This is a genomic window from Bradyrhizobium zhengyangense (assembly GCF_022012435.1).
GTDB classification, from domain to species: domain Bacteria; phylum Pseudomonadota; class Alphaproteobacteria; order Rhizobiales; family Xanthobacteraceae; genus Bradyrhizobium; species Bradyrhizobium zhengyangense.
The window spans coordinates 623666-733273 of sequence record NZ_JAKLUA010000001.1 but is presented as its reverse complement, the minus strand read 5'-3'; the positions used below and the strand labels follow the sequence as shown (position 1 = coordinate 733273).

General features: G+C 63.3%; 123 protein-coding genes, 2 tRNA genes and 2 pseudogenes (2 of these 127 only partly in view). 76 read left to right on the top strand and 51 right to left on the bottom strand.

All coding sequences use genetic code 11. The features are described 5' to 3' along the window. The 3 genes from L6637_RS03565 to L6637_RS03555 form a co-directional block, all read left to right on the top strand. On the top strand, positions 1–992 hold the 3' portion of the coding sequence (locus L6637_RS03565; RefSeq protein ID WP_237869208.1) for a caspase family protein. Its footprint begins 532 nt before the window's first position; 992 of the gene's 1524 nt are visible here — the last part of the coding sequence; its start codon lies off the left edge, out of view; its stop codon occupies positions 990–992. Between the two features lie 84 nt (positions 993–1076). Next, positions 1077–2324 (top strand): FAD-dependent oxidoreductase, encoded by a 1248-nt coding sequence (locus tag L6637_RS03560; RefSeq protein ID WP_237869207.1) that lies wholly within the window; start codon positions 1077–1079, stop codon positions 2322–2324. Between the two features lie 179 nt (positions 2325–2503). Further along, positions 2504–3274 (top strand): outer membrane protein, encoded by a 771-nt coding sequence (locus tag L6637_RS03555; protein ID WP_237858000.1) that lies wholly within the window; start codon positions 2504–2506, stop codon positions 3272–3274. 95 nt (positions 3275–3369) lie between these two features. On the opposite strand, the gene L6637_RS03550 is transcribed toward L6637_RS03555, so the two are convergent. Then, positions 3370–4140 carry an SDR family NAD(P)-dependent oxidoreductase gene (locus tag L6637_RS03550; RefSeq protein WP_237869205.1) on the bottom strand — a complete coding sequence of 257 codons (771 nt, stop codon included), beginning with the start codon at positions 4138–4140 and terminating at the stop codon, positions 3370–3372. A gap of 21 nt (positions 4141–4161) precedes the next feature. Continuing rightward, positions 4162–4347, bottom strand: coding sequence for a hypothetical protein (locus L6637_RS03545; RefSeq protein WP_237869203.1), 186 nt, complete (start codon positions 4345–4347; stop codon positions 4162–4164). A gap of 140 nt (positions 4348–4487) precedes the next feature. Between L6637_RS03545 and L6637_RS03540 the strand changes: the two genes are divergently transcribed. After that, a complete protein-coding gene (locus L6637_RS03540; RefSeq protein ID WP_237869202.1) occupies positions 4488–5144 on the top strand; it encodes a hypothetical protein in 657 nt (218 codons plus the stop codon). A gap of 97 nt (positions 5145–5241) precedes the next feature. Here L6637_RS03540 and L6637_RS03535 read toward each other — a convergent pair whose 3' ends face one another. Continuing rightward, the gene (locus L6637_RS03535) at positions 5242–6027 is read right to left on the bottom strand and encodes an outer membrane protein (protein ID WP_237869201.1); all 786 of its coding nucleotides are present in this window, start codon (positions 6025–6027) and stop codon (positions 5242–5244) included. A gap of 427 nt (positions 6028–6454) precedes the next feature. Then, complete coding sequence (gene parE / locus L6637_RS03530; protein WP_237869200.1) at positions 6455–8503, bottom strand: DNA topoisomerase IV subunit B; 2049 nt, start codon at positions 8501–8503, stop codon at positions 6455–6457. A 274-nt stretch (positions 8504–8777) separates the two neighbouring features. Here parE and L6637_RS03525 point away from each other — a divergent pair, with 274 nt between their 5' ends. The 3 genes from L6637_RS03525 (at position 8778) to argC (ending at position 11182) form a co-directional block, all read left to right on the top strand. Continuing rightward, on the top strand, positions 8778–9308 hold the full coding sequence (locus tag L6637_RS03525; RefSeq protein ID WP_237869199.1) for a DedA family protein: 531 nt from the start codon (positions 8778–8780) through the stop codon (positions 9306–9308). A gap of 225 nt (positions 9309–9533) precedes the next feature. Then, positions 9534–10202 (top strand): FMN-binding negative transcriptional regulator, encoded by a 669-nt coding sequence (locus tag L6637_RS03520; RefSeq protein WP_237869198.1) that lies wholly within the window; start codon positions 9534–9536, stop codon positions 10200–10202. After that, positions 10199–11182, top strand: a complete 984-nt coding sequence (gene argC, locus L6637_RS03515; protein WP_237869197.1) for an N-acetyl-gamma-glutamyl-phosphate reductase — start codon at positions 10199–10201, stop codon at positions 11180–11182. Before L6637_RS03520 ends, argC begins: the two co-directional genes overlap by 4 nt. A gap of 123 nt (positions 11183–11305) precedes the next feature. On the opposite strand, the gene L6637_RS03510 is transcribed toward argC, so the two are convergent. Together L6637_RS03510 and L6637_RS03505 are read right to left on the bottom strand one after the other, a co-directional pair. After that, the gene (locus L6637_RS03510; RefSeq protein ID WP_128952007.1) at positions 11306–11704 is read right to left on the bottom strand and encodes an MAPEG family protein; all 399 of its coding nucleotides are present in this window, start codon (positions 11702–11704) and stop codon (positions 11306–11308) included. A 58-nt stretch (positions 11705–11762) separates the two neighbouring features. Then, positions 11763–13580: a PHA/PHB synthase family protein gene (locus L6637_RS03505; RefSeq protein WP_237869196.1), complete on the bottom strand. Its 1818-nt coding sequence runs from the start codon at positions 13578–13580 to the stop codon at positions 11763–11765. A 252-nt stretch (positions 13581–13832) separates the two neighbouring features. On the opposite strand from L6637_RS03505, the gene L6637_RS03500 reads away from it, so the two are divergent. The 5 genes from L6637_RS03500 to L6637_RS03480 all read left to right on the top strand — a co-directional run bounded on the left by L6637_RS03500 (position 13833) and on the right by L6637_RS03480 (position 18924). Continuing rightward, a complete protein-coding gene (locus L6637_RS03500) occupies positions 13833–14108 on the top strand; it encodes a hypothetical protein (RefSeq protein ID WP_237869194.1) in 276 nt (91 codons plus the stop codon). Between the two features lie 306 nt (positions 14109–14414). After that, positions 14415–15635 carry an LL-diaminopimelate aminotransferase gene (locus L6637_RS03495; protein WP_237859368.1) on the top strand — a complete coding sequence of 407 codons (1221 nt, stop codon included), beginning with the start codon at positions 14415–14417 and terminating at the stop codon, positions 15633–15635. A gap of 28 nt (positions 15636–15663) precedes the next feature. Next, positions 15664–16980: a homoserine dehydrogenase gene (locus tag L6637_RS03490; RefSeq protein ID WP_237869192.1), complete on the top strand. Its 1317-nt coding sequence runs from the start codon at positions 15664–15666 to the stop codon at positions 16978–16980. An 80-nt stretch (positions 16981–17060) separates the two neighbouring features. Then, complete coding sequence (gene glpX / locus L6637_RS03485) at positions 17061–18062, top strand: class II fructose-bisphosphatase (RefSeq protein WP_128952004.1); 1002 nt, start codon at positions 17061–17063, stop codon at positions 18060–18062. 142 nt (positions 18063–18204) lie between these two features. After that, the gene (locus L6637_RS03480; RefSeq protein ID WP_237857989.1) at positions 18205–18924 is read left to right on the top strand and encodes a haloacid dehalogenase type II; all 720 of its coding nucleotides are present in this window, start codon (positions 18205–18207) and stop codon (positions 18922–18924) included. A gap of 7 nt (positions 18925–18931) precedes the next feature. Here the strand turns inward: L6637_RS03480 and L6637_RS03475 are convergent, their stop codons facing one another. Next, the gene (locus L6637_RS03475) at positions 18932–19807 is read right to left on the bottom strand and encodes an ABC transporter substrate-binding protein (protein WP_237857988.1); all 876 of its coding nucleotides are present in this window, start codon (positions 19805–19807) and stop codon (positions 18932–18934) included. A 97-nt stretch (positions 19808–19904) separates the two neighbouring features. Between L6637_RS03475 and L6637_RS03470 the strand changes: the two genes are divergently transcribed. Then, positions 19905–20831 carry a LysR family transcriptional regulator gene (locus tag L6637_RS03470; protein WP_237857987.1) on the top strand — a complete coding sequence of 309 codons (927 nt, stop codon included), beginning with the start codon at positions 19905–19907 and terminating at the stop codon, positions 20829–20831. Between the two features lie 18 nt (positions 20832–20849). Here L6637_RS03470 and L6637_RS03465 read toward each other — a convergent pair whose 3' ends face one another. Continuing rightward, entirely contained in the window at positions 20850–21515 is a 666-nt protein-coding gene (locus L6637_RS03465; RefSeq protein WP_237857986.1) for a GntR family transcriptional regulator, read from the bottom strand. A 115-nt stretch (positions 21516–21630) separates the two neighbouring features. Between L6637_RS03465 and L6637_RS03460 the strand changes: the two genes are divergently transcribed. The 7 genes from L6637_RS03460 to L6637_RS03430 all read left to right on the top strand — a co-directional run bounded on the left by L6637_RS03460 (position 21631) and on the right by L6637_RS03430 (position 28878). Beyond that, a complete protein-coding gene (locus L6637_RS03460) occupies positions 21631–22425 on the top strand; it encodes an enoyl-CoA hydratase/isomerase family protein (RefSeq protein WP_237857985.1) in 795 nt (264 codons plus the stop codon). 9 nt (positions 22426–22434) lie between these two features. Next, the gene (locus tag L6637_RS03455) at positions 22435–23694 is read left to right on the top strand and encodes a CaiB/BaiF CoA transferase family protein (protein ID WP_237869190.1); all 1260 of its coding nucleotides are present in this window, start codon (positions 22435–22437) and stop codon (positions 23692–23694) included. Positions 23695–23749: 55 nt separating this feature from the next. Continuing rightward, a complete protein-coding gene (locus tag L6637_RS03450) occupies positions 23750–24742 on the top strand; it encodes a Bug family tripartite tricarboxylate transporter substrate binding protein (protein WP_237869188.1) in 993 nt (330 codons plus the stop codon). A 16-nt stretch (positions 24743–24758) separates the two neighbouring features. After that, the gene (locus tag L6637_RS03445) at positions 24759–25241 is read left to right on the top strand and encodes a tripartite tricarboxylate transporter TctB family protein (protein WP_237869186.1); all 483 of its coding nucleotides are present in this window, start codon (positions 24759–24761) and stop codon (positions 25239–25241) included. Between the two features lie 10 nt (positions 25242–25251). Then, positions 25252–26787 (top strand): tripartite tricarboxylate transporter permease, encoded by a 1536-nt coding sequence (locus L6637_RS03440; RefSeq protein ID WP_237869184.1) that lies wholly within the window; start codon positions 25252–25254, stop codon positions 26785–26787. Then, positions 26784–27788: a 4-hydroxythreonine-4-phosphate dehydrogenase PdxA gene (locus tag L6637_RS03435; RefSeq protein WP_237869182.1), complete on the top strand. Its 1005-nt coding sequence runs from the start codon at positions 26784–26786 to the stop codon at positions 27786–27788. Before L6637_RS03440 ends, L6637_RS03435 begins: the two co-directional genes overlap by 4 nt. Before the next feature lie 88 nt (positions 27789–27876). Beyond that, positions 27877–28878: a L,D-transpeptidase family protein gene (locus L6637_RS03430; RefSeq protein ID WP_237869180.1), complete on the top strand. Its 1002-nt coding sequence runs from the start codon at positions 27877–27879 to the stop codon at positions 28876–28878. A 9-nt stretch (positions 28879–28887) separates the two neighbouring features. Here the strand turns inward: L6637_RS03430 and L6637_RS03425 are convergent, their stop codons facing one another. From L6637_RS03425 to L6637_RS03415, 3 genes are all read right to left on the bottom strand, one after another. Beyond that, positions 28888–30990, bottom strand: coding sequence for an adenylate/guanylate cyclase domain-containing protein (locus tag L6637_RS03425; protein ID WP_237857978.1), 2103 nt, complete (start codon positions 30988–30990; stop codon positions 28888–28890). A gap of 75 nt (positions 30991–31065) precedes the next feature. After that, entirely contained in the window at positions 31066–32079 is a 1014-nt protein-coding gene (locus L6637_RS03420; RefSeq protein WP_237869178.1) for a formylglycine-generating enzyme family protein, read from the bottom strand. A gap of 324 nt (positions 32080–32403) precedes the next feature. Beyond that, positions 32404–32631, bottom strand: a complete 228-nt coding sequence (locus L6637_RS03415) for a hypothetical protein (RefSeq protein ID WP_237870043.1) — start codon at positions 32629–32631, stop codon at positions 32404–32406. Here L6637_RS03415 and L6637_RS03410 point away from each other — a divergent pair. Continuing rightward, positions 32575–33570, top strand: coding sequence for a helix-turn-helix domain-containing protein (locus L6637_RS03410; RefSeq protein ID WP_237857976.1), 996 nt, complete (start codon positions 32575–32577; stop codon positions 33568–33570). The genes L6637_RS03415 and L6637_RS03410 overlap by 57 nt on opposite strands. 86 nt (positions 33571–33656) lie before the next feature. On the opposite strand, the gene L6637_RS03405 is transcribed toward L6637_RS03410, so the two are convergent. The 4 genes from L6637_RS03405 to L6637_RS03390 all read right to left on the bottom strand — a co-directional run bounded on the left by L6637_RS03405 (position 33657) and on the right by L6637_RS03390 (position 38001). Next, entirely contained in the window at positions 33657–34139 is a 483-nt protein-coding gene (locus tag L6637_RS03405) for a bleomycin resistance protein (RefSeq protein WP_237857975.1), read from the bottom strand. A gap of 137 nt (positions 34140–34276) precedes the next feature. Then, positions 34277–35485 carry a hypothetical protein gene (locus L6637_RS03400; RefSeq protein WP_237857974.1) on the bottom strand — a complete coding sequence of 403 codons (1209 nt, stop codon included), beginning with the start codon at positions 35483–35485 and terminating at the stop codon, positions 34277–34279. Positions 35486–35919: 434 nt separating this feature from the next. Then, positions 35920–36585 carry a helix-turn-helix domain-containing protein gene (locus L6637_RS03395; protein WP_237859365.1) on the bottom strand — a complete coding sequence of 222 codons (666 nt, stop codon included), beginning with the start codon at positions 36583–36585 and terminating at the stop codon, positions 35920–35922. A gap of 339 nt (positions 36586–36924) precedes the next feature. Beyond that, a complete protein-coding gene (locus L6637_RS03390; protein WP_237857973.1) occupies positions 36925–38001 on the bottom strand; it encodes a methyl-accepting chemotaxis protein in 1077 nt (358 codons plus the stop codon). A 274-nt stretch (positions 38002–38275) separates the two neighbouring features. Between L6637_RS03390 and recJ the strand changes: the two genes are divergently transcribed. The 3 genes from recJ to L6637_RS03375 all read left to right on the top strand — a co-directional run bounded on the left by recJ (position 38276) and on the right by L6637_RS03375 (position 41916). Then, positions 38276–40117, top strand: a complete 1842-nt coding sequence (recJ, locus tag L6637_RS03385; protein ID WP_237857972.1) for a single-stranded-DNA-specific exonuclease RecJ — start codon at positions 38276–38278, stop codon at positions 40115–40117. A gap of 101 nt (positions 40118–40218) precedes the next feature. Then, positions 40219–41028, top strand: a complete 810-nt coding sequence (locus tag L6637_RS03380; RefSeq protein WP_237869175.1) for an SDR family NAD(P)-dependent oxidoreductase — start codon at positions 40219–40221, stop codon at positions 41026–41028. 96 nt (positions 41029–41124) lie between these two features. Beyond that, the gene (locus L6637_RS03375; RefSeq protein ID WP_237857965.1) at positions 41125–41916 is read left to right on the top strand and encodes an aldolase; all 792 of its coding nucleotides are present in this window, start codon (positions 41125–41127) and stop codon (positions 41914–41916) included. A 6-nt stretch (positions 41917–41922) separates the two neighbouring features. On the opposite strand, the gene L6637_RS03370 is transcribed toward L6637_RS03375, so the two are convergent. Then, positions 41923–43155 carry a lytic murein transglycosylase gene (locus L6637_RS03370; RefSeq protein WP_237869173.1) on the bottom strand — a complete coding sequence of 411 codons (1233 nt, stop codon included), beginning with the start codon at positions 43153–43155 and terminating at the stop codon, positions 41923–41925. Positions 43156–43291: 136 nt separating this feature from the next. Between L6637_RS03370 and L6637_RS03365 the strand changes: the two genes are divergently transcribed. Continuing rightward, positions 43292–43543: a hypothetical protein gene (locus tag L6637_RS03365; RefSeq protein WP_237857962.1), complete on the top strand. Its 252-nt coding sequence runs from the start codon at positions 43292–43294 to the stop codon at positions 43541–43543. Between the two features lie 60 nt (positions 43544–43603). Further along, entirely contained in the window at positions 43604–43825 is a 222-nt protein-coding gene (locus tag L6637_RS03360) for a hypothetical protein (protein WP_237869171.1), read from the top strand. Positions 43826–43831: 6 nt separating this feature from the next. On the opposite strand, the gene L6637_RS03355 is transcribed toward L6637_RS03360, so the two are convergent. Beyond that, complete coding sequence (locus L6637_RS03355) at positions 43832–44353, bottom strand: MarR family winged helix-turn-helix transcriptional regulator (protein WP_249798021.1); 522 nt, start codon at positions 44351–44353, stop codon at positions 43832–43834. Between the two features lie 57 nt (positions 44354–44410). On the opposite strand from L6637_RS03355, the gene L6637_RS03350 reads away from it, so the two are divergent. Both L6637_RS03350 and L6637_RS03345 read left to right on the top strand, forming a co-directional pair. Then, complete coding sequence (locus tag L6637_RS03350; protein WP_237857959.1) at positions 44411–44890, top strand: carboxymuconolactone decarboxylase family protein; 480 nt, start codon at positions 44411–44413, stop codon at positions 44888–44890. A gap of 21 nt (positions 44891–44911) precedes the next feature. Further along, positions 44912–45409: a cupin domain-containing protein gene (locus L6637_RS03345; protein ID WP_237869169.1), complete on the top strand. Its 498-nt coding sequence runs from the start codon at positions 44912–44914 to the stop codon at positions 45407–45409. A gap of 59 nt (positions 45410–45468) precedes the next feature. Here L6637_RS03345 and L6637_RS03340 read toward each other — a convergent pair whose 3' ends face one another. Beyond that, positions 45469–47091 carry a M23 family peptidase gene (locus L6637_RS03340; RefSeq protein ID WP_237869167.1) on the bottom strand — a complete coding sequence of 541 codons (1623 nt, stop codon included), beginning with the start codon at positions 47089–47091 and terminating at the stop codon, positions 45469–45471. 37 nt (positions 47092–47128) lie between these two features. Beyond that, positions 47129–47695 (bottom strand): elongation factor P, encoded by a 567-nt coding sequence (gene efp / locus L6637_RS03335; RefSeq protein ID WP_237857942.1) that lies wholly within the window; start codon positions 47693–47695, stop codon positions 47129–47131. A 162-nt stretch (positions 47696–47857) separates the two neighbouring features. Here efp and epmA point away from each other — a divergent pair, with 162 nt between their 5' ends. From epmA to L6637_RS03320, 3 genes are read left to right on the top strand one after another with little or no spacing between them, the layout of a single operon-like run. Then, complete coding sequence (epmA, locus tag L6637_RS03330; RefSeq protein WP_237869166.1) at positions 47858–48910, top strand: EF-P lysine aminoacylase EpmA; 1053 nt, start codon at positions 47858–47860, stop codon at positions 48908–48910. Beyond that, positions 48907–50001, top strand: coding sequence for a lysine-2,3-aminomutase-like protein (locus L6637_RS03325; protein WP_237869164.1), 1095 nt, complete (start codon positions 48907–48909; stop codon positions 49999–50001). The genes epmA and L6637_RS03325 overlap by 4 nt, the downstream gene beginning before the upstream one ends. A 40-nt stretch (positions 50002–50041) precedes the next feature. After that, a complete protein-coding gene (locus L6637_RS03320) occupies positions 50042–50296 on the top strand; it encodes a hypothetical protein (protein ID WP_237869162.1) in 255 nt (84 codons plus the stop codon). Between the two features lie 54 nt (positions 50297–50350). Here the strand turns inward: L6637_RS03320 and L6637_RS03315 are convergent, their stop codons facing one another. The 6 genes from L6637_RS03315 to L6637_RS03290 form a co-directional block, all read right to left on the bottom strand. Beyond that, positions 50351–51436 (bottom strand): 3-deoxy-7-phosphoheptulonate synthase, encoded by a 1086-nt coding sequence (locus L6637_RS03315; protein WP_338076832.1) that lies wholly within the window; start codon positions 51434–51436, stop codon positions 50351–50353. A gap of 234 nt (positions 51437–51670) precedes the next feature. Next, a complete protein-coding gene (locus L6637_RS03310; protein WP_237857930.1) occupies positions 51671–52249 on the bottom strand; it encodes an HdeD family acid-resistance protein in 579 nt (192 codons plus the stop codon). Positions 52250–52318: 69 nt separating this feature from the next. Continuing rightward, a complete protein-coding gene (locus L6637_RS03305) occupies positions 52319–53359 on the bottom strand; it encodes a PrsW family glutamic-type intramembrane protease (protein ID WP_237869161.1) in 1041 nt (346 codons plus the stop codon). A 564-nt stretch (positions 53360–53923) separates the two neighbouring features. Then, the gene (locus L6637_RS03300; protein WP_237857926.1) at positions 53924–54181 is read right to left on the bottom strand and encodes a hypothetical protein; all 258 of its coding nucleotides are present in this window, start codon (positions 54179–54181) and stop codon (positions 53924–53926) included. A gap of 128 nt (positions 54182–54309) precedes the next feature. Further along, positions 54310–54936 carry a PilZ domain-containing protein gene (locus L6637_RS03295; protein ID WP_237857918.1) on the bottom strand — a complete coding sequence of 209 codons (627 nt, stop codon included), beginning with the start codon at positions 54934–54936 and terminating at the stop codon, positions 54310–54312. A gap of 227 nt (positions 54937–55163) precedes the next feature. Continuing rightward, positions 55164–55829, bottom strand: a complete 666-nt coding sequence (locus tag L6637_RS03290) for a hypothetical protein (protein ID WP_237869160.1) — start codon at positions 55827–55829, stop codon at positions 55164–55166. Between the two features lie 529 nt (positions 55830–56358). Between L6637_RS03290 and L6637_RS03285 the strand changes: the two are divergent. Both L6637_RS03285 and L6637_RS03280 read left to right on the top strand, forming a co-directional pair. After that, positions 56359–56529 (top strand): annotated as a pseudogene (locus tag L6637_RS03285) (glycosyl transferase); the annotation flags it as partial. Between the two features lie 64 nt (positions 56530–56593). Further along, complete coding sequence (locus L6637_RS03280; protein ID WP_237869159.1) at positions 56594–58183, top strand: hypothetical protein; 1590 nt, start codon at positions 56594–56596, stop codon at positions 58181–58183. A gap of 18 nt (positions 58184–58201) precedes the next feature. Here L6637_RS03280 and L6637_RS03275 read toward each other — a convergent pair. After that, a tRNA-Glu gene (locus L6637_RS03275) sits at positions 58202–58276 on the bottom strand. Positions 58277–58503: 227 nt separating this feature from the next. Here L6637_RS03275 and L6637_RS03270 point away from each other — a divergent pair. From L6637_RS03270 to L6637_RS03260, 3 genes are read left to right on the top strand one after another with little or no spacing between them, the layout of a single operon-like run. Then, complete coding sequence (locus L6637_RS03270; protein ID WP_128951962.1) at positions 58504–58758, top strand: PilZ domain-containing protein; 255 nt, start codon at positions 58504–58506, stop codon at positions 58756–58758. Between the two features lie 57 nt (positions 58759–58815). Then, complete coding sequence (locus L6637_RS03265) at positions 58816–59046, top strand: hypothetical protein (protein WP_237869158.1); 231 nt, start codon at positions 58816–58818, stop codon at positions 59044–59046. A gap of 7 nt (positions 59047–59053) precedes the next feature. Beyond that, positions 59054–59221 carry a hypothetical protein gene (locus L6637_RS03260; RefSeq protein WP_237869157.1) on the top strand — a complete coding sequence of 56 codons (168 nt, stop codon included), beginning with the start codon at positions 59054–59056 and terminating at the stop codon, positions 59219–59221. A gap of 118 nt (positions 59222–59339) precedes the next feature. Here the strand turns inward: L6637_RS03260 and L6637_RS03255 are convergent, their stop codons facing one another. Continuing rightward, a complete protein-coding gene (locus L6637_RS03255) occupies positions 59340–59978 on the bottom strand; it encodes a glutathione S-transferase family protein (protein ID WP_237869156.1) in 639 nt (212 codons plus the stop codon). Between the two features lie 15 nt (positions 59979–59993). Here L6637_RS03255 and L6637_RS03250 point away from each other — a divergent pair, with 15 nt between their 5' ends. Continuing rightward, complete coding sequence (locus L6637_RS03250) at positions 59994–60245, top strand: hypothetical protein (RefSeq protein WP_237869154.1); 252 nt, start codon at positions 59994–59996, stop codon at positions 60243–60245. Positions 60246–60327: 82 nt separating this feature from the next. Here the strand turns inward: L6637_RS03250 and L6637_RS03245 are convergent, their stop codons facing one another. Continuing rightward, on the bottom strand, positions 60328–60780 hold the full coding sequence (locus tag L6637_RS03245) for a VOC family protein (protein WP_237857904.1): 453 nt from the start codon (positions 60778–60780) through the stop codon (positions 60328–60330). Positions 60781–61005: 225 nt separating this feature from the next. Here L6637_RS03245 and L6637_RS03240 point away from each other — a divergent pair, with 225 nt between their 5' ends. Beyond that, the gene (locus L6637_RS03240) at positions 61006–61254 is read left to right on the top strand and encodes a hypothetical protein (protein WP_237869153.1); all 249 of its coding nucleotides are present in this window, start codon (positions 61006–61008) and stop codon (positions 61252–61254) included. 449 nt (positions 61255–61703) lie between these two features. Here L6637_RS03240 and L6637_RS42375 read toward each other — a convergent pair whose 3' ends face one another. Both L6637_RS42375 and L6637_RS03230 read right to left on the bottom strand, forming a co-directional pair. Further along, positions 61704–61934, bottom strand: a complete 231-nt coding sequence (locus tag L6637_RS42375) for a helix-turn-helix domain-containing protein (RefSeq protein WP_237869152.1) — start codon at positions 61932–61934, stop codon at positions 61704–61706. A gap of 110 nt (positions 61935–62044) precedes the next feature. After that, entirely contained in the window at positions 62045–62935 is an 891-nt protein-coding gene (locus L6637_RS03230) for an LAPAL motif-containing putative phage structural protein (RefSeq protein ID WP_237869151.1), read from the bottom strand. 292 nt (positions 62936–63227) lie between these two features. Here L6637_RS03230 and L6637_RS03225 point away from each other — a divergent pair, with 292 nt between their 5' ends. Both L6637_RS03225 and L6637_RS03220 read left to right on the top strand, forming a co-directional pair. After that, positions 63228–63680: a hypothetical protein gene (locus tag L6637_RS03225; RefSeq protein WP_237869150.1), complete on the top strand. Its 453-nt coding sequence runs from the start codon at positions 63228–63230 to the stop codon at positions 63678–63680. Continuing rightward, positions 63680–64294, top strand: coding sequence for a DUF4145 domain-containing protein (locus L6637_RS03220; RefSeq protein ID WP_237869149.1), 615 nt, complete (start codon positions 63680–63682; stop codon positions 64292–64294). The genes L6637_RS03225 and L6637_RS03220 overlap by 1 nt, the downstream gene beginning before the upstream one ends. Before the next feature lie 42 nt (positions 64295–64336). On the opposite strand, the gene L6637_RS42780 is transcribed toward L6637_RS03220, so the two are convergent. The 3 genes and pseudogenes from L6637_RS42780 to L6637_RS03210 all read right to left on the bottom strand — a co-directional run bounded on the left by L6637_RS42780 (position 64337) and on the right by L6637_RS03210 (position 66795). Further along, entirely contained in the window at positions 64337–64876 is a 540-nt protein-coding gene (locus L6637_RS42780) for a tannase/feruloyl esterase family alpha/beta hydrolase (protein WP_477021264.1), read from the bottom strand. 12 nt (positions 64877–64888) lie between these two features. Continuing rightward, positions 64889–65767, bottom strand: a pseudogene (locus tag L6637_RS42775) (tannase/feruloyl esterase family alpha/beta hydrolase); the annotation flags it as partial. 404 nt (positions 65768–66171) lie between these two features. Beyond that, positions 66172–66795, bottom strand: a complete 624-nt coding sequence (locus L6637_RS03210) for a CGNR zinc finger domain-containing protein (RefSeq protein ID WP_237869146.1) — start codon at positions 66793–66795, stop codon at positions 66172–66174. 99 nt (positions 66796–66894) lie between these two features. Here L6637_RS03210 and L6637_RS03205 point away from each other — a divergent pair, with 99 nt between their 5' ends. The 4 genes from L6637_RS03205 (at position 66895) to L6637_RS03190 (ending at position 71511) form a co-directional block, all read left to right on the top strand. Further along, positions 66895–67545 (top strand): AzlC family ABC transporter permease, encoded by a 651-nt coding sequence (locus L6637_RS03205; protein ID WP_237869144.1) that lies wholly within the window; start codon positions 66895–66897, stop codon positions 67543–67545. Then, the gene (locus L6637_RS03200; RefSeq protein ID WP_271607012.1) at positions 67538–67858 is read left to right on the top strand and encodes an AzlD domain-containing protein; all 321 of its coding nucleotides are present in this window, start codon (positions 67538–67540) and stop codon (positions 67856–67858) included. Before L6637_RS03205 ends, L6637_RS03200 begins: the two co-directional genes overlap by 8 nt. 77 nt (positions 67859–67935) lie before the next feature. Further along, positions 67936–68541 (top strand): hypothetical protein, encoded by a 606-nt coding sequence (locus tag L6637_RS03195; RefSeq protein ID WP_237869142.1) that lies wholly within the window; start codon positions 67936–67938, stop codon positions 68539–68541. A 276-nt stretch (positions 68542–68817) separates the two neighbouring features. Then, on the top strand, positions 68818–71511 hold the full coding sequence (locus L6637_RS03190) for a hypothetical protein (RefSeq protein ID WP_237869140.1): 2694 nt from the start codon (positions 68818–68820) through the stop codon (positions 71509–71511). A gap of 28 nt (positions 71512–71539) precedes the next feature. On the opposite strand, the gene L6637_RS03185 is transcribed toward L6637_RS03190, so the two are convergent. Both L6637_RS03185 and L6637_RS03180 read right to left on the bottom strand, forming a co-directional pair. Beyond that, positions 71540–71857, bottom strand: a complete 318-nt coding sequence (locus tag L6637_RS03185; protein WP_237862538.1) for a PilZ domain-containing protein — start codon at positions 71855–71857, stop codon at positions 71540–71542. 622 nt (positions 71858–72479) lie between these two features. After that, positions 72480–73415 (bottom strand): LysR family transcriptional regulator, encoded by a 936-nt coding sequence (locus tag L6637_RS03180; protein WP_338076831.1) that lies wholly within the window; start codon positions 73413–73415, stop codon positions 72480–72482. Between the two features lie 73 nt (positions 73416–73488). Between L6637_RS03180 and L6637_RS03175 the strand changes: the two genes are divergently transcribed. The 3 genes from L6637_RS03175 to L6637_RS03165 all read left to right on the top strand — a co-directional run bounded on the left by L6637_RS03175 (position 73489) and on the right by L6637_RS03165 (position 74285). Then, complete coding sequence (locus L6637_RS03175; protein WP_237869138.1) at positions 73489–73809, top strand: hypothetical protein; 321 nt, start codon at positions 73489–73491, stop codon at positions 73807–73809. 98 nt (positions 73810–73907) lie between these two features. Next, entirely contained in the window at positions 73908–74114 is a 207-nt protein-coding gene (locus tag L6637_RS03170; protein ID WP_237862534.1) for a hypothetical protein, read from the top strand. A 6-nt stretch (positions 74115–74120) separates the two neighbouring features. Further along, a complete protein-coding gene (locus tag L6637_RS03165) occupies positions 74121–74285 on the top strand; it encodes a hypothetical protein (RefSeq protein WP_237869136.1) in 165 nt (54 codons plus the stop codon). Positions 74286–74333: 48 nt separating this feature from the next. On the opposite strand, the gene L6637_RS03160 is transcribed toward L6637_RS03165, so the two are convergent. Together L6637_RS03160 and L6637_RS03155 are read right to left on the bottom strand one after the other, a co-directional pair. Continuing rightward, positions 74334–74636 carry a hypothetical protein gene (locus L6637_RS03160; protein ID WP_237862532.1) on the bottom strand — a complete coding sequence of 101 codons (303 nt, stop codon included), beginning with the start codon at positions 74634–74636 and terminating at the stop codon, positions 74334–74336. A gap of 157 nt (positions 74637–74793) precedes the next feature. Next, complete coding sequence (locus L6637_RS03155) at positions 74794–76335, bottom strand: carboxylesterase/lipase family protein (protein WP_237869134.1); 1542 nt, start codon at positions 76333–76335, stop codon at positions 74794–74796. Between the two features lie 98 nt (positions 76336–76433). Between L6637_RS03155 and L6637_RS03150 the strand changes: the two genes are divergently transcribed. From L6637_RS03150 to L6637_RS03130, 5 genes are all read left to right on the top strand, one after another. Continuing rightward, positions 76434–77225 (top strand): AraC family transcriptional regulator, encoded by a 792-nt coding sequence (locus L6637_RS03150; protein WP_237869997.1) that lies wholly within the window; start codon positions 76434–76436, stop codon positions 77223–77225. Positions 77226–77416: 191 nt separating this feature from the next. Continuing rightward, on the top strand, positions 77417–77713 hold the full coding sequence (locus L6637_RS03145) for an HU family DNA-binding protein (protein ID WP_128962535.1): 297 nt from the start codon (positions 77417–77419) through the stop codon (positions 77711–77713). A 505-nt stretch (positions 77714–78218) separates the two neighbouring features. Then, a complete protein-coding gene (locus L6637_RS03140) occupies positions 78219–78359 on the top strand; it encodes a hypothetical protein (RefSeq protein WP_237862530.1) in 141 nt (46 codons plus the stop codon). A 464-nt stretch (positions 78360–78823) separates the two neighbouring features. After that, the gene (locus tag L6637_RS03135) at positions 78824–79174 is read left to right on the top strand and encodes a GrlR family regulatory protein (protein ID WP_237862529.1); all 351 of its coding nucleotides are present in this window, start codon (positions 78824–78826) and stop codon (positions 79172–79174) included. A 140-nt stretch (positions 79175–79314) separates the two neighbouring features. Further along, entirely contained in the window at positions 79315–79512 is a 198-nt protein-coding gene (locus L6637_RS03130; protein ID WP_237869132.1) for a hypothetical protein, read from the top strand. Here L6637_RS03130 and L6637_RS42370 read toward each other — a convergent pair. Both L6637_RS42370 and L6637_RS03125 read right to left on the bottom strand, forming a co-directional pair. Further along, positions 79509–79634, bottom strand: a complete 126-nt coding sequence (locus tag L6637_RS42370; RefSeq protein WP_271607020.1) for a hypothetical protein — start codon at positions 79632–79634, stop codon at positions 79509–79511. The genes L6637_RS03130 and L6637_RS42370 overlap by 4 nt on opposite strands. Positions 79635–79712: 78 nt before the next feature. Next, positions 79713–79943 (bottom strand): hypothetical protein, encoded by a 231-nt coding sequence (locus tag L6637_RS03125; protein WP_237869130.1) that lies wholly within the window; start codon positions 79941–79943, stop codon positions 79713–79715. 279 nt (positions 79944–80222) lie between these two features. On the opposite strand from L6637_RS03125, the gene L6637_RS03120 reads away from it, so the two are divergent. After that, positions 80223–80507 carry a hypothetical protein gene (locus L6637_RS03120; RefSeq protein ID WP_237862526.1) on the top strand — a complete coding sequence of 95 codons (285 nt, stop codon included), beginning with the start codon at positions 80223–80225 and terminating at the stop codon, positions 80505–80507. 72 nt (positions 80508–80579) lie between these two features. Here the strand turns inward: L6637_RS03120 and L6637_RS03115 are convergent, their stop codons facing one another. After that, positions 80580–80744 carry a hypothetical protein gene (locus L6637_RS03115; protein ID WP_164933808.1) on the bottom strand — a complete coding sequence of 55 codons (165 nt, stop codon included), beginning with the start codon at positions 80742–80744 and terminating at the stop codon, positions 80580–80582. 270 nt (positions 80745–81014) lie between these two features. On the opposite strand from L6637_RS03115, the gene L6637_RS03110 reads away from it, so the two are divergent. The 5 genes from L6637_RS03110 to L6637_RS03090 all read left to right on the top strand — a co-directional run bounded on the left by L6637_RS03110 (position 81015) and on the right by L6637_RS03090 (position 84513). Then, the gene (locus L6637_RS03110; RefSeq protein ID WP_237862525.1) at positions 81015–81776 is read left to right on the top strand and encodes an SIR2 family NAD-dependent protein deacylase; all 762 of its coding nucleotides are present in this window, start codon (positions 81015–81017) and stop codon (positions 81774–81776) included. Between the two features lie 199 nt (positions 81777–81975). Continuing rightward, a complete protein-coding gene (locus tag L6637_RS03105) occupies positions 81976–82608 on the top strand; it encodes a cold-shock protein (RefSeq protein WP_237862583.1) in 633 nt (210 codons plus the stop codon). Positions 82609–82770: 162 nt separating this feature from the next. Then, positions 82771–83256: a DUF192 domain-containing protein gene (locus tag L6637_RS03100; protein WP_237869128.1), complete on the top strand. Its 486-nt coding sequence runs from the start codon at positions 82771–82773 to the stop codon at positions 83254–83256. A 131-nt stretch (positions 83257–83387) separates the two neighbouring features. Next, positions 83388–83464, top strand: a tRNA-Pro gene (locus L6637_RS03095). A gap of 854 nt (positions 83465–84318) precedes the next feature. Further along, a complete protein-coding gene (locus tag L6637_RS03090; protein ID WP_237862523.1) occupies positions 84319–84513 on the top strand; it encodes a hypothetical protein in 195 nt (64 codons plus the stop codon). Positions 84514–84529: 16 nt separating this feature from the next. On the opposite strand, the gene L6637_RS03085 is transcribed toward L6637_RS03090, so the two are convergent. Continuing rightward, a complete protein-coding gene (locus L6637_RS03085) occupies positions 84530–84955 on the bottom strand; it encodes a translational machinery protein (RefSeq protein WP_237862522.1) in 426 nt (141 codons plus the stop codon). A gap of 212 nt (positions 84956–85167) precedes the next feature. Further along, positions 85168–86346 (bottom strand): OpgC domain-containing protein, encoded by a 1179-nt coding sequence (locus L6637_RS03080; RefSeq protein ID WP_237862521.1) that lies wholly within the window; start codon positions 86344–86346, stop codon positions 85168–85170. A gap of 300 nt (positions 86347–86646) precedes the next feature. Here L6637_RS03080 and L6637_RS03075 point away from each other — a divergent pair, with 300 nt between their 5' ends. The 5 genes from L6637_RS03075 (at position 86647) to L6637_RS03055 (ending at position 92294) form a co-directional block, all read left to right on the top strand. Continuing rightward, a complete protein-coding gene (locus L6637_RS03075) occupies positions 86647–86952 on the top strand; it encodes an ETC complex I subunit (RefSeq protein ID WP_237862520.1) in 306 nt (101 codons plus the stop codon). Positions 86953–87045: 93 nt separating this feature from the next. Continuing rightward, entirely contained in the window at positions 87046–87543 is a 498-nt protein-coding gene (locus L6637_RS03070; RefSeq protein ID WP_237869126.1) for an Lrp/AsnC family transcriptional regulator, read from the top strand. A 216-nt stretch (positions 87544–87759) separates the two neighbouring features. Beyond that, positions 87760–88704, top strand: a complete 945-nt coding sequence (locus L6637_RS03065; protein ID WP_237869124.1) for a hypothetical protein — start codon at positions 87760–87762, stop codon at positions 88702–88704. Between the two features lie 22 nt (positions 88705–88726). After that, entirely contained in the window at positions 88727–90871 is a 2145-nt protein-coding gene (locus tag L6637_RS03060; protein WP_237869122.1) for a type I secretion system permease/ATPase, read from the top strand. Then, entirely contained in the window at positions 90861–92294 is a 1434-nt protein-coding gene (locus tag L6637_RS03055) for an HlyD family type I secretion periplasmic adaptor subunit (protein WP_237869120.1), read from the top strand. Before L6637_RS03060 ends, L6637_RS03055 begins: the two co-directional genes overlap by 11 nt. Before the next feature lie 92 nt (positions 92295–92386). Here the strand turns inward: L6637_RS03055 and L6637_RS03050 are convergent, their stop codons facing one another. After that, the gene (locus L6637_RS03050; RefSeq protein WP_237869118.1) at positions 92387–93415 is read right to left on the bottom strand and encodes an AraC family transcriptional regulator; all 1029 of its coding nucleotides are present in this window, start codon (positions 93413–93415) and stop codon (positions 92387–92389) included. A gap of 159 nt (positions 93416–93574) precedes the next feature. On the opposite strand from L6637_RS03050, the gene L6637_RS03045 reads away from it, so the two are divergent. Genes L6637_RS03045 through L6637_RS03030 form a run of 4 tightly spaced genes read left to right on the top strand, consistent with a single transcriptional unit; the run spans position 93575 to position 99262 of the window. Further along, positions 93575–94702: an isovaleryl-CoA dehydrogenase gene (locus L6637_RS03045; protein ID WP_271607065.1), complete on the top strand. Its 1128-nt coding sequence runs from the start codon at positions 93575–93577 to the stop codon at positions 94700–94702. 34 nt (positions 94703–94736) lie between these two features. Continuing rightward, complete coding sequence (locus L6637_RS03040) at positions 94737–96341, top strand: carboxyl transferase domain-containing protein (RefSeq protein ID WP_237862513.1); 1605 nt, start codon at positions 94737–94739, stop codon at positions 96339–96341. Positions 96342–96345: 4 nt separating this feature from the next. Beyond that, positions 96346–98349 (top strand): acetyl/propionyl/methylcrotonyl-CoA carboxylase subunit alpha, encoded by a 2004-nt coding sequence (locus L6637_RS03035; protein WP_237862512.1) that lies wholly within the window; start codon positions 96346–96348, stop codon positions 98347–98349. Position 98350: 1 nt separating this feature from the next. Next, entirely contained in the window at positions 98351–99262 is a 912-nt protein-coding gene (locus L6637_RS03030) for a hydroxymethylglutaryl-CoA lyase (protein WP_237869115.1), read from the top strand. Between the two features lie 97 nt (positions 99263–99359). On the opposite strand, the gene L6637_RS03025 is transcribed toward L6637_RS03030, so the two are convergent. The 3 genes from L6637_RS03025 to L6637_RS03015 are packed head-to-tail and all read right to left on the bottom strand — an operon-like array spanning position 99360 to position 102288. Continuing rightward, positions 99360–100718: a TRAP transporter large permease gene (locus tag L6637_RS03025; RefSeq protein ID WP_237862511.1), complete on the bottom strand. Its 1359-nt coding sequence runs from the start codon at positions 100716–100718 to the stop codon at positions 99360–99362. After that, positions 100715–101269: a TRAP transporter small permease gene (locus L6637_RS03020; RefSeq protein ID WP_237869114.1), complete on the bottom strand. Its 555-nt coding sequence runs from the start codon at positions 101267–101269 to the stop codon at positions 100715–100717. Before L6637_RS03020 ends, L6637_RS03025 begins: the two co-directional genes overlap by 4 nt. Beyond that, positions 101266–102288, bottom strand: a complete 1023-nt coding sequence (locus L6637_RS03015) for a TRAP transporter substrate-binding protein (RefSeq protein WP_237869113.1) — start codon at positions 102286–102288, stop codon at positions 101266–101268. The genes L6637_RS03020 and L6637_RS03015 overlap by 4 nt, the downstream gene beginning before the upstream one ends. A gap of 346 nt (positions 102289–102634) precedes the next feature. Between L6637_RS03015 and L6637_RS03010 the strand changes: the two genes are divergently transcribed. Continuing rightward, on the top strand, positions 102635–102880 hold the full coding sequence (locus L6637_RS03010; protein ID WP_237862508.1) for a pentapeptide MXKDX repeat protein: 246 nt from the start codon (positions 102635–102637) through the stop codon (positions 102878–102880). Positions 102881–103036: 156 nt separating this feature from the next. Here L6637_RS03010 and L6637_RS03005 read toward each other — a convergent pair whose 3' ends face one another. Beyond that, the gene (locus L6637_RS03005) at positions 103037–103384 is read right to left on the bottom strand and encodes a DUF6481 family protein (protein WP_237862507.1); all 348 of its coding nucleotides are present in this window, start codon (positions 103382–103384) and stop codon (positions 103037–103039) included. 259 nt (positions 103385–103643) lie between these two features. On the opposite strand from L6637_RS03005, the gene L6637_RS03000 reads away from it, so the two are divergent. From L6637_RS03000 to L6637_RS02990, 3 genes are all read left to right on the top strand, one after another. Continuing rightward, positions 103644–103880 (top strand): hypothetical protein, encoded by a 237-nt coding sequence (locus tag L6637_RS03000; RefSeq protein ID WP_237862506.1) that lies wholly within the window; start codon positions 103644–103646, stop codon positions 103878–103880. A 75-nt stretch (positions 103881–103955) separates the two neighbouring features. After that, on the top strand, positions 103956–104192 hold the full coding sequence (locus L6637_RS02995) for a hypothetical protein (protein WP_237869112.1): 237 nt from the start codon (positions 103956–103958) through the stop codon (positions 104190–104192). Positions 104193–104363: 171 nt separating this feature from the next. After that, the gene (locus L6637_RS02990; RefSeq protein WP_237869111.1) at positions 104364–105152 is read left to right on the top strand and encodes a hypothetical protein; all 789 of its coding nucleotides are present in this window, start codon (positions 104364–104366) and stop codon (positions 105150–105152) included. Between the two features lie 305 nt (positions 105153–105457). Here the strand turns inward: L6637_RS02990 and L6637_RS02985 are convergent, their stop codons facing one another. Then, positions 105458–105628 (bottom strand): hypothetical protein, encoded by a 171-nt coding sequence (locus L6637_RS02985; RefSeq protein WP_237862503.1) that lies wholly within the window; start codon positions 105626–105628, stop codon positions 105458–105460. A 152-nt stretch (positions 105629–105780) separates the two neighbouring features. Between L6637_RS02985 and L6637_RS02980 the strand changes: the two genes are divergently transcribed. After that, positions 105781–106083, top strand: a complete 303-nt coding sequence (locus L6637_RS02980; RefSeq protein WP_237862502.1) for a hypothetical protein — start codon at positions 105781–105783, stop codon at positions 106081–106083. Positions 106084–106225: 142 nt separating this feature from the next. Here the strand turns inward: L6637_RS02980 and L6637_RS02975 are convergent, their stop codons facing one another. The 3 genes from L6637_RS02975 to L6637_RS02965 all read right to left on the bottom strand — a co-directional run bounded on the left by L6637_RS02975 (position 106226) and on the right by L6637_RS02965 (position 108526). Continuing rightward, positions 106226–106438, bottom strand: coding sequence for a hypothetical protein (locus L6637_RS02975; protein ID WP_237869110.1), 213 nt, complete (start codon positions 106436–106438; stop codon positions 106226–106228). Positions 106439–106829: 391 nt separating this feature from the next. Continuing rightward, a complete protein-coding gene (locus L6637_RS02970) occupies positions 106830–107999 on the bottom strand; it encodes a tyrosine-type recombinase/integrase (RefSeq protein WP_237869108.1) in 1170 nt (389 codons plus the stop codon). Positions 108000–108001: 2 nt separating this feature from the next. After that, complete coding sequence (locus L6637_RS02965; protein ID WP_237869107.1) at positions 108002–108526, bottom strand: Arc family DNA-binding protein; 525 nt, start codon at positions 108524–108526, stop codon at positions 108002–108004. A 202-nt stretch (positions 108527–108728) separates the two neighbouring features. On the opposite strand from L6637_RS02965, the gene L6637_RS02960 reads away from it, so the two are divergent. The 4 genes from L6637_RS02960 to L6637_RS02945 all read left to right on the top strand — a co-directional run. Continuing rightward, complete coding sequence (locus tag L6637_RS02960) at positions 108729–108926, top strand: DNA-binding protein (RefSeq protein ID WP_237869106.1); 198 nt, start codon at positions 108729–108731, stop codon at positions 108924–108926. Continuing rightward, complete coding sequence (locus L6637_RS02955; protein ID WP_237869105.1) at positions 108926–109126, top strand: DNA-binding protein; 201 nt, start codon at positions 108926–108928, stop codon at positions 109124–109126. Before L6637_RS02960 ends, L6637_RS02955 begins: the two co-directional genes overlap by 1 nt. Before the next feature lie 212 nt (positions 109127–109338). Next, the gene (locus L6637_RS02950) at positions 109339–109581 is read left to right on the top strand and encodes a hypothetical protein (protein WP_237869104.1); all 243 of its coding nucleotides are present in this window, start codon (positions 109339–109341) and stop codon (positions 109579–109581) included. Beyond that, a protein-coding gene (locus L6637_RS02945) for a hypothetical protein (RefSeq protein WP_237869103.1) crosses the window boundary here: on the top strand, positions 109578–109608 show its 5' portion. The gene runs 227 nt beyond the window's last position; the window shows 31 of its 258 coding nt (coding positions 1–31); it begins with the start codon at positions 109578–109580; its stop codon lies off the right edge, out of view. The genes L6637_RS02950 and L6637_RS02945 overlap by 4 nt, the downstream gene beginning before the upstream one ends.

Sequence of the window (109608 nt, the reverse complement as noted above, 5' to 3'; positions counted from 1 at the left end):
CGATGACCCAGCTTCCCGAAGGTGTGTTCTCGGTGTTCTCAGCGGGTCCGCGCCAGACCGCGCTCGATCGTCTCTCCAACGACGATGCCAATCCCAATTCGGTGTTCACGCGCACGTTCGCCAAGGAGTTGCTCCAGCCTGGCGAGAATCTCGTGCAGGTCGCACAGCACACGCGCCGTCTGGTCAGCGAGATGGCCGATACCGTCAGGCACAAGCAGGTGCCCGTCTATTTCGACCAGATGGTCGATGACGTCTTCCTCAGTGGCGTCGTGAAGGATGCGGCCGCCGCAGCGGCTCGGCCCGCCGATCCGCCGCAGCAAAAGGTCGCCGCGTTGCCGCCGGTGTCTGTGCCGCGCGTGCCGAAGGAGGAAAGCACCAATGCGCCGATCGCGAGCTTCTCGCGCCACAATGGCGGCTGGAGCGTGACGTTCTCCTTCGCAGATCCCACGATCGGAATTTCATGGCGCATGGCCGGCAAGGGCGATTTCCGTGAGACCGGCTTCATGGACACGCTTGATCCGCGCACCCGCAAGCGGATGCCGAACCCCTCGATCGAGCTGCCGGTGGATGCCCAGGCCGGCACCATCGAGGTCCGCTACGTCGACGCCTCCGGCGACATGCAGGGCCCGTTCCCGATCAAGTTCGATCCGGAAGCAGCTCTGATCCGCGATCAGCGCAAGATCCTCGACATGACCGCCACAAGTTGGCTGTCATTCCGCCAGTTCAACGGGCTGCTGGTCTATTATTCCCATCTGGTCTCGTATCGCTGCGCAATCCGCGAGGCGCGCATCGGCATCGACACGGCGGTGCCGGATAAGGTGCTGAAACTGCCGGCTTGCGATCTCCGCGATCCCTCTGCGATCACGGCCGGCATGCTGCTCTATGAGAAGCTGCCGCCAGCAACGCAGTTCATGTCGGTCGAATTGACCTATCGTGACGGCAGCGTGTCGGAGGTCAAGACTTTCCGGACGGCGAACCGCAGCAATAATTGAGCTGCTTCCTGCGATCAAATTGAGCCTTTCGCATGGGCGGGCGTTACAATCCCGTTGTGGATCGCAGCGCCGGGAGCCCGCACGATGGACGCAAGTACGCCCCAACAATTTCCTTCTCGCTCCATGAAGGTCCGCTGCTGCATCGTCGGCGGCGGTCCTGCGGGCATGATGCTCGGCTATCTGCTGGGACGCGCCGGCATCGATGTCGTGGTGCTGGAGAAGCATGCTGATTTCTTCCGCGACTTTCGCGGCGACACCGTGCATCCCTCGACGCTTCAGGTGATGGACGAGCTCGGCCTCATCGACGGCTTTCTCAAGCTGCCGCATCAGCGCTTGCAAAAGATGGACGGCCTGTTCGGCGGCACCAAGGTGCGAATCGCCGATCTCGGCCGGCTGAAAACGAAATACCCTTTCATCGCCTTCATGCCGCAATGGGATTTTCTCAATTTCCTGCGCGAGGCCGGCAAGCGTTTCTCCTCGCTCGACGTGCTGATGAGCACGGAGGCGGTCGACCTGATCCGCCGCGGCGATACCATCGCGGGCGTGCGCGCAAGCACGCCCGACGGCATCCTCGACATCGAGGCCGATCTCACCATCGCCTGCGACGGCCGCCACTCGACGGTGCGCGAGCGCGCAGGCCTTGCCGTCGAGGAGATCGGTGCGCCGATGGACGTGCTCTGGTTCCGCGCGGGCCGCAGGCCGGACGAGACCGAGAACCTGTTTGCGCGCATCGAGCCCGGCAAGATGATGGTCACCTTCGACCGCGGCGATTACTGGCAGTGCGCCTATGTCATCGCCAAGGGACAATATGATGCGGTGAAGGCGAGGGGACTACAGGCGCTGCTCGACGATGTCGTGCGCATGGCGCCGGTGCTCAAGCACGGCATCGCCGACGTCAAGAGTTTCGACGACGTGAAGTTGCTGACGGTCGCGATCAACCGTCTGAGCCACTGGACGCGACCCGGACTGCTTTGTATCGGCGACGCCGCGCATGCGATGTCGCCGGTCGGCGGCGTCGGCGTCAATTTGGCCGTGCAGGATGCGGTCGCGACCGCGAACCTGCTGGCCGAGAAGCTGATGCGCGGCTGTCCATCCGAAGATGAGCTCGATGCCGTGAGGCATCGCCGCGAATTCCCGGTGAAGATGACCCAGGCGATGCAGGTGGTCGTGCAGAACAACATCGTCAGCAGCGCGCTGAAAGGCGGCAATCAACCGTTCAAGGTGCCGCTGATCTTGCGCCTGATCTCCGCTTTGCCCTGGCTCCAGGGCATTCCCGCGCGTTTCATCGCCATCGGCGTGCGGCCCGAGCACGTGCATTCGCCGGCATCCTGACGCAGTGATTTGGTAGGGATAACGCCGCGTTAAATTGCGGCGTCCGCGTTGCGCGCCTGCAACAGCGCCCGGGGATTCAAAGACTGCCCAATGCCAATCCGGCGCCTTAACTTTGTTGATTCAAATTTGAGTAAGAACTGCGTGTGAGCGTGCGCCCATCAAAGGACACGGGGTGTACCATGCGTAACAAATTGATTGCTGCCTTCGCCTGCACGACTGCTCTGGTTTCGACCGGCGCTGCTTCCGCCGCCGATCTCGCCGCGCGTCCTTACACCAAGGCACCTGCCTACATCGAGCCGCTGTTCAACTGGACCGGCTTCTACGTCGGTGGCCACATCGGTGGCGCCTGGACCAACGAGCAGTTCATCAACAACGGGACCGGCGCGCCGTTCGGCGATCTGACGCCGGGCCAGGGCTATCGTCAGCGCGGCGCCGGCATCATGGGCGGCGCCCAGATCGGCTACAACTGGCAGGCCAACAACTACGTGTTCGGCATGGAGGGCACGATCTCCGGTCTCGACAACAAGGGCACCGTCGTGAACAACGCGTTCGGTGCGGGCGATGACGTCTTCACCTGGCGTACGAACGTTCTCGCGACCGTCGTCGGCCGCGCCGGCTTCGCCGTTCAGAACAACCTGTTCTACGTCAAGGGCGGCTATGCCGGCGTGAACAATCGTCTCAACGTCAGCGACACCGTCGGCGTGGCGCAAGGCTCGGGCGGGCAGACTCACTGGGCCAACGGCTGGACCGTCGGCGCCGGCTGGGAATACGGCATCACCCGCAACTGGATCGTCGGCCTCGAGTACAATTACGCGGCCTTCGGCAGCCAGACCTATCAGCTCGGCGGCCTGTCCGGAAACTACACCTTCGACGCCAAGCCGCGCGACATCCAGTGGGCGGTCGTGCGCGCCAGCTACAAGTTCGACGCGCCTGTGATCGCGCGCTACTGAGCAACAAGCGACCAATCAAAGAAAAGATCACGACAAAATTAAAAGCCCCGGCTTCCACCGGGGCTTCTTTTTTGCGTGCAGCCGCGGCATGCGCCTCAGGCCATGACCGAGAAGCCGCCGTCGACGGGGATCGCTGTGCCCGTGACGAAGTTCGATGCCGGCGAGGCGAGGAACACGGCGATGCCGGCGAAGTCGTCGATGTCACCCCAGCGCCCTGCAGGGGTGCGTGCCAGGACGCGCTCGTGCAGGCCCGAGACCTGCTTGCGCGCGCCGCGGGTGAGATCGGTGTCGATCCAGCCCGGCAGGATCGCATTGACCTGGATGTTGTCGGGCGCCCACGCGTTGGCGCACGCGCGCGTGTACTGAACGATGCCGCCCTTGCTCGCCGCATAGGCCGTCGCGAAGCTGGCGCCGAAGATCGACATCATCGAGCCGATATTGATCACCTTGCCGTTGCCCGATGCCTTCAGCGCCGGATAGGCGAGCTTCGAGCAGACGAAGGCGCTGGTGAGGTTGGTGTCGATCACCTTGTTCCACTCGTCGAGCTCGAGCTCGTGCGGCGGCTTGCGGATGCTCATTCCGGCATTGTTGATCAGGATGTCGATGCGGCCGAGCTCCCTGGCGACGCGGTCGATCATCGCCGCGACCGCGTCCTTGTCGGTGACATCGGTGGTGACTGAGATCGCCTTCACGCCGCGCGCTTTGAGATCGGCGACGGCCGCGGCCGATTTGGCTTCGTTGCGTCCGACCACGGCGATATCGGCGCCGGCGTCGGCGAGCCCATGGGCAAGGCCAAGCCCAATGCCGCCATTGCCTCCTGTGACGATCGCGACCTTGCCGCGGAGATCGAACCGGTTGGCTGTCATGCTTTCACTTCCTGGTTTCTTTTATTGGTTGCTCTGCCAGATCAGGACCAGCCCGAATCCGGCCATGGCAGCGCCATAGCCGGCCCATTGCAGCTGGTTGATCATGAAGCTCGATCGCGGCCAGGCGACGGTGCCCGTGCCCTGTCCGATCCAGAGCAGCCCGATAGCGAGGGCAAACAGGCCTGCTACAAGCAGAAATCTGCGCATGCATTCCTCCCCATCGGCCTGATTCTGTCGTGACCCGCGGCAGGAACGATCGCCGCTGGTCACGAAAACTTCCCGCCAGACTAGCCGTAGCTTCAGTTCAGATACAATGGCTGCGGAGGCAAAGCCGTAGAGGAGAATGCATGTCCGTGCGCAAGCTGATCTCCAGACGCAAGGTGATCTTGGGCGCAGCTGCTGCGGCCGTGCTTGTCGCGGCTTATGCGGGTATTCCTCGCCAAGCGGATCTCCGGGCGTTCGATCCGGGCGAGATGGCACGGCTCGAGACCGCGATGTGGCGCGACTATTACGACAAGCGCTATGCCGCGCTGTTTTACCATCTCTATGCCTCGACGCGGACGCAGTTCGGCTTTTCCCCGTTCAGGAGCCTGCATATTGCGTTCAGTGCCGCCGAGGCAGCCAAGGCGTTCCAGCCGACGCACTCACGGCAGGAGGCTGATAAGGCGCTGCCGGCGCTCGTGGGCTACTACCGCGATTTCGCAGCGGCCGCGCCCGTGGCGTTTGACGTCGAAGAGGCGGCTCGTCTCGAGCTCGACTGGTGGCAGGCGCGCCGCGAGGCGGTCGGCCCGCAGGACTATGGTTTGACGATCGCACGTGTGGCAGCGCTGACCTATGGCAAGAGCGCTGACGACGCAGGGATCAGGCAGTTCGGGATCGTTCGGGCGGAAGCGATGGCGTTCCGTGATGCCAAGGCCGAGGCCATCACCGAGGCCGATTGGGCCACCGTCGAAACCAAGCTTGCCGGCGCCTACCAGTCGCTGAAGGCGAGCGTTGCGCGTTAGAAGGGCCCCTCATAACGAAAAAGCCCCGGCGAAGCCGGGGCTTTGACGTCTAAACTTTCGTTCAGCTCAGTACTTTTAAGCTCAGGACGTTCTAAGCTCAGTACTTGGCGACGACCGGACCGGTCCAGTTGAAGCGATAGACCAGCGAGGTCGAGATCGTCTGGTTCCAGCTGTTGGCGCGGATGCTGTTCACGCCGGTCGGCAGGTTGGTTGCGTCGACGATTTCATCGCGGGTCTTGGCATCGTAGAAGGCCGAGCGGTATTCGGTCTTCATGAACCAGCCGGGCGAGGAGATACCGAAGATGTTCAGGCTGTTCTCGACGCCGCCGCCGACGAACCAGCCGTTACGGTTGTAGCCGTTGAGGTGGAGGCCGGTCGGGCCGCCAGCCAGGTTGGTGAAGCTGGTGCTGCCGAAGTGGGCGCCCGAGTAACCGCCGTTGACGTAGGACAGAACGTTCGGAGCGACCAGCCAGCCGAGGCGCACGCCGGCGGCCCAGGAGTCTTCCAGCTTCTGCTTACCGGTGAGGCCGAGGAGCGGATCCTGCACGGTGCCGCTGATGCTGCCGAACTGACCGTCAGCGAACACGCCGGCGACCCAGGTGCTATTGAACTGCCAGTCGTAGCCGAGACCGACGGTGCCGAACCAGCCCGAACCACCCTGACGCTGGGTGATCGTGAGCGGAGTGCCCGTCGTGGTCGAGACGATGCTCTGGTCGGAGTTCGAGAGGCCACCGCCGCCGCCGCCGAAGATGTAGAAGCCGGTCCAGTTGGCAACCGGAGCAACCATCGGGGCCTTCACGTAGGGACGGGCAGCCAGGTCAGCAGCTGAAGCCGAACCGGTCATTGCCGCAATCGCGGTCAGAGCGAGTGCAATCTTCTTCATGATGAAATCCCCAACCTTGGTTCGTAGCAGGCGCGAGCGCACTGAAGTCCGTGTGATCTGATGCCCGGACTATAGACGGTTCTCGCCGAAATGCTGTTGCAGCGCAGGCACAGTCGCCGGAAAACGCCCCGCGCCCCCGGTTCCAAGGCGTCATTGCAGGAATCTGAAAAGCCAAGGGAATTCATGATGTTGTAGGGATCTCCGGCTTTTCCCTTTGGGTAGGTTTTCGTTAGGAATTCGCCTTTGTCCGAAATGGAGGCAATTCTGCCTCGGCCGTGGGGCGGCTTGGGCCCCGTGAGTCGCTGGCCGAGTCGCACGCCTGAGAGGCGGATCGCCATGGAATCAATCACCGGGAAGGCCAAGTGTACCGCCCCGAAAATGAAAAGCCCCGGCCTTAAGCCGGGGCTTTTGAACGGGAATCGCAGGGTCAGACGTCGAGCAGTTCGTCGCTGGCGAACTCGGCCTTGTCGGAGATGAAGGCAAAGCGCGCTTCGGCCTTGGTCCCCATCAGGCGCTCCACCGAATCTGCCGTGGTGTCGCGGTCGTCCGGCAGCAGGACCACCTTGAGCAACGTCCGCTTGCTCGGATCCATGGTGGTTTCCTTGAGCTGCGCCGGCATCATCTCGCCTAGGCCTTTGAAGCGATTCACCTCGACCTTGGCGTTGGCGTTGAACATGCTCTTGATCAGCTCGTCCTTGTGCTTGTCGTCGCGCGCGTAGACCGACTTAGTGCCGTGGGTGAGCTTGTAAAGCGGCGGCACCGCGAGGAAGAGGTGCCCTTCGTCGATCAGCTTCGGCATCTGCCGGTAGAAGAAGGTGATCAGCAGCGAGGCGATGTGGGCGCCGTCGACGTCGGCGTCGGTCATGATGATGATGCGCTGATAGCGCAGATCCTCTTCCCGATAGTGCAGAAGTTGTCCGCAGCCGATCGCTTGCACGAGATCGGAGAGCTGGGCGTTCGCGGTGAGCTTGTCCTTGCCGGCGGAAGCCACGTTGAGGATTTTTCCGCGCAAGGGCAGTACGGCTTGCGTCTTGCGGTCGCGCGCCTGCTTGGCGCTGCCGCCGGCCGAGTCGCCCTCGACGATGAAGAGCTCGGAGCCATCGGTGCCCGCGTCGGTGCAGTCGGCGAGCTTGCCGGGCAGGCGCAGCTTCTTGCCGGCCGTCTTGCGCGCCGTTTCCTTTTCCTGGCGGCGGCGCAGCCGCTCCTCGGCGCGGTCGATCACGAAGTCGAGCAGCCGGTTGGCCATGTTCGGATTGCCCGACAGCCAATGGTCGAACGGATCCTTCATCGCCTGTTCGACGATGCGCTGCGCTTCGGCGGTGGCGAGACGATCCTTGGTCTGGCCCTGGAATTCAGGCTCGCGCACGAACACCGAGAGCATCACGGCGGCGCCCACCATCACATCTTCCGAGGTGATGGACGAGGCGCGCTTGCCCTGGCCGACGCGTTCGGCGTGGTCCTTCAGTCCGCGCAGCAGCGCTGAGCGTAAGCCCGATTCATGCGTGCCGCCATCGGGCGTCGGCACCGTGTTGGTGTAGGACGACAGGAAGCCGTCGGCATCCGCGGTCCAGGCCACGGCCCATTCGCAGGCGCCATGCGCGCCGTTGCGGCCCGACTTGCCCGAGAAGATATCCGGGTGCACCAGCGTGTCGGCGTGGATCGCCGCCGCCAGATAATCCTTGAGACCTCCGGGGAAATGGAAGGTTGCTTCCGCCGGCACGTCCTCGACGCCCTTGAGCAACTCGGGCGCGCAGTTCCAGCGGATCTCGACACCCCCGAACAGATAGGCCTTCGAGCGCGTCATCTTGAACAGGCGCTGCGGCTTGAACGCGGCCTTGGCGCCGAAGATGTCGGTATCCGGCTTGAAGCGAACGCGCGTGCCGCGGCGGTTGTTGACCTTGCCGAGATCCTCGAGCTTGCCCTTGGGATGGCCTCGCTCGAACGACATGCGATAGAGCTTCTGGCTGCGCGCGACCTCGACCTCGAGGCGCGAGGAGAGGGCATTCACCACGGAGATGCCGACGCCATGCAGGCCGCCCGAGGTCTCGTAGACCTTGCTGTCGAACTTGCCGCCCGAATGCAGCGTGCACATGATGACTTCGAGCGCCGACTTCTTCGGGAACTTCGGATGCGGATCGATCGGAATGCCGCGGCCGTTGTCGGTGACGGTGAGGAACCCGTCAGCGGAGAGCTCGACGCCTATGAAGGTTGCGTGCCCCGCCAGCGCCTCGTCCATCGAGTTGTCGATGACCTCGGCGAACAAATGATGCAGCGCCTTTTCGTCGGTGCCGCCGATATACATGCCTGGCCGGCGCCGCACCGGCTCCAGGCCCTCGAGCACCTCGATGTCGGCGGCCGTGTAATCGGCCTCACCGCCGGTCGTGCGGGGAGCGGCCTTCGCGGCGCTTGCGCGCGCCTTCGGCTCATTACCCTCGAACAAATCGTCTTTATCTTTCGTTTTCAACTGCTTGGACATATATCTTGATGCGTTTTGAGGGCCGCGCAGGCGGCGAATCGGTTAAGGGCGACTATGCCACTTCTGGGATCGAAAGGTTACCACGGGGGCGTGTGGGCGCTGTGGGTGGGAGCTAATGCCGGCGAATTTACGCCGCAAGCTAACCAAGTCCCGGCAATTTGACGGCCTGGCCGGCCTGGGCCCGGCTTTGTGACTTGATGTCACACAAGCCCTTGGCTTACCAGTCTTTTCCATCTGGCAGGACCTCGAGGCGGGGCGGGAAGGCTAATCTGGAATGGAGCAGTTTGCGCACGCACTGGCCGATTTCGTGCGCCTTCATCAGGCCTGGGCTGCTCCTATCGTGTTCCTGCTGGCGTTCGGGGAATCGCTGGCTTTCATCTCGCTTCTGATCCCGGCCTGGGGGGCGCTGGTCGCCATCGGTGCGTTGATCGGGGCGAGCGGCATCAGCTTCTATCCGATCTGGATTGCCGGCGCGTTCGGCGCGGCGCTCGGCGACTGGGTCTCCTACTGGTTCGGCTATCGCTACAAGGAACACGTCGCGCAGATGTGGCCGCTCTCGCGCTATCCGGATATCCTGCCGAGGGGCGAGGCTTTCGTACGCAGCTGGGGCGTTCCCAGCATCTTCATCGGCCGCTTCTTCGGTCCCTTGCGCGCCTCCGTGCCGCTCGCGGCGGGCATTTTCGAGATGCCGTACTGGAGTTTCCAGGCGGCCAATTTCGTCTCGGCTCTGGTCTGGGCTGCGGCGCTGCTGCTGTTCGGCGATGTCATCGCCAGGATCATGGAATGGATCTGGCGCCTCATCTGACGCCGTGAACCTTGACGGGAACTGCATCTGGCCTTATAGCCGCGCGCCATGATCAACGCCGCGACCATCCTGTTCGCCCGTCGCCGCCGCCGCAGCTTTGCGGTTTGGGCGGTCGATCGCGTTTGAGATCATCGTCTTTGCCGCTGGACCCGATCCGCGGCATTCTCTCTCCTGTCAGCGCGATCTGATCCGGCGGCCCCCGAGGAGGCCCAGCAGGAGACCACGATGTACACGCCACCCTTTTTCAAGCCGGATCGCACCGCAAGCCTGAAATTTGCAGGCGAGCGCGGTTTCGGCACGATGTGCGCCTTCGATGGCCACAAACCGACCGCCTCGCCGCTGCCGTTCTATTTGAGCTATGCGGCCGACGGCACGCCGCAGGCCGCCTTTCATGTCGCCCGTCACAATCCGCTGGTAAAGCTTGCGGACGGCGCGACGTCGTGGCTGCTCGCGATCAATGGTCCGGATGCCTATGTCTCGCCGGACTGGTACGTCTCGCCGGATCAGGTGCCGACCTGGCTCTACCAGTCGGTTCATCTGAGCGGTCCGGTGCGATTGCTGTCGGATGGTGAGCTCTCGGTTCAAATCGATACGCTCAGCGAAAAGTTCGAGAACTGGCTGTTGCCGAAGAAGCCGTGGACCTCGGGCAAGATGACGGCAGGTCGGCTTGAGGCGATGAAGAAGGGGATCGTGGGACTGGTCATGACGGTTGAAGAGGTCGAGGGCAGCTTCAAGCTCAACCAGCACAAATCGGACGCCGACTATGTGGCGATCGCCAATGCGCTTGGCGCGCAAGCCCACGCCGACGCGAGAGAGATCGCGCAACTGATGCAGGACGCAAGGCCCGAGGCTTTCGCGAACGAAACCAAAATGCTCGAAAGGACCGCACCATGAGCCTCACGGATACCACCAAAGCTCCGATCTCTGGCGCGGCCAAGAAGCCTGCCACCGTCTTCGTCGATGGCGGCTCCGGCACCACCGGGCTCGGCATCAATGAGCGGCTGAAGCTCCAGAACGATGTCGTGGTGAAGACGATCGCCGACGACAAGCGCAAGGACCCTGCGGCCAAGAAGGCGCTGATGGAGGAGGTGGATCTCGTCATCCTCTGCCTGCCTGACGATGCCGCCAGGGAGACCGTCGCTCTGATCGACAGCATGGGCGGCTCGGGGCCGAAGGTACTGGACGCCTCGACCGCCTACCGGGTCGCGCCTGACTGGGCTTACGGTTTTCCGGAACTGGCGCCGGACCAGGCCGGCAAGATCAAGGCTGCGAAGAAAGTCTCCAATCCCGGCTGCTATCCGACCGGCGGCATCGCGCTGCTGCGGCCGATCGTCGATGCCGGCCTGTTGCCGCCTGACTATCCCATCAGCGTCAACGCCGTGAGCGGCTATTCCGGCGGCGGCAAGTCGATGATCGCGAGCTTCGAAGACGGCAGCGCGCCGTCCTTCGAGCTCTACGGCCTCGGCTTCGAGCACAAGCATCTGCCGGAGCTGCAGCTCTATTCGAACCTGACGCGGCGGCCGATCTTCATTCCCTCGGTCGGCAATTACCGGCAGGGCATGCTGGTCTCGATCCCGCTGCAGCTCGATACGCTGCCGGGCAAGCCAGGCGGTGTCGACTTGCAGGCCGCGCTCGCGAAGCGCTATGCCGGCTCGAAATACGTCAAGGCGATGCCGCTCCAGAACGAGGCGAGCAAGGGCGGCCGGCTCGAGCCGGAGGCTCTCAATGAGACCAACATGCTCGAGCTCTACGTCTTCGCCAGCGACAAGTACCACCAGGCGGTGCTGGTCGCGCGGCTGGACAATCTCGGCAAGGGCGCCTCGGGTGCTGCCGTGCAGAACATGCGGCTGATGCTGGGCCTGCCGGAGGAATAGGGGGCGGCTTTCGCCTTCGTCATGGCCGGGCTTGTCCCGGCCATGCAAGCGCGCCAAACAAGGAGGCGAGGATCACCTGGAGCCGCAGACGTTCCACGCCTGAGTATCCTAACTCGCAGTTCCTCAGAACACCTTGAAGATCGCTAGCGCCAGCACAGCCTGTGCCAGGAAGCCGACGGTGAAGGCGAGGGTGCGGAATACTGGAATGCCCAGCGCGTAGACGATCAGATGCGCAACGCGCGCCCAGAAATAGACGACGCAGGCGAGCACCGTCCATTTCGAGGAATAGTCAATCGCGTTCAGGATCAGCACCAGCGGCGCGAACAGCACGAGGTTCTCGACCGCATTGTCGTGCGCGAACATCAAGCGGTTGGCCCATTCGGCTTGCGGCTTGTCGCCGCGTGCGGGGTTGGCCATGGCGCCGCTGAGCCCGCGAACCTGGCAGCGGTTGATGGTGTAGGGAATCCAGAGGATCCCGGTCAGGATCACCGTACAGGTCAGCCAGAACAATTCACGCGTCATAACCCGGTCCCCTCCAAAATCGATGCCGTGAGCTTATACGAAAACGCGCGGCCCTGCGCTATGCGCGAACCATGACATAGCTGCCGGGCGCGTCCTCGATCGGCGGCAGCGCTTCGCTTCCGACGCTGCGCGCCGGCACTTCCTCCGGATCGAGCCCGCCCAGCCATTCGCGCCAGTCCGGCCACCACGAGCCCTTGTGCTCCACCGCGCCCTTCATCCACTCGGCGACGCTGACGTTCTTGATGTTGTCGTTGGTCCAGTACTGGTACTTGTTCGAGGCTGGCGGATTGACGACGCCGGCGATGTGGCCCGAGCCTGATAGTACGTACTTCACGGGCCCGCCAAAGAATTGCGAGCCATACAGCACCGATTCCGCCGGCGCGATGTGGTCCTCGCGCGTGGCGAGGTTGTAGACCGGCACCTTGACCTTGGAGAGATCGAGCAGGGTGTTGTCGAGCACCATGGTGCCGGTCGACAACCGGTTCTCCAGATAGCAGTTGCGCAGATAGTAGGAATGGTTGGCCTGCGTCATCCGCGTTGCGTCGGAATTCCAGTGCAACAGGTCGAACGCGCTCGGCTGCTGGCCCTTGAGGTAGTTGCTGACGACGTAGGACCAGATCAGGTCGTTGGAGCGCAGCATGTTGAAGGCCATCGCCATCTTGGAGCCTTCGAGCACACCGGAGGCCTTCATGTCCTGCTCGAGCGCCGCGATCTGGTCTTCGTCCACGAACACGAGCAAATCGCCGGCATGGGTGAAGTCGACCTGGGCGGCGAAGAACGTCGCCGAGGTCACGCGCTGGCGCCGCTTCTCGGCAAGCCAGGCCAGCGTGGTCGCGAGCATGGTGCCGCCGACGCAATAGCCGGCCGTGTGCACCTTCATCTCGCCGGTGACCTTCTCGATCACGTCCATTGCCGTGAGCGGGCCTTCCTTCATGTAATCTTCCCAGCTCTTGGCGCCGAGCTTCTTGTCGGGATTGACCCATGAGATCACGAACACGGTGATGCCCTGATCGACGCACCACTTGATGTAGGATTTCTCCGGCTTGAGATCGAGGATGTAGAACTTGTTGATCCAGGGCGGCACGATCAGCAGCGGCGTGCGCAGCACCTTCTCCGTGGTCGGCGCATACTGGATCAGCTGCATCATCTCGTTCTGGTAGATTACCTTGCCCGGAGTCGTCGCCATGTTGACGCCGACGACGAGGTTGTCCGGGTTGGACTGGCGGATCTTCAGCATGCCCTTGCCGGCGGCGATGTCCTCCGCCAGCATGGTCAGGCCGCGCGCGAGGTTCTCGCCGCTGCTGGCGACGGTCTCGCGCAGCACCTCCGGATTGGTCAGCACGAAGTTCGACGGCGAGATCGCGTTGGTGACCTGCTGGACGTAGAACTCGGCCTTGCGGCGGGTCGCCGGATCAAGCTCCGCGTCGCGCACCAGCTCCTGGGCAAATTTGCTGGTGAGCAGATAGAGCTGCATGACGAAATCGAAGAACTGGTTCGATTTCCATTCCGGATCGGCGAAGCGCTTGTCGCGCGGCGAGGGCGCGATCGCGGCCTGTGCCTCCTGGCCGGCCATCCGCCGTGCCGCCGAGCCCCAGAGATCGAGATAGTCCTTGGCGAGCTTGGTCTGGAGGTCGGACGCACGCGACTGGTCCGACAGCCAGTATTCGGCGACCGATGTGAAGGTCTTGACGACCTCAGCGAGCTCGGCCGGCGGACGGTCCTGCACCTCGCCGCTCTCGCGCGGCTTGAGATACGCGGCGAGCGCCTTGCCGCCGCTCTCCATCGCCCGCGCGACATTCATCGCGAAGGCTTCCGCATCAAACTTCGTTTCAGACTTTGTCCCGGATTTGGGCGTGTCGGTTGTGGCGATACTCATGAGGACGACAGTAACGATTCATTCCGTATTCGTCACCGCGAAGCTCGCTGGTTTCGCGCGAAACAGGCGCGAAGATGTGCTGCACTGCGACAGGGCTTCTTGCTTTTGTCACAATCGCAGTGCACGTTTTATGCCGTGGGCCTTGATGATTTCTCGCTCGTACCATTTGTGGGCAGCAATGGTTTGAGCTTGAGCGGATTGTTGGTTAAGTTGCCGGCAGCCGTGCGTTGGGACGTGTAGGGGAATTCCCAAGTGTTGGCGTTATGGGACCTGCAAAAGTCGCGGCTTGTAGGCTGCGCGCTGCTCATGGCAGCGTTCGCCCTGGGCGGTTGTTCGAGCCAGCTCGCGGACATGTCCGCGGCCGACACGACTGCTCACCCCAAGGAGCCCGGCGCCTATTTGCCGGTGCACGATTTGCCACCTGACCGTGATCAGGCAGTCATCCCGCCGGACCAACGCGCCAAGATCGAGGCCGAGCTTGCAGCTGCGCGCGACCGCCAGGCCGTCGCCGCCAAGGATGCCAAATAGGGCTACCAAAATAGGGGCAGCCAAGTCAGCGGCGCAAAACAAAGTCAGGGCCGGCAAACGGGAGCGGGACGGCCATCGCGCCGCGCAACGTAATCTCTGGCGCCTCCGCCACTCCGTGCTAAAAGACTTCAATTCAGCCGAGAGTCAGGGCGAAGGAGTTCAGTCCTTGTCGCCGAAAATTGCTCCAAGTGTTTGATTTTGAGTGATTTTCGAGTGTCGGGCGATGTCTCCTCGAAGGGACGGACATTGCCCCTCGATTCTGTCCTGACCGGTTGCCCGGAGCCCCAAGAACCTATGTCTGGACCCATGGAAGAGTTTTACCGCATCCGCCGCCTACCGCCCTACGTGTTCGAGCAGGTCAACCGGGCCAAGGCGGCCGCGCGGAATGCCGGCGCCGACATCATCGATCTCGGCATGGGCAATCCGGATCTGCCGGCCCCGCCACACGTGCTGGAGAAGCTCAAGGAGACGCTGGGCAAGCCGCGCACCGACCGCTACTCGGCCTCCCGCGGCATCCCCGGCCTGCGCCGGGCCCAGGCTGCGTATTACGAGCGCCGCTTCGGCGTGAAGCTTAATCCCGACACCCAGGTGGTGGCGACGCTAGGCTCCAAGGAAGGCTTTGCCAACGTGGCGCAGGCCATCACTGCGCCCGGCGACGTCATCCTCTGCCCGAACCCGAGCTATCCGATTCATGCCTTCGGCTTTTTGATGGCGGGCGGCGTGATCCGCTCGGTGCCCTCGGAGCCGACGCCGCAATTCTTCGAGGCGGTGGAGCGCGCGATCGTGCATTCGATTCCGAAGCCGCTCGCGCTCGTGGTCTGCTATCCCTCGAACCCGACCGCCTATGTCGCGAGCCTCGATTTCTACAAGGACCTCGTGGCGTTTGCGAAGAAGCACGAGATCCTGATCCTGTCGGATCTCGCTTACGCCGAGGTCTATTTCGACGAGAGCAATCCGCCGCCCTCGGTGCTCCAGGTGCCCGGCGCGATCGACGTCACCGTCGAGTTCACCTCGATGTCGAAGACCTATTCGATGGCTGGCTGGCGCATGGGCTTTGCGGTCGGCAATGACCGCGTCATCGCAGCGCTCGCCCGCGTCAAATCCTATCTCGACTACGGCGCCTTCACGCCCGTGCAGGTCGCCGCAACCGCGGCGCTGAACGGTCCTGATGATTGCATCAAGGAGATGCGCGACACCTATCGCAAGCGCCGCGACGCGCTTGTGGAATCATTCGGCCGGGCGGGGTGGGAAATTCCGCCGCCGGAAGCTTCGATGTTCGCCTGGGTGCCGCTTCCGGAGGCTTTCCGCAGCGTCGGCAGCATGCAGTTCGCAACCCTGATGGTGGAGAAATCAGGCGTCGCGGTCTCGCCCGGCGTCGGCTTCGGCGAGCATGGTGAAGGATATGTCCGCATCGCCATGGTGGAAAACGAGCAACGGATCAGGCAGGCCGCGCGCGGTGTGCGCCGCTTCCTTGAAAGCGGCATCGAAACGTTGCACAACGTCGTTCCACTCGCCACCAGGCGCTAATTCTCTTCTGCAGGTTCACTGAAGCATCATGGTTGCACCCCTGAAAGTGGGCATAGCGGGGCTCGGCACCGTGGGTGCCGAAGTTGTCCGTTTGATCGAAACGCAGGCGCGCGTGCTTGCGGGCCGCAGCGGCCGCGGCATTCGCGTCGTCGCCGTCACCGCGCGCTCGAAGGCCAAGAAGCGCGGCATTGACCTGCGCGGCGTCGAATGGGTGAAGGATCCGCTTGCCCTCGCTACGCATCCGGAGGTCGACTGCTTCGTCGAGCTGATGGGTGGCGCCGGCGATCCCGCGCTCTCGGCGGTCGAAGCCGCGCTGAGCGCCGGCAAATCTGTTGTCACGGCGAACAAGGCGCTGCTCGCCAAGCACGGGATCAAGCTGGCAAAGGCCGCTGAAAAGCATGGCGGTGCGCTGAACTACGAGGCAGCGGTCGGCGCGGCGATCCCCGTCATCAAGACATTACGTGAAGGTCTTGCCGGAACCGGCATCAACCGCGTCTACGGCATCCTCAACGGCACCTGCAATTACATCCTGACGCGGATGGAGCAGGAGGGCCTGTCGTTCGCCGAGTGCCTCAAGGATGCGCAGCGGCTCGGCTATGCCGAAGCCAACCCGTCCTTCGACGTCGATGGCCACGACACCGCGCAGAAGCTTGCGATCCTCGCCAGCCTCGCTTTCGGCACGAAAGTTGCTCAAAGCGCGGTGTATGTCGAAGGTATCTCCTCCATCGCACCGGAAGATCTTCGCGCGGCCGCTGATCTCGGCTACCGCGTCAAGCTGCTCGGCGTTGCCGTTCGCACCGCCAAGGGCATCGAGCAGCGCGTGCATCCGACCATGGTTCCCAAGACATCCTCGATCGCGCAGGTGATGGGTGTCACCAATGCGGTCACGATCGATGGCGAGGGTATTCCGCCGATCACGCTGGTCGGCCCCGGTGCAGGCGGTGCTGCGACCGCATCCGCTGTCGTTGCCGATATCGCCGACGTCGCGCGCGGCATTCGCGCCAACCCGTTCGGCCGGCCGATCGCGCAGCTTCGCGACACCAGGAAGGCGCCGATGGAGCGGCACGAAGGCGGCTACTACATCCGCCTGCTGGCGCGCGATTTTCCGGGCACCGCGGCTGCAATCGCGACCCGGCTCGCAGAGCAGAAGATTTCGATCGAGTCGATCGTGCAGCGTCATCCCAATGGCGGCGCTGCGCCGGCCGACGGCAAGGCGGTCCCCGTGCCCGTCATTCTGATCACCTACGCCACGCATGAGGACGCCGTGCGCCGCGCGCTTTCCGCCGTGCAGAAGGACAAGGTGATCAGCGGGCGGCCGCAGGTCATACGGATAGAGAAGAACTGACACGGTTCGAACGAACTGTGGGTGTTACGAGTTGATGCGGACGGAGATTTCCGTCTCAAACGTTTCGAAGGAGTTAGCCGATGTCGACCCATATTTCAGTGCCGCCGCAAGCATTGCTCGAGCGCATTCTCACGCTGGAGATCGTGCGCGTAACGGAGCGGGCGGCGGTGTCGTCGGCGCGGCTGCGCGGGCACGGGCAGGAGAAGGCCGCCGATCAGGCCGCCGTCGACGCGATGCGCCGCGAGCTCAACAAGCTGCCGATCCAGGGCACCATCGTGATCGGCGAGGGCGAGCGCGACGAAGCGCCGATGCTCTTCATCGGCGAGAAGGTCGGCGTCAATGCCGGCCCCGAGGTCGATATCGCGGTCGACCCGCTCGAAGGCACCACGCTGTGCGCCAAGAACATGCCGGGCTCGATCGCCACCATGGCGATGGCCGACGGCGGCACGCTGCTGCACGCGCCCGACGTCTACATGCAGAAGCTCGCGATCGGTCCGGGCTACGACAAGGGTGTCGTCGAGCTCGACGCATCGCCGGCCGAAAACGTCCGCCGTCTCGCCAAGGCCAAGGGCGTCAAGCCTGAGGGCATCACTGTGCTCGTGCTCGACCGTCCCCGTCATGCCAGCATCATCGAGAGCGTGCGCTCGACCGGCGCTGCCGTCCGCCTCATCACCGACGGCGACGTTGCCGGCGTGATCCACACCGCCGACCCTGACAACACCGGCGTCGACATGTATCTCGGCACTGGCGGCGCGCCGGAAGGCGTGCTCGCGGCCGTGGCGCTACGCTGCATCGGTGGCCAGATGCAGTGCCGGCTGATCCTCGATTCCGGTGAGAAGATCGAGCGCGCCGCCAAGATGGGCGTCAACGATCCCAAGATGATCTACGGCATCGAGGACATGGCGCGCGGCGACTGCTTGTTCGCCGCCACCGGCGTCACGACCGGTTCACTGCTGTCGGGCGTCAAATTCCGCAAGGACGGCGTAATCGAGACCGAGACGGTGGTGATGCGCTCCGTCACGGGCACCGTGCGCTACATCAAGGCCGAACACCGCGAGCTCGCGAAGTTCCATTTGGACTAGGTGCCTCCGTCATTCCGGGGCGACGGGACCGCGCGAAGCGCGCGGCCCGGAGAACCCGGAATCTCGCGCCACAACTTCTGGATTCCGGGTTCGCGCTCTGCGCGCCCCGGAACGACAACAAGAATAATCAGGGGAAGCGCCCATGTCCGATCTCTCCGCCGTCAAAGCCCTGATCTTCGACGTGTTCGGTACCGTCGTGGACTGGCGCACCAGCCTGATCACCGACTTCATGTGGTGGGGGAAGGGCCGCGGCATCAACGCCGACTGGACCGCGCTCGTCGATGGCTGGCGCGGCATGTATGTCGCCTCGATGCAGGACGTACGTGAGCATCCCGAGCGCGGTTATGTCATGCTCGACGATCTGCATCGCCGCTCGCTGGAAAAGCTGGTCGAGAAGTTCGCGATCAAGGGCCTCACCGATACCGATCTCGATCATCTCACCAAGGGCTGGCACCGCCTCAATCCCTGGCCCGACAGCGTCGCCGGCCTGACACGGCTGAAGACCAAATTCGTGATCGCGCCGCTGTCGAACGGCAACGTCGCATTGCTCACCAACATGGCGAAGTTCGCAGGCCTGCCCTGGGACCTCATCATGTCGGCCGAGCTGTTCGAGCACTACAAGCCCGATCCCGAAACCTATCTCGGCGCCGCAAAGCTTCTCGGCCTCAAGCCCGAGCAGGTGATGATGGTCGCCGCCCACAATGGCGATCTCGCCGCTGCGCAGAAGTACGGTCTCAAGACCGCGTTCGTCGCGCGGCCGACTGAGTACGGGCCGTTGCAGAAGGTCGATTTCGACGCGACTGGCAATTGGGACATCATCGCGAAGGATTTTGGCGGCATCGCCGACAAGCTCGGCTGCTAACGAGCGCTCAAATTCTCCCGAACGCCACCGTTGCCTTGTCGTAGCTGCCGTCCCCCATCGTACCGTCCTTGAAGATCCCGTGCTTCTCGATCCAGTCGAACGACTGCTCGTAGATTTCGCGCGTATAGGGTTCGAACACGATGCGCTCGCCCGGGCCCCAGCGCCTGGTGTCCATGGCTGCGTGGAAGCGGTCCGGGAATTCATTCTTGTAGTAGTGCGTGAACAGCTCAGGACGCAGGTCGATGTCGCGCTGAGCCTTCCTCAGCGCGCGGAAGTAGCGCTTGATGTCTTCGGGCGCCGGATCGCCATTGATCATGGACGCGATCATGAACGTCGTATCGATGATCTTGCGATAGCCGAGCTGCTCCGCGAAATAATAGGGGCCGTTGAATAAAGAGGCTGCCTCGCTCTTGCCTTCGAACAGCAGCTCCATCCGCCGGAAGAGCATGCCGTCCTCGAAGGTGAGATTGATCTGGCCGGGCGCAAGATACGGCTCGAGCGCCTGGATCGTCGAATAATGGCTGCCTGACTGGAAGCCGACCGAGATCGGTACACCGGCGAGATCGGCGGGTGTGCGGATCGTCGAATCCGCGGGAACGAAGATGCCTGAAGGTGCGACCGAATAGACGTCGGCGTAGAGCTTGGCGTGACCGTTCGAGGCGGCGACGTTGACGGTCCAGTGGCAGGCGCAGCTGACGTCGGCCTTGCGGCCCTTCTCGATGCTCTGGAAGGCACCTTCATTGACCTTGTTGTGGTGCTGGCCCTCGGTCGAGCGGATCAGCTCGCGGAACTCGTAATCGAGCCCTTCATCGCGGAAGTAGCCCTTCTCCTCGGCCACCCATTCCTGCAGGCGGAAGTGAGACTCGATCACGAATTTGGTCATGGCGTCCTCCGTGTCGGCTGCGGTCTTTCGACCGTTCGATTGACGACAGGATAGCAAAGCGCGAAGCTCAATCCATGGCCGCCAGGGAATGTTTCACATGCCAACAATGGAATCTTCCGGGATCGACTTCCGCGACTTGCGCGTGCTCGACGCCTTGATCCGCGAGGGCAGCATCACGCGCGCGGCCGTGAGCCTCGAGACGACGCAGCCCGCGATCAGCAAGCTGCTGGCGCGCCTGCGGCTGCGTTTCGACGATCCCCTGTTCGTGCGGCGCGGCAGCGGCGTGCAGCCGACGGCACGTACCGTCGAGATGGCTGAGCAAATCCGCGCCCTGCTCGAGATGGCGGATCGGCTCTGGCAGGAGCGGCTGCCGTTCGATCCCGCGAAATCCGAGAAGACCTTCAGTCTGCTTCTGACCGACGTCGGCATGGTGCGGTTCCTGCCGCCTTTGGTCGCGCGTCTTTCCGAACTCGCGCCGCATGTCCAGGTGCGCGCAATCCCGCTCGATTCCCGGCACTTTGCCGTCAAGCTGGCGTCGGGAGAGGCGGACCTTGCTCTCGGCGCCTTGCCGCGCGCGGCCGGGCATCTTCGCTCGCAGCGGCTCTATTCCGACGGCTACGCAAGCGTCGTGCGGCGCGGCCATCCGAGGCCGTCGGCGGCGCGCACGCGGCGGGGATTCCTCGACGAGAACCATATCCTGATCACCGCGTCCGAGACCGGGCATGCGGCCCATCTCGAAACGCAGCGCGTGCTGACGCGCGCAATCGCGCGCACAAATATCCTGTTGCAGGTGCCGAGCTTCATTGCCGGTGCGATCGTCGCCTCGCAAACCGACGGGGTTGCGACCTTGCCCGCCAACCTTGCCGCGATCCTCGCCGAACCGCTCGGGATGACCGTGTTCAAGACGCCGGTCGCATTGCCGCGGATCGAGATCGCCCAATACTGGCACGAGCGCTACCATCGCGATCCCGCCCACCGCTGGCTGCGGTCGGTCACGCTCGGTCTGTTCGGCAACCGCGCCTAGCAGGCGAGGGAGGCCGCCTCACGCAATCTTCAGCGTGGGCTCGCTCGATTCCGTTTCCGCAAAGCCCGCCTGCAAGACCTCTTCGCGCTTGTGGCGCAGATGCGCGCGCAAGATGTGCGAGAGGCCGGCGCCGTCGCGGCGCTGGAGTGCGTTCAGGATGGCTTCGTGCTCGCTGACGGCGAGGGCCCAGCGCTGTGGCGTCATCGGCGTGACGTAGCGGGCGCGGCGGATGCGCGCGGTCACCGATGCGTAGAGCCCCGCAAGCACGGGATTGCCGGCGGCGTTGACGATCCCCTCGTGGATGGCGCGGTTGCCGCGATAATACTGGATCAGATCGCCTTCGCGATAATGCTGCACCATGGCGGCGTGCGCCGCGGCAATGTCCGCAATCTCGCGATCAGTGATGCGCTCGCAGGCGAGCTCGCCCGCCAGCGCCTCGAGGCCCTGGCAGACCTCGAAGAGGTCGCGCATGTCCTTGTCGGTCAGCTTTGCCGCGCGCGAGCCGCGATGCGGCAGCAGCTGAACGAGGCCCTCGGCCGCCAGCACCTTGAGCGCTTCGCGCAGCGGCGTGCGCGAGATCTCCAGCCGTTCGCACAGCTCGCGCTCTGGAATCCGCGCGCCCGGCGGGATCTCGCCGTCGAGCAGAATGTCGCGGATGCGGCCAACGACCTCCTCATGCAGCATGGGACATCTCTATTTTTGAATTCAAAAATGATCCAATAGACGAAAGTTAGGTAATTATATCTTGAAAATCACAACTTTTGCATTCAAAAATGCAAAAACAGATGGGATCGAGGAAATGGACCAAGCCGTAGCGGCGGACGACCTCGTTTTTGAATGCAGGGACGGGATCGGACTGATCACGTTCAACCGCCCGCAGGCGCGCAACGCCTTCACCTTCGCCATGTATGAGCGGCTCGCGGCGATTTGCGAGCAGGCCAATGACGACAGGTCCATCAAGGTGCTCGTGCTGCGCGGGGCCGGCGACAAGGCCTTCGCCTCAGGCACCGACATCAACCAGTTCCGCGAGTTCAAAACGCCGCAGGACTCGATCGACTACGAGAACCGGATCGATCGGGTGCTCACCACGCTCGAACAATGCCGGGTGCCCACCATCGCCGCGATCAACGGCTTCTGCACCGGCGGCGGGGCGGGCATTGCCGCCGCCTGCGACCTGCGCATCGGCACATCGAGCACCAAGATCGGCTTTCCCATTGCCCGGACGCTCGGCAATTGCCTCTCGATGTCCAATGTCAGCCGTCTCACTGCGCTGATCGGGGCGGCGCGGGTCAAGGATCTGATCTTCACAGCGCGGCTGGTCGATGCAGCCGAGGCCGCAGGAATCGGGCTGCTTGGTGAGGTCGTCGAGGACCTTGCGGCGCTCGACAAGCGCGCCGACGAGGTCGCGCGCCTCGTTGCCAGCCATGCGCCGCTGACGCTGAACGCGACCAAGCAGGCGGTCGCCCGCCTGCAACGGCGGCTGACGCGGGACGAAGGCGAAGACCTCATCCTGATGTGCTACACGAGCCAGGATTTTCGCGAAGGGCTCGATGCTTTCCTCAGCAAACGCGCCCCGCAGTGGCGCGGACAATAGGACGCCCCGATGCAAAGCGATCGTTCGCAATCCGCCTCACGCCGCTCCGGCCCGCTTGCCGGCCTCAAGGTTATCGATCTCACCCACGTCATGGCGGGGCCGACCTGCACCTTGATGCTCGCCGACATGGGCGCCGACGTCATCAAGATCGAGAAATGGCCGAACGGCGACGACACCCGCCATTCGGTGCCGCCCAAAATTGGTGACCAGGCCGCTTCGTTCCTGATGATGAACCGCAACAAGCGGGGCATCGTGCTGGATCTCAAGACCGATGGCGGCAAGGAGGTGTTGCGGCGCTTGATCGCAGACGCCGACGTGCTGGTCGAGAATTTTGCGCCGGGCGCGATGGAACGGCTGGGTTTCGGCTACGAAGAGCTGCACAAGCAGTTTCCATCTCTGATCTATTGCTCCCTGTCTGGTTTCGGTCGCACCGGCCCTTACAAACACCGCCGCGGTTTTGACCTTGTCGCGCAGGCCATGAGCGGCATCATGAGCTTCACCGGCGAGCGTCCCGATGGCCCGCCGGTCAAATGCGGCCCGCCGCTATCAGACATCACCGCCGGCCTGCTCGCGAGCATGGGCATCCTCGCCGCCTATGCGCATCGCCTGAAGACCGGGGAGGGGCAGTGGGTCGAGACGTCGCTCTATGAGGCCGCGCTGGTGCAGACCTATTGGCAATCGACCATTGCGCTCGCCGCCGGCACCGCGCCGCGCGCGATGGGTTCGGCCCATCCGCTCAATGCGCCATATCAGGCGTTCGAGGCGTCCGACGGCTGGCTCGTGGTCGGCGGCGCCAACAAGAAGCACTGGCTGCTGATGCTGGAAGCGCTCGGCGCGAGCGAACTCGCCGCCGATCCGCGCTTCGTCACTGGCGCCGACCGCATGGCGAATTTGAAAGAGCTCGAAGCTGTCCTGAGTGAACGTTTCCGGACGCAGACGCGCGCGCACTGGCTCGCGGCGCTGGACGAGAAGGGCGTGCCTTGCGGCCCTGTGCACAACATGCTCGAGGCCTTGAGCGATCCCCAGACGCTGGCGCGCGAGATGGTCGTAGAGGTCGAGCATTCCACGCTTGGCCCGGTCAAGACGATCGGGCTGCCGGTCAAATTCTCGGAGACCCCGGGCAAGGTCGCATCAGGCGCGCCTGTCTATGGCGAACATACGCGCGAGGTGCTGGCCGAGCACGGCTTCGACCAGACGCAAATCGAAGCGCTCGAGCAAGAAGGTGCAATCGTCTCGGCCGCGGGGGAGCGCGAAGAACGCGTCGCCTGAGCGGACGTCGAGACGATTGATCTAACAAAACAGAAAAAATCAGTTGGAGGAAATCATGCGTGGGACGTCTCTCTTCCTGTTGTCCGTCAGCGCGACCGTGCTCGCAGGCCCGATGCCTGCGTTCGCGGCGTGGCAGCCGCAGAAGCCGATCGAGTTTGTGGCGACCGCCGGTCCCGGAGGCGGCACCGACAATCTCGCCCGCGCGGTGCAAAACATCATCACCAAGTACAAGCTGACGGATCAACCGATCGTCGTCGTCAACAAGGGGGGCGGCAGCGGCGCCGAAGGCTATGTCTACGGCAAGGCCTCCGCCGGCGATCCCTACAAGGTGATCTTCGGCACCTCGAACGCCTGGCAGCAGCCGCTCGTCTCCAAGGTCGCCTTCAACTACACGGACCTGACCCCGATCGCGGCGATGGCGCAGGACGAGTTCCTGCTCTGGGTGAAACAGGACGCGCCCTACAAAACCGCCGGCGACTATCTGAAGGCGGCTGCATCAGGCGACTTCAAGATGGGCGGCGCGCAGTCCAAGGACACCGACGAGGTGCTGACGCGCATGATCGAGAAGACCGGGCACGTCAAGCTCACCTATATTCCCTTCAAGAGCGGCGCCGAGGCTGCCGTGCAGCTCGCCGGCGGGCATCTCGATTCCCACGTCAACAATCCCAGTGAGAGCTTGGGGCAGTGGCGCGGCGGCACGCAGCGTCCGCTCTGCGTGTTCAGCCCGAAGCACCTGCCGCAAGGTCCCAAGATCACGGCCACCGAAGGCTGGGGCGACGTTCCGACCTGCGTCGAGCAGGGACTCGACATCAAGCAATATGAGCAGCCGCGGACGGTCTGGCTGCCCGGCAAGGTCACGCCGGAGCAGGCTGCCTACTATGTCGACCTCATGAAGAAGGTGCAGGCGACAGCGGAATGGAAGGACTACATCGAGAAGACCTCCCAGGTCGACACGTTCCTGACCGGTGCCGAGTTCGACAAGTTCATCAAGGAGGATCTCGAGCACGTGAAACAAGTGGCAAGCGAGCAGGGCTGGCTGGTCAAGTGAGGATCAGGAGCCTTCCATGATCTCACGCCGCGCCCTCGAAGTTGCGACCGCCATCCTCACCGGCAGCTTTGGCGTCGCTGTGGCGGTCCAGAGCCTGGACAACGGCATCGGCTGGTCGACCGAGGGTGTCGAGTCAGGCACATTTCCGTTCCTGACTGGCATCATCATCGTCGCCGGCAGTCTCTACAATCTGACGCGCGGCGTGATGCCGGCGGCTTCGCTGGCGAGCGTTCCCGTCGCCATCACGTCGATCGAGCTGCGGCGACTGGCGGGCCTGTTCGTGCCGGCGGCAATCTTCGTCGCCGCCATCCCGCTGCTCGGGATGTATGTCGCGTCGGCGGCCTATGTTCTCGCGGTGCTCGCAATCCCGCGGCATCGATCTGTCTTGCTATCGGCGGTGACGGCGGCGGCCACGGCGCTCGCGCTCTATGTCGTGTTCGAGCGCATGTTCCAGGTGTCGCTGCCGCACGGCGCGCTCGCCGCGGCGCTGGGGTTCTGAGGGGAGCGCGATGGATAATCTCTCGGAGCTCCTCCACGGCTTCACCATCGCGGTTACCGTGCCGCATCTGGCCTTGATGGTCGTCGGCGTTCTGCTCGGCATTCTCGTCGGCGTGTTGCCAGGGCTCGGCGCGCCGAACGGGGTATCGCTGCTGCTGCCGCTGACCTTTGGCATGCAGCCGGTCTCGGCGATCATCCTGCTCTCCAGCATGTATTGGGGCGCGCTGTTCGGGGGATCCGTGACCTCGATCCTGTTCAACATCCCCGGCGAGCCGTCATCGGTCGCCACCACGTTCGATGGCTATCCGATGGCGCGCGACGGAAGGCCAACCACGGCGCTGGCCACCGCCTTCGGCTCGGCCGCGTTCGGTGCGCTTGTTGGCGTCATCCTGATTACCTTCCTGGCGTCATGGGTCGCGCAGGTCGCCCTCGCGTTTGGTCCGGCGGAATATTTCGCGGTCTATTTCCTGGCCTTTGCCAGCTTTGTCGGCATGGGCGGCGCAGCTCCGATCAAGACCGTCGTCGCGCTCGCGATCGGCTTTGCGATCGCCGCCATCGGCATCGACACCGTCTCCGGCAGCGTCCGTCTCACCATGGGCATCGACGAGCTCGTCAAGGGCGTGAATTTCGTCGTCGCGGTGATGGGCCTGTTCGGCATTGGCGAGCTGCTGGTCGCGGTCGAGGAGGAGTTTCACGCCCGTGCCGTTTCCTCGAAGATCGACTGGCTGGAGGTGTTCCGTGCGGTCGGCCGCCTGCCACGCCACAGCGTTGCGTTGCTGCGGAGCGCGGCGATCGGCTGCTGGATGGGGATCACGCCGGGCGGCCCGACCGCGGCCTCCTTCATGAGCTACGGTATCGGCCGCCGCTTCTCGCGCCGCGGCCGTTACTTCGGCACCGGCGAGGTCGAAGGCATCATTTCGCCCGAGACGGCCGATCACGCCGCGGGCACCAGCGCGCTGTTGCCGATGCTTTCGCTCGGCATTCCCGGCTCGGCGACTGCGGCGGTCATGATGGGCGGGCTGATGATCTGGGGCCTCAATCCAGGTCCCATGCTGTTCGTGGACCAGAAAGACTTCGTCTGGGGCCTGATTGCCTCGATGTATGTCGGCAACATCGTCGCGGTCGCTCTGGTGCTGCTGACCGTGCCCGTGTTCGCCGCCTTGATGCGGATTCCCTTCGTGGTCATCGCGCCGCTGATCGTGATCATCTGCGTCGTCGGTGCCTATTCGGTTTCGAGCTCCTATCTCGACGTGGTGATGATGCTGGGCTTCGGCGTCGTCGGCTATCTCTTCAAGAAGCTGTTCTATCCCTTGGCGCCGCTGGTGCTCGCCATCGTCATCGGCGACAAGGCCGAGGATGCGTTCCGACAGTCGATGCTGATGTCCAAGGGATCCCTCGGCATCTTCTTCGCCAACAAGCTGGTGACGTGCCTCGTGGTCGCCGGGATCGCATTGCTGTTGTTGCCGCTGGCGTTGCAGCTGTTCGCGCGCATTTTCCGCAAGCCCGCCAGCATCGAAACGACGACCCAGGAAAAGGTGATCATATGACCGGAAAGCCGCTGATTGCGCTGGCGATGGGAGATCCTGCCGGCATTAGTCCGGAGCTGACGGCAAAACTCGTTACGCAGGATGATATCCGCGCACGGTGCCGGCTCGTGGTCATCGGCGACCGCCGCGTGTTCGACGCGGGCGCGAAGGTCGCAGGTGTCGCGCCTGAACTGACGGCGGTGGAGCAGGGCGCCGATTTCGATGAGCTCACAGGCGATACGCTATTCCTCGATCTCGGCCACCTCGAACCCGCGCGGATCGAGCGCGGCGTGGCGAGCCTTGCGGGCGGCCAGTTTGCGCTGGCCAATTACAAGCGGGCGCTCGAATTTGGCAGGGATGGCCGGGTCGATGCCGTTTGCTTCACGCCCTTCAACAAGGCGGCGATGCGGCTCGCGCGCTCGGAGTATGACGACGAGATCGCCTTCTCCGCGGAGGTGGTGGGCTTGCGGACGCCGGCCAGCGAATTCAACGTGCTGGGTGCGCTCTGGAATGCACGCGTGACCTCGCACATTCCGCTGAGGGATGTTGCTGCAAAACTGTCGAGCGAGCGCATCCAGCGCGCGCTGAAACTGACCGATACCTGCATGCGCAATGCCGGGTTCGCGCGGCCGCGCATTGCGGTCGCGGGCCTCAATCCGCACGCCGGCGACGGCGGCAATTTCGGCCGCGAGGAAATCGATGTCATTGCGCCGGTGGTGGAAGCCGGCCAGCGCGACGGCATTGCCGTGGACGGGCCGTTTCCGGCCGACACCGTGTTCCTGCGCGCCAAGGCAGGCGCCTTCGATGCGGTGCTGACGATGTATCACGACCAGGGCCAGATCGCGATGAAGCTGATGGGGTTCGATCGTGGCGTCACCTTGCTCGGCGGCTTCCCGTTTCCGATCTGCACGCCCGCACACGGCACCGCCTACGACATCGCAGGCCAGGGCGTCGCATCGATAGGCGCCAGCCGCGCCGCGGTGCTGCTCGCGGCGGAGATGGCTGGGCGGCGCGACGCCTGAACGTCGTTCGCGGTTCAGGAAAAACTGGAAACTTCCGCCGTCGAGCCGAGTTGCCAATCCGACGAACGAATCCCGTCGGAGCTGGAACATGCCAGCAATGAAGGTTGCTCTTGCCGTTGCGTTCTCCGCCCTTGTCGCCACACCGGCGATCGCCGCGGCAATGGACGCGGCCGCCATCGCGTCCGCCGAACCTTCGAAGAAGACCCTGTCGAACGAGAAGCCGACCCCGGCCGGGGTGCGTCTTCAGGTCCTGCTGGACCGGGCGCACTTCTCTCCCGGCGAGATCGACGGCAGATTCGGCGAGAATGCCAGGAAGGCGCTTCGCGCCTATGCCGAAGCGCGGCAAGTGCCTGCTTCGGATCAGGTGACGGATGACGTCTGGAAGGCGCTCCAGGCGGACGCGCGGTCGCCGATGACGACCTACACCATCACCGACAAGGACGTCTCAGGCCCGTTCCTGCGCAGGCTTCCGTCCAAGATGGAAGACATGAAGGACATTCCGAAGCTCGGCTACACCAGTCCGCGCGAAGAGCTGGCCGAGAGGTTTCACATGAGCGAGCAGCTGCTGGCGGCGCTCAATCCGGGGCGTCACTTCGATCGCGCCGGCGAGACCATCGCCGTGGTCGACGCAGGCGAGGGCGCTACGCCTGCCAAGGCCGACAGGGTCGAGATCGACAAGGTCAGGCAAACCGTAAAACTGTTCGACAAGTCGAATGCGCTGATCGGGTTCTATCCGGCGAGTGTCGGCAGCGAGGACAAGCCGTCGCCGTCAGGCTCGCTGAAGGTCACCGAGATCGATCCAAACCCGACCTATCGCTACAATCCCGCCTATCATTTCAAGGGCGTTCATTCCCGAAAACCCTTCAAGATCATGCCCGGGCCGAACAATCCGGTCGGCACGATGTGGATCAATCTGTCCGCCGACGGCTACGGCATCCACGGCACGCCGTCGCCGCAAAATATCTCCAAGGGACAATCGCATGGCTGCGTACGCCTGACCAACTGGAATGCCGAACGGGTAGCTGCCAGCGTCGCCAAGGGAACGCCTGTGGTGTTCACGGAAGGCGTTTACCCGACCGCTGCCAGGTAAACCCTCAGGTCACGCCTCCGCGCTCGTCCCCTGGGCAGCGTTGCGAAACCGCGTCGCATGAAATTGTGCGACGCTGTCTCTGGGATAGTCGTGCAGGAAACCGGAGAGCCGGACCAGGGTAGTCTCCGCCGGGCCATCCTGTGCGATCGAGGCAAAGACCTCGTCCCAGTGTCTGCACATCGCGATCTCGCTCGCGTCGGCCTGCGCCAGTTCGCCGCGCAGTTCGCTGACCTCGATCGGCTCGGCAAACCCTTTCGGGGTGATGCTGTCGACGCTGCGGAAAAGGAACGCATGGCCGACGCGTTCGCGTACGGCGGCGCTGACCAGCACATGCGTACCGTAGTTCTTGTTGAGGCCCTCGAGCCGCGAGGCCAGGTTCACGGTGGCGCCGAGCGCAGTGTAGTTCATGCGGTCGCTGGAGCCGACATTGCCGACCACGGCGTCGCCGACATTCAGGCCGTACCGGGTGTCGTAAGGCGGCCAGCTCTCATGCCGGAACTGCTTGTTGAGCGCCTCGTTCGCGGCAAGGCACGCCAGAACGGCGCGGCAGGCGTTGATGGTATGGTCAGGATCGTCAGCCGGCGCATTCCAGAGCGCCATCACGGCATCGCCGATATATTTGTCGACCGTGCCCCGGTGCCGCATGATCTCGTCCGAGAGGACCGCAAAATAGCGCGAGGTGTAGATCATCACCTGCGACGGGTCGGCCCGCTCGGTCTTTGCGGTGAAGTCGGCGACGTCGGTGAACAGCACTGTGACCTCGCGCCTGGTGCCGCCGAGGCGGAGCGAGGCGCCGGTCTCGATCAGCTGCCGTACGATCGGGCGCGGGATGAAGCTGGCAAAACTGCTGACCACGCTGCGCATGGTGAAGACCGAGCGGCCGAGTTCCTCGATCTCGGCGATGGCGGAGCGAATGCGGGGCCGCTCCGCGAGGTCGAAGCGCTGGATCGCGTCGGTCTCCTGGACAAGCTTGCGCAGCGGCTCGGCCATGCGCGATCCCAGCCAGAATGCAAACGGCAGCGTGGCGCCGACGAAGGCGAGCGCCAGCGCGAACAGGGTACGGCGCTCGTTGATGATCCGGGCATAAAACTCGTCGAGCGGCGCGATGATCGCGAGCCGGACATTGGCCGAGCCGGTGGTGTCGAGCCGGTGGACCGCCGCGATATAGGTGCGGCCGGCCTGATCGTCGAAGAACTGCTGGGCCGGCCCGCCGTCGCGCCAGGAGCGGATGATCGGAACCAGCCCCGGCAGCTTCAGCGCGCCGACCTGCGGCAGGTCGTCCTGTCGTTCGGGAATCTCCGTCATGAGACGGGTCATCTCGGGATGGCCGACGATGCGGTCGGCATCGTTGAACAGGAACGCTTGCCCGGATTGCCCGAGCTTCTGTTCCGCCAGCATCGCCTCGAACCGGTTAAGCAGGACGTCGCCGGCGACGACGCCGTGGCGGCCTTCCTTCAAGGGCGTGCGCAGCGTGTAGCCGGGCTCGCCCGTGGCGTAGAACACGTAAGGCCCTGTCAGCAGCGTCTTGTCGTTCTTGAACGCCTCGACATACCAGGGCCGTTGCCGCGGGTCGTAGCCGGTGGGGCCGGGGACCTCCGCGACCTCGATCAGGTTCTCCGACAGATATTGCGTGACCGGCGCTGCTCCCGCCGTCCGCGCGACCACGACCAGCCGGAACGCTGCGTCCTGATCGACCTTCAATCCCGTTCTGAACGCTGGCCTGGCGCGGTCGATCACGTCCATCTCGATGAACGATCCGTCCTCATAGCCGACATAGAGATTGAACAGCTGCGGATTGTTGCGCAGCATCGCCGCCATCAGGGCGTAGAGCCGCGTATTGTCGGCGATCTCTGCCCCCTGAATCGCCGGCAGGCCAGAGAGGATGTCGAGATTGTCGCGTACGGTCTTGAACCGCTCGTCGACATGGTCAGCACCGAGCTGCGCCACCTTCTCGATGAAGCCGCGCGCCGCCGTCCGCGTGATCGATGTCACCCGCGCGAAGCTGAGATAGACCAGGGTCAAGCCGACAAGCAGCACCACGCCCACGAACACCGTGATGATCGATGTCTGGAAGCCGATGCTGAATTGCCGCTTTGTCGGTTCTCCGGTCATCGGAGCTGCGCTAGCGCCTCCGCCAGTATTTTCGAGTTGGTGTTGTTCTCCAACTCGCTGCTCATGCAACACTCCCTATGTTGCAGCAGATCCTTCTTGTTCGCGGTGAATGACGAGGGGCGTGCGCGCGACACAACGGAAGCCGACATGGCTGGTCGAGGTGTCGACCGGTTCGGCGTGGCGCGCGGCGGGGCGATAGCGGCGGCAATAGTTCGGTGCGCAGAGATGCGAGCCGCCCTTGAGAACCTTGCGGGGAATCCTGATGTCGGGGAGGCGAGGGTCGTAGCTTGCATCCTCGCGGCCCCCGCGAGGGTTTTGCGGAATGCAGCAGGGCTTTGCGGCATCGGCTGAGTGCCGGGCCGACCACCAGTCCGAAGTCCATTCCCAGACGTTGCCGATCATGTCGTAGAGGCCGTTGCCGTTGGGCGGGAAGGCCATGACCGGCGAGGTACGCTCGTACCCATCCTCGCCGAGATTCTGGACAGGGAAGTTGCCCTGCCAGATGTTGGCCATGTGCTTGCCGCCGGGCATAAGGGCATCGCCCCAGGCAAACTCTTCCCCCTCGAGCCCGCCGCGCGCAGCGAATTCCCATTCGGCTTCCGTCGGCAGCTCCTTGCCTGCCCAGCGCGCATAAGCGGCGGCATCGCTAAAGGAGACATGCACGACCGGATGGTCGTCGAGGCCTTTGATGTTGCTGCCGGGGCCGTAGGGGTGGCGCCAGTTCGCGCCTCGCACGAACGACCACCACTGGCTCCAGTCGGTGAGATCGGTGATGCGGGGCAGCGGCGAGAACACCAGCGATCCCGCGTAGAGCATCTCCTTCAGCGCTCCGGGATAGTCCTTCGCGTCAGGAATGATCTGGGCCTCAGTGACATGGCCTGTTGCGTCGATGAACTGCTTGAACTGCCTGTTGGTAACAGGCGTCCGATCGATCCAGAAGCCGTCGACGAAGACGCGATGGCTCGGCGCTTCCTCTGGGTAATGATGGTCGGATCCCATGCGAAACGTTCCGCCGGGGATGAAGACCATCTCGCCGGTCTTCGCGTCATCCGGCAACCACTCGCGGTGAGTCAGATCCGCCCGCAGCATCGTTGGAAACTCCAATACGCGTATTCCAGCTGACGCTACGGCGCGGACTTCAGCAGACGACGGCACGTTCCCGGGCATGTTGGACACATTGTCTGGTCCTCCTCTTTTTTGGCGCTCGGGAAGGGACGACGCATCATTGCGTCAACATCTCTTTCCTTTGCGCGCACGCTTTTGGGCACACGGCACGTCATTGCCGCGTGCACTCTGCCATCCGCAAAGCGCGTTCGATCGATATCGCTGAGGTTGCAAAAGGTATCCGAAGATTGACCGGCTGTGATGTGCAAATTGTGCCAGGACGCGCAAGCGAGGCGAGGCTTAATCAAGTCATGCTGCAAATCCGGGCAATTGCGGCACTCCGCAAGCAATTGTCTCGCCGGGATTCCCTAGCGTTTGACTCAAAATGCCAAGGCAGATTGTCGCATCCACCTCGCCTTGCGGTGGTATTGTACTGTCGGTTGCCGCAGAATTGTCGCGCTTCCATAACAGGGTACAGCCATGGGGCAATTCCTTCTGGTTGATTCGAAAAGGCTGGACGGTTTTGAAGGCCTTCACCAGGCCGTCCACGGCTCTCATGTCGACGTGATGCAGCTCGGCCGCGGGCGTTTGCGCGGGACATTGTCCCATGTCGGCATCGACGATTTCTCGCTCAGCATCGGCACCTTCAACGTCGGCATGCGCACGCAACGTGTCTCCAGCGATGACAAGTTGATCATCGGAATGCTGCTGTCGGCCGAAGAGCGCGTCGCGCATTGGTCGTTCGACATGCAGCTCAACGACGTGCTGGTGATCCCGCCGCTGCTGGAGCATGACGGGGTTTTTCACGGCGCATCTGCTTATGCCGCCATGCGGTTCGATCTTGGCGAGGTGACTTCGCTATTCGGCGGTGAAGCGCGGTTGAGCGATCCCGACACCTGGCGCAGCCGCGGCCATTTCCGGGCGGATATCGAGACCGGCGCGATTGCCTCGCGCCGCCTGGTCCGGATCATGTCGCATTTGCGCACGCACAGCGGCGGCCTGACGCCCTCCACGGCCGATTTCTGGAAACGATCGATCGTCGAATGTATGGCGGCGAATGTCATGTCGGCGCTGCCGCCCGACGACGAGGGTTGGCTGCCGTCGGCAAGGCGGCTGATCCGTCGGGTCGAAGAGCATCTCGACGCGGCCGGCAACCGCCCGGTGCATGTGGCGGAGATCTGCGCTGCGCTCGGCGTATCGCGGCGTACCCTGCACCGCGCCTTTCAGGAGGTTTTCGGCCTGGGCCCGGTCAGCTTCCTCCGCCACAAGCGGCTTTGCGCGGTTCATTCCATCCTGCGCGACAGCGCGCCCGGTTCGGTCACCGTGGCTGCCGTCGCGATGGGGCAGGGCTTTTATGAGCTCGGCCGGTTCGCGCAATATTACCTGGCAATGTTCGGGGAGCGCCCGTCGCAGACGCTCGGCGGGGTGACATTGCTGGCTGAAGGGGACGACATCGCAAGGGCCGAACTCGGGTAACTCTGCGACCCTGATGGGCCGCAGCCGCGGCCATGTTTCCCTGCAGATCTGGGCAGTGGTCGACGGCACCAAAGCCCAGGTGCGCGTCACGACGGCCCGCGTGTCCCAAGGCGTTCGACGAGGCGGATCAAATAGCCGTCGGGATCCTGCACGAGAAACTCGCGCTGCCCAACCTCGAGGTCGCCGGCGCGATACCAAGCTTCATTTGGCGGCTCGTAGAGCGGCCATTTCGCACCGTCGAGCGCTTTCAGGATCAGATCGATGCGGTCGACGACCATCTGTAAATTAATGCCGCGACCGAATGGGCGCTGCATCTCGGCGGTTTCCCAGCGGCCGTTCAATTCGCACAGCATCACCTGGAGGCGCCCCCTGACGAGATAGGCAAATCGGGCATCGGGACGGTCATAGGCAATCGCAAAGCCGAGCAGGTCGCGCCAGAACGACAGGCTGGCCTCGATGTTCGAAACGCTGAGCTCAGGCACGAGATCGGCAAAGCCGTCGGGCGGTGCGTGTCCCGTGCTCGGGGAGGTGGCGCGGGCAACGGGGTCGGACAGGAGTGGTGTGGGCATTGCGGCGTCGCCTGATCTGTTGAATCGTTAGTGAGGGCAGTTATCGCAGCGCAGTGATGCGGAGGCCAGCCGCCAAATGATGCGGGCAGACGTTGAGATTACCCGCGGAAACCTCGAACGTTCGTAGGACCGTCCGGCTAGAACAAGATTCCCAACAATTTCTTCACCAGCTCCTCCAGGGGAATCATCGTCAGCAAGAGCGGGAGCACCGGCAAAGCCGTTACGATGGCCAGCTGCAAGATTGTTTCCTTGGTGAAGGGGACAACACGCATTGTCCGCACCACCTCCAGGCTATTGCCCAGATCGGCGAGTGATTGAATATCGCTACTGCCGACCAATGGTTCGTTCGATGGTGTTCCGTGCATCCATTTCGCGTCAAACTCGCGCACGTAGCGCTCGGCCAGCGTGCCATACTCCCGAAGACCCTGCCGCTTGGCGTGAGCAAGTTGGGAGGCGAAAACCAGCAGGGGGCCAAGCGTGACGCACTCGAGAAAGACGACAAGCGACAGGATTTCAAGCACGAAGTCAGACAGTCTGGCGTCGAGGTGATAGATGCGGTTGCCGAGAACACCGGCAAGCAGAACGCCATGGGCCAGCAGGAGCGGGATAAACGCGTAAAGGATGTCCGACAGAAAGCCCAGGCCCGCGACGCGATCCGGGTGTGTCGGCATCAGGCTCAATTCAATGCGCGAGACCTGCCAGAGGAAGCGCGCCCAGATGAACATTCGGAAGTACCAGCGGCACAGCAGGAACTGGAAGATCGGGAGGCTTACGTAGCTGAACCACATTCCGGCGAGTGAAAGCTGCGCGCCGCCAACGGCCGGTTTCGCGTACCAAGTGACCGTGTCGAGTGCGATGTAATGTCGCCAGATGACAAGGATTCCGACGATGTACACGAATAGGAATAGCAGCACCTCAGCGAGCATGGAGTTGCGGAGTCGAACGACCGACTCGATCGCCGAGTCGAACCGCGACATTTGATTTTCCGGTATCAAGTTGCGCTCCAGGAATTGCTTCACAATGAAGCGCATGCGCCGGTGCACGATAATCTCGGCCTCCAGGAGGAGTGGAATGGCGAGCAGGAAGCGGGTGTAGACCTCCACGTCGAACAGGAACGGAACCGGCACGCGGCCGTGAAGTGCGTCTCCCTCGAAGAGCGAAAGGGCGAGAAGCGGAAGCCAGCAAAACAGCGAGATCACCAAAGTGCGCCGTGGCGCAAATTCCAGCTTGTTGCCGGTCAAATGGGCCCGACGCAGGAGCCGGAAGACCGGACCTCCGAGGATCAGCGAGAAGTCTTGCGAATGGTCCGTGAGGAAACCGCTGCCTGGATGCGATCGATGAGGCATCATTGGCTCACTGTTGATGGATGGGGCGCTCGGTCGCTGACGGCAAAGGAGTCACGCAGCCTGACTGTTGAAAGCCACCGAAGCAAAGCAGCGTCCACGGACGTCGATCGGCGGCTTACAAGCATCCCCGATGCCGGGCTTGACGACTGCCGGCACTCGTGTGGGTACGTTGTCGCGGGCGTGAGATCTGGTCAACGTGACGGGCAGTCTATCGCTCTTGGTTGCGCGAAGAACAATCTGACGCGTGTCTGTCTGGTCCATACCCGGACTCCAACGGGCATTCTGGTAAGCCGCGACCGAGCTGGTAATCCCCACCAGGTACGTAAGGGAGTGCAATGTGAGTGTCTTGATGAGCATGACCATTCCTCCCATTGGCCTTGCAGAGATCTAAGCGGCTCTCGCCCCGGTCGAGCCAAGCAGCCTCCGCCACGAAATCAGGCGTCGAGCCGCGAAAGCCGGGTTCGATCGAGCACCTCGAGCCGTCGCTGGGTTGTTCCGTCAAATCGCAAGATATCGTCGTCTCGCAAGATCGACAGGGCGCGCGAGACGGTTTCGAGGGTAAGTCCGAGGTAGTCTGCAATGTCGCGACGCGTCATCGGCAGGTCCATGACTCGCGGATGTGCCAGCCGGTCGTCCATTTCGAGCAGGAATGCAGCGACCTTCTCCAACGATGTCTTCCGCCCCAGAAGCAGCATGTGGTTTTCGGCGTGCTGAAGATTTTGGGTGACGAAGCCGATGAGGTGCTTTGGCCCGGCGCCTTGGTTTGGCATCGCTCCCAGAAGATTGCTTCGCGTCATGATGCGCACATCGGTTTCGACGATAGCTTCGGCGGTAAAGCGGTGCGTTTCGTTGTTCTCGAAACCGAACATGTCGCCGGACAAATGAAACGCGTTGATTTGGCGCCGACCGTCCGGGAGCAGCTTGTAGGTACGCACGGCTCCGGAGTTGATCTGGTAAACGTATTCTGCGTCCTCGCCCTCGCCGAAAATCTCGCTGCCTCTGCGATACCTGAATTCACTGCAGAGCGCGCGATTGCCAGCAACGGCAGCCAGATGACCGTCGATCGGACGGCGCTGCGCCGTATTGATTCTAACCAGCATGGGCCGACCTCCCGTGATTTTCGGGAATAATTGGCAGCGGGAACCGTGCCGGCTTTGATCGAGCGCAAATTCGCCGCGACCTACGTAATTGTCCGGAGCCACGATGTCCGAAGGGGCAGCTGCTGGGAATGCCCGAGGGAGCCCGCCGTGTGGCCAGGCGGGCGCGTTCACGGCTCGAGGGAAAAGCGGGTCTCAGACCTCGCGACCATCGCAGGTCGGCGGTGTTTTGCCCGACGTGTCAACAACGAGCTCAAGCTCCGTGCAAGCAGCACTCTCGCTACTGTGCATGGGGTTGTTTTCACGATTTGGATTGGGGAGCCGTGCCGGCCGGCTCCAGCCTCACGCCCCGCAGACGATCACGCCGTACCAGCCGAGGCCGCGATAGGTCTCGTAGCCCGGCGTCGCGTGGAAGGCGACCATCGCGCCTGTCCGGTCTTGGTAGAAGCCGGAGCGCTCGCCGTTGAGCGACAGCGAGATGCGCTCGCTCAGAATGCCCTGGCCGTCGGAGGCGGCGATGACGCGGAAATGCGAGTCGACCAGCAGTACGCGGGCCTTGTCGCTGTCGCCGACGCGCACGCCCTGCACGATCGCGCGCGCCTGCGGCTCCCAATCGAAATGGATGGCGAGCACGCCGATCGGCGCGCCGTGAGCCTCTCCGCCGGCGCGGACGCTGGCGCAGTAGGTTGCGACCTGGGCGTTGCCGAGCAGCGGCTGGTTCTCGACGTCGCCGGCGACATAGTCGTCGCCGGAGCGCAAGGTCTTCGCCTCGCGAAACCATTTGGTGTGGGCGACGTTCTGGCCGACGACGCGAAAACGATCCGCGCGGCCATTGGCGATGACGTTGCCGTCGAGGTCGCAGAGCCAGAGGTCGAGGTAAACGGTGTAGGCGCCGAGAATGACGCCCAGGCGCTGCGTGGCATGGCTGACCGCGGCCGGAGCGGGCGAGGCGGCGCAATCGACCACGGCAGAATCGGTCGCCCACCAGCGCACGTCGCAGGTGCGCTCATAAAGGTTGCGGTCGATCAGCTCGATCGCGTTCAGGGACAAGTCCATCATGCGCTCGCCGCGCGAGCGCTGGCTCATGCGCTCGATCGAGGCGACGAGATCGCCGGTGCGTTTGGTCAGCTGGGTCTCGAGTTCGCGGGCGATGGTCTCGACCTGCTGGCCGACGCCGCGCACCTCCTGCGCCACCACAGCAAAGCCCGCGCCTTGCGCGCCGGCCCGCGAACTTTCGATCAGCGCGTTCAGCGCCAGCATCTTCATCTGGTTGGTGATCTGCTGGATCGACTTGGTCTTGTCGACGGCGATCTGGTTGACCTCCGCGGTCAGGCGGTTGATCAGCGCGGAAATGTCGGAATCGTCGTTAGCGGGCTCAGTGGTAACAGGCTTGGATTTCAAACCCAGCGCAACAGACATCGGGGGCTTCCCTTGGCAATGACGTCTGACCTGCAATGACCCGGAACTAAAAATTACAGATCGAATGAGACTCGTTTTCGAAGATTCCTGCTAACGCTCACTTAATTTGCTGTCCGCGTGACTGCTCAAATGGTAGTCAACTCGCTCAGCATTTCGGCAATCCACCGCTTTGTGGGCTGCTGACGTTGCAAAATGCCAGGGATTCCCGGTGAATCCCGCGATCGGAAGCGGCCGTCGCGCCGCTGTTTGTACCGGACCACTTGAACCACGAATCATGACGCCTCCCGCCACCGCTTTGCCCGTTGAAATGCCCCAGGCGTTCCTGGGTGTGGTGCGCTCGCTCACTGACAAGCTCTGGCGCGACCGGCTGGACGCAAGAGGTGCGGCCAAGGCGCTTGCCATTGTGCAGCAGCACCAATTGCCGGAACTGCTGGCGCGGGTGCTGGCCGGCCGCGGCGTCGACATCGATGCCGTCCCTGATTTCCTCGATCCGACCATTCGAAAACTTATGCCGGATCCGTTCACGGTGACGGAGATGGAGGCGGCCGCGAAGCGCATCGCCGATGCCGCCGCGAAGGGCGAGGCGGTCGCCATCTTCGGCGATTACGACGTCGACGGTGCGACCTCTGCAGCGCTGCTGGCCTGGCACCTGCGCCATTGCGGGCTCGACCCGCTGATCCATATTCCCGATCGCATCTTTGAGGGTTATGGCCCCAACGTCGAAGCCGTTCGAGGCCTCGCGGCCAAGGGCGCCACGCTGCTCGTCACGGTGGATTGCGGCACCACCAGCATCGAGCCGCTCGCTGAAGCGAAACGGCTGGGCATGTCTGTGGTGGTGATCGATCATCATCAGGCCGGCACGGAGCTGCCGGAGGTCGACGCGCTGGTCAATCCGAACCGGCTCGACGATCTCTCGGGCCTTGGCCATCTCGCCGCTGTCGGCCTCGTGCTGGTGACGCTGGTTGCGGTGAACAGAGAACTGCGCCAGCGCGGCTTCTGGAAGGCGGAGATGCCCGAGCCCGATTTGCTCGGCATGCTGCATCACGTCGCGCTGGGCACCGTCGCGGATGTGGCTCCGTTGATCGGGCTGAACCGCGCCTTCGTCGCAAAAGGGCTGATCGCGATGCGGCGGCGCGACCATGTCGGCCATACCGCGCTGATGGACGTGGCGCGGCTCAACGGTCCGCCCGAAGCCTGGCACCTCGGCTTCATGCTGGGACCGCGCGTCAATGCCGGCGGGCGGATCGGCCGCGCCGATCTCGGTGTCCGGTTGCTGCTCGAAGGCGATAGCGTCGAGGCCGCGCGGATCGCCGCCGAGCTCGACCGCCTCAACAGCGAGCGTCGCGTCATCGAGCAGGCCGCCGAAGCGCAGGCCGAAGCCGAAGCGCTCGCCTCGATCGGGCTGGAAGACAAGCTCGCCGTCATCGTCACCGCGTCCGAAGGCTGGCATCCCGGCGTGGTCGGCCTCGTTGCCTCCCGGTTGAAGGAGAAGTTCTCGCGGCCCGCCTTTGCGATCGCGCTGGAGCCCGGCGGCATCGGCACGGGTTCGGGCCGCTCGATTGCCGGCGTCGATCTGGGCAAGGCGGTGCGGCAGGCCGTGGCCGACGGCATTCTGCTGAAAGGCGGCGGTCACGCGATGGCCGCGGGCGTGACGCTCCGCAAGGAGAAGCTCGCCGAATTCCGTGCCTATCTCGAAAACGCACTGGCACAGGACGTCGCCGAAGCGCGCCACGTCAACGAGCTCTATATCGATGGCGCGGTCTCGGCGCGCGCGGTGACGACGGAGCTTGCGACCACGCTTAATCGTGCCGGACCGTTCGGTAGTGGCAATCCCGAGCCGGTGCTGGCGTTGCCGGCGCATCAGCTCGTCTTTGCCGAGGAGGTTGGGCAGGCGCATTTGAGACTGCGTTTCAAGTCCGGCGATGGCGCCATCGTCAACGGCATCGCGTTCCGTTCGGTCGGGCAAAAGCTAGGGCATGCGCTTCTCGCCAATCGCGGCCAGCAACTGCACGTCGCAGGATCATTGTCAGTCGATCGCTACCAGGGCGCCGAGCGCGTGCAATTCCGCGTCATCGATGTCGCACTTCCGGACCAGGGGCCATCCGTGATTAGGTAACGCATGGTCAGGAAAAGTGCGAAGCGGTTTTACGGCAAGATCATGCGCAAAAAATAAATCGCCTCAAACAATAAACGTCAAACAACAAAATGGGAGTGAACATGGTAGGGCAGGTTGAGGGTAAGGTCGCACTGGTGACGGGTGGCGCCTCAGGTATTGGCGAGGCCATCGTCGAGCTGTTTGCCCGCGAAGGCGCAACTGTCGTCATCACCGACATCGATGAGTTGCACGGCCCTGAACTCGCTACGCGAGTGACAAAGGCCGGCGGCAAGGCGATCTTCCTGGAGCAGGACGTCACCAACGAAGAGCGCTGGATCGAGATCACAGCCGAGATCGCCAAGCGCTATGGCCGGCTTGATATCATGGTCTCAAACGCCGGCATCGGCATTGCCGTGCCGTCGATTACCGACATGACGCTCGCCGACTGGCGCAAGCAGAACGCGATCAACCTCGACGGCGTGTTTCTCTCGGTGAAGCATTGCCTGCCCTTGATGCGCAAGCATGGCGGCGGCTCGATCGTCATGATGTCCTCGCTCGCGGGTCTGCGCGGTGCGCCGGGCCTCTCGGCTTATTCGGCGACCAAGGGCGGTGTGCGGCTATTCGCCAAATCGATTGCGATGGAGTGCGCGGCGGCCGGTGACGGCATCCGCGTCAATTCGGTCCATCCCGGGATCATCGACACGCCAATCTGGGGCAAGATCCCGACTGGAGCGACCGGTGCCGGCCAGAATGCGCCGATCGATCCGGAGGAGCGCGCGAAGGTCGCGACCCCGCTCGGCCGCGCCGGACAGGCCGCGGAGATCGCCTCCGGCGTGCTGTATCTGGCGTCAGATGCCTCGCGCTACGTCACCGGCAGCGAGCTCGTGATTGATGGTGGCATGAATGCCGGCGGGGTGCCGCGGCGGGCGTGAGACGTGCAGGGCAGAGTGGCGGCTGCAGGGGCTGACGCGCAGGCGTGGGCCCTGTAAAACGCTGTCCTCTCCTGCCCGAAAGAGGTCTCCTTCGCCATGGCGCACAGCCTTCACGCCTCCTCACCAGCGCCCGTTCGCTCGAACCGGCCGGACCTCGCCACCGATGCGATCCGCACTGCGCGCGAGGATCTCGCCGCCTGCTTCCGTATGGCCGCGCGCAACGGTTTTGAGGAGGGCATCTGCAATCACTTCTCGGCCGTAGTGCCCGGCCATGACGACCTCTTTCTGGTCAATCCTTACGGCTACGCCTTCCGCGAGCTGACCGCTTCAAAGCTGCTGATCTGCGATTTCCACGGCCACGTGCTCGATGGCGACGGCGAGCCGGAGGCAACCGCGTTCTACATCCACGCCGAGATGCACAAGCGCCTGCCGCGCGCCAAGGTCGCCTTCCACACCCATATGCCCTACGCCACGGCACTGTCGATGACCGAGGGAGATCCCTTGATCTGGGCCGGCCAGACAGCGCTGAAATTCTACGGCCGCACGGCGGTTGATCGCGACTACAACGGACTCGCCCTCGACAACAGTGAAGGTGCGCGTATCGCGTCGGCGGTAGGCGATGCCGATATCGTCTTCATGAAGCATCACGGCGTGATGGTGCTGGCGCCGACGATCGCAGAAGCCTGGGACGATCTCTACTACCTCGAGCGCGCTGCGGAGGTGCAGGTGCTGGCGATGTCGACCGGGCGAAAGGTGCTGCCGGTCGATCCCGTGATCGCGGCCGCGACCTACAAGCAAATGCGAGAGGGCGATTCCGAATCTGCGCGCCTGCATCTGGCCGCGATCCGCCGCCAGCTCGACGCGGAAGAGCCGCAGTACCGGCACTGAGGTCGGCTACGATCCCTGCCGCAGCTTCGCCAGCACCTTCAGCCCGCCGTAACCATCGGCGGGTGCGATGCCGGCACGCTGCTGAAAATCCTTGATCGCCTTCATCGTGTCGTTGCCGACACGCCCGTCGGTGCCGCCGGTATCAAAGCCGGCCTTGGTGAGCCGCGTCTGCATCTCCTGAACTTCGGCAAGCGTCAGCACGCGCTCGGAGCCGGGGAAGGGTTGGATGAAGGGCGGCGCGCCGAGACAGCGGTCGCCGAGATGGCAGATCGCGAGCGCATAATTCATCGAGGGATTGTAGCTCTTCACCGCATAGAAGTTCGGTCCCAGCAGGAACGTCGGCCCGCCCGCAACCGGCGTCCACATCTGCGCGGACACATTCGGCTGCGGGAACGCCTGGCCGTCGGCGCGGGTGACCCCGGCTGCCTGCCAGGCTGCATAGGTGCGGCTGCCGCTCATTTCGCCAGGGGAGCGCACCTCGTAGCCCCAATGCTCGCCGCGGCGCCATTTGCCCCTATTGACAAGATATTTTGCCGTCGATCCCAGCGCGTCGTCGGGTTTGCCGAACGGTGAGACCTTGCCGTCGCCGTCATAGTCGATGCCGACATTGAGCCAGACCTCCGGCATCCATTGCGAATTCCCCATCGCGCCGGCCCAGGAGCCGCGCATCTCCTCGGGCGTGCTCCAGCCCTTGTCGACGATGCGCAGCGCATTGATCAGCTCGGCCTCCCAATAGGCCTTTCGCCGCGGCTCGTTCCAGGCAAGCGCGGCGAGCGAGGGAAACACAGGCGTCATGTGATTCTGCTGCACTAGCGGATCACCGTAAGCGGATTCCACGCCCCACAGCGCCAGCAATGTGCCGCGCTCGACGCCGAAATCTCGTTCGATGCGCGCGAACAGCGCTTCGTTGTTTTTCAGTGCGATCTTGCCGTTGATGATGCGCCAGTCGGAGACACGGCGGTTGATGTATTGCCAGACCTGCTCGTGAAACTCCGGCTGGTTGCGCATCTGCTTGAACACGCTCATATCAGGCTCGACCCGCGCCATCGCGCGCTGCCAGGTCGCGGCCGAAATGCCTTTCGCCATGGCGCGTGCACGAAAGCCTTCGCGCCATTCGTCGAAGCCTGGCGGCGACGCAAGCGCCTGCGTCGGCGAGGTGAGCACCGCCGCTGCGCCAAGCGTGGATTGAATCAGGGCGCGGCGGGTGATGCGATTGTCCGAGGAATCAGCTTGTTTCATGGGAGCATTGTAGCCGGAATCATGCAGCCGTGGGGCGGTTCCTGGAACAAGGAGCGTCTCATCCATCCCGCATGTTCCGTCAGGAACAAAGTGTCGCACGTCCGCATTCTCTTCAGACAACACTGAGGAGGACAAGATGCGGAAATATCTGTTTGCGGCGGCCATGGTTACGGCAATTGCGGCTCCGGCGTTCGCGGATGAGGTCGGCGTTCACGTCGGTCCTGTCGGCGCCGGCGTGACGGTCGGCGAGTCCCATGAGTATCGTGATCGCGATCGCGACCGTACCACCGTGATCAAGGAGCGCGAGCCCGCCGAGCGTAAGACGGTGATCAAGAAAGAAGACGAGTTCGGCAATCGCAGCAAGACCGTGATTCATCACGACGATTGACGAATTAGGGCCCCGGCCGATCGCCGGGGCCCGCCTTTTTCAACGAGATTTTGGGATGGGATGAAGATACACGCGCATGCGGAAAGCCATGTCGTCGAACTCGACGACGGATCGTGCTGGCAGATTTTTCCTGGCGATCTTGCGGCGACGCTGAGCTGGAAACCTGAAACCGAGCTGCACCTGGCGCCCAGCGGCGACCGGATAGATCTTCAAGGTGACGGCGCCGCGGGCGGCGATTTCGGCGGGTGCGATGGTGGCGGCGACGGAGGAGGCGGCGACTAGCCCCGCCTAGTCCTCTTGCAATTCCGTCGCGACGTTGGCGAGCCATCGGCGAATGCTTGCCTCCGCCTTGGCATCGAGGCCATTGGCCAGACGCTTCTCCAATCCAATCACACGCTCCCTGCAAGTCCTGAGGAGTGTCGATCCGCGCGGTGTCAGCGTCCATTGCTGGATGCGGCCATGCACGGGGTGCGGCGTCATCGCAATCGCGCCGTCGCGCTCGAGGTTGCGGATGATCACGCCCACGGTCTGCGGGGTCAGGAAGGTGAGGCGGGCGACGTCGGCTCCTGACAGGCCCGGATAGGCGTTCAGCATGGTCAACACGGCGAATTGCGGCGAGGTCACGCCGAGATCGGCCAATGTGCGTTCCATCTTCAGCCGGACGGCCGCGTGGGCTTGGCGCAGCAGATAGCCGAGATAACCCTGCTCGCCACGCTTGCCCTCGCCGGGAGCGGGTACGCGCACCGCAGCCTCCTCGCTCGATGCCCTTTGCTCCAATTTCGATTTCGTGATGCCGGTCGGCTTGCGCATAATATAAGAGCTCTTATAAGATGTAAGTAGTCTTACAATATCACGAGGTGAACCGCAATGTCGCACGCGCGCAGCGAATACGAGGATTTCAAACGGATCGCGCCCGATGCGTATGATCTGGTGTTGGCACTCGGTCAGGTGGCGGCCAAGGCCGGGCTCGACAAGCAACTGCTCGAGCTGGTCAAGCTGCGTGCCTCGCAGATCAACGGATGCGCCTTCTGCGTACAGCATCATGTTCTTCTCTCGGAACGGCTCGGGGTGCCCGCCGACAAGTTGCATCTCGTTGCGGTCTGGCGCGAGGCTCCGATCTACTCGGCACGCGAGCGTGCGGCACTGGCATGGGCCGAGGCACTGACTTTGCTGCCCGACCGCTTCGGCGACGAGGTCTATGACGAGGTGCGGCGCGAATTCTCCGAGACCGAGCTGATGTACCTGACGTCGGCAATTGCCTCGATCAATGTCTGGAACCGTTTCGGCGCGGCCTTCCGCTGGACGCCACCGAAGCGGCAGGTCGCCGCCAATGCAACGGCATCCTGATTAAGACGGGGGGAGATGATCATGACGGCTATGGATCTGGCGGCCGCGCCACGTCAATCGCGCTCGATGGCGCTCGCCGTCGTCGGCGGACTTGCTTGCGCATTCGCGATCGGCAAGGTGCTGCCGGTGACGATGGACACCGTGTCGGACGCGCTCGCACCGCTGTGCGCGACCGCTGCAGAAAGCTCGCCGCTCGATAAAGTCGAGCCGATCGGCTCCTACGCGCTGCCCAACGTTCCGGGCAAGCGCGTGACCATCGTCCGCGTGTTCTACGGCCCGGGCGGGTTTTCGCGGCCGCATCGCCACGCCGGCTCGGTGACCGCCTACATCACCAAGGGCGAGATCCGCTCCCAGCTTGGTGGCGGTCCGGTCGAGACGTTCGGTGTCGGCCAGTCCTTCTTCGAGCCGCCAGGCGCAACGCATCTGGTCTCCGCCAATGCCAGCACCACGGAGCCAGCCGAACTGATCGCCGTATTCGTGGCGGATGAGGGCGCGCAGCTCACGACGTATCTGGATTAGCTGGCCTGTCGCATCCCTTATGTCGCTTCGCTCGTCCGGGATGCGATCGACGTGGCCGGTCAGTTCTCTTCGCTGCTCGATCCCTCACGCGGATCAGGCTTGATGACATCTTCGGGCAGCGCGTGCGCGACCGGTTGCGGGGTGCCGGCGATCTCCGTGCCGATCTCGCGCCCCCGGGCGCGGATCAGGCGCTCGTAGGCCGAGACCAGCGTGACGTAGGGGCTGACCCAGATCCAGCCGTCGCGGGTGAACACCTGGACGTCGAAATGCAGGTGCATCGACGTGCCTGCGGGATGATCGAGATAGTTCGAGATCACGCCGATCTTCTCGCCCTCGGTGACGACGCGGCCATTGAGCACTCCGTCGGCATTCAACGCCTGCGGATTCATGTGCATGTAGCGAAAGCGGATGTGTTCGGTGCGGCTGTTGACTTCGAGCGTCGCAGCCTGGTCCTTGGAGGCCCGGATCACCATGGCGTCGCGCACGGCAACGACGCCGCGTTGCTTGGGATCGCAGGGCTCGCGGGCATCACCGGTCGAGGGGCAGTCGGCGGCGCGGATGTCCTCGCCCTGGTGGCCGAAGCCGCCGCCGCATTGCCAGACCTCGAAGCTGCGGGACTCGCAGAAATTGTCGCGCCAGGGATAGGCGGTCGGGCCGTCATCCTTGTCGCGCTTGGCGTAGGATTGCGAATGCACGAAGGCCGGCGCCTTCTCGAGCGGGAAGCGGATCTGCGCATAGGCCATCGCATCGGGATGGCCGCCCTGTTTGCGATAGCCGGTGTTCGGGATGATGTCGCCGCTGGGCCGGTAGCCGAAATCTGCCGAACGCGCGGCCGGACGATCGATCACATATGAGGCGACGTCCATCAGCGGCCGCATGCGTTGACCGCCTGCGACATGCAGCGCCTTCAGGAAGCGCTCGGCGACCGGGTAGGCCTCCTTGCACGCGAGCCGCCGTGGTTTTGCGACGCTGTCCAGGCACTGGATCGACACCACATAGGCCACGCCAAACCGCGTGAACGCATAGCGCACATAGCCTTCGCGGATGAACTTGCGCAGATCCGGATAGATCGAGGCGAGCGGCTTGACTGGCTCGCCCTTGCCGCCGGCGGGATCGGCGATGTCGTAGACGAGGGCCGATCCCGTGATCTGAATTTCGACCGGCTTTGCGAACACGCGGGTCGGCATGCCGTCGCCGGCGCCGGGCTCGAGTGAGAACGTTGCGCTGTAACCGGCAGGGCCGGCGTCGAACATGTCGACGGGATTGAAATCGGCCTGGTAGCGCGAGAGCGCTGATGTGGTGGGAGGACCGTTGCGTTGCGCCTCCCGATAGGCGGCAGCATCGAACGGCAGCAGCACGGGAACCGAGCTGCGGGCAATGCCTACGAAGAATTGCGAAGAGACCGCGTTGAGCTGCACCAGCGCCGGCATTCCGCGTGGATCAAACCGCGGGACGGAACGGCGGGGCACGAAGATGAAATCGCCTGCGATCTGTGGGCGGCTATTGATCTCGGTGCGGAGCTGGTCCAGCGCTGCGCGCCAATCGACGCGCAGGGCTGTGAGGGAAGGGCTGCGGATCTCGTCCGCAGCGACGGGCGAGGCGGTGAGGAGTGCGAGCGACGCCAGGAGCAGCGAGACGAAGCGGAAACTCTTCCCAACCACTGTCTCGCCCCCCGGCGGCACTTGCCCTGATCCTCGATCCCTTGGCTCAGTCCTTGGCCTAGTCCTTGGCACGCTCGGAGTAGGAGCCGTCTTCGGTCATCACGACGATGCGGGTGCCGACCGAGATGTGCGGCGGCACGGTGGTGCGGATGCCGTTGGACAGCACCGCCGGCTTGTAGGACGACGAGGCGGTCTGGCCCTTGGTCACCGGCTCGGTGTCGACCACTTCCAACGTCACGCGCTGCGGCAGCGCGAGCGAGACCACGTTGACGTCGTGGGTCGACAGCTTGACGGTCATGTCCGGTTGAAGATACGCGGCCGCGTCGCCGACGACGTCCTTGGAGACCTGGACCTGATCGTAGGTCTCGGGGTTCATGAAGTGGAAGCCGTCGCCATCTTCATACAGGAACGTGAAGTTGCGCTCTTCGATGGTGGCCTTTTCGACCTGGTCGGTGGTCTTGTAACGCTCGGAGATCTTTACCCCGTCCGAGATTCGGCGCATTTCGATCTGACTGACCGGCGTGCCCTTGCCAGGATGGATGTTCTCGGCGCTCACGACGACATAGAGCTTGCCGTCTTGCTCGATCACGTTGCCCTTGCGAATAGAACTGGCGATGACTCTCAAAGCTATATTTCCTGCTTGCTTGGCCCGGCTCAGGCCAGGACGTGGTCAAATCGATGGGGGACTTGGGGCCTCAAATCAGACCTCGGCGCCCGTTTCGGGCCGCAACATACTGATTTTGCCGTTGGATGCCAGCACTTTGCTGCCCCAGGGGACGGTCGGGTAATGGCTGGGGACAAGCCGATATCGCCGTTCTGGACCCCCTCACGGCACCTCGACCGGCGGCCCTTCCTCCAGGCCAGGGCGGCCATTACCGGGGCTGTCAGGGGCTTTTTCACCGAGCAGGGCTTTGTCGAGGTCGAAACCTCCGTTCTCCAGGTCTCCCCGGGCAACGAGACGCATCTGCATGCCCCCCGGACTGAGATCGTCCGGCCCGATGGCACCCGGGCCAGCAGATATTTGCGGACTTCGCCCGAATTCGCCTGCAAGAAGCTGCTGGCAGCCGGCGAGGAGCGGATTTTCGAGTTCGCCCGGGTTTTCCGTGACCGCGAGCGCGGCGATCTGCATCTTCCCGAATTCACCATGCTGGAATGGTACCGGGCGGGGGCCCCTTATGATGCCATCATGGCCGATACGGTCGTTGTCATCGCTCACGCCGCACAGGCGACCGGAATCGGGACCTTCGCCTTCCGGAACCGGACCGCCGACCCCTTCGCGGAGCCGGAGCTGCTGACCGTTGCCGGCGCGTTCGAGCGCTTCGCTGGGGTCGACCTGCTGTCGACAATCTCGGGCACCAGCGGTAAGCGGTCCGCGCTCGCCGCGGCGGCCGCTGGCAAGGTCCGGGTCGCCGAGGACGACACCTGGTCGGACATCTTCAGCAAGGTCCTGGTCGAACATGTCGAGCCGCATCTGGGGCAGGGGCGTTTGACCATTCTGTTCGAATACCCATCTCCCGAGGCGGCGCTGGCGCGGGTGAAGACAGACGACCCACGGGTCGCAGAACGGTTCGAGGTCTACGCCTGCGGCGTCGAGCTCGCCAACGGCTTTGGCGAATTGACCGACGCCGAAGAACAGCGCAAGCGCTTCGCGGAGTCCATGGCGGAGAAGCAGCGCCGCTACGGCGAGGCCTATCCGCTGGACGAGGATTTTCTGGCCGCGGTTGCTACAATGCCAGAAGCCAGCGGCGTCGCGCTCGGCTTCGACCGGCTGGTGATGCTGGCAAGCGGTGCAACACGGATTGATCAGGTGGTGTGGACACCGCCTGCGGATGAGAGATGACGAAGACCAATATTGCACGAACATTGCGCGAGCCGTCCGAGCTCGTGGCTGCGGACCTTGCTCCTGCCACTGCGCTACCCGCGCTGGAACGCGTTGCCGCCCGTTATGCGGTCGCGATCACGCCGGCGCTGGTCGAGCTGATCGACAGCTCCGATCCCGATGACCCGATCGCGCGCCAGTTCGTTCCGACCGCCGCGGAGCTTGAGATGCAGCCGGGCGAGAATGCCGATCCGATCGGCGATCACCCGCATTCGCCCGTATCAGGCATCGTGCACCGTTATCCCGATCGCGTGCTGTTCAAGCTCGTCCATGTCTGCGCGGTCTATTGCCGCTTCTGCTTTCGCCGCGAGATGGTCGGTCCCGGCAAGGAAAACGCGCTCTCGGACAGCGCCTATCGCGCCGCGATCGACTACATCCGTGCGCACAGCGAGATCTGGGAGGTGATCCTGACCGGCGGCGACCCCCTGATGCTGTCGCCGCGTCGCATGAGCGAGATCATGGCCGATCTCGCTGCAATCGATCACGTCAAGGTCATCCGCCTTCACACCCGCGTGCCCGTGGCCGACCCCGCGCGTGTCAGCGAGGACATGGTCGCAGCGCTCAAGGTCGAGGGTGCGACCACCTGGGTCGCGCTGCATGCCAACCATGCACGCGAGCTCACCGATACGGCCCGCGAGGCCTGCGCACGGCTGGTCGATGCCGGGATTCCCATGGTGAGCCAGTCCGTGCTTTTGCGCGGCGTCAATGACAACATCGCCGCTTTGTCGGATTTGATGCGTGCTTTCGTCGAATGCCGGATCAAGCCCTATTACCTGCATCACGGCGATCTCGCGCCGGGCACCGTACATCTGCGCACCACGCTTGCGACCGGGCAGGATCTGATGCGGCAGTTGCGCGGGCGAGTGTCAGGCCTGTGCCAACCGGATTATGTCATCGACATTCCAGGAGGCGCCGGCAAGTCGCCGATCGGACCGAATTATGTGTTGGCGGCGCAAAATACCGCAGTCGATGCGGGTGATGCCGTAACGGAAACGCGCTATCGTATCGTCGACTATTGCGGCGACGTTCATCTTTATCCGCCTGAGACGTGAGCGGTCGGGGAACGCCGGTTTGAGGAATGGAGGAACGGATATGAAGAAGATCATGCTCGTAGCGTCGCTCGTGGTCTTGCTTGGTGGAGCGGCGGTCGCGCAGACCGGCACCAAGGGATCATCGTCGTCAGGCGGCGCCACGTCGGGGACGCTGCCTTCCGCGCCCGTCGGTCATCGTCAGCCGCGTGCCGGCGACGTGCCAAGCGAGAAGAATCTGAACGATCCGAACAATCCCGTGAACAAGGAAGACGCTCTGCTCGACAAGAAAATCAAGAGCATCTGCCGCGGCTGCTAATAGCAAGAGCGGGCAGGGCGCGAACAGCATCGCCCCGCCCGCTTTTTGCCCTGATTACGCGGAGCGCTCGTGCAGTCCGGCGCGCGCGGTGTTGCGGCGGATTTCGACTGCATCAGCGAGCTGCTCGAGCACGGTAGCCGTAGTCGCCCAATCAATGCACCCGTCGGTGATGCTCTGGCCGTACACGAGCGGCTTGCCTGGTACCACATCCTGACGGCCCGCGACGAGATTGCTCTCGATCATCACGCCCATGATACGATTCTCGCCTCCGGAGATCTGTCCGGCAATGTCGGCCATGACCAGCGGCTGGTTTTCCGGCTTCTTGCTCGAATTGGCGTGGCTGGCATCCACCATCACCAATGGCGCGACGCCGGATTTTGAAAGCTCGTTGCAGGCCGCCGCGACGCTTGCCGGGTCGTAGTTCGGCTTGGCTCCGCCGCGCAGGATGATGTGGCAGTCCTCGTTGCCCGCGGTCGAGGCGATCGCGGAACGGCCGAGCTTCGTCACCGCCATAAAGTGATGCGGATGCGAGGCCGACTTCACCGCGTCCGCGGCGATCCGCACGTTGCCGTCGGTGCCGTTCTTGAAGCCGACCGGGCAGGACAGCCCCGAAGCGAGTTCGCGATGGATCTGGCTCTCGGTGGTGCGTGCGCCGATCGCGGCCCACGAGACGAGGTCGGCGATGTACTGCGGCGTCGTCATGTCGAGGAATTCGGCCCCGGCGGGCAGGCCGAGATTGTTGATGGCGGAGAGCACGTTGCGCGCGAGCCGCAGGCCCTTGTTGATGTCGAAGCTGCCATCGAGATCCGGGTCGTTGATCAGGCCCTTCCAGCCCACGGTGGTGCGCGGCTTCTCGAAATAGACCCGCATCACGATCTCGAGCTGGTCGGCGAGGTCCTCGCGCAAAGCGGCGAGACGCTCGGCGTACTCAAGCGCGGCCTTGGGATCGTGCACCGAGCAGGGGCCGACGACGACCAGCAGCCGGTCGTCATGGCCGTTGAGGATGGCGTGAATGGCGTTGCGAGCCGCCATTACCACACGGGTTGCCGTGAGGGTGCGCGGGACTTCCCGCATCACGTCCTCAGGCGTACTCAGCTCTTTCAGTTCGCGGATACGAAGATCGTCGGTCGTGCTCAGCACGGCGGGCTCCTGCTTGTTTCGAGAACCTGCCGGCCAATAAAAAAGCCGCCAGGTCTGGCGGCTGTTCGGACTTTTGCTTCAATAACTTAGATTGAGCGCGATCCTCCTGCCGCCAGCAAGCTGTCGTAGCTAAAGTACCAAAAAAAGCTGGTGGCGACGGTGATCATGGTTGGTCATATAGCGTGCCGCCAGCGGGTTGTCACCCCCCATCGGCGCACGCGTGCGCGATGTGCCTCAACTGTTGCTTTTGCGCGCCGCCAGCGCCATGCCGATCAGGGTGGCGCCGCCGAACAAAAGGTTGATGCCGACGAGCACGCCGATGGCCCATTGCGATGAGCTCGGCAGGCCCGTGATCACCATGAACGCGATCGCGATGTCGACAAGGCCCGAGATCAGCAGCCACGACCAGCGGCCGCTCAGCTCGCGGCGATGCTCCAGCGCGTACATGATGGTGGTGACGCCCTCGGCGAGGAAATAGGCGCCGAGTACGATGGTCAGCGTCAGCACGGCTTGCATCGGGCGCGCCAGCAGCAGCATGCCGGCGAGGACGGCGAGGGCCGCCGAGATCAACGACCACCAGAAGCCCGGCGTCGCGCGCGCCCAATAGGTCACGATTAATCCGCCGATGCCGCTGATGAGGAACATCCAGCCGAGGAAGATCGTGATGGCGAGGCTCGCGAGCGGCGGCAGGATCAGCGCGGCAATGCCGAGGACGGCGAGCAAAATGCCTTCGAACAGAAAAGCCTTCCAATGCGCCTTCACCGCCTGACTCATCGCGGATTGCAGCCGTGAATATTCCTCAGGCGATGTCATTGGCAAGCTCCAGATCGAAAGATGCGCGCTTAATCTAGTACGCGCACACCGCGCTTGCCATGCGGTGGATCAACCGCCGCCGTGCGCTGACGAAAAACCGTTGCCAGTTGTGCGGATGCGGTTGCGGCCGAGCACGTAGATCGCGGTCGTAACGACCAACAACGCAAGTCCCAGCAGAATCGAGACGAAGCCGATCGGGATCAGGGCTAGCGTCAAATTGCGCTCGGGGTTGATGAGCCAGTGGTGGATCGAGGTCAGCACGAAGGCGAGGCCAAGGAAGCCGACGCCGCCGCCGGCGAGCCACAGCGCCCACATCCGGCGTAGCTGGCTGAGACGTTCCCGCGCGATATCGGTGCGGGGCGCATGATGGCGGGCGACGCGCCGCACCAGTCGCATGGCGAATGCAATCGAGCTGAAGCCGACCAGCAGGCTCGCGCCGCCGAGCCACATTCGCAAGTTAGGATCGAGGTCCGGCATGCGCTGGAGCGTGAGCAGCGGGAAGTCGAACGCCGAATGCAGTGCCAGCGGGCCGGCGAAGATCAGCAGGCGGCTGGAGAGGCGGGCCCAGTCGCGGTGATGGCGGTTCGCGCCTAGCGCCGTGCCGGCGCGCGCGATCGTCAGATACGCGCCGGCGATGATGCCGAGCGCGCCGTGGAACGGCACGGTGAGCACGCTGCGTAGCGCCGCTAGTGATCGCCACATCTCGGCATGTTGCACCAGATAAGCGAGGTTTTCGTAGGCTGCGAAGCCGAGCCCGACAGCGGCGCCGTAGACCACGGTATCCATGGGATTGGCGAAGGTCCGCCGCTTGGTCGAGGACACCAGCACGATCGCGATCACCTTCACGGCCTCCTCGGGCAGCGCGACGCCGAAGACCGAGTGCATGGCGAGCGCCGCCCAGGGATTATCGGGCGCGGCAACCATCTTGGCGAAGGGAGCCCGGGCGAGGCCGAGAAGCGAAATGCTGGCTGCGCCGAGCAGGAATGCCGTCCAGACCTGAGCGGGCGGTCCGGGACGTTCCTCGGCGGCAATCACAAGCCACAGCATCAGCAGTGCCGGGGCGATGGCGGCCGTTCCGATGACGGTGGGTAAAGCTTCAATCAGGTACATCGGCGTCGAAATAGGTTCCCTTGGCCGGCTTATCCACTCGCAGCAGTGCGACCATCTGTCATGCGCCGGCTGTCAGGTCGCTTAACAAGCTCGACAGCTGGCGTTCATCCGGACCCCTACGTGTAGAATACCAGCGCGATCAATTGCATGCCACGACCGCCCTGCCGTGGTAACAAGTCCCGCGTCTGCCCTTGGACCGGAATTGCTAAGTTAGATCAAGATGGTGCGCCAGTTTCTTCGATTTACGATGCACGTCTGCGGGCAGCGAGTCCAGGGGTGGGGACGAACCTCCCCCGGACAACGCTCGGCCGACCTGAGGACCTAGTCACGCTTGGTTGGGCGTTGGCGCGGCGGTGACGCAATTCGGCGGGTTCGGATCTGCTCCAACTCCCAGAGGGCACGTACGAGGCACGTGCCAAGGCAGGAGACCAAAAGGAACAGCAGGAAGGCTTGGTCGACGGCTGGGATCTGCATCATGACAATCATTAAGCAATGCGCCTGCCATGGGTTCCCGTTCTCGCCTGTGCTGGGACGCATAGGCGGCAAGGCCCGCGCTTCCGACGCTCAATGCGTGGTGAATGGCAATGGGGCGTCGGGCGCAACATCGAAAGCGCCGAGACGGAATTCCCCGGCGATGCTCTCGTCCGGCTCGGATGCGTGTGCGAGCAGGGTGAATGCGGCTCGCGGGTATTGCTTCCAGATATCCAGATCGCCGGCCGTGATCGTCAACCAGCCGAACGTGTACATGTACCGTCCGGGCTCGGTGACCCGGCCGACCCGGTCCCAAGTAATCTTGTCAACCGTGATCCTGTCGACTGCCATCCGGTCCCCCGATCGCAAGTCTTCAAATGACGTCCGGCACGCCGGACCGTCAAAGGCTGATCCTGCATTGGGGCCGGGTTAGGGCAGCGATTGATGGGCAAGGATCGCAGGAGACTGAGCCCACGGCGTTAAGCTGGCTGCAGCACGGCCTGGCGAACGAGCAAACGGACGAGGTCGTCGCGCTCCTGCTTCTCGGCGAACTTCACCGCAAAGCCATTGTCGAACTTGCGGATGACGCGACCGACGCAGGCCCCGACGGCAAGCGGGGTTCCGATCGGCGGGTCGTATTCGCAGGAGATCGCGACGCCGGCGGTGGAGACGTCGATGATGAAACAGGAATGGCTGCTGCCGTCGGCGAGCGTCAGGATAGTGTGGGAGGCCTGCGGTACGAAACGCGCATCGCGCCGCAGCTCCTTGATGCTATCGTCCCTCTGCTTTTTCTCGAGCCAGGTCAGCTTTTCCGACATCCAGGCGCGACGCGCCCGCGTCATGTCGAGCTCCATCAGGAAGCCCGACTTGAGCGTCGCGCTGATGGTGCACTGGAATTCGCCGAAATCCTGGAAGTAGGAGGTCACGCGCTCGCCGATCTTGCCGACGACCGGCACGTCCACGATCATGCGGAACGGCGAGACGCGCTTGGTGCGGCAGGCGAAGTTTCGCAGCTTGCCCTCGCAATCGTACCAGCGATGCAGCGAATAGCTGCCGCTCACGCTCACTTCCACTGCTCGCTGCCTGAGGAATTCTGCGACGGACATAAGCGCCAGATTGTGTTTCGGATTGTTTCCGTAATTCCACGGTAGCAATCAAATTCTAAGCAAATGATACCGGAGCTCAGGAGCAGGGGTAAATTTCTGGTAAATGGGCGCGCCGATTGTGTGCCGGGGGTGGCGGCAAAACGTCCCGGTTATAGGGCGCGTGCATCACAACGGCGTCATCGCGACCGCTCAGGCCATTTTGGCCTCCCGCGGATCGGACGAGGTCTTCAAACAGTGCCGAGCAGCACCACCAGCAGCAGCGCACCGATGGCGATCACGAATTTGATGGTCGTAAAAGTCAGGCTGTCGACCCCGATCTCCCATCCGAGTCGTAGCCGTGCACGTCGCATCGCAAGCGATCCGAGCGCTTCGACCACGGAGAGCGCAAGGGCCATGCCGGCGATGTAGGTCCACGACTGCGACGGCGGCAGGAGCGGCGCAAGCCAGACGGGGGCGGAAGTTCGCAAGCACGCGAGCAGGGCGATCCATCCGATCCATGACGCGAACCCTTTGATGAGGTCGGGCCCAACCGTATCGGGCTCGAACCGGACGCCGACCGCCGCGAAGGCGCCTTCGATGCGCTCGTCGTCGGCCAAGAACAGAAACGCACCGAGATAGAGAGGAATGCGCGACATGCACAGAATGGCGATTGCGCCGAACAGGACGACATAGCCGAAGAGATCACCGAGGATGTCCAGGCCGCTCTTTTGTGCCGACATGGGTGCGGCGGCGGGCTGATGCTGGGGCGTCGATCTGGCGCGCGCCATGTGCTCCAGCATCTTGGCGCGCCGGTCCGGTGAATATGCTGCCGTGCGATGCATCCAGGTGGGGGGCGCGCTCGTCGTCGACGAGATGCCGGACTGGTCGTTCGTGGTGGATTTGGGCTGCTCCATGCGCCGAACCAGATCTTTCAGTCCGTGACGCCATCGCGGCGGGCGAGGCGGTTTCCTTCCGACATTGGTCGAAGGTGAGGGGCAGGGAGGTTCATGCCGGAACGCGATCTATCTATCGCCGGGCGGGGCAAAGCTGCCCGTCGACGTTCTAGCCGGGACCTCTTTCAAAGCCCTGATGCCAGACACATCCAGCAAGCCCTCGTCGACCATCTTCCTGTTGATCTCGCCCTCCAGTTGCGCTTGTGTACTGCGAGGTCTGGGGGACCATATTGATGCCTATTTTCACGGCCGCTGCGTTTTTTGCAGCAGCGTTTGATTTTGCAGTTGGTTTCAGTTCGAGCAGGCTCAACCGGGCCTTGCAATGGACATGACCGTAGCGTCCGGCTGCCTGTCGCCGCGAAAAGCGGGCATTCTCGATCACGCTGGGCGCGTCGCCACGGATCGCGTGGCGTGGCGCGAGAAAAACAGCTTTTTCCACCGCGAGGACGAGCGTTATCTCCGGTTTCTGATTCCGGCCGGGAGTCGCGTCGGCGATTTCGACCTGATCTTCGGCGCATCGAAGCTCAATCTGAAATCGGTGGATCTGCCGATCCGCTACGCAGCGCGCACCTATGGCGAGACCCGGATCTCGAGGTTTCGACACGGCTGGATGTTGCTGAAGATGGTGGCTTTCGCCTTCCTCAAGATCAAGGCGATCTAGGTCGCGGACAATGTCAGACGATTGCTGCTTCCCTGACGCCCGCCTGAGCGGGAGGATCAGAACCTTGCTGATCCTCATCGTCCCCGCATTGTATCTGGCGGCGACGTTGCTCTATTCGGCCTGGCAGGCGGTGTGGGGCGTCCAGGTCGATCCGGAGTCGGCCTACACCATGAACGGGCTCGTGGCCGCTGCCGGGTATGGCTCGCTGAAGTTCGATCATCCGGGAACGACCACGACACTTCTCGTCGAGCTGATCGTCAGAGGCTGGGCCTTGCTCGCCCGGGCCGACGATATCGTCGAATTCGGGCTCAAGCACTACGATGCGATCACCTATGCGGCGCGGACATGCGAGGCGCTGGTTCTCACCGGTGCGTTGCTGGCCGGTGGGCTGATCGTCGGCCGGACCACGCGCAGCGCCATTGCTGCGATGCTGTTTCAGGCCGGCGCGTTCGTCCATTCCGATGCGTTCCACTATCAGACGGTGCTCGCGCCCGAGAGCCTCATGGTCGCCATCGCCCTGTTCGGCATGGCGATCGTGGTCAAGGCGACGCTCGACGAGCATCCGCCGGAGACGCGCCTCGGTGTCGCGTCCGGATTGATTTTTGCGCTCGGGTTCGCGACCAAATATCTCTATCTCCCGCAGGCGCTGTTTGCCGTGTGCCTGCTCAGAAACCGGCGCGCTTTCGTCGCCGCCTTGATCACCGGGGCGATCGGCTTCGTTGCCTTCAGTCTGATCTTCAATCCGGGAACGATCACGCGCGGTTTCGGGTGGCTTGTGCAAATCGCGACTCACAAGGGCACTTACGGCGAAGGCGAGCCCGGCTTCATCGACTTCAAGACCTTCTGGTTCAACATGCGCGAGATCGCGGCATCGGCGCCATTCGTGACTGGCGTCTACGTTGCTGCCGCGGTGGTGGCGCTGGCGTCGTGGATCAAGAACCGGGCCTGGCGGGAGCCGGTCAACCTGTCACTCGGTGCCGCCGTGCTGATCTTTGCCGCCCATCTGGTGGCAACGTCGAAGCACTTTGCGCTGCACTACATGATGGCGTCCTGGGTTCTGACCGGTGGCGTGCTTGTCCTGGTCGTGGTGCAGATCAGACGTCTGCTCCCGGCCATCCCGTCGGCCGCGCTGAGCCTCGTTGCCGGCGGCCTGTGTGTTGCCATGGGTGCGACAACACTGATCGACGCGCGCGCTACGGCGCTGCAATCATCCGCCCTGAACGCGATCGGGGCCAGGCTCTCGAAGGCCGTGGTCACGGCCGGACCCGCCTGCGCCAACGTTTCCGGCATGTTCACGCGCGCGCCGGAGAACAACGACATGAACCACGGCTGGGACATGACGCTGCGGCCGTGGGGCGACCAGCCGATGCGGGAGCGGTTCTCCAAAGCCTATGCCGGAGCCTTCACGGTCCCGCTGCTGGACCACAACACCTACACCCACGTCCTGAAGAACGACTTTCGTCCCTACAGCTATGAAAGGCTGGCGGCTGACTATCCCTGCCTGATTGTCCGCTCGGCGGTGGAGCTCGATGCCGAGAATTCGATCGGGCTATTGGCCCTGAAGCCGGACCATTGCGTGATCGAGGGGATCCACGTCTATACGGTCGGGCTCGCCTGCGCCAAGGTGCAGGGCGAGTTCGCGGCCGGGCGGTGAGGGGGAAGCCTGGTTGCGTGGCGCTCCCTAGCGGAATCGAACCGCTCTCTCCACCGTGAAAGGGTGGCGTCCTAACCGATAGACGAAGGGAGCAAACGCAAGGCCACGCCGCAGATAGCGACAGGCCCGCTGGCCGGCCGAGTCGTGCCCGGCGGCTTGCAGCGGGCGAACGTATAGTGGCCTTTGCGGCCGTGGGCAAGCCGTTCCGGCAGGCTCTTTGGGCCCCGGTGGATAGCCGCCCCGGGCTCGTTCGGAACGTGATTGCAACGGTTTCTTAGGGTTCCCTGGGCTAGCGCTGAGGGCGGGAGATCTTTTAGCCGATGCCTCAGCCCAAGAAGCGCGCAGCCCGCAAGCTGCTGTCGCAGCACGCCTGGATCACGCTCGACGGCGGATTCGCGGCGCGGCATTGCCTGGTCCAGGACATCTCGGCCTCGGGGGCCAGGATCACGCTGGACGAGGATGCCAGCCAGCTTCCGGGCGTGATCCGGATGGCCTTCGCGCGGGATGCGCGGACCGGGCGGAGCTGCCAGGTGGTCTGGCGCCGCGGCAAGTCGGCGGGCATCAGGTTCCTCTGAACCGCCGCTGCGGCCGTCCGGATGGCGCCCGGTAGCCTGCCACGCTACAAGCGCCGCATGCGTACCCTTCTCATGCTCGTCCTGCTCGCGATGACCACCGCCGCCGCGGCCGAGACCCTGCGCCTTCCGCCCGCTGATCCATCGGCCAAGACCCTGCCGCTCAAGGGCACCGATGGGGCGGCGAAGGCCAACGCCTGCGCCGCCTATGGCCGGGGCTTCACCATGGTCGAGGGGACCTGCGTGAAGATCGGCGGGACGGTCAGCGTCGACACCGTGGTCAGGCACTGAGGCGGCGATGTCACCGGATCTGGTGCGGCTCGATCTTCTTGTTCCCGCGCTGATGTATTGCGCGCTGCTGTGGTGGGTCGGCCGCGGGCTCTCATGGCCCGCAAGGCTGGCGACGGTGGTGGTGACCCTGGCGCTGATCGCCATCGTCGTGCTGGTCGAGCGTGTCAGGCGTTAGGCCTTTCAAACCAAAACGCGAAAACAACCCCATGCACAGTAGGCGCCGGACGCGAGCCGTTTTGTGCGCCGACGGCAATTTTGCGCGCGCTCTCCGTAGCTTAAGCCGCGCCGGCGGCTCACGACATCGGCGGGGCCACATGCTCGGCAAACCCGGGCCGCTTGCCGAGCCCGGCGAGCCACCGCGTCAGGTTCGGCTGCGCCGGACGGGTGATGCCCTCGACCCCTAACCAGCGCCGCGCATAGGCGCCGATGGCGATGTCGGCGAGCGTGAACGCATCGCCCTCCATGAACGGCCGCGAGGCCAGATGGTGGTCCGCGATCGCCCAGACCTCGGCGGCGGCATCGGCATCCTTCTGCGCCTTGACCATGTCGCGCTCGGCCGGCGGCGTGCGCACGATGCCCCAGAACACGGGGCGGTCGACCGGCTGCACCATCGACAGCGTCCAGTCGAGCCAGCGGTCGACGCCGGCGCGTTTCTTCGGCGCCTCGGGATAGATTGGCGTGCCGCGTCCATGCGCCATGCAGAGATAGCGCATGATCGAATTGGACTCCCACAGCGCGAAGTCGCCCTCGACCAGCGTCGGCACCCGCGCATTCGGGTTCATGGCGAGATAGCCGGGCTCGCGGGTCTTGCCGTAAGCCATGCCGGCATCGATGCGCTGATAGGGCAGCTCGAGCTCGGCCAGGCACCACAGCACCTTCTGCACGTTGACCGAATTGGCGCGGCCCCAGATCGTCAGCTGTGTGTCCGGCATCGAGCGTCTCCCGCGATGTTTGATTTGCCGCGGGTGATAGCGGAATTTCGCGCGAGCAGCGACGGGCTTTGCCGCGCGCCTCTCATGCAAAAAGCTCCGCTCGGGGGAGCGAAGCTTTCCTTGCAGGCCAGCCGAATGCGCGACATCAGCAAAATGCGTTTGCGCTTGAGACAAACGCAAAATGCGTTTGCTCAGGAATCAATGGCCGAAGAACAGCCACAGCAGAATGATCACCGGGATAGGCACGCCCAGCATCCACAACAATAAACCGCGTCCCATTGTTTCCTCCTCCAATTGCATTGTCCTGGAGTGAACGCGGGGGAACGACGGTGGTTCCTGCCGATAGCGCCTACCAATGGCCGGTATTCGGCATCGACGCCCACGGCTCGGCCGGCGCCTTCGGCTCGCCCTTCTGCAGCAGCTCGATCGAGTGCAGATCGGGCGAGCGGACGAAGGCCATGTTGCCGTCGCGCGGCGGCCGGTTGATGGTGACGCCGGCCTTCTGCAGCTTCTCGCAGGTGGCGTAGATGTCGTCGACCTCATAGGCGAGATGGCCGAAGAAGCGGTCCTCGCCATACTTCTCCTCGTCCCAATTATAGGTGAGTTCGACCAGCGGCGCGCCGCGCGTTTGCGGCTGCTTCTTCAGCGCCTCGAGATCGTCCGACGAGCACAGGAACACGAGCGTGAACCGCCCCTTGTCGTTCTCGATCCGCCGCACCTCCTTCAGCCCCAGCGCATCCTGGTAAAACTTCAGCGCGACATCGAGATTGCGCACGCGCAGCATGGTGTGGAGATAACGCATGGTTGTTGCTCCCTTTGGGTCGGAGGGTTTTGCTTTGGGCCGGAACGGCGAGGGAGAGATAGCAGGAAATGGGGGGGAGGGGCAGGGGCGGGGGGCAGTGGCGGGGAAACGTGTATGTGATGAAGAGACTGACGGCACCAGCCATTGAAGTGAACTCTCCCCGCGGTGGAAAGTTGTGTTCTTTTCATGTGTCGTCAGAAAGCGGCGTAAGAGTTCTTTAGGTCAATGGACAAGTGGCGTAACGGGCAACTTGACGAAAAGCTCGCGAAGTTGATGGACGGTGAGTGGCAAACCGCGGCGCAAATCCAGCGCCTTGCTGGCGGTGATGCGATGGAGATCGGCAAATCGCTTGATCGCTTATGCGATAAAGGCCGTGTCGAACGGGAAATGACGGAGATCGCTACCGGTGGGCGCCGCAAAGCTGGGGGAGCTCGATTTCACCGCATCCGCTATCGGCGCATTGAACAGAAATAGCAGCAGTGTCCGGCTACGGTGACAGTTTGTCACCGAATTACGGTGACAGTGCACTCAATTGCTTTCGCCGAGCATTATTCGAAGTCGCTGCAAGGCCAATTGAGTGCACTGTCACCGTAATTAGAGCTGAAGTCGCGCGACCTGCATATACCGTTTATCTTCTATGTCGCTGACCACACCAACGCGCAAGCAAAAGACGCGGTGAGACACGGCGCCCGAGCAGAGGTCAACGATCCGATTGAACTTCTTTCCGAGGTAGTTCGCACTCTTCCTTCAGAAGCCAAAGAGCCGGGAAGAATTGAACTTCTAGAGCAGAAGGTTGTCGGGTGTCGTTGGATGTGGCGCGAGCCCCGATAGGCTTGCCGGAAAGGGACCAAACTGGGGAATGTGGGAATTACGGTGACAGTGCACTTAACTCCAGTGGCAGCACAAGTGAGTTAAGTGCACTGTCACCGTAACCCTGGCGGCATCAACTTGCGGGGACCATGCTTGGGTCCTCGCTTGCGATTCAACCCGTCTGGCCCATCGGCTTTCCACGCCTTCATCCAGTCGTGGAGAATCTTGCGAGAAATTCCGAGTTCACGGGCTACGGGCAGAACGCCGTCGCCTCCCTCGACCCGCTTGATCGCCTTTATCTTGTAGGCCGTCGGAAACTGACGGTTCCTTCCTTGTACTGCCACAGGTCATCCTTGAAATGCCTGTCACTGAAATTATCGTGTCTCACTTCAGGGGTGCAGTCCAGCACTGTCACCGTAATCCATGAGATTCCAGCGCTTGGAATCGAGAGCGGCTACGGGTTTCGCGGGACGGCTTTGATAACCCTTGTGACGACGAAGGAAGCCGGATCATTGATCCACACGCCTAGCGCCTTGTCGTAGGTTTGCTTGAAGTGCAACTCAACATCCAGCGCGTCGCCTGCACCAAGGAGAACTTCGCGCCGATCAACTTGATCCAGAAATTTTACATCGGATATTGGAGCTGATACGGGTTCACCGTTCCACTCGAAAGACCACTTGCGCTTCGCGTGATTGAGCCACGCCTTCAGCACAAAGAGCCGCGCACGCTTCTTTGTTGTTCGTAACGTTGGCTCCTCGTCGATCTCAGCAGGCCGCTGCGCGATTCTTGGGAAGTCAGCGCGGGGAATGCTGAACTTCGGCGCGGGGTCGCCGATTGAGCCTGTGATTCCGAAATCTTTTACATTCTCGTCGGCCTCGAGCGCGGCAAACGTCTTGGCAAGTCCGCTTTGAACAGCAGGGTTTTTCTTGGCGTTCTCGGTACCGGACTGGATCGCGGGCGTGATGACGATGGTATATTTGCCCGTTTTGACGATGGTGCCATCTGCGTTCACGATCACCTGCGGTGGTGGGTCGTTCTTCACGTAATTATCGTAGATATAATTGGAGACGATCCCCCAAAACACCGCGCCGCCGACGGCGAGCAGTCCACCGTAGTCCTTCTTTATCCGACGGATGCAAGTGCGATAGCTTCCTGGTCCCGTGGCTTCGACCAGGATCTCAATGTCCGTGCCCGGATCGACAGTCGCGCTGATGGCGCGTGCCATGTCCGCGAACCCGATAAGGGCTTCCGCGAGCGTATAGGCGTCGATACTCCCTTCGGAACCCCCGAAGTGCAGCACGATCGTGTCGTCTTCGAAATCGTCGAATCGAAGTATGTCAGCCATGATTGCCCCGCAATCATCCTACGGTTGCGTAGATGACTCGGCAAGCGGAGGCAGGTAATGCGATCGTCGAAGCCAGATGCATGGCTGAGACTCGGTTTTCTTTGCAAAGGCTATTCCGCCGCCCGGTACTTCTCCCTCCGCTTTGCAGCATCAAGCTTCGGTCTTCGCACGCCGCCACCCAGCCCTATACGTCGCATTAATTAGCCGGGAGAGCCGCGATACTGTTTATCGCCTCTCAAAAAACGCATTTTATCGCAAATATGGGAACTATAAACAGCATGGGAGGTGAAATATGGAAATCACGGTTCGTGGCTGGAGTCGAGACATGGGCGAGACGAAGATTGCCAATCATTTCCTGCCCGGCGTTGAGTATAGAGAAGATGGCACGGCTTATCGCGATAAACCGGTCATGTATAATTCCGGCTGTGGCATCACTGTTGCTTGGTATCAGCCGCTTAAACTTACCGGAAATTACAGAATGGAAGTCGGTCTTACGCGGAACGACGTTATGCGGCTGTTCAAAGCAACCTTTGGAAGCGAATTGCAGCAAAGCCTAGTTGAGAACCACGGGCTGACGTTCTCGCCGGAGCTTGTGAAGGCGATGCTCAAGACAGTCAAACTCACCGACTTAACGCTTGGGGATCTCGTCGGCATGAATGCCGCAGCGCCTGCGGAAAAGCCTGCCATGGCTGACAAACTTCTTGAAGCTGGCCTAAACGTGTCGTCGTTTCGCCGACGGCTCTGATGGACGGTTTCACACTCACGGCCGAAATTGTGAAGGCGGTCACGTCGATGGTGGCCGCCTTTGCATGGCCGATCGGTTTGTTGGGCGTCCTCTTATCGTTTCGGAAGAAGCTGAACGAGCTTCTCCCGTTGTTGATACTCAAATACAAAGATGTCCAAATATCGTTTGGGCTCGATAAAGCAGAGGAAGATGCAAAGCGGCTTCCTGAACCGCCCGAACCCGAACTCGTGCCGGCCCCCGACGTCGACGAGAAGTCGCGGCTAGATGCGCTTGCGAGGCTATCGCCACGAGCGGCCATAATGCAAGCCCGTGCGGACATCGAAACTGCGGTCAATTCGTTTGCCTCAGCAGTTGGCATGTCCAGGGGGCGGGCAAGCTTTCCTAAGACGGTGAGCGAATTGGACCGGAATCAACTGATCGACAAGACAACGGTGGATTTGCTTCACGAGCTCCGTCAGATCGGAAACGCCGCGGCTCATAACATGAGCGAACCCACCGAGACCGAGGCGTTGCGATACCAGGAACTGGCTTATCGACTTGTGCGACAATTCGAAATTGCGACTCGCGCGGCTGCCATGCCGTCACCCGGGCCCATTCCAACCGGCCTTCCTTAGGAATTACGGTCACAGCGCGCTCAATTGGCGCCCACATCTCCGCTACTTGCACTCAAAACTCGCCGCGCTCTCCGGATCGCCTTGGCCCTTGTACTGCGCATGTTGCGGATAGGCGCAAAGCGGCCGGCTGCGGCCGGGGAAGGCGGGTCCGGTCGCGACCACCGCATCGGGCGCCTTGCCGTCTTCCACCCAGTTCACGACCGCGGTGAGGAGATCGAAATGATCGAGCGTTGCGCCGCTCGAGCAGTGGCCCATGCCGGGCACCAGGAAGGCCCGGCTCGATCTCTCCCGCACCATCTCCATGCCGCCGGAATCCGCCGCCATGCGCTCGTAGTAATTCACGGTGTCGTTCGCCGAGAACCAGGGGTCGCTCACACCGTGGTAAAATAGCAGCTTGCCGCCATGGCCGAAATAGCTCGACAGGTTGGTCCAGTAGGCGGTGTTGGCGAGGCGATCCATCCCGCTCGCGTTGACGCGGTCTTCGAGTTGATCGACGTCGATGCTTTCCCAAACAGGCGGTCCGACCGGACTGCGCGCGCCTGTCGCCAGGATGCCGGGAAGGGCAACGCCTTCGGATGCCACGCCGCTGTCCCACGGGAACGGCGGGTAGATGGGCGTGCCGCGCGAATTCTTCGGTCCGGCAAAAGCCTTTTTCAGGGCATCGACCTGCGGCGGCGCCAGGCAGGACTCCTTGACATCGCCGTTGCAGGTGAGGACCGCGGGATCGAATTGACAGGCCTTAGCGTGGAAGATCAGGCCATCCTTGACGCCGTCCTTGGCGTCGCAGGCATCGAGGATCGCGTTGGTGATCAGCTTGCGCTCATCAGCGGAAAAGGCCTTGGCGGGCTCCGGCTTGCCGGACGCATCTTTCGGCGCGATCCGGCTGAAGGCAGCGTTGGCCCAGGCGAGACCGATATTGGAGTTGCCGGTGCGCATCGCAGGCGCGCCGGCGACGATGCCGTCGAATTGTTCGGGATAGCGCGCCGACGCCAGCATGCCTTCGCGGCCCCCGGTCGAGCAGCCCGTGAAATAGGAACGTTTTGCGCCCTGGCCATAGTAATGCGCGACGATCGCCTTGGCGGCGATCGTCACCTTGCCGACCGATGCAGTGGCGAAGTTGAGCGCGGCTTCCTGGTCCTTCAGGAACGAGGCATCGAACACCGCGCCCTGATGACCGCTGTCGGTCGTAACAACGGCAAAGCCGCGCGCCAGCGCCGGCACCTCGCCGGCCGCCTGGAAACCCAGCGGCGGCCGGATCGAGCCGTTCAAACCGCCGCCGCCCTGAAACAGGAACCGGCCGTTCCAGCGATCGGGCAGGGCGACGGCAAAGCCGATCGCGTAGGACTTGCCCTCGAGCCCGACGCGCTGATCGATCACGCCATCGGCGCGGCAGTTTTGCGGAAGCGCCACCGATACGGTGGCCGGCGCCGGCGGCGACGGCTGCACGGTCCCCGGCGGCGCCTCCGGCACCATTTCGGCCTTGGTGACTGACGCCGTCGATCCCGGCATCTTCCAGCCGGCCAAGTCAGCGCATTTGAGCGCGGGCGGTATGTTGGCTGAATCGTCGGCGCTTGCCGGCGAGATCGTAATGACCGTGATGGCCGCGACCAGAGCCAGGCCAGCCATGGCACCATCGAGCGCCAGATTTCCTTTTCGCTGCATCGTTCCCTGCCGTTTTTTGAATTTTATTGCGGTGCACGTCACTCGCGCCGGGCCCGGACGATCTGGTGCACTGATACTGAAACCATCTTGAGATATTCGGGAGGTGCAGTCCAGCGGCGCAGGCTTTCAACCGCGTCAGGCCGATGCGAGCCGCATGGAGCTGATGAGTTGTGTGCAATTCCGGAATTTCGTCGCGCCTCATTCCCTTCGAAGTGTCAGCCTCTCTTGCCGGGGATCGTCTTTCGGCGCTTGGCGTAGGCGCGTCGCGCTCGCTCGCGATTTCCGCAGACCTCGCTTGAACACCACAGGCGGGTTCGGTTCGGGCTTTCGTCGACATAGAACCAGCCGCAACCGTCAGCCTGGCAGCAACCGATGCGCGATGCATCTGCCGACGTCAGAACCGCAGTCAGGGACCACAGGATGGGCCAGAGCGGTTCGGAGAGAGTCCGGCCCGAAAAATTGTGCACATACGGGCCGTCGGTTCGAACGAGGCTCGGCTGCGGCGGAGCTTGCGCGAGCAGAGCATTTACAGATGCCAAGTCGCTGCGCTCGCCCCGGCGTAGCGCATCACAGATGCTCCAGATCTCCGAGCGCAGCGAGAGGAGCTCGGCTTGTGCGGCGGCAGCGGCAGCCGGCTTCTTTTGGGCGATCACTTCGAGCGCCTTGATCGCCTGATGTGACAGGGTTCCCCGGCGGGCACACCAGCCGAGAAAGGCGGTGTAGTCGGGGATCAGCTCCTGCGGATCACCAGATGTCCGCCAATCCAACGTGTTGGCGAAGTCGAGACAGACTCTGCCGCCGAAAAATTGCGTCGCTGCGCGTTGGGGATCCCTTGACATGGCTGAGCCTGCCGGGCCTATATAATGGTCATGACCATTACAACGCAACCCGCGTCTTCGGTAAAGGCGATCTGCTCACGCGCAGGGTTTCGGCGCGGCTTGCTCGCGGCGCTTCCGTTCCTGTTGAGCAATGGTGTGGCTGGCGTGGTCATGGGTGTCGCCTATCGCGGTGTCGGGCTCGGCTTCGTGCCTTCAGTTCTGTTCAGCGTCGTCGTCTACTCTGCCACGGCGCAGGCTGTCACTCTCGGTATGTGGGCCGCGGTCCCGCCGATCATTCCGATGGCGGTGGCCTGTATCGCGACAAACGCGCGATATCTCGTCATGGGCGCTCACCTCTACCAGATCTTCGGCCAACTCAGAAAGCGCATCACGCTGCCGATCCTGTTTCTCCTGGCGGACGCCTCCTGGCTCATGACGAGCGCGGACGCGGAAAGCAACGATGCCGATATCGGGTATCTGCTGGGCGCGAGCGTGCCCATGGCCGTCGGCTGGATGGGAGGGACCGCCCTTGGCTACGGCCTGCCGCTGGCACCGGATGGCCCGCTTTCAGTCGCCGCAGCTTTGCTTCCTGCAGCGTTCATCGTCACCCTGCTGCCGACCCAGTGGCGTGGCGCGCGTTCTGTTCTGCCTTGGCTGCTGTCGGCTGCGGGCGCACTTCTTGTCGGCAGATTCGTATCGCCGAATTGGGCCATGCTGGCCGGCGGCGCGATCGGCACCGGCTTCAGCATGATGCGCGCCGACCATGCTTGACTGGCGTACGCTCGCGGCCATCTGTGTGCTGGGGCTTGTCAGCTATGCCATGCGATCAGGAGGGTTTCTCGCGGGCGGATTGATGCGAGAGGGCAGCGCAATGGCAAGGTTCTTCCAACTGGCTCCCGGGAATCTCTTCGTTGCCTTCGTGGCGGCCGCCTGCCTCGAAGGTGGGCTGGCAAGCATCGTCGGCTGCGCGGCCTCGCTTGCCGTCATGACAGTGACGCGCAAGGAGTGGGCGGCGTTGGCCGTTGGCTTCGCTGCCGCCGCACTCGTCGCCGGCGTGCGTCTTGCGGCGGCAGGCTCTCCCTAATGAGAGAAAGTAAGTTCGTCTGAACCCTTGTCGAGCCAACGCGACTAAGCTGCATGGCTCGGACAAAGACGCTCTTTTTGCTGCTGCTTCTCCTTTTCGGGATTCCTACGCGCGACTGCTCCGCGCATTCGCCGCCGCCATTCGACGAACATGCGCTCGAGCGCGTGCCGCCGACGGTCGTGAAGAGATTGGCGATCCGCTTTTCGCTGGGCACATTCGCCGGCCGCTTCGAGGAGACGCCGCTCGGCGCGGTCCGCAAAGCCGTGGGCGAAGGGACCATCCAACACCAGGGCGACGCTGCAGGCAGCGTCTACTGGCTGTGTTATCGGCGCGCGCAGCATCTGATATGGGTGATGTCCAGCGGAGAGATGGGCGGTACGGACCATCGCGTCACCGAGATCGTTGAAGAGCTCGTCGGGACGGACGCCGGCGCCTCGACCGATTGCGCCAGCATCCCGGAAAAGTTCTTGCCCGTCGTCTTCGACGGCAAGCTGCATTTGGGTATGTCGCGTCAGGAGATCATCACGGCGTTGGGACCGCCGTCGAAGTCGGAAGCGGCTCAGATGGTGTATTCTCACGCGGGAAAGCTCGCACACGGTTTCGATGAAACCGCTTGGCTCATTCTCGGATTTCGCGAGGACAAGCTCGTGTCCATGCGCGGCGGCAAGACCACGACGAACTGAAGCGGCTGCTGGCAGCGTTCATGCTTCGCGACGGATGCGAGCGGGTCACGTTCGCTCCCGGCTGCATCACACGCCCCAGCTTCTCCTACCACCTTCGGAAGTGCCGTAAGTCCGCAGGTCTCTCGCTGCCCAGCGACAAGACTTGCGGCGATGGTGGCTTTGCCGCGCGCCCGCCAGACATGTGCATCGTCACCAGAATGCGACTTCCAATTGTCGCAACCATAGACTGTAATGCCGCCGGCGGCATGACAGGCGTCTGCCGGAGGAGGTGTGTGAATGGCGACCCCCGCGCAAAATCCGGAAATTCAGCTCGGCTTTGGGGCAAGGCCCCAGGGCAATGCCGTCGCACTGTTCGGCGCGGACATCTTCGTCGTCGGCGCGGACGAACATTCCGACATCCAGCAGTCGCTCTACTCGACCGATTTGGGCTTCGCGTCCACCACGCTTGGCAACAAGAGCTCTTGGTCGAACAGCCGGCTCACGCTGCCGAACGGATTTGCGCCGCAAACCAAGGGCGGATGCGCGCTCGCGATCCAGTCCGGCGAAGTCCCGGCCCTGTATTTGTTCTGGAATCAGCCTGATTTGTGGAAGGAATCGAACAACGCCGGCGTCATGGTGAGCTCGCTGACATCAGTCACGCCGCCGGGAAGCTCCAGCGCGCCGACGGACTGGCTCGCGGGCTTCGTGCTATGCGACGAGAACAATCTTCCCTTTGCCCTGCAGGACGGGGCCTCCATCAGTGCAGTTTCCCTGGGATCGCAGGCATTCCTGGTGGGAATGGTGCAGCCGTTTCCGATCGAGAACGGCAAGCTGATGGATTTCGCAATGGTCGGCGTCTATTACGTGGCCGACCAGCAGCCGACCAAAACCATCACCAGCAGCGCAGGCGTGTTCGGAAGCTGGCCCGCGCGGAACGGCTCGTCGACGGCGCGGAGCGCTGCCGAAATCGGCGCATTGCTGCCTGCCGCGGCCGGCCGCTCGGGCATCAGCCTCGGCAATCGGATCGGCCTCGCGATCGTCCCGCAAGTCAGCGACGCCGATAGCAGCAACAACCTCGCGCTCGACATGGTGACGGTCCTGACGCTGACCATGGCCGACGCGAACGGGTCGAACAAGGCGTCGTTCCAGGTTGCGCTCACCTGGCCGCTTGACGACAACGGCTCGCCGGCTGCGGGACAGCCGGCGCTCGCCTGGTCGAGCCCGGTCGCAACCAAATCTCCGCTCACGGTGCTGCCCGATCCTGCGGGTCGCATCATCGCCTGCGGGTCGTCGGTCACCAGCGAGAAGAACCTGTCGAAGGCCCTGCTGTTCGAGACGTTCTCGACCTACGGGCCGCTCGCCTATGCGAGCCAGTACACCGTGACGGCTTCCTCGGCGGACACGAGCACGCCGGCCAGCATGCTGTTCATCGTCGACACCACCAATCCGGCGCAGTCCACGCCGGAGCCGAACGCGGACGGCACCGGCAATATGACCACCACCTCCTATCAGCTGTTGCAGCTGTTGTTCTACGGCGGGACGACGGTGGCGCAGGTGCAGCCATACGGCACGGCCGAGGTGATCTCGAACTACGCCAACATCTCGCTGTATTCGCCGACGGTGGGACCCGCCGTCGTCGTTACCGGGATCATCGAAGGACCGATCCCGCTGCCTGTCTCGAACATCATCGGTTGGCAGTTCGAAAGCACGACCAACGATCTAGGCTCGGTGATCTACGGAACGTCGCAAGAGAAGAAGGAGCAGGGCGAGCAGAGCTGGAATTTGGGCGGGACCCTGACCACCAACGGGAAGATTGGTGCCGAGGTCGGCGACGAATCGTTTGGCGAGGGCGGCGGCGCGGGCATGGCCTGGGATGCGTCGGCTTCCGGCGGTTACGTCAAGACATGGTCGACCTCGACCTCGAGCACCCTCACGCAGCCGCTCCAGCAGCCCGCAACCGCGAGCGTCGATAAGGGGTCGATGATCGGGAACGGCATCGTCCCCTACGGCACGGTGTTCGCAGCGTCGGGTTCGGTGTCGATCACCAATTTGCGCTTCCTCGACGCAAACAAGAATGTGATCAGCGACGGCACACAGAACGCCACCATCTCGGCCCCGCAGGCACCGATCTTCGCGGTGACGAATCCAAGCACCGGTCAGTCCAACGGTTACGACTACGTGCCGTTCATGGTGACGCCCGGAGATCTCATGACCTATACGATCGACGGGACGCGCTCCGACAGCACGCCCTGCGGCATCAATGCCACGATGGCTGCGCTGACGAAGGGCACAATCACCGACTATTTCGATTCCGTGATCTGGCCGGCCGCGTTCGACTTCGGCGCAGCCGCCGGCGAGCAGTCGCAAAAATATCTCAACTTCTCCTGGACGCTTGGCGGAGTGACCGGCTCCGCTTTCACGGGGCTGCAAACCTCCATGCACAATGGCTCCTGGAATGTCGGCGGCTCGGTCGCGCTCGGTTTCTATTGGGACGCCAAGGCAGGGGTGCCGCTCATCGGTGGAGTCTCGAGCTCGGGCAGCGTCATGCTCGGGGTCAAAGGCGGCTATTCGAGCACCACGATCGACACGAAGACCGCGCAATGGGGCGTTTCATTGCAGCCGTTCAGCGCAACCCCACCGTGGGGGCCACCGAACTGGGGCAATCTGCCTGACAGTGCGAAACTCGCGATCGACCCGGCCTGGGCCAGCAGCGTGATTGCGTCCTACCGCTTCGCGCTGTTGCTGCTGCCCGATCCGCAGCCCGGCGACGCATCCGGACTGAGTCCGGGCTATTGGGTGCAGGAACTGATCACCTACGGCAACTCGAATGCCACGACGGCGAACCCCAGCGCGTTTCTTCCGAACAATATCGATCCCGGCTCTGGTTCGTGGAAGATCGTTTATGTGGTGCTCGAAATCCGGACCTATGAGGACATGAACAACAACACCTACACGTATCGGTACACGGATCCGAACGGGAGATTTACCTAGGCCACGAAATGGTGGCTTGATGAGGCCGTCACTTGACCAGGGTCTCGCCGCGACGCGCTCGCTTCGATGCTCTGCCGCGATTGATGAACTGGACGCCGACGAACTCGCCATTGATCCAGGCGAGCTCGCAGTGTCGGTAGGCCAGGCCGATGGGGGACAGCACCAGGAAAAATTCCTTCTGGCCGATATCCGTCACCGCGCCGTCGATCACCAGCTTCGCCCCCATTTCGGAGACGTCGTGGATCTTGCAGGCGCGCTGCCATGTGCCGTCGATCGCCATGACGCGCGCGTCGAGGGGCCGTTCGAACGCGACGCGCCTGTCCTTGCGTTGCTCTCCCTCGCTCATCGCGCACCCCCGCTGATGATCCCCAAGCGGCGGTCGAGAATGGAGCAAGAAGCTTGATCTTCGGTGAAGAAGGCGGCGGCGGAGACTTGAAATCACGGTGAGATTGCACGCGATCGTTGCGCTGTCGAGCACTACTGACTGTTGCGCGCATCGACCGGGGTGCCAGGTGGCGAGGTGCCCCCTGAACCGCCGGCGAGCCAGGGCGACTAAGTCACATGGCTCACACACTCAAGACCAATCTCGCGATCGCGAGCCTGCCATCGGCAAGCAAAACGGGGGAGCGGCCCTGACGAGATTGGCATGAAGCGCTGGCTACGAAGGCTTGGACGGATTGCATGGGTTGCAGCGCTTTGCGGGACGGTCGCGTTGCTTGCGCTTGTGGCCATCTCTCCTCATGAGCCTGACGGTGTGCATCCCGTGCGCTATGTCCTCCGCCACGACGTCAGGTACGTGAGCGAGGATATGGGCCTCGTCCTGCAAATCCTGCTTGGCGTGAACATTGCGCTGGGCCTGGTTGCGGCTGGATGCCATTTCGCGAGCAAGGACCCAGCCGATGGATCCTGGCCAGGCAGGATAGGCGAACCTTAGCCCCTGCAGCATCAACCTTTCCTGCTTCGCCGCTTCATCCGGCGCACAATGTGCGCAGGCGCTGCCTGATCCAGCGATGCGCCGGGTGCTGTTCGGTGCGCTCGTGCCAGACGAGGCCGATGGTAAAGCCGTCGACCGCGAGCGGCGGCTCCAGCACCTGGAGGCGCTCGGCGCGCCCGCGCACCAGCCGCTCCGGCACCGTCGCGATCAGATCGGAGCGGGCGACGAGGTCGGGCACGAACAAAAAGCTCGCCGTCGACACCGCGATGCTGCGCTTGCGCCCGAGCTTGCCGAGGGCCGTGTCGACAGGTCCGCCGAAACCGCCCCCGCGCGGCGAGACCACGACATGATCGAGCGCGACGAAATCATCGAGCGTGAGGCGTCCCTTCACCGTCGGATGCTGCCGCCGCGCGATCGTGACGTAGCGCTCATGAAACAACCGTCGCGTTCGCAGCGCCGCGGGCGCCGTCGCCGGCGTCATCACGGCGAGGTCGACCACGCCCGATACCATCTGCTGGCCCAGCAGGCTGCCATCCAGCTGGCGAATTGCTAGCTTCAGTTTCGGGGCGCTGACGCGCAGGTCGAGCACCAGCGGAGTGATGATGGCGACCTGCACATAGTCGGAGCAGGCGAGCGCGACGGTGACGTCGGCGGTGGCCGGATCGAACCCGCGTCCCCGCGCCAGCACCCCTTGCACCTGGTCGAGTGCCTGTCGTACCGGCGCCTGCAGCTCCATCGCGCGCGCCGTCGGTGTCAGGCCACGTTGCGCCGGCAGAAACAGCGGGTCGCCGAACAGATCGCGCAGGCGCGCCAGCTGCGCGCTAAGCGCCGGCTGGCTCAGGCCGAGCCGGCGGGCCGCTCGCGTGACGTTGGGTTCGGCCAGAAGCGCATCGAGCGCGACAAGCAGATTGAGATCGACCTTCTTGGTATCCATGAAATGGATAGCAGCACCAAGTAAGAGGAATTTCAACGGCTGGATCCGGCGCACTATCCTTCAGCATATCGGCCCGCCGCTTGATCGTGGGTTGAGTGAGGAGACAAACATGCCGACCGTCCGTGTGTCCGTGATGCGCTGCGATCCCAACCAGTTCGCCGAATTCAGGCAAATGATGGCGGAGTCGCTTGACGTCCTCGCGCCTGGCATCCGGCAGATGCGCGGCCTGATCCACTTCTACTCCGGAGAGGATGAGGCTTCGCATGCGCTCGCCCAGGTCAGTCTGTGGCGTACCCTGGAGGATGCCAAGCAGCTTGATACGTTTCAGCCGATGCTTGACCTCGGCAAGGTGTTCACGAGCAAGGGTGCAAGGTTCGAGCGTCCCATCATGAATTACGTGTCGTCGTGGGAAATCGTGCCGAACCACTGATCGGCTGATGTCCGGCCGGGGGAGGAGGCGGGGTTGCCGGCCCAGTGAACCGGGGTGGCGCTCGAGGCGACGAATGCCTGGAAACGAGGTCATTCGTTGTGGAATGGTTCAAGCGATACGTCGTCAGTTGCCTGATCGCAGTGGTCTTTTTCGCCGGCTTCGATGCCTATCGGCGGCCGGGCGAGGACGCGCATTTGGCGACGATCCTAGTCGTGTCTGCTGGCTGGCCTGTCTTCGCTGCGCTGGTCGTCGGCGGTTCGATTGGCGACGCGGTGCACGGCCTGAAGCACGGCAAGGCCGGATGAGCCGCCATGCTTGACGCCTTGCTCGGCTTCGTCTTCGACATCGTCCTGAGCGCGGTCGGGACCCTCATCGCCAAGATGTTCGGTATGGACGACGCAGCCGAAGCCGGGGGCGTGATCGCCGGCATCGGCCTTCTCGCGATCGGCTTCGCCATCGCGGTGTGGGGGCACTGAGGAGTGATCGTTGCGAGAACGATCGCTCGCTGTGGCGGCTCGTGCGGCCTACGCCGCGATCCGTTGCTCTGCCGGCGCCGTCAAATATTTCAGCACTTCGGCATGTTCGAGGTCGGGCACCGCGATCGCCGTATGGCTGTAGATCGCATGCGTGCGCGACTTTGCGATTTCGTCCAGGATCTCTTTGCCCTTGATGACGTGAAGGCCCATGCCGTCTCCGGACGGGAAGATCGCCAGCACCACGTCGTAGGCCCTGATGACCGACCTGAGCGCCTCGGCCTTGTCTTCGGCGACATCGACAAACACGCGGACATCGGCTGCGAGTTCACGCAGCTCCTCAAAATTCAGCACTTTCCGGGTACTCCAACGCAACAAGACTGGATGGAGAGTGGATGCGTTGGGTTACCAGAGTCTGAACAACATCCATCAAGATGGAAGTTTCACGTTGAGGTGACGCCTCGTGTGGAAAACTCCCCTCAAGGCACGCGCGGAGCTCTCTTTCGCGGCCTTACGCGCGCCAGCGCATCGGAAGCATGCCGTCCTCCCTGAAACTGCCGAGGAAGGCGAAGCGGTCAGCCTGCGGATTCGGGCGGGCCTCGATCGTCGTACCGAGGACATGCACGAGATCGCGCTCATCATGGGGCGGCCAGGGCGGCAGGCCTGATGCATTGGGGTTCCCGCGCGTCGCAAAATTCACCCAATAGCTCATCATCGCCTCCGCCAGCGCGCGGTCGGCATCATCAGGCGGCGTCGTGCTGCCGATGATCCGCTGCGGCGTCAGCGTGCCGAAGACGAAGGGGATTTCGGTGACGTGCGAGGCGATCGGCGTGTAGGGCGACGTATAGGAAAAATGATAGGCGTAGACGGGTGCACGCGTGCTGGACCGGTGCAGTCGCAGCGCCTGCCAGCACTGCTCGCCGACCACCATGTCGCCCGTGAGCGCGGCGGCCGACGCCCTCGCTTCTGCGTCCGTGTCATCAGGATAGAGCTTTTGGAAATCCGCCATCCGGCCCTCGCCGAATAGCTCTGCTGCCGCGGCACGAAAGGCTTGCGCCGAGTGAGCGGGCAGGGAGAGCGGCATGAAGGGAAATTCCTCCGCGCTGTTCCACCCCGCGAGCAACGGGATATGCATCTGCTCGCCGCGCAGGAAGCGTCGCGCGGGCACATCAGGCACCACGTAACGGTCGATGCTTGGCGAGAAGGCTTGTGTGACGTGATCGCGCGCGAAGCTCCATGGCGCGGCCGCGTTCAACGGTTCGGCCGGCATCGCGCGCAGCGCTGCGATCGATCCGTTGCCGTGCTGACGGACGAAGGCGAGGCCGCGGGCACGGGCTTCGTCAAACCCTTGCAGCGACCCGTGCCGGCCGTCCCAGAACGCTCCGCTCTGGCCGATCGCCTTGTGGAACAGCCCGCGCGCGAGCGGTGAGGCCATCAGGAGGCCGACAGCCATCGCACCGGCGGATTCACCGAACAAGGTGACGTTGCCGGGGTCTCCGCCAAACGCGGCGATGTTGGCTTTGACCCAGCGCAGCGCCGCGAGCTGATCCTGGAGGCCGAAATTGCCCGAGGGCGCCTGCGTATCGAGATCAGGGTGGGCGAGGAAGCCGAAGAGGCCGAGCCGGTAGTTGAAGCTGACGATAACGACGCCCTTCGCAGCCAGCACGCTTCCGTCGGTGGCGAGATTGGCCGACGAGCCGAATTGAAAGCCGCCGCCGTGGATCCACACCATCACGGGCCGCTTCTCGTCGGGCGCCTTCGCCGCCGTCCACACATTGAGCGTAAGGCAGTCTTCGCTGCGCGGTCCGGGCCGCGCATCATGTTCGAGCGATGAGAGCGACGCCGCGCCAAAGTCGAGCGCATCGCGCACGCCGCTCCATGGCGTCGGTGCTTGCGGCGCGCGCCAGCGCAGCGGTCCGACGGGAGGTGCAGCGTAGGGGATGCCCCTGAATGCGAGCACGCCGTTGTCGTCTCGCACCGCGCCGCGGACCTGGCCGGCCTGCGTGCGAATGGTTCGGCCCATCCGGGCTGAAGGCATGATCGAGCCGTGCACGGTCGCATCTCCTTGGGTTGAGGTGAGGCGAGATCTATCGACTTTGGCGTTGGACGAATTTATGCATAATCGCAATCGATCGCTAAATTCAGTCAATGATCCGGCAAAAGCTCAGATACCCCTGGCTAGATCTCGATGTGGACGACCGCGCCGCACCTGTCATTGCCGTGCGCGTCGACGCCGACGGGACCAAGGAGGAAGTCCCCGAGCACAGCCATCGCAAGGGGCAGCTGGTGGTGTCGCTCGGCGGCGGCGTCACCTGCCGCGTTCCCAGCGGGCTGTGGATGGTGCCGCCGCATTGCGCTGTCTGGATTCCGAGCCGCATGCCGCATAGCAATCGCGCCACCGCGAATGCGCGGCTGTTCTTCGTCTATGTCGAGGCGGAGCTGGTCGATCTGCCGGAGCGTTGCTGCACCATCTCGATCTCGCCCTTGCTGCGCGAATTGGTCGTCGAGCTGTCCGATGGCGCGCAGCATGACGAGGCGAGGCGGGAGCGCCTGATCGGCGTGCTGCTTGGCGAGCTGCCGCGCATGCCCGTGCAGCAATTGCATCTGCCGCTCTCGCGTGAGCCGCGGTTGAAGCGCATTGCTGCAGCCTTGGCGGACAATCCCGCGGACCGTCGTACGCTGGCACAATGGGCCGATCACGTCGCGCTCAGCGAGAGCAGTCTTGCGCGCCTCGTTGCGAAAGAGACCGGGCTGACGTTCGGACGCTGGCGTCAGCAGCTGCATCTGATCGTCGCGATCCGCGAGCTTGCCGCGGGCGCAAGCGTGCAGCAGGTCTCGGCCGGTCTCGGCTATGAATCGGTCACCGCCTTCATCACGATGTTCAGGAAGGCGCTTGGCAAGCCGCCGGCGAAATATCTCGCCACTGTTGCCCAGGCGACGTAGTCGCCGCGGGGCGCCGGAAACATGACGGAACTCGAGCCGAACTGCTGCTTGCGTTTTCGCCCCTAATGGGCTCTAAGCCCGGCTGCTTCGTGGCCTTCAGGCACGAACAGACGCGGCGCGCGTAGTTTTACCGTTTCCGGGACAAGGCTACAGCGCAGCTCGCGCGCACCCCATTCAGAGGAATTCCAGACATGCCGAAGATGACCAAGACTCAGTTGATCGATGCGATTGCCGAGGGCACGCAGCTTGCGAAGAACGACGTGAAGTCGGTCATCGAGTACATGGCGACGGTCGGTTACAAGGAGCTCAACGAGTCCGGCGAGTTCGTTATTCCCGGTTTCGTGAAGATGTCGGTCGTCAACAAGCCGGCAACCGAGGCCCGCATGGGCGTCAATCCCTTCACCAAGGAGCCGATGCAGTTTGCTGCCAAGCCGGCGAGCAAGTCGGTCAAGGCCTCGCCGCTGAAGGTGGCCAAGGACGCCGTCTGATCCGAGCCGCGCGCGCGCCCGGACGGCACGCGGATGGGCGGAGTGAGATCTTGGAAGACGTGATGTCTTCAAAAAGGGGAAAACCCCGCTTGGGGGGAGCGGGGTTTTCTGATGGGGTGAAGCCTTGGGGGGAAGCTTCATTGATAAGACGCGCCAGCGCTGAAAAAGTTCAGCGTGGAATGTTGCACGCCCATCGCCAGCACAACGAAAAAACCCCGCGCTTGCGCACGGGGCTCTCTCGCTGACGGCGTTGGGATTTCAGCGCCTGGCCGCCAGTCGCTCGCCTAACTTAAGGTTGAAAACGCAAAAAGCAACAGCGCCGCGGTGACGGAATATGTTCGTCCATCGCGGCGCTGCCATATGACTGGGCGCTGAAATCCCCAGCTTCCATAGGTCTCGGGCGCGCCGAAAAGGTTCAACGCGACACGCACAGGAATTTTGGCGTGTGGGCTGGACTTTTTGTTCTTATTTTGTTCTAGTGAGTCATCAGCTCAGGAGATGACTCATGACCGTTGAAAAGCAGCGCGAAGTGATCCGGCTCTGGAACCAGCTCAGGAAGGTCGAGGGCCCGGCCGCAGAGGAAATCCGCATCCAGATCCTGGAATGCTTTGCGGAGAGGGGCAACGCTAAGCGCGCGGCGGCTTGAGCACCTCCGCTCGAGGCGATGACGATCTTACGTGACGGCGCGTCGCTTCATCGCTCGTTAGGAAATGCTTCCCACTGATTGACTCGCCTCCGATTCGTTCTTCGAGAACGAAATGGAGTCGGATGCAGAACAGGTCGTGTGTGTCCGGGCCTCAGCGCGCGGCCCTGTGCCAACACGAGTCAGCGCGATGCTCCGCACCACGGTGTCGTCATTGCGGTCGCCGCAAATCAATGATCGACGACATGGCGGGATCGCCTGCTTGCGGCGGTTTGTCGCTCATTCGCATGCAAATGATTTGTTAAGATCTGTTCCGCGCGATTTCGTTGATTCCGATTCGTTCTTTTGAGAACGAAATGCAGGCGAAGCTGGAACAAAGATGGTCGGCGGACCGCAACAGGCGGCAAGCCCCTGTCTCGACGCTCTCCGCACGCCGCGCTATCGTCGCTGGGACGGCAGGCGCATCCATGAAGAACGGGCTCTACTCCATCCACATCCGCATGCTCGACGGCGTGAAGGGCCGCGACAGCGGCGTGTTGATCCTGCGCGATGGCGTCCTGCTCGGCGGCGGACCTTACTTCTGGTCACGCGGGTCCTACACGTCAGGCAATGGTACCTGGAAGGGCGAGCTTGCCACCAACCAGCATTCGCCGTTTGCCGATCCGCTTGCCCGGCCGCTGTTTGGCGGCGCCGAGGCGACCAGCGGATTCTCGGGGACGTTCACCGAGGAGGGGGCCGAAGTATACGGCACCGTGCTGGTCGCCGGCCATCGCAGCCTCGGCTTTAGCGCGACGCTGAAGTGGCTCGCCGACGTCTGAAGCGCTCGCGCGATCTCCTAACGAAAGCTTGCCGCCCTCGCGATAACCCTATTCGGTTAGGTTAAAAGCCCAATCGCGTTGCGTCGCCTGCGCGTTGGGGTAGGTGTCTGGCAAAGACAACAAGAAAACCTATTATTGCCATGACACCCTTTTTAGAACCGTCATTTTATCAGGGCGACCGCCAGACTTATCGCCGTGTCGCCGTCGTCGGCGCGCTGTTCTGTCTCGCCTTCGTGGCGATCAGCGTTTCGCTGCGGCCGCAGGACGAGGACACGCGCGTCGCGGTCAAGGCCGACCGGCTGGTGCGCACCGCGGGTCACGCGCCGCCGGCGAATTAGCGTTTACTGCGGTAGGTCTCGTCCTCGGCGGAATTGCGCGAGCACGCAGCGCCGCTTGTTGCGAGCGCCACGAAGCCGGCATAGCCGGACAGATTGAGCAAGACTTCGAGCCAGACGGGCATGATGAGCCTCCTCTCGCGGGGAGACGATTTCAACCCGCGCGCGAGGCGCTTGTTCCGCCGCTTGCGAGGAAACGCCGCTCAAAGCGGCGAGGTGGGATCGAGCCGCCGGCCGAGCGTCGCAACCGATTCCGTGGACGGCGATGATTTGAGAAACTCGGCGATGGCGCGGGCGAGCTCGCCGTCGCTCATCGGCGTTGGCGGCGGGCGGAGCGCACCGACGCCGAAGTTCCGGACGATCTCGTCGTAGTGCTGCGTGTTGGTTGTGGGAACGAGCCTGCGGATGCGGGCGAGCAAAGCGGATATCGGCAATCTTGTCTCCTCGGCCTCCCGCCCCGTTGGCAGCCGTTGATGTCTGCTGCCATTCTTGTCCGCGAAATTGAAAACCCCGCCAGCACCGCGGAGATGCTGACGGGGTCTTCATGCTCTTGCCCCACCCGGATGGCGGAGGCCTTCGCATGTACAGCATCAATCCACCGCCCGCCCAATCGTTCCATCCGCCGCGAGATTATTTCTGCCCGCTGCGGTTCCATCCGGAGCGAACCTTTGCCGTCAGCTCGCGTTGTCCGCCCAGATGCGAAGGAGGAGATCATGAAAAAGACACTCGCAATCCTTGCCACCGTCGCCGCCGTCGGCGTGACCGCGGTTGCGGCCCCTGCACAGGCGCGCGGTATTGGCCCGGGCCTCGCGTTCGGTCTCGCCGCCGGTGCGATCACAGCCGGCGCCGTCGCCGCGTCCCATCCGTACGGCTATGGCTATTACGGCCCGGGCTACGGCTATTACGGCGGCCCGGCCTATTATGATTACGGCCCTGGCCCGTACGCCTATTATGGCGGGCCGTATTACCGGCACCATCGCTACTACCGTCATTGGTAACGGTGGAGGAATCGAAAAGCCCGGAGCGATGCTCCGGGCTTTTTTCGTTGGCGCCTGTCCCGCGCGATGCGCTCACGGCCAGAGCGAGGGCCGCTCCACCTTGCGCGCGTTCTCCAGCGTCGAGACGAAATACTCTTCGCGCTCGCGCTTGAATTTCTCTTGCGTGGCACGGAAGGCGGCGACACGGGCGGCGATCTCTTCGCGTTCGCGGATCTTGCGTTGTTCGTCCTCGGTCATGTCAAAATCCCCACTACACCTGAGTATGTGTGCACTTGTGAACTCAAGCACTGCCGCCGCAATCACGTTGAGTCGCGTCAACACATGCATTGGCGCTTCTGATTGGGGCGTCAATGGGGAGGAGGCATTGCAGGATTGTGATAAGCGAGGGTCGGAAAAAATTGCCGCCCTGTCGTTGCAGAACTCTTGCACGCCGGTGGATAAGAGCGTCAACAATCTTGCCGCTTGCACATGTTGCAGCTAGCGCGAAATTGAATCGGGAGGCGGCGCGTGATTGCAGAAAATCTTCAGAGCGGCGTCGAACGGCTCGGCGACATGATCGCGCGCGCAAAGATCATCGTGCCGTTCACCGGCGCGGGCATCTCGACTGAATGCGGCATCCCCGACTTCCGCTCGCCGGGCGGAATTTGGACTCGCAATCGTCCGATCCAGTTCGACGAGTTCGTCGCAAGCCAGGAGGCGCGTGACGAGTCCTGGCGAAGGCGCTTTGCGATGGAGGAGGTGTTTTCCGCAGCCAAGCCCGGACGCGGCCATCGCGCGCTCGCCTCGCTGCATCGTGCCGGCAAGATCCCGGCGGTCATCACCCAGAACATCGACAATCTACACCAGGCCTCGGGCTTCGCGGCCGATCGCGTGATTGAACTTCACGGCAATACCACTTACGCGCGCTGCATCGGATGTGGGCAGACCTACCAGCTCGACTGGGTGAAGCGCCGGTTCGACGCAGACGGTGCGGCGCCCAACTGCACTGCCTGCGACGAGCCGGTCAAAACCGCAACGATCTCATTCGGTCAGGCGATGCCCGAGGATGAAATGCAACGCGCGACCGAGCTGGCGCAGGCCTGCGATCTGTTCATCGCGATCGGTTCCTCGCTCGTGGTGTGGCCGGCGGCCGGCTTCCCGATGATGGCGAAGAACTCGGGTGCACGTTTGGTGATCATCAATCGCGAGCCGACCGAGCAGGACGACATCGCCGACCTCGTCATCCGCCACGACATCGGCGAAACGCTCGGACCCTTTGTCGGCAATTGAGGCGTTAGTTTGATTCGCGGCTGTGCAAGCTGTTCATAGGTTCCGCCGAATCTCTTTTTTATCTATGCGTCTCAACCGGGAGTGTTATCTTTTGAGTCGAAAGATTCGCGTCGCGTCGAGGTGAGAAGATTCTCTTAAGACGCGTGATTCGAGCACCGCCAATGTGGCGGGTTGCATGGCAGTTGCGGGGTCCGGGGTTATGGGGTCGTCGGACGGATTTGAGTCCAAGAAGCTGGGAGTTCCCGCGTCGGGCGAGCACGGCGCCGGTCGCGACAATGCGCTCAGTCCTTTCACCGGGCTAGGTGAGGGCAGCGCCAACCTCGTCGAGGTTCATGGCGTCATCAAATGGTTCGATGCATCAAAGGGCTACGGCTTCATCGTCCCCGACAATGGCTGGCCCGACGTCCTCCTGCACGTTACCGTGCTTAGACGCGACGGCTTCCAGACCGCCTATGAGGGTGCCCGCATCGTCGTCGAGTGCATCCAGCGCGCCAAGGGCTACCAGGCCTTCCGCGTCGTCTCGATGGACGAGTCGACCGCGATCCATCCGGCGCAGATGCTGCCGCCGCGCACCCACGTCACGGTGACCGCGACCAGCGGCCTCGAGCGGGCCCAGGTCAAATGGTTCAACCGGCTGCGGGGCTTCGGCTTCCTGACCTGCGGCGAGGGCACGCCCGACATTTTCGTGCACATGGAGACGCTGCGCCGTTTCGGCATGACCGAGCTGCGCCCGGGCCAGTATGTGCTGGTTCGCTTCGGGCCCGGCTCCAAGGGGATGATGGCGGCCGAGATCCATCCGGAGACCGGCTCGCCGGGTCTCCAGTCGCACTAGAAGCTTCAAATTTCCGTATTGGTGGGCAGAAGCGCGCGGGGTGGCCTGCGCGCTTCTGGCTTTTGGGGCGGTGGCCGCGTAAGGAAGTCGCAATCCGTAACCGTTGGGCCAGTCATTGTGGTCCTGACTTTCTTGCCGCATTTCCTGCCGAGTATCCCCGCCATGAGCTTTGATCGAAAGGCCGCCCGGTCCGTTGCCCGGGGCTTTCTTGCCGCCGCTCTCGTCATTGTCGGCTTCGCCGTCGCCGGCGCTCCCGTTCGTGCCGCCAGTTTCCAGCCGCTTGAGATCGTCACCAAGAACGGCGTCCAGGTGTTCTCGGTGGAGATGGCGACCACGGATGAGGAGAAGCAGACCGGGCTGATGTACCGCAAGGAATTGGCTGACGGCAAAGGCATGCTGTTCGACTTCAATCCCGAGCAGGAAGTGTCGATGTGGATGAAGAACACTTATGTGTCGCTCGACATGATCTTCATTCGCGCCGACGGCCGCATCCTGCGCATCGCCGAAAACACCGAACCGCTTTCGACCAAGATTATCTCGTCCAAGGGGCCCGCCCGGGCCGTCCTTGAGGTGGTGGCGGGAACAGCGCAGAAATACGGTATCCGTCCCGGCGATCACGTCGGACACCCCTTGTTCGGCAGCAAATAGGTCGGGTAGGGCTATTGTCGCCCGGCCCGGTAAATCCGGGGGGTATCCTGTCGGCGGCTGCGGTTGCCTGGCGGCTTGGAAAGCTTGATGGCCCCCCAGGAAGCGTGTATCGACGGGGCTCGCCGGACATTCGGGGTATAGCGCAGCCTGGTAGCGCGGCAGTTTTGGGTACTGCAGGTCGTTGGTTCGAATCCAGCTGCCCCGACCAGTCCGGGCGTGGACCCTCTTCATCCCCAGAGATCCAAGAGCGCTGACACAGGTTAGCCGACCGCTTACGTTGGCCTGGCTCAGCCCGTCCTCGACGACGCTGCGCACCATCGCCTCTCGACCTTTGGGCGTCAAAGGCGCATTCTTGTGGACGTTATATCTGGTCTTTCCTTGGAACGTTGAAGCTTCGCAACCTCAGCTTCTTAGGTTCAGACCAGATGGACAACCTTCTGAAACACCAAAGCTAGCGCGCGCAGAATGACCAAAGCCTCATCGAACCTTTGGAACGTCGCCATAGACATATCGATGTTGGGGATTTCAGCGCCCAATGCCTAACGGACGCCGCCAAGCGAGGATACTCCGCTTGCGCGGCGTTGCACTTTTGAGGGCTTTAGCCCGAGGCATACCAGCCCGCTGGAAACGGGATCAGCGGCCAGACCGGATGATTGTCGTTGACAGCCTTTGGCGATTGATCCGGCGACCGCCTAGCGACCGGTGTCGGGGGCGGCGAAGCCATTGCCAGCCGCAAATAGGCACATTGCAAATTCATGATCGTCGACCCGCGCAGTCAGTCGCTTGAAAAAATCAGCCTGAAATCAGCCCCGGTGCGCTCTTCGGAAACGGCGCATTCATTCTCAAATTGCGCATGCATCTTAGGAAAGATGGGCAGGCGTTTCAACTGGCAACGCGGCCTTCCGACGACGGGTAAGGTTGATCGGTTAGGTTAAGCGCGGACCATCGTTGCGGTCATTTTGGCTGATGGTATCAACTGGTCCCGGCCCGCGACGACGCCCAGCAGCGGCTCACACGAGATCACATTCGTCGCGGTGTTTCGTTTCGCGCGAGTTGTCCGTCATGGCTTTCGATCTCACCACGAAAACATCCCGCCAACGGCCGAACTGGACCGAGATCTGGCATCTCTGGACCGTCATCGTGCCGCGCCGCTCAATCAATGGGCAGCTCGTCTACGGCAAGGTCTGGCGTCGTCACGACGGCCGCGACTGGATCTACAAGAAATTCACCGAGTATGACGGCGAGGCGGCGGCCTGAAACGGAGGCGCTTCGCTCAGCCCTGATGTCTTTCCCCCGCGGCGGCGCCGGGGGCCTGTATGCGCGGGAGCGGCAATTTGAAGTGACGCTTGGCGTAAGCGACGATCTCGTTATCGGTGGGATGATCGGCCGCTTCCACCGCGACGATCCGCTTGGCGAGATCGGGCGCATGGGCGCGAATGTGGCTGGCGAGCTCCATCTTCGCGTTCGCCGGACCGATGATGAGGATTTCTCCGGCATCGGCGATGGCCTTGGTCACCTCGGCGAGGAAGGTTTTGTCCGGCGCGGCGTGGCCGCTGCCGATCGTGTTGGCCTTGTGATGAAGATGCCGCGTTGCCAACTGCGGATGCAGGGTGACTTCGTCGGAGCCGCTCAGGCCAAGATGGAAGATCCGGGCCTGCGAATGATCGATCCAGACCACGGCGTGAAAATGAGAGGGCATGTGCTTGCCTTGTCCTTGGGCCTTGTCCTTGGGCCTTGTCCGAGGGAAGGCCGCCGATATCAGTGCGGCGGCGCGTGTCACGATAACCCTAGGCTGATCGGCATCGCTCCTGGTTGACCCAAGTCAAGTTGACCCGGCCAGCCTGATCCCCGACAAGCCGGATATGGCAACGGGCGTCGAACGCTCGCTTGAACCAGCGGGCGTTCGACGGCTCAGGCGGCCTTTGCCGCGGGGGGAGCTGCGGACTTCGCCGGCGGCGGCTTCAGCGGCTTGTCCTGCCGCTTCGACCACGAGATGTAATAGGCCACCGTCGTCATGATCGCGATTCCGGCGATGGAGACGAACAGCTGCGCGAACAGCGAGCCCGAGCTCATCGACAGCTCGAAATGGCCGACGAAGGACAGGAAAACGCCGACGCAGAACACGGCGAGCGATTGCTGGCCGCAGACGATCACGGGATCGAAGACCTTCCACTCCAGCCCCGGCCATTCCTTCGGCACGAAGCGGATCACCAGGATCACGATCACGACGAAGTGGATGAAGCGGTAGGGCGCAAGGTTGGTCTTGTCGTTCGGATTGAACGCCGAGAACAGCCATTCCGGGAACATGCCGCCAAGCGCCGGAAAACGGCCGGCCATGGTCATGACCAGCGCGAAGGCGAGATAGGCGAGGCAGACCCACAACGTAACCGACGAATTGATCAGCCAGCCCGAACGGCGTGCGCCGCCCATCGCGCACCAGGCGCCGAACACGAACAGCACCTGCCAGCAATAGGGGTTGAAATACCACTGGCCGCCCGGATAGGCGGTCAAATTCCAGCCGAAGTGTCGCGCCGAGAGCCACAGGACAATGGACAGCACCATCGTCAGATCAGGCTTGCGCAGCATGAACCACAGCACCGGCGGAAACAGGCCCATCAACACGATGTAGAGTGGCAGCACGTCGAGATTGAGCGGCTTGAACCGCAGGAACAGGCCCTGGCGCAAGGTCTCGGTGGCGTTGTCGACGAGGCCGGCGACGTTGAACTCGTTGATCATCTCGGAATCGCCGAAGCGCAGCGCCAGATAGCTGATCGAGGCGATATAGATCACGAACAGGATGATGTGGGCGACATAGAGCTGCCAGACCCGCTTGGTCAGGCGGGTGGCGCCGACGATGAAGCCGCGCTCCAGCATCATCCGGGCGTAGACGAACGTAGCCGTGTAGCCGGAGATGAAGACGAACAAATCGGCCGCGTCCGAAAAGCCGTAGTTGCGCGTCGTGATCCAGTTCACGATGTTGTCGGGGATGTGGTCGAGGAAGATCGCCCAGTTGGCGATACCGCGAAACAGGTCGAGCCTGAGGTCACGGCCCTTTTCGGGCAGCGTGGCGTTGATGTTCAGGAAGGCCATGCGACGGAAGCTCTCGAAAGGGACGGATACGCTGAGGTCGGCGAGGCGAATGTTGGCAAGGCAGGTGTTGGCAAGGCTTGTGTTGGCAAGGCTTGGCCGCCGGGCGGGATTCCCGGACGGAAGGCGGGTACGCAATTGTCACAGTGCAGCATAATGACTATACCCATCGGTGAGGGACCTGGGAGGGCCGGAATCACCGATCAGTTCCCGAAAGGTGTCTCTATACTATGCCCGCGGTTTGCACCAATCGCTACCGTGACGCATGAAAATCGAACGAAAGACGAAGAGGCCGGACCGCCAATGACCGCACGCATTTTCAAGCCCGCCAAGAACGCGATGCAATCCGGCCGGTCGAAGACCAAGGAATGGCAGCTCGATTACGAGCCGGAGCAGCCCCGTTCGGTCGAGCCGCTGATGGGCTGGACCTCGTCCGGCGACATGAAGCAGCAGATCACGCTACGCTTCCACACCAAGGACGAGGCGGTCGCCTATTGCGAGCGCAAGGGCATCGCCTACCAGGTGATCGAGCCCAAGGATTCCTTGCACCGCCAGGTCGCCTACGCCGACAATTTCTCTTTCCGCCGCGGTGAGCCCTGGACGCATTAAGGGGCTCCTTCGGCCGTCCGACGGAACGGGCCTTGGCACTACGCGCCCCCCGTGCTTCGCTGGTCCTATGACGGGACCATGACGAGGTAGGGGATGGCCGGGCGCGACCAGCTCGACAGCGTCGATCTGAAGATACTCTCCGAATTGCAGCAGGACGGGCGCGTCCTTAACAACGAGCTGGCGCTGCGCGTCGGCGTGTCCGCGCCGAACTGCCTGCGACGGCTCAAATCGCTGTTCAGGCGCGGGGTGATCCGCGCCGTGCGCGCGGTCATCGACGAACGGCTGCTCGGCTATGAGGTGGTGTCGTTCGTCTCGATCCAGCTCGGCAGCCAGGCGCAGCCGGTGCTCGCGGCCTTCGAGGGCTCGATCTCAGCGATCCCGCGGATACAGCAGTGCTGGCGGATTTCGGGCGACACCGACTATCTTCTCAAATGCGTGGCGCCGAGCGTCGAGAGCATGCGCCAGCAGCTGTTGCATTTCGCCGCCATGCCCAACGTGAAGAACGTCCGCAGCTTTCCGGTTCTTGGCGTTGCGAAGGACGTGCCGCTGCCGGTTGAGGAGCTTGCGGCAGGGACCGTTTCGGCCGGCTAGCGCGTGGGACGGAGAGGGCGACGGGGTCGCCGACGACGCTTCGGATTTCCGTATAGTCCTGCTTTATTTCCCTATAATCCCGGAAAATCTCCGCAAAAAAATTCGTTTGAACCGCCGGTTTCCGGACGCGACCAACCGGACGCTACGGTTCATCAAAACTCATTTGCGCAGCGACATGTTCGCTTCAGGCATTTGACAAAATTTATGGAGATCAAAATGGCAGGCACTATCGGGAAGGGCCAGATCCGAGTGGTCGGCATGGCTGACGCCGACACGGTCATCAATGGCGGCACGGAAATCGTCGTCGGCGGTGACGTCTTCAATACGACGATCAACGAAGGCGGCGTTCAGGATGTCTATCATCGCGGAAGGACGCACGACGTAACGATCAACGACGGCGGGCTCCAGAACCTCCGGGAGGGCGCGACCGCGTACAACACGGTCATCAATTCCGGTGGCGTGCAGGACGCTCACGGCAACGCCTTCGACACCATCGTCAATGGCGGCGGCGTGCAGGATCTGTGGGGCGCCTCCAACACTGCGGTTGTCAACGCCGGAGGCTTCCAGGTCGTCGAGTCCGGCGGCATCGCAGGTTATAGCTACCTGATGGGCGGGGCGCAGTCCGTCAAGTCGGGGGGCGGGGCAGGTTTCACGTACGTCGAGAAGGGCGGCGTGCTCTACGATTGGGGCGGCACCGCGGAAACGGACATCGGCGCCGGCGGCAAGGAAATCGTGTTCAAGGGCGGCCGTGCCGACGAAACCACGGTCGAGACCGGTGGCCTCCTGTCCGTCCAGGCGGGCGGCACGGCAAAGGACATGGCCTTCGGTGGCACCAACGCGACACTTGATCTCGCCTTGGCCAGCGACTTCACCGGATACATCTCGGGCTGGCAGGCGGCGGACAAGATCGACCTGCACAATATCAAGTCCGGCGCCGGCACCACGTTTGGTTTCTCGGAGAACGCCGCCAACACGGGAGGCGTGCTCACGATCTCCGACGGCGCGACAGTCGCCAAGCTCAACCTGATCGGGCAGTTCACCAATGCGGATTTCGCCGTGTCCGCCGACGCCGGCGGCGGCGTGATCGTCTCGCATCCGGTGGAAATGGTCGCAGGCCCTCCGGCCGGGGCCGTGATCGCAGCCGCGGCCCACGTCTCCTAGAGCCGGGTCGGGGATCAGGGTCATGCCCACAACGTCGTCAGACGTCGCCGTCACGCCTGACAGCGGGCTCGAGTCGCTGACCCTGCTGCTCCGCTTCTTCGGCATCCCCGGCGATGCGGAGCAGCTTCGGCACCGACTTGGCGGTGTGCGCTTCGGCACGACCGAGATTTTGCGCTGCGCCCGGGATCTCGGCCTCAAGGCACGTCGCGTCCGGAAGGATTGGACGCGACTCTGCAAGACCTCGTTGCCGGCCATCGCGGAATGGCGCGACGGCAGCTTCGTCATCGTGGCGAAATTGTCCGAGGACAAGGTCATCATCCACAATTCGACGACGGGAAAGCCCGAGCTGCTGCCGCGCGCCGCCTTCGAGGCCGCATGGGGCGGCGGGTTGATCGTGATGACGCGCCGCGCCTCGCTCGGCGAGCTGGTCCGGCGCTTCGACGTCGGCTGGTTCCTACAGGCGATGCACAAATATCGCGGCCTGTTCGCCGAGGTGCTGGCCGCCTCGTTCTTTCTCCAGGTCTTCGCGCTGATCTCACCGTTGTTCTTCCAGGTGGTGATCGACAAGGTGCTCGTGCATCGCGGCCTCACCACGCTCGACGTTCTGGTGTTCGGGCTGATCGCGGTATCCGTCCTGGAAACGCTGCTCGCGGCGCTGCGTACCCACGTCTTCGCGCATACCACGAACCGCATCGACGTCGAGCTCGGCGCTCGGCTCTACCGACATCTGCTGGCGCTGCCGCTCGCTTATTTCGAAGCGCGGCGGGTCGGGGATTCCGTGGCGCGCGTTCGCGAACTGGAGAACATCCGCAACTTTCTCACGGGCTCGGCCCTGACGCTGGTGGTCGATCTGGTCTTCACCATCGTGTTCCTGGCGGTGATGTTCTCCTACTCGCCGCTCCTGAGCTGGATCGTGGTGGGCTCGGTTCCGCTTTACGTGGCGCTGTCGGCCGGGGTGACGCCGCTGTTTCGCGCGCGGCTCGACGAGAAATTCAACCGCGGCGCCGAGAACCAGGCCTTTCTTGTCGAAAGCGTCGCCGGCGTCGAGACGCTGAAGTCCATGGCGGTAGAGCCGCAGATGCAGCGCCGCTGGGAGGAGCAGCTCGCCGGCTATGTCAGTGCGAGTTTCCGCGTGCTCGCGCTCGGCAACTGGGCGAGCCAGGGCGTGCAACTGATCAGCAAGCTCGTCACCGCGCTGACGCTCTATTTCGGAGCCCGGCTCGTGATCGACGGCGCGCTGTCGGTCGGTGAGCTCGTGGCCTTCAACATGCTCGCCGGCCGCGTGTCGCAGCCGGTGCTGCGGCTCGCGCAGCTGTGGCAGGACTTCCACCAGGCGCGTCTGTCGATCGCGCGGCTTGGCGATATTCTCAACACGGCGCCGGAGCCGGCCCATCTCACCGGTCACGCCGCGTTGCCACCCATCAAGGGCGGGATCAGTTTCGAACGTGTCGGTTTCCGCTATCGGATCGACGGACCGGAGGTCCTGCACGAGGTCAGCCTGCACGTGCCGCCGGGGCAGGTGGTGGGGATCGTCGGTCCCTCCGGCTCCGGGAAATCGACCCTCACGAAGCTGGTGCAGCGGCTCTACGTGCCCGAAAGCGGTCGCATCATGATCGACGGCACGGACCTTGCGCTCGTCGATGTCGCCTGGCTGCGTCGCCAGATCGGCGTCGTGCTGCAGGAGAATTTCCTGCTCAACCGCTCGATCCGCGACAACATCGCGCTCGCCGATCCCGCGTTCCCGATGGAGCGCGTGATCGTGGCTGCAAAGCTCGCCGGCGCGCACGATTTCATTCTGGAGCTGCCGCGGGGCTACGATACGATCGTGGGCGAACGCGGCGCGAGCCTGTCCGGCGGCCAGCGCCAGCGCATCGCCATCGCGCGAGCGCTGATCGGCGACCCCCGCATCCTGATCTTCGACGAGGCCACCTCGGCGCTGGACTATGAGAGCGAGCGTATCATCCAGGACAACATGCACAGAATAGCGCACGGCCGCACCGTGCTGGTCATCGCGCACCGGCTTTCGACCGTGCGCCGCGCCGACCGCATCCTGACGCTGGATCACGGTCGGCTCGTCGAGGACGGCAGCCATGACGAGTTGATCCAGCGCAACGGGCGCTATGCCAATCTCCACCGCCTGCAGGGAGGGCTCCGCGATGTCGGCTAGCACCATTGCGCGGGACGCCTGGGGCGGAAACGGTCTCCGCAGCGACGAGCGCGAGTTCCTGCCCGCGGCGCTGGAGATCATGGAAACGCCTGCTTCGCCGCTCGGCCGCGCCATCGCCGCGACCATCGGCGCCTCGCTCCTGATAGCGATCGCCTGGGCTTCGTTCGGCCACATCGACATCGTCGCGACCGCGCAAGGCAAGGTGGTGCCGACCGATCGGGTCAAGTCCATCCAGCCCCTGGACAGCGGCGTCATCGCCAGCATCAACGTCCGGGACGGCGACCGTGTGAAGCAGGGCGACGTCCTCATCGCCATGGATCAGACGGCCAGCATGGCGGACCGCGATCGCATCCGGCCTGAGCTGCAGCGCGTCCGGCTCGACGTTGCGCGGCTCTCGGCGCTCATTGCCGGGCTCGACGGAGATTTGCACCCGGTCAACTTTGCACCGCCGCCCGAGGCGCAGGCGCGGGAGGTCGCGCGGGCCAGGGCCGTCATGACCGCGCAGGCCGAGCAGCAGATCGCCAAGATCGAGGCGCTCGAGCAGCAGATCGCGCAAAAGCGGGCGGAAGCGGACAGCGTCAAGGCGGCAATCGACAAGGTCGAAGCCGAGCTGCCGCTCGTGACCGAGGCCGCCGACGTGCGCGAGAAGGCCATGAATATTCAATACGGCAACCGGATCGCTTATCTCGATGCCAAGGTGCGGTTGACGGAGCTGCAGCGCGAGCTGGTGGTGCAGCGATGGCGTCTCGCCGAGGTCGAGGCCGCACAACGCTCGGCCGTCGGCCAGCGCGATCAGGCCCGTGCCGAATATGTCCGCGGACTGACGACAGACCTCGTCGAGGCCGAGCAGAAGGCGGCGCAGCTCACCGAGGACCTCGTCAAAGCCGAGCGGCGCATGCAGGACCAGATCCTGCGGGCGCCAATCGACGGCACCGTGCAACAGCTTGCGGTTCACACGGTCGGCGGTGTCGTCACGCCGGCTCAGCCGCTGCTGGTGGTGGTCCCCGCCGAGGCGACTATTGAAATCGAAGCGATGCTGGCCAACCGCGATATCGGCTTCGTTCGCGATGGCGACGAGGCGGAGATCAAGGTCGACACTTTCAACTTCACCAAATATGGGGTGCTGCGCGGCAGAGTGACGAGCATATCGCGCGATGCCATCACCCGCGACAAGGCGGCCGCCCGTGCCGGCAGTTCGCAGAGGTCCGGCGACGCTGCGGTGAGCGAGCCGGCGGGGCAGGACCTCCTCTATGCCGCCCGCATTGCGCTTGATCGGACGAGCATGCTCGTCGACGGCCGCATGACGGACCTCGAGCCGGGGATGGCGGTGACCGCCGAGATCAAGACCGGGAAGCGGCGGATCATCGAATATCTTCTCTCGCCGCTGCTGCGGTACAGGCAGGAATCCTTGCGCGAGAGGTGAGGGGCTTGCCCGGCATGGGCACAGCCGCTCGTGCCGCCGAAACACTCGTGATTGCGGGCGTTCGTGAGCTGACAATGAGGTCGCTCGCCGTTTTAGCGATAGCGGTCGCGAAATTCGCGCGGGCTGGCGCCGGTCCAGGAGCGGAAAGCCCGGGAAAAACTCTTCTCGTTGCGGAAGCCGGCGATCTCGGCGATCCGCTTGATCGGCGTGCGCCCGCGCATCAGCTCCTGCTTGGCGAGCTCGAGCTTTGCTTCTTCCTTCAGGTCGCGCAGCGAAGTTGCTTCTTCGCGCAGCCGACGATGCATGGTGCGGGTGGACAGCGCGAGTTCGCTTGCGACATCCTCTGCGCCGAGAATGCGTCCGCGCCCCTCGCGCAGCACGCGGCGGACACGCTCGACCAGCAAGCGGTCGCGGCGATAGGGCAGCACCGTCAGGCGCAGCGCGCCCTTGAGCATGCTGTCGAGGTTGGCGGGGCTGCGCGTCAGCGGCAGCGAGAGATAATGCTTGTCGAAGACGATGCATGCCGCGTCCGCGTCGAAGCGGATGTGCTTGCAGAAGATGGTCGGATAGACCGAGACATGGGCGGGCTCTGCATAAGGAAATTCCGCCGCACGTAACGCAATTGCGGAATCCACCGCCCAGCAGGAGAAGCCGAGCACATAACGGAGCAGGGTGACGAGGCAGAATTCGCGGCAGTCGCCGAGATCGCGCTGCTCGCGAATGGAGATGGTCGCGGTCTCGCCGCTGACCGCAAGCTCGAACAGCACGTCCTCGGTCAGCAGGCGGTGATGCCGGCACCAGCGTTTCAGCGCGACCTCGAGATTGGGCGCGGTGATCGAGGCACGGCACAGCATGCCGTAGCTGCCCCACGGCAGGCGGCGCGAGAACCAGCCGAGCGCCTCGTCGTCGAGCTCGCGCATGGCGTGGCCGGCCAGCGCCTCGAACTGGGCGGCCGTAATCCGCCCGTTGGCCGACCGAACGAGATCGGATGGGACCTGGCCCTTGGCGAGCGCCTCAGCCGGATCCCGTCCATGTCGGGCATAGGCCGCGACCACGCCGAGGACGAAAGCGGCGGGGGTCATGGCGCGGCGGGGCGTGGCTGTTGCGGCCTGGAAAGGCATTGGATGTCCTTTGGAAAATCCTCGCCAAACTTGGCGGAAAATGCAACCTTTTCGACCGCCAGAACGCCCGGGCGGGGGTAGGTTCGGACCCGACAAGATCTAGGAGGAATCGCCTTGAACATCCCGAGCATCGATTTCGATCTGGGCGACGACATCAGCATGCTGCGCGACACGCTGCGCGCCTTCGTAGAGGCGGAGATCGCCCCGCGCGCCGCCGAGATCGAGAAGGCCAATCTGTTCCCGGCCGACCTGTGGAAGCGGCTCGGCGACCTCGGCGTGCTCGGCATGACCGCGCCGGAGCAATATGGCGGCTCCAACATGGGCTATCTCGCCCATATTGTCGCCATGGAGGAGATATCGCGCGGCTCCGCGGCCGTGGGCCTGTCCTATGGCGCGCACTCCAATCTTTGCGTCAACCAGATCCGCCGCAACGGCAGTGACGCCCAGCGCCAGCGCTATCTGCCGAAGCTGATATCAGGCGAATATGTCGGGGCGCTCGCAATGTCCGAGCCGGGCGCCGGCTCCGATGTCGTCTCGATGAAGCTGCGTGCCGACAAGCGCGGCGATCGCTATGTGCTCAACGGCTCGAAGATGTGGATCACCAATGGCGGCGATGCCGACGTGCTGGTGGTCTACGCCAAGACCGATCCCGAGGCCGGCCCGCGCGGCATGACCGCCTTCTTGATCGAGAAGGGCTTTAAAGGCTTCAGCCACGGCCAGCATCTCGACAAGCTCGGCATGCGCGGCTCCAATACCTATCCGCTGTTCTTCGACGAATGCGAGGTGCCTGAAGAGAACGTGATGGGTAAGGTCGGCGAAGGCGTCAAGGTGCTGATGTCGGGCCTCGACTATGAGCGCGCTGTGCTGTCGGGCGGACCGCTCGGAATCATGGCCGCCTGCATGGACGCTGTCGTGCCCTACATGCACGAGCGCAAGCAATTTGGCCAACCGATCGGCGATTTCCAGCTGATGCAGGGCAAGCTCGCCGACATGTATGCGACCTGGCAGGCTACGCGCGCTTACGTCTACGCCGTGGGAAAGGCCTGCGACCACGCCGACCACGCGCGCACACTGCGCAAGGACGCGGCGGCGGCCATTCTCTATTCCGCCGAAAAGGCGACATGGATGGCGGGCGAGGCGATCCAGGCGCTCGGCGGCGTCGGCTATACATCCGAATTTCCGGTCGGCCGGCTCTGGCGCGACGCGAAGCTCTACGAGATCGGCGCGGGGACATCAGAAGTGCGCCGCATGCTGATCGGCCGTGAGCTGATGTCGGAAACCGCCTAAACCCTCAACCACGTCATCAGAAACGCGGGACCACATGCCGCTCCATTCCAGCATCGATCCATCGTCATCCGATTTCGCGCGCAATGCGGATGCCATGCGCGGCCTCGTTGCGGATTTGCGTGAAAAGCTCGCCCAGGTCGCCGGCGGCGGCGGCGAGGCCTCGCGCAACCGCCATACATCGCGCGGCAAGATGCTGGCGCGTGAGCGCGTCGATCTGCTGGTCGATCCCGGCACCTCGTTCCTGGAGTTGTCGCCGCTGGCGGCGCACGGCCTCTACGGCGGCGACGTGCATTCGGCGAGCATCGTCACCGGCGTCGGCCGTATCTCGGGCCGCGAATGCGTCATCGTCGCCAACGATGCCACCATCAAGGGCGGCACCTATTATCCCATGACCGTGAAGAAGCATCTGCGGGCGCAGGACATCGCTCGGCAGAACAATCTGCCCTGCGTCTACATGGTCGATTCCGGCGGCGCCTTCCTGCCGCTGCAGGACGAAATCTTCCCGGACGAGCGGCATTTCGGCCGCATCTTCTACAACCAGGCGCAGATGTCCTCCCAAGGCATTCCGCAGATCGCCATCGTGATGGGCTCCTGCACCGCCGGCGGCGCTTACGTGCCTGCGATGTCGGACGAGAGCATCATCGTGCGCAATCAAGGCACCATCTTCCTCGGCGGCCCGCCGCTGGTGAAGGCCGCGACCGGCGAGGTCGTCAGCGCCGAAGAGCTCGGCGGCGCCGACGTGCATTCGCGGCAATCCGGTGTCACCGATCACTACGCTCAGAATGATGCCCATGCGATCGGCATTGCCCGCCGTATCGTCGGCACACTGAAGCCGTCCGCGCGGCCGAACCTCAACATGCATCCGCCGCGCGATCCGCTGTTTGCGGCGGAGGAGATCTACGGCGTGGTGCCCGTCGATGGCCGCAAGCCGTTCGACGTGCACGACATCATTGCGCGTGTGGTTGACGGCTCCGAGTTCGACGAGTTCAAGAAGCTCTACGGCACGACGTTGGTGTGTGGCTTCGCCCATATCTGGGGTTATCCAGTCGGCATTATCGCCAACAACGGCATCCTGTTCAGCGAGAGCTCGCTGAAGGGCGCGCACTTCATCGAGCTGTGCTGCCAGCGCGGCATTCCGCTGGTGTTCCTGCAGAACATCACCGGCTTCATGGTCGGCAAGAAATACGAGGCCGGTGGCATCGCGCGCGACGGGGCCAAGTTGGTGACGGCGGTGGCGACCGCCTCGGTGCCGAAATTCACTGTCGTGATCGGCGGCTCCTATGGCGCCGGCAATTACGGCATGTGCGGCCGCGCCTACGCGCCGCGCTTCCTCTGGATGTGGCCGAACGCGCGTATCTCGGTGATGGGCGGCGAGCAGGCCTCCATGGTGCTGAGCCAGGTCCGGCGCGACAATATCGAGGCCAAAGGCGATAGCTGGTCGAAGGAGGAGGAAGATAAGTTCCGCAAGCCGATCCGCGATCAGTATGAGAGCCAGGGGCATCCTTATTACGCGACCGCGCGTCTGTGGGACGACGGCGTGATCGATCCGGCCGACACGCGTCTCGTGCTCGGCCTTGGCCTCTCGGCGGCATCGAATGCGCCGATCGAGCCGACGAAGTTCGGCCTGTTCAGGATGTGATGCGATGGACCGCACAAAACTCTACCGCCGCTTTCGCACCCTCCTGATCGCCAACCGCGGCGAGATCGCCTGCCGCGTCATCCGCACCGCCCGTGCCATGGGGCTGCGCACGGTCGCCGTCTATTCCGAGGCCGACCGTGATGCCATGCATGTCGCGCTCGCCGATGAGGCCGTGCTGCTCGGACCCGCGCGCGCCCGCGACAGCTATCTCAGTGTCGAACGGCTAATCGAAGCCGCGCGCAAGACCGGTGCCGAGGCCGTGCATCCCGGTTACGGCTTCCTGTCGGAGAATGCCGAATTCGCACAGGCCTGTTACGACGCCGGCCTCGTCTTCGTCGGCCCGACCGCCGAGATGATGAATGCGATGGGCTCGAAGTCAGGCTCGAAGGCGCTGATGGAGAAGGCCGGGGTGCCGCTGGTGCCCGGCTATCACGGCGATGCGCAGGACGATACGACGCTGGCAAAGGCGGCTGAAAAGGCCGGCTTCCCCGTGCTGGTGAAAGCCTCCGCCGGCGGCGGTGGCCGCGGCATGCGGATCGTGCGTTCGGCTGCCGAACTCGGGCCGGCGATCGTTAGCGCCAAGCGCGAAGCCAAGGCGGCGTTCGGCGACGACCGTATGCTGATCGAGAAATATGTCGACAATCCCAGGCATATCGAGGTGCAGATCATCGGCGACAGCCACGGCAATCTGCTGTCGCTGTTCGAGCGCGAATGCACCCTGCAGCGCCGGCACCAGAAGGTGATCGAGGAAGCGCCGTCGCCGACGCTCAATGCCGCCCAGCGTGAGACCGTCTGCGCTGCCGCGCGCAAGGCGGCAGGCGCTGTGAACTATGTCGGCGCCGGCACCATCGAATTCGTCTCCGACGGCAAGGACGTGTTCTTCATCGAGATGAACACGCGTCTTCAGGTCGAGCATCCCGTCACCGAGCTGATCACGGGCGTCGACCTCGTCGAGTGGCAGCTGCGCGTCGCTTTCGGCGAGGCGCTGCCGCTGAAACAGGACGAGATCAAGCTCAACGGCCACGCCGTCGAGGCTCGTGTCTATGCCGAGAACCCGACCAAGAACTTCATGCCGTCGGTCGGCAGGATATCGACCTGGCGATTGCCGGCGGAGACGGGCGGCCTGCGCATCGATGCCGGCTATCGAGATGGCGATAGCGTCTCGCCGTACTACGACGCCATGCTGGCAAAAATGATCGCCTGGGCGCCGACGCGTGACGTGGCGATCGACCGCCTCAACCGTGGCCTGGAAGACTCCGACGTCCGTGGCATCGTCACCAACATCCCGTTCCTGTCCGCGCTGATCACGCACCCGAAGGTGCGGGCCAATGCGATCGACACCGGCTTCATCGAGCGCGAGCTGGCGGCGCTCACCTCGGGAGCGCCAGCGCCTGGCGAGCTCGAGCTCTGCGCCGCAGTTGCCGCGATCGTCAATGACGAACGGCGGGCGGCGCAAGGCGAGGCAAACTCCCCGTGGCAGACCTTTGGCTGGCAGCCGGTCGGCCGTCGCCAGCGCAACTTCGCCTTGCGCGTCGGCCATGGCCCCGAGCAGAAAATCGCGCTGAACTATGGCAGCGGGCCGTCGACGCTCGTGATCGGCGAGCGTGAGCTGGCGTTCACTGTTGTGCCGAAGGACGGCGGCTTCGATCTGACACTGGATGGCGTCAAATCATCCGTCGCCGCCGTGATCGACGGCCACGAGCTGTATTTGCGTACGCGCAACGGCCGCTTCGACCTGCACTGGGTCGATCCATTCGGCGGCGAGACCGACGAGCAGACCGGCGCGGACAAGATCGCAGCGCCTCTGCCGGGTACTGTCGTCGCCGTGCTGGCCGAGGAGGGCGCCAAACTCGAGAAGGGCGCACCGATCCTTACGCTGGAAGTGATGAAGATGGAGCAGACCTTGCGGGCGCCCTATGCCGGCGTGCTGAAGTCCATCAAGTGCAAGGTCGGCGACATCGTGCAGGAAGGCATCGAGCTCGCCGTGGTCGAAGCTTCCGGAGAGTGACATGAGCGATCCCGTCCGCATCGTCGAGATGGGGCCCCGCGACGGGCTCCAGAACGAGAAGACGCTGGTCGGCGTTGAGGCCCGCATCGCCTTCATCGAGGCGCTGGTTGGAGCTGGACTTCATACCGTCGAGGTCGGCGCCTTCGTCTCGCCCAAGGCAATCCCGCAAATGGCGAGCTCCGACGCCGTGCTGCGCGGCGTCAGCCACGTCAAGGGCGCTGAATTCCACGTGCTCGTGCCGAACGAGAAGGGCTATGACGCCGCCCGCGCGGCCGGCGCGAAAGTTGTTTCGGTGTTTGCGGCCGCCTCGGAAGGGTTCTCGCGCGCCAACATCAACTGCACGGTCGCGGAGTCCATTGAGCGGTTCAAGCCGGTGCTGGCGCGCGCCAGGGACGATGGCGTGAAGGTGCGCGGTTATATCTCCTGCGTGCTCGGCTGCCCCTTCGACGGCGAGATCAAGCCGAAGGCGGTCGCCGATCTCGCCGGCACGTTGTGGGACCTCGGCTGCTACGAGATATCGCTCGGCGACACCATCGGCGTCGGCACGCCTGCCAAGGCCAAGGAGATGCTGCGCGTGGTCGCCGCCAACGTTCCCGCCGCAAAGCTCGCGATGCATTTCCACGATACCTACGGCCAGGCGCTGGCCAATCTCTATGCTGGCCTGGAGGAGGGCGTCCGCGTCATTGACGCTGCCGCTGGTGGGCTCGGCGGCTGTCCCTACGCGCCCGGGGCGACGGGCAACGTCGCGACCGAGGACGTCGTCTACATGTTCGAGGGCATGGGCGTGAGGACCGGGGTCGATATTGACAAGCTGCTCGCGGCGACGAACGCGATGAGCGTCGTGCTGGGCAAGCCGCCGGTGAGCCGCGTGGCTTCGGCGCTGAATGCGAAGAAGAAGCGGGCTGCTTCCTAGTCCTCGGTCATTGCGAGCGCAGCGAAGCAATCCAGAATCCCACCGCGGAAAGACTCTGGATTGCTTCGCTGCGCTCGCAATGACGGTGGTGAGAGCGTCACCTGCTTCCGTCCGGCCCCATCACCAAATCCGGCAGCCAGGTCGAGATCTCCGGCACCAGACACAGCAGCAGCACCGCGCCCATCATCAGGAGCACGAAGGGCAGTGTGCCCCAGATCACCTCGCTCAGCGGAATATCCGGGGCGACGTTGCGGATGACGAAGATGTTGAGTCCGACGGGTGGATGGATCAGCCCCATCTCCATCACGATGGTCATGACCACGCCAAACCAGATGATGTCGAAATTGGCGGCGCGGAGCGGCGGCAGGATGATCGGCGCGGTCATCAGGATGATCGAGACCGGCGGCAGGAAGAAACCCAGCACGACCACCATGACGAGGACCGCGAACAGCAGCCCCCAGCGCGGCAGATGCATCGCGACGACGGATTCGGCGGCCGATTGCGAGATGTGCAGATAGCTCATCACGTAGGAATAGAGCAGCGACATGCCGATGATCATCATCAGCATCGTCGATTCCCGGACCGTCGACTTCATGATCGGGCCGAGATCCTCAGGCCGCCACACGCCGTAGATCGCCGCGATCAGCCCCAGCGCCAAAAGTCCGCCAAGGCCGGCGGTCTCCGACGGCGTGGCAAAGCCGCCATAGAGCGCTGCCATGACACCGGTGAGCAGCAGCACGAACGGGATCACGCGGGGCAGAACACTGAAACGTTCGGCGAGTGTGTATTCGTCGCGGGCAAGGATTGCCGCTTCCGGGCCGCCGTTCTTGTAGGCCGCTTCGGCCGCGGCATATTCCCGGCGGAAGCGGAACACCGCGTAGAAACCGAACAGCGAGACCAGCAACAGGCCGGGACCGATGCCGGCGAGGAATAGCCGCCCGAGCGACTTTTCGGCGGCGACCGCAAACAGGATCATGGTGATCGAGGGCGGCAGGAGAATGCCGAGCGTGCCGCCGGCGGCGATGATGCCGGCGGCAAAGCCGCCGGAATAGCCGCGCTTGCGCATCTCGGGGATGCCGGCCGAGCCGATGGCCGAGCAGGTCGCAGGGCTTGAGCCCGCCATTGCCGCAAACAAAGCGCAGGCGAACACGTTGGCGACGCCGAGGCCGCCGGGCACGCGGTGCAGCCAGGCGTGCAGCGCGGAATAGAGATCCTGGCCAGCGCGCGACTTGCCGATCGCCGCACCCTTCAGGATGAAGAGCGGGATCGACAGCAGCGTGATCGAGGCCATCTCCTCGTAGACGTTCTGCGTCACCGTATCGAGCGAGGCCGAGGGCATGTAGATCCCCATGAACACGACCGCGACCGCGCCGAGCGCGAACGCAATCGGCATGCCCGAAAACATCACGAGCAGCGTCGCCACTCCGTAAGCGATACCGATGCCGAAAACGCTCATGACCGCCTGGCTCCAGCGAAGGGCAGCGCCAGCTGCACGAGGATCTGGACGCAGAGCAGGCTCATGCCAAGCGCCATCAGGGAATAGGGAACGGCGAGCGGCGGCGACCACATCGAGTTCGAGACCTGGCCGTCGACATAGGCCTCATGTGTCAGCGTCCACGACTTCCAGGTGAAGAAGGCGCAGAACAGGAACGTTGCGGCATCGACGATCCAGAGCCGGATCCTGTTTGCCAGCGGCGACAGCAGGCCGACGAAGGCTTCGATGCCGATATGGCCGCGGTTCTGCTGCACGTAGGCCGCCGTCATGAAGGTCGCGCCGACCAGGAGGAACACGGCGGCCTCGTCCTGCCAGTAATTGGCGGCCTTGAACAGCGCGCGGCTCAGCACGCTGTAGCTCAGGATGGCGCAGGCCGCGACCAGCGCCAGTGCGGCGAATACGAGGATGATGCGGTTGAGGATCGCGAGACCGCGATCGAGCGCTGCCGCAAGGCCGGTCCGTGCGGCAGCATTCGCCTGATCGTCACGATCCGGCAGAGGGCCGTGGCTCATGCAGCGACGTCGGAGGCGAGCTTGAGCAGGTTGGCGGCGGTCGCGGTCTTGGCGCCGTAATCCTTCCACGCGGTATCGCGTGCGATGTCGCGCCATTTGCCGACGGTGGCGGCATCGAGCGCCGAGACCTTGGCGCCGGCCTTCTCATAGACCTTGGCGACCTCGATATCGTCATCCTGTGCGCCCTTGCGGCCGAAGGCCTCTAACTCTTCACCGACGGCGACGAGGATGTCCTGCTGGTTCTTCGGCAGCTTGTCGAAGATCGCCTTCGACATCATCAGAGGCTCGAGCATGAACCAGTAGGACGTACCCGCGCCCGAGGTCAGCGACTTCGCGACCTCTTCGAGGCGGAACGAGATCAGGCTGGTGGAGGAGGTGATGCCGGCATCGCATGCGCCGGTCTGCATCGCCGCGTAGATTTCGTTGGACGGCACCGACAGCACCGAGGCGCCGGCGGTCTGCAGCACCATGTCCATCTCGCGCGAGCCGCCGCGCACCTTCATGCCCTTGGCGTCTTCCGGCGCCACGATCGGCTTGGAGCGGCTGGCGACGCCGCCGGCCTGCCACACCCAAGAGAGCAGGATGATGCCCTTGTCGGCGAGGAAGTCGGAGAGCGCCTTGCCGACCGGCTCCTTCTTCCAGCGGATGCCCTGGTCGTAGGTGGTGACGAGGCCGGGCATCAGGCCGATATTGGTCTCCGGCAGTTCGCCGCCGGCATAGGGCATCGGATACAGCGAGATGTCGAGCGCGCCCTTGCGCATCGCGGAGAACTGCGCGTTGGTCTTGATCAGCGAGGAGTTCGGATAGATCTCGGCGGCAATGTCGCCATTGCTGCGCTTACTGACTTCAGCCGCGAACATGCGGCAGAGCCGGTCGCGGAAATCGCCCTTGTCGATGGTGCCGCCGGGAAACTGGTGTGAGATCTTCAGCGTGGTCGCGGCATGCGCGGTGCCGATGCCGAAGCGGAGAATGGCGGGGGCTGCGACAGCATTCGCGAGCAGGTGACGACGCGTGAACATGGAGTATCCCCTTCGACGGTTTCTTGGGACGGTTCTTGTTTGACGTAATTTGGGTGGATCAAGAGACCGGCGCAGAGGCCCATCCTAGCCGGTCTTTCACCCGAACTTCTCTCATCTGATAGTTCGAGACCGAAGGCTCCGGCAAGTGTTCGCCTTGCTGCGCTGCACTCGCCGGGCCCTCGTGTTTCGGTCGTTAACGCTTTTGGTCAAGGAGCGATCGCGCAGGCGTCAGGCGGCTTACGAAAAAAGTTCGCGATGCCGCGTAACAAGCATGCGTGCCGATCCGTCGAGATTGAGTAGCGGCACCTGTCGCTTTCACAACACCATCTCGAAGGGAATATTTCTCATGACCATTCGCACCCGCATCGTGCTCGGCGTCTCGGCTGCCGCTCTCTCGCTTGGCCTGGCGCTGTCGCCGGCCGCTTTTGCCCAGGACAAGATGGGCAAGGACGACGGCATGATGAAGAAGGACACGATGTCCAAGGACGGTATGAAGAAGGATCACATGTCCAAGGACGACGGCATGATGAAGAAAGATACGATGTCCAAGGATGGCATGAAGAAAGACGACGGGATGATGAAGAAAAACTGATCTCCTGTCGTCATGCCGGCCGCCTCCAACGAGGCGAGCCCGGCCTGCGTTTGATCAGTGTACGCCCACGGTCCATCGCCGGTTGCGCGCTGGCGCGCCCGGTCCGGCATCATTTGACCTGAAGCGCACGCGCCTCAGGTCAAATTTTGCTGAAGATCACTTCCGCTTGGCCTTGCGGGCGGCGTAGCGGGCGTCGCGCTTGGCCTTCTGCTCGGCCTCGAGCGCTGCCGCCTTGGCGGCCGCTTCCTCGGCCTCACGCGCAAGGCGTGCAGCTTCAGCGGCCTTGGCCTCTTCTGCGAGGCGCTTCTGCTCGGCCTTTTCGGCCTCGCGCGCGGCCTTGGCTTCGGTGCGCTTGGCTGCAAGCGCCTCGCGCTCGGCACGCTTCGCCGCCACCGCAGGATCGTCGTGCCCCGGCTGCGACTTGAATTTGTTCAAAAGATTTTTGCGCGCTTCCTGCGCCGCCTTCTGCCGGTCGGTGAAGCCTGGTTCCCTAAATCCACTCACGGGCCTTGCCTTCCTCGCTTTCAATCCTAAATGGGTGACTGTTGGTACGTCGGCTGGGCACAAGCAGGCACCACACGACGCAGAAGCGTGTACATCGCCACGCGCCGTGAAGCCACCCATAATCGCAGCCGATCAGGTCCACGAAATCGCTTAACCAGCCGACCATTCGTAGCCCGGAAAAACTGCCGAATTGTGATGTCCCTCATAAGGACACCCAGCGGCGGCGCCTAGCGTCCGCCATACGAGACGGAGCACGGGCATGATCTTTTTCCGGCTGAGCCTGAAAGCCCTTGCGATCGTGGTCGCCGCAGTGGCGGTCGTAGGCGCGGTGCTGCTGGCTGCCCGTCCGCAGCCCATCGAAAGTACCGTTCTTGGAGCCGCCTGGGAGTGCACCCAAACCGCATTCATCCTGACGAGCTGCGCGCCGCGCACCCAGCAGGCGATCCCGGCGGTCGAGACCTTGCGCAAGGAAGCGGTGAGGCAGACCAAGGGTTGAACGGCGAAAGCCGCGCGGGGATGTGACGCGAGGTCGCAGAGGTGATAAACGGCCTCGCCGAGCGCCAAGGTCGCCATGTCCCAGCCGGACTCGATGCCCGATCCCGTAGAGAAGCCCAAAGCTTCGCCGAATCCTTCGCCCAAGCGCCCATCCGGCGACAGTCGTCGCGGAGCGATCGCGGGTCTCATCATTGCTGCCGTTCTTCTCGCGGTCGGCCTGTGGCTCGCTCGGGACCTAACCGCCGCCAGCAAGATGCAGGATTGCCTGATGTCGGGGCGACGCAATTGCGATGTGATCGAGCCGGCTCGCTAAGCCCGGCCCGCCGCCCGTCCGGACGAAAATTCGCCGCGATCTTAAACATTTGTAACGGGACATAAATGGCCTTGGCAGGTCAATTATGTCAGCCGGCATCAGCCAAATGCGATCCGATTCGTCTATCGCGCGTGGGCCACGGCAATTTCTGAAAGTAAGGGGTAGGCACCGATGAGTGCGTCCAGCCGCATGAAGATCATCATTCCCGTGGTTTCGGCCATGTCGTTGCTGGCATTGTCCGCGCAGGCGCAGGACGCCGGTCCGCCCAAGGGTGCCGGCCAGCCGCCAGGGCAGGGCGCAGGCAGCCCGCCGCCGACCAATCAGAACGCGCGCAAAGGTCCGCCGCCGCAGGCAGGGCGTACCGTGACGCAACCCAGTGGTCAGGCCCATATGGCGCCCGGACCGGGTCCCGGTCCGCACCGTGCCGCTGCGCCGCCCCCGGGGCCCGGCCGCACCATGGCGCGCGGTCCGGCGCCCGCGCGCGACTGGGGTGGACACGCCTACCGCGGCAATCTCGCCTGGGAGGGCGGACGCTGGCGTCACGAGGTTCACAATGGCCGTCCCGGCTGGTGGTGGGATGTCGGCGGCGTCTGGTATTATTATCCGCAACGGATGGATGGCCCGCCCGCCTATATCTCCGAGGACTATGTGGACGACGCGCCGGTGGCCTACGCGCCGCCACCGGGCCCGCCCGTGGCCTACGAACCGCCGCCGCCGCCGCCGGCCCCCGATCCCGGCGCGAGCGCGCTGGGCGGCGCCATCGTCGGGGGTGTGCTCGGCGGACTGATTTCCGGCAGAGCCTCGGGCGCAGCCGCGGGTGCCATCATCGGTGGCGCGACCGGCGCAATCGCTGGAGCAACGGCCGCTTCGCGTCCCGGCTACTATGTCGCCGAGGGCGTTTGCTACTATCGCTATCCGAGTGGCCAGTACGTGCAGGCCGATCCGCGCGCCTGCTACTGAGCGCTCGAGCGAGATCTGAACTGAATGAGGCGGGCTCAGGTCCGCCTCATTTGTTCCGGAGGTCGCCGAAGCCTGCGCTTTTGCAGGTGAACCCTTGTGGCGGCGCACAACAACTGCCTCAAATTTCCACTAGCGCTCATTGCGGCATCACGCGATTGATCAAAGAAAAAATCAAAGGTGAGTCGCAGGGGACGGGAACATGCTGGACGCGATCCAGATCAGCTTGGCGCTGTGGGCCATGATCGTTTGCGGGGGGATCAAGACGGTGCAGATCGTGCACTGTCTGTTATAGCGCGCGATCCGCGCTACGAGACAAGCCAGGTCAGGAACGCCATCGCAGCCCAGACCAGGGCGCCGATCCAGGCGGTCATCACGACGGCGATTGTTGCGAGAAAGGCGAAGCCGTGCAGGTCGGCCTTGCGCGTTGACGTGGGCGCTTGCGCTTCGGCTTCTCGTCTCGTGAGGGGGACAGCCATCGATCCTCTGTCGCGTTCTGCGGAGTACTATGTTGCTTCTTAGCGAACGCGCCGGGCCACGGCTGTGATGCAATTCACAGATCGGCGTAAATGAACGGGCCTCACCGATTTGTGCGTACGATCGTCACAATCGCGCGCAGCGGGGGATTTGCGTGCGGTTTGAAACCGCCAGTGCAATTCTATGCGGGTCACAATTAGAGCGTGCCGAAATCGTCGGTAACACGCCCAATTATCCGCAATCATACGGACGAAATTGCCACGCACTTGTCCGGATCGAGCGGTTAGAGTCGGCACTCATGTGTACCAAGTACGATCCACAGCACGAAGCCGAGGCGGCAATGAAGCGCGCCGCGGCGTCGGAAGGCCCCGACCGGCAACGCCTCATCGAACTGGCGCTGGCCTGGCATCAGCTTGCGCGCGATCGTCGCGATGACGAGCCCACGGACACGGACTGACCGCATTCGGCCCTACCGCCCCGTTTGGTCCCAGCCGCCCCATCGAATCGAAAAGTACCGTCGGCCATCGTGCGCGTTGCAGTGCTGACGATCGCAGCGATGGCGCGAAAGACCGAGGTCACATCATCGCCGACCGCGGCTTCTAACGATCGCGGTGCGTCCACGCCTGGACAGCGGAGGCCAGTTGATGCTGACTCATGGCGGCATCGGCAATCGACGCCTGGGCTATTTCGATGCGCTTTGTGATCGCGCCGGAGCTGAGGTCCACGAGCCCGGCGTCGATTGCCAGATACGACATCGCCACCAGCGCCACCGCAAAGGCGATCCCCATTCTCGTCAATTCGGCCCGCGGCATCGAAAGTCCTTGTTTGAGCGCAATGGCTCGTCGCGTTGAGATAGGACGCACCGTCCGGGTTCAAAGCCCGCGGCAAGGCGACCCACGCGTTCGTGAAACACGACAGATTTGCGATAGGAAGTCAGGTGGCGCGTTAATGATGAACGTCAGCGCATGTCGACCAGACGCCTGGCGATCCCGGCAGGAATCGAACCTGCAACCCTCAGAGTAGAAAGCTTTTGGATATTGAGTCCGATCAATGGCTTAGCTCCTCGGTGTTGCCCTCGTGTTGCGTAGCCAGCGCACTAGGCGTGGAGGCAATCGAAGCCCCTGAAGTACAATGGCACAAACAAGAAGCGAAAAAATCATCGCCAGCCAGAACGCGCCAAGGATCTTTAAGGTCTCCAGCAAGCTACGCTCCGAGCAACCGCGCCTGTACACCCTCCGCAGCGCGCTGATCCGCGTCTGCATCGGCGAAGAGATGGCCGTAAATGTCAAACGTAACCTTGATCGAGCTATGTCCCATGAGGCGCTGGATCTGCTTCGGATTGTGGCCGTTCTCGATCCACAGGGAAGCGCAGGCATGGCGCAGGGTATGCATGCCGTACTTCGGTAGCTCCGCAATCTTCGGTTCGCAGGTTTCGTTGAGAACCGGTTTGCCGGCCTCGTCCAGCACCGGCGCCATTTCCGTTATGCCCTGTGCCAGCAGGATAGGGTGCAGACCCCGTTCCAGCATGTTCGAATGTGACTCCACCTTGCCCATTCCGTTGGGGAAAACGAGGTCCATGTCACCCTTCGGGCAGACTAGTTTCCATTCGCGCAGGGCGTTGATGACGATGGGCGGGCAGGGGACGGTCCTATAGGCCGCTTTCGACTTTAGCTTGCCGATCCGGTGGTGCGCGTCGGCCCGTTGGGTCAGGCTCAGTTGCTTGGCGCCAAAATCTACGTTCGACCACGTCAGGCCACGTAGCTCACTGGCCCGTAGCCCGCAGAAGATCGCCACAAGCATGATCGGCCGCCAGCGACCGGTTGCACCGGCAATGATGGTCTGCAATTCGGCCTTGGTCGGAATGACAGGGCGCGGATCTTCGCGGTCGGGAAGATCAAGATCAACACCAGAGGTCGGAGCGGTGCTCGAAAGACCCCGGCGCCGCAATTCCTTGAAGATGCTCCCGAGAGACCCGACGACCTTCTTGATCATCTCGGCAGAACGGCCGGCCTCGCGGAGCTGATCGGCGAAGGCATTGACGGCAGGGACCGTCATTTCGGAAGCCTTCTTGGCGCCGATGAAGGGGACGATGTGAAGATTGACGTGCTCTTCGTAGCCCCGAATGGTTGTTGGCTCGAGACCCTTCTCGTTACAACGCTTGATCCAGAGCGCCGCCGCATCCTTCATGGTGGGGGAGATGCTGCCAGGGGTGTGCAGCCCGCGCACCATGTCGTGCTGAACCTCAACTAGCCAAGCCTCAGCATCGGACTTGCGATCGAACATCTTGAACCGGCGCTGACCGCCGCCATCGATATAGCCCGCCTGCCAACGGACGAGACCGGAGGGAAGGGTGCGCTTGCGAACCTTGGCCATGTTTAAATCCTCGAGCCAAAAATTTCTGGCGGATAGATGTACGAATGAATGCGATCAGCGATCGCCTTCCGATCTGCTTCGTTGCCGTCCCACTCGGGATTGCTCATGAGCTCAAACGAAATGCGCCTGATTAGATCGCGCGACGCTTCATTCTCCCCCATGAGGGCATCGATCACGTTGGCAGAAGCGGCGTACCGATCCAGGTCACGCTCTAAGCTCCTGAGCACAGCCGATTGTTCAGCCATCTGAACCTTAGCCTGCTCATTGAGCTCCTGGACTTCGGCCTTTGAGGCATTGAGATCCTTTCGGATCTGCTCAGCTACCTCTCGCTGGTCCTGAATGCGTTGCTCCCATTCCTGACGGAAGGCAGCCATTTTGCTCTCCGCTTCAAACGACTGAGCAAGTCGCGCCTCGATCTCCTCGCTGATCGAACGCCCAGTTGCAGCAGCGGCCTCTGACAGCCTTTCATGCATGTCGCCCCGGCTTCTGAACGTGAAGTTGCGACCCTTCTTTTCCGCCTCGGGCACGGATGGACGTCCCCTAGGCCGCTTTTCTCTAGTTTCTGTCACTGCTAGTCCCTCGACGTCATTTATTGCACTGAATATCACGTGCGACAAACCTTGACAAGGGGTGTCGCCGTATCATATTGCATTATTGCAAGTGATTTCATGTGCAAATAATACCCCGGTTCGTTCCGTGTCGAGGGGTCAACCAAACCGGAGCAATCGAATGAATGACGAGCTTAGGGCTCTCTTGTCGGCCCCAACTGCGGATGTCCCTGATGTCGGCAGGATCTGTTACGGCCTGAGCCGAAACGGCAGCTATGCCGCCGCCGGCCGTGGCGAAATTCCGACGATCAAGGTTGGAAGATTGTTGAAGGTGCCGACCGCGGCACTGCGCCGGCAACTCGGGCTGGAGGTCGCTTGATGGATAGCATCGCGGACGACCTCATCGAGGGTATCAAGCAGATCAGCCGCTTCACCGGCATCCCGGAGCGGCGCGCCTTTTATCTCGCGGAGAAGGGCGAATTGCCCGGCGTATTCAAACAGGGTGGCCGCTGGGTCGCTCTGAAGAGCGCAATTCGCGAAGGCTACCTCAAGCGCGCAACCGGCGCGGAGGTGGCTTGAAGCATGATCGAAAAAGAAAAGGCCCGCCTTTTGAGCGAGCCCCTTACGAAGTGTGTTGTCTTGGCGGACAGCAATACTTCTAAATCATCGTCCGACTTCGCGCAACTAGCTCGCTCCGTATTCGGGCGCGGCTACGTCGTCGAGCACGCATCGCTCGGCGAACGCTTCCGCAAGCGCGCTCCCTCGCGCATTCGAGCTTGGAGGGCGCCGGCATGAAGAACCCTATCGAGATGATCGATTGCCAGCTTCGACATATCCTCGCGCATCTCGTGCACACAGGATATTCAATCGCCAGCCTGAAGCAGGCTGAGCAGGATCTGCTCGGCGTATATCTGACCCTGCGCGATCACATTGAGGCATGTGAAGCGGAGGCGCACCCAGTTTCGGTTCAGATTGAAACGAAACCTCGCGGGTTGCTCGACGGCATCGGCAAGCCGAGTGGAGGCGCGGCATGATGCACGTCAAACCGGCGCAACTTGCGC

Bases quoted from the DNA above. Each gene is read 5' to 3' on its own strand.
- L6637_RS03055 (WP_237869120.1), top strand. From the start codon at position 90,861: ATGTCGGCTAGCACCATTGCGCGGGACGCCTGGGGCGGAAACGGTCTC.
- L6637_RS03090 (WP_237862523.1), top strand. From the start codon at position 84,319: ATGGCTTTCGATCTCACCACGAAAACATCCCGCCAACGGCCGAACTGG.
- L6637_RS03115 (WP_164933808.1), bottom strand. From the start codon at position 80,744: ATGACCGAGGACGAACAACGCAAGATCCGCGAACGCGAAGAGATCGCC.
- L6637_RS02970 (WP_237869108.1), bottom strand. From the start codon at position 107,999: ATGGCCAAGGTTCGCAAGCGCACCCTTCCCTCCGGTCTCGTCCGTTGG.
- L6637_RS03250 (WP_237869154.1), top strand. From the start codon at position 59,994: ATGTTTGATTTGCCGCGGGTGATAGCGGAATTTCGCGCGAGCAGCGAC.
- L6637_RS03200 (WP_271607012.1), top strand. From the start codon at position 67,538: ATGCTTGACTGGCGTACGCTCGCGGCCATCTGTGTGCTGGGGCTTGTC.
- L6637_RS03255 (WP_237869156.1), bottom strand. From the start codon at position 59,978: ATGCCGGACACACAGCTGACGATCTGGGGCCGCGCCAATTCGGTCAAC.
- L6637_RS03435 (WP_237869182.1), top strand. From the start codon at position 26,784: ATGACCGGAAAGCCGCTGATTGCGCTGGCGATGGGAGATCCTGCCGGC.
- L6637_RS03545 (WP_237869203.1), bottom strand. From the start codon at position 4,347: ATGCGCAGATTTCTGCTTGTAGCAGGCCTGTTTGCCCTCGCTATCGGG.
- L6637_RS03210 (WP_237869146.1), bottom strand. From the start codon at position 66,795: ATGTCAAGGGATCCCCAACGCGCAGCGACGCAATTTTTCGGCGGCAGA.
- L6637_RS03320 (WP_237869162.1), top strand. From the start codon at position 50,042: ATGAAGAAGATCATGCTCGTAGCGTCGCTCGTGGTCTTGCTTGGTGGA.
- L6637_RS03035 (WP_237862512.1), top strand. From the start codon at position 96,346: ATGGACCGCACAAAACTCTACCGCCGCTTTCGCACCCTCCTGATCGCC.
- epmA (WP_237869166.1), top strand. From the start codon at position 47,858: ATGGCTGGGGACAAGCCGATATCGCCGTTCTGGACCCCCTCACGGCAC.
- L6637_RS03450 (WP_237869188.1), top strand. From the start codon at position 23,750: ATGCGTGGGACGTCTCTCTTCCTGTTGTCCGTCAGCGCGACCGTGCTC.
- L6637_RS03375 (WP_237857965.1), top strand. From the start codon at position 41,125: ATGGCGCACAGCCTTCACGCCTCCTCACCAGCGCCCGTTCGCTCGAAC.
- L6637_RS03440 (WP_237869184.1), top strand. From the start codon at position 25,252: ATGGATAATCTCTCGGAGCTCCTCCACGGCTTCACCATCGCGGTTACC.
- L6637_RS03520 (WP_237869198.1), top strand. From the start codon at position 9,534: ATGTACACGCCACCCTTTTTCAAGCCGGATCGCACCGCAAGCCTGAAA.
- L6637_RS03295 (WP_237857918.1), bottom strand. From the start codon at position 54,936: ATGTCCGTCGCAGAATTCCTCAGGCAGCGAGCAGTGGAAGTGAGCGTG.
- L6637_RS03020 (WP_237869114.1), bottom strand. From the start codon at position 101,269: ATGAGCCACGGCCCTCTGCCGGATCGTGACGATCAGGCGAATGCTGCC.
- L6637_RS03130 (WP_237869132.1), top strand. From the start codon at position 79,315: ATGACACCCTTTTTAGAACCGTCATTTTATCAGGGCGACCGCCAGACT.
- L6637_RS03350 (WP_237857959.1), top strand. From the start codon at position 44,411: ATGTCGCACGCGCGCAGCGAATACGAGGATTTCAAACGGATCGCGCCC.
- L6637_RS03465 (WP_237857986.1), bottom strand. From the start codon at position 21,515: ATGCTGCATGAGGAGGTCGTTGGCCGCATCCGCGACATTCTGCTCGAC.
- L6637_RS03410 (WP_237857976.1), top strand. From the start codon at position 32,575: ATGGGGCAATTCCTTCTGGTTGATTCGAAAAGGCTGGACGGTTTTGAA.
- L6637_RS03140 (WP_237862530.1), top strand. From the start codon at position 78,219: ATGACCGTTGAAAAGCAGCGCGAAGTGATCCGGCTCTGGAACCAGCTC.
- L6637_RS03190 (WP_237869140.1), top strand. From the start codon at position 68,818: ATGGCGACCCCCGCGCAAAATCCGGAAATTCAGCTCGGCTTTGGGGCA.
- L6637_RS03000 (WP_237862506.1), top strand. From the start codon at position 103,644: ATGATCTTTTTCCGGCTGAGCCTGAAAGCCCTTGCGATCGTGGTCGCC.
- L6637_RS03345 (WP_237869169.1), top strand. From the start codon at position 44,912: ATGACGGCTATGGATCTGGCGGCCGCGCCACGTCAATCGCGCTCGATG.
- L6637_RS03550 (WP_237869205.1), bottom strand. From the start codon at position 4,140: ATGACAGCCAACCGGTTCGATCTCCGCGGCAAGGTCGCGATCGTCACA.
- L6637_RS03065 (WP_237869124.1), top strand. From the start codon at position 87,760: ATGGCAGGCACTATCGGGAAGGGCCAGATCCGAGTGGTCGGCATGGCT.
- L6637_RS03490 (WP_237869192.1), top strand. From the start codon at position 15,664: ATGGTTGCACCCCTGAAAGTGGGCATAGCGGGGCTCGGCACCGTGGGT.
- L6637_RS03175 (WP_237869138.1), top strand. From the start codon at position 73,489: ATGCCGACCGTCCGTGTGTCCGTGATGCGCTGCGATCCCAACCAGTTC.
- L6637_RS03045 (WP_271607065.1), top strand. From the start codon at position 93,575: ATGCTGCGCGACACGCTGCGCGCCTTCGTAGAGGCGGAGATCGCCCCG.
- L6637_RS03300 (WP_237857926.1), bottom strand. From the start codon at position 54,181: ATGGCAGTCGACAGGATCACGGTTGACAAGATTACTTGGGACCGGGTC.
- L6637_RS03395 (WP_237859365.1), bottom strand. From the start codon at position 36,585: ATGCTGGTTAGAATCAATACGGCGCAGCGCCGTCCGATCGACGGTCAT.
- L6637_RS02975 (WP_237869110.1), bottom strand. From the start codon at position 106,438: ATGCCGCGGGCCGAATTGACGAGAATGGGGATCGCCTTTGCGGTGGCG.
- L6637_RS03405 (WP_237857975.1), bottom strand. From the start codon at position 34,139: ATGCCCACACCACTCCTGTCCGACCCCGTTGCCCGCGCCACCTCCCCG.
- L6637_RS02950 (WP_237869104.1), top strand. From the start codon at position 109,339: ATGAAGAACCCTATCGAGATGATCGATTGCCAGCTTCGACATATCCTC.
- L6637_RS03355 (WP_249798021.1), bottom strand. From the start codon at position 44,353: ATGCGCAAGCCGACCGGCATCACGAAATCGAAATTGGAGCAAAGGGCA.
- L6637_RS03040 (WP_237862513.1), top strand. From the start codon at position 94,737: ATGCCGCTCCATTCCAGCATCGATCCATCGTCATCCGATTTCGCGCGC.
- L6637_RS03495 (WP_237859368.1), top strand. From the start codon at position 14,415: ATGGAAGAGTTTTACCGCATCCGCCGCCTACCGCCCTACGTGTTCGAG.
- L6637_RS03540 (WP_237869202.1), top strand. From the start codon at position 4,488: ATGTCCGTGCGCAAGCTGATCTCCAGACGCAAGGTGATCTTGGGCGCA.
- L6637_RS03245 (WP_237857904.1), bottom strand. From the start codon at position 60,780: ATGCGTTATCTCCACACCATGCTGCGCGTGCGCAATCTCGATGTCGCG.
- L6637_RS03270 (WP_128951962.1), top strand. From the start codon at position 58,504: ATGCCTCAGCCCAAGAAGCGCGCAGCCCGCAAGCTGCTGTCGCAGCAC.
- L6637_RS03525 (WP_237869199.1), top strand. From the start codon at position 8,778: ATGGAGCAGTTTGCGCACGCACTGGCCGATTTCGTGCGCCTTCATCAG.
- L6637_RS03370 (WP_237869173.1), bottom strand. From the start codon at position 43,155: ATGAAACAAGCTGATTCCTCGGACAATCGCATCACCCGCCGCGCCCTG.
- L6637_RS03240 (WP_237869153.1), top strand. From the start codon at position 61,006: ATGGACAAGTGGCGTAACGGGCAACTTGACGAAAAGCTCGCGAAGTTG.
- L6637_RS03120 (WP_237862526.1), top strand. From the start codon at position 80,223: ATGAAAAAGACACTCGCAATCCTTGCCACCGTCGCCGCCGTCGGCGTG.
- L6637_RS03290 (WP_237869160.1), bottom strand. From the start codon at position 55,829: ATGGAGCAGCCCAAATCCACCACGAACGACCAGTCCGGCATCTCGTCG.
- L6637_RS03380 (WP_237869175.1), top strand. From the start codon at position 40,219: ATGGTAGGGCAGGTTGAGGGTAAGGTCGCACTGGTGACGGGTGGCGCC.
- glpX (WP_128952004.1), top strand. From the start codon at position 17,061: ATGTCGACCCATATTTCAGTGCCGCCGCAAGCATTGCTCGAGCGCATT.
- L6637_RS03230 (WP_237869151.1), bottom strand. From the start codon at position 62,935: ATGGCTGACATACTTCGATTCGACGATTTCGAAGACGACACGATCGTG.
- L6637_RS03260 (WP_237869157.1), top strand. From the start codon at position 59,054: ATGTCACCGGATCTGGTGCGGCTCGATCTTCTTGTTCCCGCGCTGATG.
- L6637_RS03420 (WP_237869178.1), bottom strand. From the start codon at position 32,079: ATGCTGCGGGCGGATCTGACTCACCGCGAGTGGTTGCCGGATGACGCG.
- L6637_RS03475 (WP_237857988.1), bottom strand. From the start codon at position 19,807: ATGACCAAATTCGTGATCGAGTCTCACTTCCGCCTGCAGGAATGGGTG.
- L6637_RS03400 (WP_237857974.1), bottom strand. From the start codon at position 35,485: ATGCCTCATCGATCGCATCCAGGCAGCGGTTTCCTCACGGACCATTCG.
- L6637_RS03455 (WP_237869190.1), top strand. From the start codon at position 22,435: ATGCAAAGCGATCGTTCGCAATCCGCCTCACGCCGCTCCGGCCCGCTT.
- recJ (WP_237857972.1), top strand. From the start codon at position 38,276: ATGACGCCTCCCGCCACCGCTTTGCCCGTTGAAATGCCCCAGGCGTTC.
- L6637_RS03105 (WP_237862583.1), top strand. From the start codon at position 81,976: ATGGGGTCGTCGGACGGATTTGAGTCCAAGAAGCTGGGAGTTCCCGCG.
- L6637_RS03100 (WP_237869128.1), top strand. From the start codon at position 82,771: ATGAGCTTTGATCGAAAGGCCGCCCGGTCCGTTGCCCGGGGCTTTCTT.
- L6637_RS03050 (WP_237869118.1), bottom strand. From the start codon at position 93,415: ATGCCTTTCCAGGCCGCAACAGCCACGCCCCGCCGCGCCATGACCCCC.
- parE (WP_237869200.1), bottom strand. From the start codon at position 8,503: ATGTCCAAGCAGTTGAAAACGAAAGATAAAGACGATTTGTTCGAGGGT.
- L6637_RS02995 (WP_237869112.1), top strand. From the start codon at position 103,956: ATGTCCCAGCCGGACTCGATGCCCGATCCCGTAGAGAAGCCCAAAGCT.
- L6637_RS02955 (WP_237869105.1), top strand. From the start codon at position 108,926: ATGGATAGCATCGCGGACGACCTCATCGAGGGTATCAAGCAGATCAGC.
- L6637_RS03305 (WP_237869161.1), bottom strand. From the start codon at position 53,359: ATGTACCTGATTGAAGCTTTACCCACCGTCATCGGAACGGCCGCCATC.
- L6637_RS03445 (WP_237869186.1), top strand. From the start codon at position 24,759: ATGATCTCACGCCGCGCCCTCGAAGTTGCGACCGCCATCCTCACCGGC.
- L6637_RS02985 (WP_237862503.1), bottom strand. From the start codon at position 105,628: ATGGCTGTCCCCCTCACGAGACGAGAAGCCGAAGCGCAAGCGCCCACG.
- L6637_RS03165 (WP_237869136.1), top strand. From the start codon at position 74,121: ATGCTTGACGCCTTGCTCGGCTTCGTCTTCGACATCGTCCTGAGCGCG.
- L6637_RS02990 (WP_237869111.1), top strand. From the start codon at position 104,364: ATGAGTGCGTCCAGCCGCATGAAGATCATCATTCCCGTGGTTTCGGCC.
- L6637_RS03560 (WP_237869207.1), top strand. From the start codon at position 1,077: ATGGACGCAAGTACGCCCCAACAATTTCCTTCTCGCTCCATGAAGGTC.
- L6637_RS03535 (WP_237869201.1), bottom strand. From the start codon at position 6,027: ATGAAGAAGATTGCACTCGCTCTGACCGCGATTGCGGCAATGACCGGT.
- L6637_RS03310 (WP_237857930.1), bottom strand. From the start codon at position 52,249: ATGACATCGCCTGAGGAATATTCACGGCTGCAATCCGCGATGAGTCAG.
- L6637_RS03390 (WP_237857973.1), bottom strand. From the start codon at position 38,001: ATGTCTGTTGCGCTGGGTTTGAAATCCAAGCCTGTTACCACTGAGCCC.
- L6637_RS03265 (WP_237869158.1), top strand. From the start codon at position 58,816: ATGCGTACCCTTCTCATGCTCGTCCTGCTCGCGATGACCACCGCCGCC.
- L6637_RS03555 (WP_237858000.1), top strand. From the start codon at position 2,504: ATGCGTAACAAATTGATTGCTGCCTTCGCCTGCACGACTGCTCTGGTT.
- L6637_RS02960 (WP_237869106.1), top strand. From the start codon at position 108,729: ATGAATGACGAGCTTAGGGCTCTCTTGTCGGCCCCAACTGCGGATGTC.
- L6637_RS03145 (WP_128962535.1), top strand. From the start codon at position 77,417: ATGCCGAAGATGACCAAGACTCAGTTGATCGATGCGATTGCCGAGGGC.
- L6637_RS03325 (WP_237869164.1), top strand. From the start codon at position 48,907: ATGACGAAGACCAATATTGCACGAACATTGCGCGAGCCGTCCGAGCTC.
- L6637_RS03470 (WP_237857987.1), top strand. From the start codon at position 19,905: ATGCCAACAATGGAATCTTCCGGGATCGACTTCCGCGACTTGCGCGTG.
- L6637_RS03075 (WP_237862520.1), top strand. From the start codon at position 86,647: ATGACCGCACGCATTTTCAAGCCCGCCAAGAACGCGATGCAATCCGGC.
- L6637_RS03060 (WP_237869122.1), top strand. From the start codon at position 88,727: ATGCCCACAACGTCGTCAGACGTCGCCGTCACGCCTGACAGCGGGCTC.
- L6637_RS03085 (WP_237862522.1), bottom strand. From the start codon at position 84,955: ATGCCCTCTCATTTTCACGCCGTGGTCTGGATCGATCATTCGCAGGCC.
- L6637_RS03360 (WP_237869171.1), top strand. From the start codon at position 43,604: ATGAAGATACACGCGCATGCGGAAAGCCATGTCGTCGAACTCGACGAC.
- L6637_RS03015 (WP_237869113.1), bottom strand. From the start codon at position 102,288: ATGTTCACGCGTCGTCACCTGCTCGCGAATGCTGTCGCAGCCCCCGCC.
- L6637_RS03220 (WP_237869149.1), top strand. From the start codon at position 63,680: ATGGACGGTTTCACACTCACGGCCGAAATTGTGAAGGCGGTCACGTCG.
- argC (WP_237869197.1), top strand. From the start codon at position 10,199: ATGAGCCTCACGGATACCACCAAAGCTCCGATCTCTGGCGCGGCCAAG.
- L6637_RS03480 (WP_237857989.1), top strand. From the start codon at position 18,205: ATGTCCGATCTCTCCGCCGTCAAAGCCCTGATCTTCGACGTGTTCGGT.
- L6637_RS03505 (WP_237869196.1), bottom strand. From the start codon at position 13,580: ATGAGTATCGCCACAACCGACACGCCCAAATCCGGGACAAAGTCTGAA.
- L6637_RS03070 (WP_237869126.1), top strand. From the start codon at position 87,046: ATGGCCGGGCGCGACCAGCTCGACAGCGTCGATCTGAAGATACTCTCC.
- L6637_RS03430 (WP_237869180.1), top strand. From the start codon at position 27,877: ATGCCAGCAATGAAGGTTGCTCTTGCCGTTGCGTTCTCCGCCCTTGTC.
- L6637_RS03080 (WP_237862521.1), bottom strand. From the start codon at position 86,346: ATGGCCTTCCTGAACATCAACGCCACGCTGCCCGAAAAGGGCCGTGAC.
- L6637_RS42370 (WP_271607020.1), bottom strand. From the start codon at position 79,634: ATGCCCGTCTGGCTCGAAGTCTTGCTCAATCTGTCCGGCTATGCCGGC.
- L6637_RS03025 (WP_237862511.1), bottom strand. From the start codon at position 100,718: ATGAGCGTTTTCGGCATCGGTATCGCTTACGGAGTGGCGACGCTGCTC.
- L6637_RS03135 (WP_237862529.1), top strand. From the start codon at position 78,824: ATGAAGAACGGGCTCTACTCCATCCACATCCGCATGCTCGACGGCGTG.
- L6637_RS03425 (WP_237857978.1), bottom strand. From the start codon at position 30,990: ATGACCGGAGAACCGACAAAGCGGCAATTCAGCATCGGCTTCCAGACA.
- L6637_RS03030 (WP_237869115.1), top strand. From the start codon at position 98,351: ATGAGCGATCCCGTCCGCATCGTCGAGATGGGGCCCCGCGACGGGCTC.
- L6637_RS03225 (WP_237869150.1), top strand. From the start codon at position 63,228: ATGGAAATCACGGTTCGTGGCTGGAGTCGAGACATGGGCGAGACGAAG.
- L6637_RS03185 (WP_237862538.1), bottom strand. From the start codon at position 71,857: ATGAGCGAGGGAGAGCAACGCAAGGACAGGCGCGTCGCGTTCGAACGG.
- L6637_RS03010 (WP_237862508.1), top strand. From the start codon at position 102,635: ATGACCATTCGCACCCGCATCGTGCTCGGCGTCTCGGCTGCCGCTCTC.
- L6637_RS03510 (WP_128952007.1), bottom strand. From the start codon at position 11,704: ATGACGCGTGAATTGTTCTGGCTGACCTGTACGGTGATCCTGACCGGG.
- L6637_RS03365 (WP_237857962.1), top strand. From the start codon at position 43,292: ATGCGGAAATATCTGTTTGCGGCGGCCATGGTTACGGCAATTGCGGCT.
- L6637_RS03460 (WP_237857985.1), top strand. From the start codon at position 21,631: ATGGACCAAGCCGTAGCGGCGGACGACCTCGTTTTTGAATGCAGGGAC.